The following is a 115,343-nucleotide window of genomic DNA, read 5'->3' as shown; positions in this document are numbered from 1 at the left end:
ACCCAGATACTAAAAGGCCAATGGTTTCCGATTGATTTTTAACTAAGCTTCTTGCAAGTGAGTTGGGACTGTAATTAAGTTCTTTGGCTACTTTCTTAATTTTTTTTCGGGTCTTTGCATTTACATCAGAGTACCCATTAAGCGCCCTGGAAACCGTTGTTACAGAAACTCCTGCTTGTTGTGCAATATGTTTTATGGTTGTCATTACTAATCCTCCAAAACGTTTCGGATACAACTTGGTAATTACACTACCGGAATATTCTTAATATTGCAACCCCTTACATGGAATATTTTTCGATTACTGTAAAGCGCTTGCTTTTGAGCAAACCATCATCAAGCCGCTCAATCAATCAGTTACAAATCTTCAAAAAAAATCCCTCTTCATGAAAACGAAGAGGGAGATACTCTATACTTTTTCAACTACATAAGCTTTCTTTTCTCTGAAATATTTTTCTCCATCGTCTGAAGAATGTTCAAAGAAACCTTCAAATTCGTCAGTTACTTTATATTCACGTTCCGGATCTGTAAAAAGCTGTGATTCATTGTTAGCCAGCAAGACAACATCCGTCGTGGATACGAAGCTGTCGAGCTCTTTAGCTGAATAATTTTTACCTACTTCAACGTTATTTAATCGATATTGAGACATTTTTACATCCCGCCTTTCTGCTTTTGTAGAACCCTTTCCCACAGAAAGTACAGGTAAAACTTTTAGATAGGCAGAAGCCTTTTTCGATATAAGCGGATGATAACTTCAACTAACAGCGGTGTCATTTTCTTAGGAAAATACTTTTTTTGATAATAAGTGTAATAGGCTTTCTTTAAATCAGACCAGTGCGGGCATTCTTTATCCTGATTAAAACGTACGACATCAATAACTTTTATTTTGCCTTCCTTAGTTAATATGATGTTTTTAAGGTGGATATCCGAAGGGTTTAGACCTCGTTCCTTCGCGTAATCCAGAGCGTTATCCACTTCTTTCACCATCTCAGGTGTGATAGGAACTCCTGTTACCAGGCAATCATAAATAGTGATTCCATCTAATAATTCGAGAACGAGAAAACCGTCGCCCACTTCCACTAATTCAGGAAAGTAATGATGGTTAGACAGTCTTTTGTAAATATCTCCTTCTTGAATGGCCAGATGATGATAATCAGGGTAAAATATTTTGACTGCACATGAAGGAGAGCCTTCCCATTTAAATACGGCCGCACTTCTTCCCTGGCCAATGAGCTTAAATTCATCCGGCATCTTGACGACTTCCTGCTTAACAAAAAGGACTTCTTTCACTAAATGTTGTATTGATTTAGAAATTATAGTCATCCCCTCTGCAGGCTCCCTTACTTCTTTTTTTTCATTATATCAAAATTCTGAGCCTTTAAGACGAAAAAAGAACCAACCTGTTAAGTCGGTTCCTTTTAAAGATAAGTTTAATCGTTATCGTTGTCTTTTTCAAATTCGATGACTTCACCTGTCCCGCCGTGAACTGTCACTTCATATTCAGTATTTCCGTCTTTAAACTCGATTTCAAAGTGTCCATCATCAAGTTCGACTTCTTCCAGTTCACTTTTTGCTTCCTAGCGATCAATACCGCTTCCTCACGGTCAATGGTTACATAGGAAAATGAGAATTTGATGAGAAATATAAAAAAAGGCCATCATATGATGGCCTTTTGCTTACATGTCGTGAGATGATTTTTGGTTTTGTCTGCTATGGCTGGCTGTTTTCACTTTATGAGAACCGCTTATTTTTTCACCATAGCCCTGCTGGACACTTTTTGGCAGATCCGGATGTTCCTGCTGTTTTGGTCCTAGTTTTCTTCGGGACATTGTCATTCCTCCTTCATACTTATCCTTAGAAAAAGTATGTCGTTCTATCCTTATACCTTTCATAATTCTCAGCAGGTTTCTTTCCTGCATGATCTAAGCCAATGTTCTCAGAAGCAAATACTTGGCTAAAAAATAATAAAGAGCATTTTGAGAATTTTGTATCCGTCATCTTCGTAATCGGCCTTGTCATTACTTCACTTTTTCTTCATCTTCAACGATTAGAATTTCTACCTTTTCCTAAATCCCCATTCCTTTTGTACCAGGTTTATGAATTCATATTAGCATATAAAATAAGCAAAAAGATTACTTGACAATGATAATCATTATCAATTAAAGTGTATATAACAACCCTTTAAAGAGGTGAATTAGAATGATACAGCCTTTAATTGTAACGAGAGATTTTAAACATATAACAGAAGCCGCTTATTCGCAGCTTGAGAGAACTATATCTTTTACTAAATATGAATTGGTTCACCTGGCAGGCGATCCCCATTTCATTGACCCCTTCGGATGGTACGTTCCTTTAGCAAATGACCATTGCACATTCCAGATTTCTTCTTATAAGATTGATGAATATTACGAAGCGGGTTATTTAAAGACATATGACGATTTAGTGCTTCAGAAAAATTATTTACAATACAAAATTGACCAAGCTCTTGATCACTTCTCACCTTCTCAGTTTGAGCAAGGAGTACAGAAGCTTCTCGAGGTCGATCAAATGTTAATGAAATATGAGGACATGAATAAACCCATCGCTCAATAAGAGCGGTGGGCCATTTTATTTTTAGAGAGGTTTTCCTTTTTTATTAGAAATCAATTGTCCATTTTCATCCACCGCGTCAATGGAACCGTCAATCGTTCCTTCCGTCAGCGTATCAGATACCTGTTCATGAGAAGAAGCCAGCCCTTTAGATACTTGGTCCTTTCCTTCATAATCCTCAGGTTGATACTTGCGGTCCCCTACTGATTCCTGTTTGTTTTTCTTCATAGTTATCCCTCCTTACCTTTATTATCTTTTACAGAATTTCACCGAATAAACATTTGGCCTGCTGCGAACAATACGTTCATTGGAACCTTTTTAGCAGAATATTGAATGAAGCCAGTCACCTGCCAGCATGGGTACAGTATTATTCATGAAAAAAGAAGACATTTGTATCAAAGTCATTTTAAAACTGTAGAAGGAGGTTTGATAAAATGAGTAAAAAAAGTAATGCTGATAAAAGTAAAAACCCTAAAACTGTGAACCCGCAGGGACTTTCAGAAGATGTGGCTGACCAGCAGCCCGATTCCCATCTTGAACAGCATATCAAAAAACAAAACAGAAAAAGCTGATACCTCATTTGCGGTATCAGCTTTTTTTATTGATAAATTCTTTCACAAAACACACCGGTTCTTCTTTTGAATAGGAGTTGTAAATGATTTGTGAAAGCCGGATCGGATCACCAAAGAAAAAGCGCTCATACAGTGTTTGACGTGAACCGAAAGCACTCATGCAAAGATCAGAGGCTAAACTGAAAAGCTGGACTCGCTGCTTCCCCTTGACTTCGAATCCCTGCAGGTAATGGTCCAATTTGCCGCCAATCGCAGACTGGAACTGCGCCTCCTCTGGAAGCGAGACCATCCCACTGGCCCCAAGCAGCTGAATAATCTCGGCAAACCGCGGATAAGCTTCCTGAAACATATTCACTGCAATATATAAAGGGGTTCGATCAGGAAGCATAACGCCGTATTCGTTCAGTTCCGCTTGAAATTCAGAAGCAAGAAGCAGAGCTTTGGCAGATTCTAAGCCTTTAATAATTTCGGCTACCTTGCTTTGCACGTGCTGATATTCCGATATATTGATCGTATCAACAATCATCTGGGCTATCCCGAGTATGAATTCTGTTTTTATCACCTGACGGGAAACAATTTGGTGAAGGGTTAAAGGAACAAAATTCCCTTTCAAATAAAAATCATGGGAGATTTTAATGTTGTCATAAAAGAATACCCGCTCCCATGGGACCAGCACATTGTCAAAAACGACGATGCTGTCCATTTCTTCAAACTTGGAACTCAAAGGTGAGTCAAATTCTCCCCCTTTGCCTGTAAACGATTTTCGGCAAATAAACTTAACGCCCGGCGTATCACTTGGAATCGATAAGGCAAAAGCATGGGATGAGTCCTGAATACCCGGAGCTGAAAATACTATAATTTCGTCCGTCATTCCTCCTTGTGTGGCAAGAAGCTTGGCGCCCTTAATCACGAGACCGTCATCCAGACGTTTTATAACTCGGGCATTTGTCGTATCCTCTTCCAGGCAGACAAGAGACGAGCGGTTATTCTGAGGACTGATAAACGTATGAGTAAATGACAAGTCATTTTCAACAGCATGTTTATAAAAATTAAGAAGATGATCAGGAAAACAATTTTTTTGATGATCTAAAAGGTGGACTGAGCTTACAAAGGAGGCCAGCACTGTATTCATATAATCAGGACTTCTCCCCATTAAACCAGCTGTGTGGCGGGCCCATACTTGCACCATTTTTCTTCTTTTTTCTAAATCAGCTTTTGTCTTTGGCACCATGTAGGACGTACCCATCGTAATTTTTGTGTCTTTATCCTCATGAGCCATGAGATCGGATAATTCAAGGTTATTCTGAAGGTCATATAATTCAGCCTGACTTTTAATTGCTCCTCTAAAAGCGGGATGAGTAGAGAGCGGTTCAGTAATTCTCTTCCCTGTCATCCAAACGTCAGACTTCAGCTGATCAATTCGATTTATATATTCATCACCTGTAATCATCGCTATGATGACACCTCTAATCCTATAGAAATTCTTAGCTGACTTATTTTATGAATAGGCAGATGATGTGGTGTATACAATATGAAAAAGCCCGCCAAAACGGCGGGCTGACATTTAAGATCTTACTTTTTGCGTATTGAATTGTTGGGCTTCTGTCGATTCTTTCAATGCTGTAGTCGAAGAGGTACCTCCCGAGATGGCTTGAGCCACTTCGTCGAAGTAACCCGTCCCTACCTCTCTCTGGTGGCGGGTAGCTGTATAACCATGTTTCTCACTCGAGAATTCATCCTGCTGAAGTTCTGAATAAGCTTTCATTCCTTCATCTTTGTAGCGGCGGGCAAGCTCAAACATGCCATGATTAAGAGAATGAAACCCTGCCAATGTAACGAATTGGAATTTATATCCCATTTCCGAAAGTTTTTGCTGGAACTGTGCAATCGTTTCATCATCCAGCTTGCTCTTCCAGTTAAATGATGGAGAACAATTATAAGCCATTAATTTCCCAGGAAATTGTTCATGAATCGCATCTGCAAAACGCTGGGCTTCCTCCAAATTCGGTTCAGACGTTTCACACCAGATAAGATCAGCATATGGGGCATATGCGAGTCCTCGGGCAATGGCCTGTTCAATTCCCGCTCTCGTTTTATAGAATCCTTCACTTGTTCGTTCCCCAGTAATAAATTCTTCATCTGCCGGATCAATATCACTCGTAATCAAGCTCGCTGCGTTTGCATCTGTTCTTGCAATAATAATTGTTGGAACGCCCATCGTGTCAGCTGCAAATCGCGCAGAAATTAAATGCCGTACAGCGGTTTGTGTTGGGAGAAGCACCTTGCCGCCTAAATGGCCACATTTCTTTTCTGAAGCAAGCTGGTCTTCAAAATGGACCGCAGCGGCTCCAGCTTCAATCATGGATTTCATTAGTTCAAATACATTTAACTGTCCCCCGAATCCGGCTTCTGCATCAGCTACTATAGGAGCAAACCAGTCAATCGAGTCATCTCCCTCCATATGATGGATCTGATCCGCTCGCTGTAATGCCTGATTAATCCGTTTTACAACGTGAGGTACACTATTGGCTGGATATAAGCTTTGGTCGGGATACATTTGTCCTGAAATGTTCGCATCGGCTGCAACCTGCCAGCCGCTTAGGTATATAGCTTTAAGGCCTGCTTTCACTTGCTGCATTGCCTGATTACCGGTCAGAGCTCCTAAAGCATGCACGTAATCCTCTTCATGCATAAGCTTCCACAGCTTTTCAGCTCCTCTTTCAGCTAAAGTGTACTCAATATCAAGTGAACCGCTCAGTCTGATGACTTCTTCTGCCTCGTATGGACGAGTAATTCCTTTCCACCGTTCACTGTCTTCCCAATCCTTTTTCATCTTTTCGATTCTCTCATTTCTCATTGTATTCCTCCTCAACAAATTTTAATAATGAAAGAGAAGCCCTTGCAATAGAGCTTCTCAAGCTATACAATTTCACCTTCAGGCACCCCACTGTGTTATATACTACCAAATAAAATAAACAAATGTTATATAACAGTAAATCCAAAAAAATTATTCATCTTTCTTAGCTAGACATCGATTACACTCCATCAAATAGGTGTAATTACTTCCTTCTACTTCTGTTCCACACTGCGGACAAGGAACTCCAACTGTTCTTTTCGTTTGATTATTTTTCATTACTTTCTCCTCCTTTGGTATAACAGTTATTGTTTTTGTTTATCTGTTATAAAACAGTGTACGTGGTTCTAATTGGAAATGCAACCACTAATTTTTATTTTTTCTGAAAACATATCAAAAATCACTGCCATTATGCGGTTTTCAGCGGAAAATTTTTTTCAAAAAGAACATTAATTGGAGATTTCCATAAAAAAGGGGATGCTCGATTGTAACTCATGCGGGGGCATACTTTGTAATTTCATCAATGTTCTATAACAGCGGACAAAAAGAAGCCCGCAATTAAAATGCGGACGTTTATCCAAATATATAATCAATTTCTTTAACCTCATCAGCTGACAGTTCAACTTCTAAGCATTTTAAATTATCCCTAACCTGCTCTTTGTTTTTTGCTCCAGGGATAATGGCATCTATGGAAGCCTGCTCTAAATACCAGGCGAGCACCACATGCGGGACCTGAGCTTCTTTCTTCAGGGCAATAGACTTAAGTTTGTCGACTTTTTCTAAGTTACTCCGGTAGGTTTCCCCTTGAAAAAGAGGACTCTTTGCTCGAATATCGTCAGGATCAAAAGAAGTATTTTCATCATATTTTCCAGTCAGCAAACCGGAAGCCAGCGGAAAATATGGCACAAAAGTTATATCATTTTCACTCGTATATGGCAGCAGCAACTGTTCAGCTTCTCTTTTAAATAAATTGTATTCAGACTGGATCACATCAACATATCCATCTTTATTTGCTTCCTTCAGCTGGTCTAAAGTAAAATTCGAGACACCGATCGACCGTATCTTTCCTTCATCCTTCAATTCTTTCAACGCCCCGACAGCTTCGTCTTTAGGTGTTTCTTTATCTGGAAAATGAATGTAATATAGATCAATATAATCTGTTCCCAGCCGCTGGAGGCTCTGATCTACTGACTTTCTTAAAAAATCTGGAGAATTATTGAAAACTACGTCCTGGCCTTTAAACTGATGAGCACCTTTAGTAGCAATCACTGCATCTTCTCGGCGTCCGTGCTCCCGTACCACCTGACCTGTAAGCTCCTCTGAACGCTCAGGACCGTAAATATAAGCTGTGTCCAAAAAGTTCATCCCTTGTTCAAGAGCGGTACGGACGACATCCTTTCCTGCTTCTTCATCTAGATTAGGATATATATTATGTCCTCCTACCGCGTTTGTCCCGAGACCGACAGGGTTGACTTCAATGCTTGATTTGCCTAACGTTGTTCGTTTTCTCATTGTTTCATCCCTTTCTCAAAGTAAATATAGTACTCTACCACGAATTGGTAAATTAAAACATAAAAGAATCCCTCTGCCGTTGAGGGATTCTTTTATGTTTGGATTACTCTTTTTGAAAAACTCTGGTAGGTAACCTTGAGCTAAAGAAAAGTAAAAAGTTTTGCAAGACTTCTGCGGAATAACGAATGATCAGAGACCCCGCAGCGTTGGTTTTCGCTAGGAGGCCAGCGAAAAAGCGGGAAGCCCCTTTTTCAATAAAATCAACTATAGAAATTATTGTATAACAGTGTTTTTCCATAGGGAGAGGGCATTGTTGACTTTACCATACTCGGAAGCGTGAGGTCTGTCATCTCCATCTTCATAGCCGTAGTCCACCATGCGATTACGATTTAAGCACAGTTTGGTCAGCTTATCCTGGAAGAAGTCAAACAGCTCAAACCTCTCCTGTAAATGAGGGAATTTCTCCTGATAGTTTTTAATGGACTCAGCTAAATAACGCCAAAACACATCGTCACTGAGCATTTTGCGATTGTCTAACAGACTTGCTAAATAGCGTAAATGGCAAATGAATAAGCCAGTAAAAATAAACTGGGTCAGTCCTTCAGGCGGCTCACTTCTCAACACGTTCTTAAGCTCCTGTGTTAAGCCGCTGAGTTCTTCAAATGGCTGGTCACTAATGTTTACATCATCGACGAAATCCTTCACTGCCAGTCGTTGCGGCTGATTATTTTTCAAAACAAGAATCGTGTTCTGTCCATGTGGAGAAAACACAGTGCCGTATTGATACATGAAATGTAGAAGAGGGTCCATCACAATTCCAAAGAACTTCTCCATCCATTCTTCAGTCGTTAATTCCGATTGTTCAATTAAGCTCTGGATAAACGGTTTACCTTGGTGGTCTTCGTGTAAAAGTGCAGCCAGTGTAATGGCCTGCTCTCCATCTTCAAGATACGTATAAATACTCTCACGCCAAATCGTGCCAAGCATTTCGAGATACTGATAGGGTGCGTGTTCCAATTTATCGAAGTAACGGTGAGTTACATCCATGCTGGCAATTTCTCCAGGCAGGATCACCCGGCACTGATTTTTTAAGAAATCATCGTTTTCATAAATGCCTTTAATAAATTCAGTAATCTTCGGGGCAATCAACGTTCGCTCCGATGGAAGCCCGCGGTAAACAAGCGTGTTAAGTATACTCATCGGCAGCTTAACATGATGCTTGGAAGAATCTGAACGGTTCACAAACGTACGGATGGACTGCTGCGGCAGGTACTCATCGTTTCCTGTGCCTAATGGGATGATCAGCTGCTTCGCTAAGTCTTCCGCAAACTGGGGCACAATAACATTCTTCCACTGCCATTCGTGAACAGGCATTATATAATAATTATTCGGATCTGCTCCATAGACTTCTATGGATTGATTAAATTCCTGCCTCTCATGTTCGCTCAGCTCACTTTCCACTAAATCATTAAAGGATAAGCCGTCAACTGACTGGAAACTGGCTATTTTATTGTGAACGGCTATCCATTGAAACTGAATGGTCTGCTGGCGCTCTGGTGCGTATTTTAAATAATCATCATAGCCAAACCCTATTCTTCCTTTATTGTAAGTGATCCACGGGTGGCCTGTCATATATCCTTCAAGCTCCGCGTAGTCAACATTTATCAGCTCATCGGACGTTTTCTTTTCTTTCAGTAAATGAACATCAGCCATCAGTGTATGATTAAGCTCTCTTACTAAATGACCGGCTGTTTCTGCGGACATTCCAATGAGCGGCTGAATATCCAGTAAAAATTCGATCGCACTCTCGGCCGTTCTTTTTTCTTCACCTATTGTTACTTCGATAGAATCTGCTTTGACATCATAACTGTCAAAATAGCGGGCTCTTGCCTCAAACTGATAAAGCTTGCCCTCTTTTACTTCAAGCTGATAAATACTTTCTTCGATCTTCTCAGGGTGGATCATACCCTCATACATATATTCTGAAATCATCTTAGCCAGTAATCTTTGATTGGCCAGAATCCATTGATCTTGATTTAATGTGTTTTGAAGCTCTGGTACATACAGCATAGTTTCTCTCCTTTATCCCTGCTTTTGTATTACTTTTGTTCCAAACGTCTGGAATACATGCTTGTCCTTTATCGGGAAAATCTCTCTCCCTGCCAGAGAGTTAATAATGACAGTGTTACGATAGGCTCCCAGCCCTAAGTCAGGGGCGCCCACACCATGTGTATGCATTTCTCCATTTTGAACAAAAATCCCCGCTTCTATATCGGTACTTAACTGATAGTTTGCTTCCACCTTGTATCTCCCCTGATCATCCCAGTGAATTTCACGGCTCATAGGCGAGAGGAATTCCGGGAGTGCCTGCTGATAGCCCGTACCTAGTATAACGACATCACTTTTACGGACAAACGGTTCATTCGTGACGAGCTGCCGGCCCTCTGCCTTCCACTGCCCCGCTGAATTATGCAGAGACTGAAGCTCTGACATCGCCTGCAGCTGCACATTCATATCACTTTCTCCCACAGTTCCTTCGTAAAGGTTGTCATAGATTTCCGCAATTGTTTCTGCACTTATCCCTTTATATAAAAGATCCTGCTGCTTCAACAGCTCATCCTTTTTCTCCTGTGGAAGCTGATAGAAAAAGTGAGTGTAATCCGGTGAAAAATATTCAAGCCCTAACTTTGAATACTCCATTGGAAAAAATCCTTTAGAGCGGGTATACCAATGAAGATCCGCTTCGGTTCCACGTTTTTTCAGCAGGTCAAGAAAGACTTCTGCCGAGCTTTGTCCTGAACCTACAACTGTAATCGAATCGGCGTTGTCCAGGGTTTTGTTATGATTTAAATATTCAGCAGTATGAAAAACTGTCTCTCCTAAATGCTCTCGTAAGTTATCAGGAACATAAGGCACTGAGCCAATTCCCATGACAATATTTTTGGCGAAGTAAGTCTCTTTAGAGGAGCTCACTTTAAAGAGCTCTTCTCCATTCTCGTCTTTTATCTGATCGATCGATTTTACTTCTTTACCAAAATGACAGGACCGAAGCTGCTCGGATACCCAGCGGCAATAATCGTTGTATTCTTTTCGTGAGATATGGAACTTTTCTAAGAAATAAAAATGATAGAGTCGTCCTTTTTCCTGTAAATAATTTAGAAAAGTATAGGGACTTCGGACGTCTGCTAGACTAACGAGATCGGCAAAGAACGGAACTTGCAGCGTGGTTCCTTCAATCATCATGCCAGGATGCCAATTAAATTCTTCCTGCTTTTCAAGGAAAAGACCGTCAATTTCTTCAATGCCGTCCAACATGGCGGCCAGTCCTAAGTTAAAAGGCCCTAACCCGATACCGACCACATCATAAATGGGTTTCTGAATACTCATGGGACCACCTCTCTTCGAATTTTTCCCGTGAACAGAACATAAGCTGAGCTGTTTTATCAGGGAGCTCGACTTTCTTCACGTTTTCAAACCCGCACTGTTCAAATACATGAATCATTTTTTCATTCCGATAATCAGGCTCAGAAACGATTTTCTTCGTCTGCCTGTGCTGGAATTGAAATTGAACCATAGCACGCAGCAGTGGGAGTGATAGTCCTTTACCCAAATAATCGGTATCCCCTATTAATAAATGAATACCTTGATCATTGGCTGCAGGCTCATAATAGTCTTCAATAATATCCCCTTTTACCCAGTAGGCTTCCCAGTAGCTCATAGGTGTTCCATCTATATAACCGATATATAAGCTTTGGTGATGATCGTTGACAGCATTAACCAGGTGACTTTTGAGCTGTTCTTTCGGCTTATTTAATCCCCAGAACGGAATCACATGGTCTTCGTGCATCCACTTGAAAATCAAGGGAAAGTGTTCATCCAAATTAAAAGAAACGAACGAAATATTTCTGTCGATATCCTGGTCGTATTTAGTAAATTCAGCTTTCATTTGTTACCCCTGCCTTAAGAACTAATGGATTGTCGATGTAGGTATAAACCGATTGATTGGCAAGTGAGCCCTGAAGCTCATCCATATTGTAAAAACGAGTCAGCAAATTGGCTTTGGATGCCAGGATGGATGAATTTAATAAGCTGTGAATTAAAAGGGAACTTGTATCAAACTGCTGCAATTTTTCCCGAAGTATATCCAATAATTCTTCCTCCTTAACGAGACGCTGGGTCCCAAAGCTGTTGATCAATCCAAATAAATGATTGATAAAAAAGTAATAACGCAACCGCTCTACCGCAATATCGTCCTTACAGATCGTGTCACTTTTTTCATTTAAAGATGGCAGATATCTTCGCAGTTTCTCTGCTTTTGATTCACTGAAATAGTAGCCCTGGTTATCGCGGTAATAGAATTCAGCCGGGTAGCCGCCCTCAAGTTGAATCAAGGAGTTTTGCTGATGAGCTTCAAGAGCAAGTCCGTATTTTTCATACAGCGACAGCAGCGGATCTACAGTTAAACTTACATATTTCCTAAACCAATCTTTACTTACCTGCTCCGTTGACCTTTCTTCTTCCCGGGCCAGCTTTTCGATAATGGATGCCAGTCTCGTTTTGTTTGAAATCGGCTGTTCCTGACATAAGCCGGCAATTAAAGATACGCCGTTTTCATTTTGAAAAGGGTTGGAACGCAGGACGACATCATACGCTACGGTAGGACTTGGTACGTTAAGCTTGATATAAGCTGGATCTTCAATTATTTGAAAAGCCGGATGCTGCTGTGCAACTTCATCTCCAAAGCCGGTGTTTAACAGCCGGGAGACTTCAACTCCTCGATCTAGTTCTTTCTGCAGGTTCCCTCTTAAAGAATTCGTAATCTTAATAGGTACAGAGAATTTCATCATAAAAGGAGAGTCTTCACGATAAACCGTTCTAAACGATGAAGTAGCTTTAACTTTTGAACCCTGTGGTCCCAAATAAGCTATATCCCCTGACTGGATCAATGATTGAACTTGCTCGTCCTTTAACATATCTTTTGCCTGCAGCGGGTGGACGGGCATTAGGATTTGTTCTTCATTCACTGCCTGCTCAATCAAATCGTCATCAAAGTATTCATCATCTTCTAAGATCTCTAGCACCTGATCAGACGCCTTTTCTATTGCTGCAGAATCTTGCAGTATCCACTGATTACTTACCTGGAAATAATGAAGCTGGAATTCTCCCTTTAATTCCGGAGAATAAAGTTCGTCTTCACCGCCGCTTAATCCCTGCTTACTTTTTGGTGTGGGGTGCAGCAAATGTCCAAGCAGGAGCGACTGCTCAGCTTCGATGAAAGTAAACTCATCATCGATTAACCTCGCTGCATCAAATTCTCTGCTCTCTAAATATTTCGCAATCTGCTGGCTGCTTAAAATAACGCGCAGCATCAGTTCATCTTCTGTCTCTTCTCTTCCATATTCCAGAGAAAGTTCTTTCATAATAAGGGCAACGAGCGAAATATAATCAAGCTCGATATTCTCCTCATTTTTCAATGAATAGATGGGGAACTTAAACACATGCCTTCCTGTAATCGATTGGTACTGAATTGAAGCGATGATCGTTACATGGAGGTGGGCTAACTGTATCTCAAATACCTCAGAATCATCTTCTCCCTTTTTCACTTCAAAGTTTCCTGTTTCTCTCAAATAACAATTCAAGAAGCTTTGAATCGTGGCCTTTTCCGCATATTTTTTCCCGTTCATTACTGGAAAGCCTCCCTTTCTTCCATTCTTTTATAACCAAGCTGCTGGACTTCTTTTAATACACTCTGTGTATCTTCGATAGACGTCCTAGGGTTAAGAAGTGTGAATTTTAAAAAGACATCGCTTTTGAATTTTGTTTTCGCTACAATGGCTTTTCCGCTGAAGAGTATTTCTTTCTGAATAAGCCTGTTGATTTCGTTTAATTTCTCAGGAGTTTGATCGTTACTTTCAAAACGAAACAGAACCGTGTTTAATTCAGGGTCCGGATTAGCCACTGATAAATGGTCAGTTTCCTGGATGTAATCAGCTGTCTTCTTCGCCGTAATAAATGTATGGTCTACCATTTGCTGAAGCTGAGAAAGACCGACAACTTTTAAAGTCATAAATAATTTCAATGCATCAAATCTGCGGGTAGTGGCTATCGACTTGTTAACTAAATGAGGTATGCCCTCTTCTTCATCCTCCTGGGGATTTAAATAGTCCGCATGATGATTGATATATTTAAAGCTTCGTTCATCATTTACTAAAAAAGCTCCACAGCTGATCGGCTGATAAAACAGCTTATGAAAATCAACAGTAATGGAATCGGCCATTTCCAATCCTTTTAACTTACTGGCATGCGATTCGCTTAAGATAAGAGCTCCTCCATAAGCAGCATCGGCGTGAAACCATACGTTGTAACGGCTGGCTAACGATGCTAAATCACTCAAAGGATCAATACTTCCAAAGTCCGTCGTTCCGCACGTTCCAACGATGGCAAAAGGGTGGTCGCCGTTTTCAATCAGCTGTTCGATTTTTCGCTGCGTGTCAGCGGTGGACATTCGGTGGTTCTGATCAACTGAAACAGAAACGACTGCATCTTCTCCAAGCCCTAATTGAAAGGCAGATTTCTTCACGGTAAAATGGGCTTCTTCTGAACATAGAATTTTCATTTTTCCCGCTTCAGGAGGAAGTCCGTGCTTTTTCACATTGTGATTCCATTGCTTATCGCAGTATGCGTCTCTTGCAAGCAGCAGCCCCATATAATTCGATTGAGTCCCTCCACTTGAGAAAACCCCGCTTGCCTTCTCACCTAATCCGAACTGTCCGGTTAACCATCCGATCATTTCTTCTTCGACAAAAGTTGCTGCCGTGCTTTGATCCCATGAATCCATTGACTGATTGTAAGCACTAATGATTAATTCGGCAGCTACCCCTGCTATAAGCGGCGGACAGTGCAAATGGCCCATCGATTTTTCATCTGTCACATGCAGACTGTTCTGCAAAATAGAGGGTTCTATCATTTCCAATACCTTGTCTAAAGGTTCACCTTCATTATTAAAAGTGACAGCCTCTTTTACTTCCTGCTCTACCTGCTGCGGAGACTTTCCACGATAGGGAGCGGTTTGTTCTAAACTTATATCGATTAATTGGTTTACAACTTGATGAATAGTTTCTTCGAATTCTTTTATACCTGTTGGCTGCTTATTCAAAAACAGGTGGTCAAACCTGCTTCGAACAGCTGTTTCAGGAAATTGAGTGATTTGTGCCGGCAAATGATCGCCTCCAAGTAAATGATAATTATTTTCAATTAAACCATAAACACAGCATAATTGATAATGATTATCAATGTCAATGATACTTGAGAGCCACTTATTTCTAGAATTTTGGGAATTTTAAATAAACCTTCATAAGCTAAATACACTAGAAAATTTTCATAATTATCCTTTTTTAATCACATTAAAAACAGGTACACCTTATAGGCATACCTGTTGAAGGAAGATTTAAATTACACAGTTAATTAATCATAATGCGGTGGCTTTCTTCCCATCTTTACAAGTAATCAGCCTTAATGAAAGAGAAAGGGATGATTTTGATTAAACAAATAAGGAGCAAATGAAAATCAACAAAAAGGCTGTCGAGAAATTCTCGACAGCCCTGCAAATGGTGAACCTTATTTACTGTTCAAAATCATGGTCTGTTACTGCACCTTTTGAGGCAGACGAAACGAGACGCGCATATTTAGCGAGCATTCCTGTTTTATGCTTCGGCTCAGGACGCACCCATTCCCGCTGACGCTTTTCAAATTCTTCATCAGAAATTTCGAAATTGATTTCCTGGGTGTCACTATCAATGGTAATGGTGTCTCCATCCTTTAATAGACCGATTGGACCTCCCGCCGCAGCTTCAGGCGCTATATGACCAATAACAAAGCCGTGAGACCCACCGGAAAAACGTCCATCCGTAAGAAGAGCTACTTTCCCATTAAGTCCTTTGCCGATAATCATAGCTGTAATGGACAGCATTTCCGGCATCCCCGGTCCGCCTTTTGGCCCGACATTTCGAATGACGACGACATCGCCTTCTTTAACTTTATTATTTACGATAGCCTCTGTTGTTTCCGCTTCACTATCAAACACCCGGGCAGGCCCTTCAAAGCGGCTGATTTTCTGTCCGGACATTTTAGCCACAGCCCCTTCAGGCGCTAGGTTTCCTTTTAAAAGAACTAATGGCCCGTTTGGCTTAATCGGCTGGTCAAATGGTACGATTACTTGCTGTTCTTCTTTTAATGGAGGGGCTTCTGCCAGGTTCTCAGCCAATGTTCTTCCTGTAACCGTTAAGCAGTCTCCATGCAGAAGTCCTTCTTCCAATAGTACTTTCATAACAGCAGGCACTCCTCCTGCTTCGTACAAGTCCTGCATGACATACTTACCGCTCGGTTTCATGTCTGCAATATGAGGGACATGTTGTCGGATGCGTTCAAAATCATCAATAGACAAATCCACCCCTGTTGAATGTGCGATTGCCGTCAAATGGAGGAATGCATTACTTGAACCACCGAGAGCCATAACTACTGTGATCGCATTTTCAAATGCTTCTTTCGTCATAATGTCTCTTGGGTATATGTCCTGCTCAAGCAGGTTGACGACAAGTTCTCCTGCCTGCTCGCACTCCTGTTCCTTATAATCATTGACAGCCGGAGTCGAAGAAGAACCAGGGATACTCATTCCAAGTGCTTCCACAGCGGCTGCCATTGTATTTGCCGTATACATACCGCCGCAAGCTCCCGCACCCGGGCATGCATGACATTCAACTTTATGAAGCTGCTCATCATCAATTGTTCCTTCATGATACTGCCCGACAGCTTCAAAAGAAGAGACGATGTCAATATCTTTACCGTCTAGCTTGCCTGGCTGAATCGTTCCTCCATAAACATATACAGAAGGAATATTTAACCGTCCAAGCGCCATTAAACATCCAGGGGTAGTCTTATCACAGCCGCCGATAGCTACAACTCCATCCAGACGCTCAGCGCCGGCTACTGTCTCTATCGAATCAGCAATAATCTCACGGCTCGGGAGTGAATAGTGCATTCCCTCATGGCCCATAGCGATACCGTCAGAAACTGTAATAGTGTTAAAAATCATCGGAGCGCCTCCGTTATTGGAAGCCCCTGATTTGGCCTGTTTCGCTAATTTATCGATATGTACGTTACAAGGAGTTACCTCACTCCACGTACTGGCAATTCCGATCATTGGCTTTTTAAAATCTTCATCTTTAAAACCAACGGCACGAAGCATAGACCGGTTCGGGACTCGGTTTACTCCTTCACTGATGACTTTACTTCGAATTCTTAAATCTTTTTTCTCAGACAATTCTCTCATCCCTTCCCTTTGTTCATACAATATATATAGGCATTAAAAATTAATGTACTTACAATGATGATACAGATTTACGACAAGGTTCGCAATCAATATTCAGAAAATAAGAAACTTTCTTTTAAGTAAAACGCTTACATTTTACGGATTTCTCCATAAAATAAATAAAACAGGTATGTGTTTGTTCCTAAAGGAGCAAATTACGGAAAAGACTTTGCTTTCCCAATAATTTGTTATACACTTCATTAATAATGACTATTTTAAATAGGATTGGTGTGCATGGATAAACAAATGATTTATGAGAAATTATTAGAGCTTGTGAAGAAAGAAAATGTAAAAGTAGATGAAATGCTAAAAAACCACTTATATACGAAGCTTGGCGGTAAAGCCGATTTCTTTATTACTCCCACCACTTTTGAAGAAATTCAAAACGTCGTTAAATTTTCTAACGATGAAAATATCCCTTTTACCTTATTAGGTAACGGATCGAATTTAATTATTAAAGACGGCGGTATTCGGGGAATTGTCATTAATCTAAAAGAATTAAATAACATTTCCACTGATGGAAATACCATTGTTGCCCAAAGCGGAGCGCGCATTATTGATGCTTCCCGTCATGCCTTAAAAGAGAACTTATCTGGCTTAGAGTTCGCCTGCGGTATTCCCGGCACTGTCGGAGGCGCTCTTTACATGAACGCCGGAGCTTACGGCGGGGAAATTAAAGATGTACTCGATTATGCTTTTGTGATTGATAAGGAAGGCAACTTAGTGAAGCGGCTCGCTTCGGACTTAGATCTTGATTACCGCACAAGCAATATCGATAAAAATAAAGATATTGTGATCGAAGCTACTTTCAGCCTTAAGCCCGGAAACTATGAAGATATTAAAGCTGTCATGGATGACTTAACTTACAAGCGGGAATCCAAGCAGCCGCTTGAATATCCATCTTGCGGCAGTGTTTTCAAGAGACCGCCTGGCTACTTCGCCGGAAAGCTGATCCAGGACAGCAACCTTCAAGGTACAAGTATCGGCGGCGCAGAAGTATCCAAAAAGCATGCCGGGTTTATAATTAATAAAGATAATGCCACAACGTCAGACTATATCCGCTTGATTGAACACGTTCAAAGAACAGTAAAACAAAATTTCGGGGTCGATCTTGAACGTGAAGTTCGAATTATTGGCGAAGATCCCTCATAACAAAAACAGCCCAGGCTCACACCGGGCTGTTTTTCTATATAATCCAAGTCATTTACCCTCCCCTCTTGAATTGCCCTGACATATGATAGGTAATAAACGGTAAAGGGAGGGTATATCTATGTCTGCTTATGATAATTACAGAAGGATATACGAGTTAGAGCAGGAAGTGGAAGAGTTAAAAAGACAGCTCGAAGGCAAACCGGTTTCAGGAAGAGATGAAGATGATTATTTACTCATGCTTATCCTAATGTTTATTATGTTAGACGTTGATTTTAATATAGTGACAAACCTCTTGAACAATGGCGACCTGATGACTGAGGCGATCGAAGTATTGGGATCATTAAATCTTAGAAAATGAATGAAAGAGCAGCCTCCCATGAACGGCACCTCCGAAAAATTCGGAGGGCTGTCCACAAAAAGCTGCTCTTTTATTAGTTTTAGGCTATGTTAATTTCATAAAAGAGAGCCTGCCCACTTTAGCAGGAAACCTCCCTATTATTTAAATTCTCTTGTAGCGGCTACGGCTTTTTTCCAGCCATTGTACAGTTTTTCCTGTTCGCCATCTGTCATTTGATTCGTAAAAGTCTTTTCATTATTCCATTGTTTTGCGATCTCTTCTTTATCTTTCCAGTATCCAACAGCCAAGCCTGCTAAATAGGCGGCTCCTAATGCTGTAGTTTCCTGAATAACGGGACGTTCAACAGGGACACCTAAAATATCGCTCTGGAACTGCATCAAGAAGTTGTTTTTAACAGCTCCTCCATCTACACGTAATGTTTTCAAATCAATTCCTGAATCGGCGATCATAGCATCAAGGACATCTTTGGTCTGGTAAGCCAGTGATTCCAATGTTGCGCGAATGACATGATCTTTAGACGTACCGCGAGTTAATCCGAACATCGCACCGCGGGCATCGCTGTCCCAATATGGGGTCCCAAGCCCGACAAATGCCGGTACAAGGTAGACGCCATCCGTGGACTCCACATTCAGCGCATGCTGCTCACTATCCGGTGCACTTTCAATCAGTTTTAACCCGTCACGGAGCCACTGGATCGCAGACCCCGCTACGAAGATACTTCCTTCTAAAGCATATTCTACTTTGCCGTCTACTCCCCAGGCTAGAGTTGTTAACAATCCGCGTTCAGATTTAACACCTTCATCCCCGGTATTCATCAGCATAAAGCAGCCGGTACCGTACGTATTTTTTGCCATTCCTTTTTCAAAGCAGGCCTGTCCAAATAAAGCCGCCTGCTGATCTCCCGCAATTCCCGCAATCGGAACTTCGTGTCCAAAAAAGTGATAATCGACGGTTTTGGCATAGACTTCAGAAGACTGTTTTACTTCAGGAAGCATGCTTTTTGGAACAGTCAGGATGTTTAGTAACTCATCGTCCCACTTCAGGTCATAAATATTAAACATCAAAGTACGGGAGGCGTTTGAATAGTCGGTAATATGGGTTTTTCCACCAGACAGCTTATACACCAGCCATGTATCCATTGTTCCAAATAATAGATCGCCATTCTCTGCTTTTTCACGGGCCCCTTCTACATTATCAAGAATCCATTTTACTTTCGTACCAGAGAAGTAAGGATCTAACAGCAGTCCAGTTTTCTTATTAAAGACTTCGTTATGTCCGTCTGCTCTTAACTCCTTACAAATGTCTTCAGTTTGACGGGACTGCCAGACAATTGCTTTATAAATCGGCTTACCCGTATTTTTATCCCATACGACCGTTGTTTCACGCTGATTGGTAATACCGATACCGGCAATTTGATCAGGATCAACGTCGGATTTCCTTAACACTTCTGCAATACAGGCTAAGACTGAGTTCCAAATCTCATTCGCATCATGTTCTACCCAGCCCGGCTTAGGAAAAAACTGTTCAAATTCCTTTTGCCCTGTTTCTACAATTTCTCCTGCTTCGTTAAATAGAATTGCACGTGAACTAGTTGTCCCCTGGTCTAATGATAAAATGTACTTTTCTTTCATAATTTTTCTCCTCCTATATTTAAATTAAGTTTACACAATTTTCTTCTCTACCTGATCGGCTGCGGTCTTAGCTTTCTTCAATTCTGATGCAGCGGCACCTGTTAAAATAACTGCCATAACTGCACTTAGAATCCAAAAAAGAGGGGTAAATTCTCCAACAAATACGGCACGATAGAAAACCGCCCCGTAACTTCCCCCTAGAAGCGGACCAATGATTGGGATCCATGCATATCCCCAATCAGAACCGCCTTTTCCCGGAATCGGAAGTAAAGCATGAGCGATTCGAGGACCAAAATCACGGGCAGGGTTGATCGCATACCCTGTCGCACCACCTAAAGACATACCAATCGCCACAATGAGTGCGCCTACAATTAATGGGTTAAGACCTTCAGTAAATTCATTTGCACCAATAAACAGGATCCCCATCAGTAATACGAATGTGCCAATTACTTCACTAATCAGATTAGAAAACGGGCTGCGAATGGCTGGATCGGTAGAAAATACCGCCAGTTTAGCTCCCTGATCTTTCGTCTTATTCCAGTGAGGCAGGTAGTTTAAGAATACTATAATACCACCAATAAAAGCTCCAATAATTTGAGCTGCCATATACATTGGAACCTTTGCCCATTCGAAATCACCAACCATGGCAAGTCCTAGTGTAACCGCTGGGTTAATATGAGCTCCTGTGAAATTTCCTACAGCATAAATCGCCATCGCCACAGCAAGTCCCCACCCAATCGTAATAACAATCCACCCAGAACCTTCTGCCTTTGAATCTTTTAAGACAACTCCGCCGACGACTCCGCCTCCAAAAATGATTAGAATCATTGTACCTACAAGTTCTGCAGCAAACTCTGACATTTTACTTCCTCCTTGTTATTGTGAAATAGGAACAAAAAAAGACTCACCACAAAACCCTAGTACTATGCGATTCGCCAGTACTAAAATTCGCGTGAGTCTCCAAGTCTCCGTCACTTCCTTAACTTGTTGGTATAAACTTAACCTATTTTGTAAACGCTGTCAAACAATTTCTTTTTAAATTGGTTCAACATAATGCTATATTGTGCTTCTTTAACTGCTGTACATTAGTGAAAAATTATTTCCGGAAATAATATTCTTTTTTTAGAAGAAGTTCTTGTCTGACGATAAAAGAAGAAATAACATCGTAAATTTGAAGGTGCTCTCGAAAGGGGAACAAATACAAGCGAAATCGAATTTTACTCTAGAAAGTCTCATAAACACTCTCGAACTCGTAAAAAACGAGCATCGCAGCGGCCGGTAATAAACCTAAAAAAGGCAATAAAAAAACCACCAATTATGTATTGGTGGAGACGGTGGGAGTCGAACCCACGTCCGGAGATATCGGCACTCGGGCTTCTACAAGTTTAGTTGATATATTATATTTTACTCTCTCTTCGGCCTACCAACAGGCTTCCGAGGAGCTAACCTGATTAGTCTCTTCGTCCTTCCTCAGGTGGTGGAAAAACGCGTAGCTCGCTTTTAGTTTGAGACCCTTCGATCTGGCACACGAGCGATGCCAGGAAGGATCAGCTATAGACTACTTACGCAGCTACAGCTAGGTTATCGTTAGATTCGCCAGTTATTTTAGGCAAATGACGTTGTACGAGTCGTCGCCTCGACCTGCAACCCGAGCTCGACCTATCCCCGTCGAATCCGTAACGTCCCCGTTAGGATTAAACAGAGCGTCAAGCTCCTAATCGCCACTTTCGCGACAGTAATCATTATATCACAAACGTAATAAAATTCAACCCCTAAGTTACTTGAGGCTGTCTTTGATCGCACGATCGATTTCTCGTTTGACTTGCTTTCTCTTTAAGTCTTCGCGCTTGTCGTATTTCTTCTTCCCGCGGCCCAGTCCGAGCAGAAGCTTGGCTACTCCATTTTTAATATACATTTTCAATGGAACGAGCGCATAGCCTTTTTGCTGGGTGGCTCCAATCAATTGGTTGATCTCTTTACGGTGAAGCAACAGCTTGCGGGCACGAGTTGGATCGTGGTTGTAAATGTTTCCTTGCTCGTAGTGTGAGATGTGCATGTTATGAATGAAAACTTCCCCATTGTTTATACGAGCGAAACTTTCTTTTAAGTTCACCCGGCCGGCTCGGATCGATTTAATCTCCGTACCCTGGAGAACGATCCCGGCTTCGAATGTCTCTTCAATAAAATAATCATGACCGGCTTTTTTATTTTGTGCAATTGTTTTACCTTGACCTCTGGGCATCGCATGTTCCTCCTAATTAAACTCCTTATAAATTGTATCAAAAAAGCGCCTTGTTTCCAATTTTAAAGAAACACCATAATAGACATCCGATAAAAATATATGAGAATATATTTTTACAGAATATTTTTAAAAAGGGAGATTGTGCTGATGGAGCCTCAAATGCTGCAGTCACGAAAAATGACAATAGAAGATTTACCGGCATTTCAACAGATGGATACAGGGATAGATGATGATTATGTGCTTCGCATATACGACAAGCTGATGGACTCTCCCACCCAGGAACTGTATGGTCTTTTTCAAAACCACCAGCTGCTCTCCGTAGCGGGATACAGTTTATTTGGGAAAAATCAATTCGCCATGCTTGGAAGGTTAAGAAGCGATAGAAATTATCGTTCCAAAGGTTATGCCACCCAGCTGCTTCGCCCAGTCATTAATGATCTTCGTAAGCTTCCCAAACTCAAGTGGGTGGGCGCAAATACTCACGTTCACAACTTTTCGGCCCGCCGGCTGCTTGAAAAGTCCGGGTTGAGTGACGGCCAGATCTCCTATTACTTAACGTTAACAGCTCCCGGTAAATTGTCCGGGCATACCCGGGGTGAACGATGGAAAGAAATTTACGAAACAGCCGCCAAAAGAAGTTATCTGCTGGCACTTTCTAATAACGAGCTCGGCTTGTTCCCTTATGAATGTTATTACCCGTTCCCTTTTGATTCCTCCTTTTTCACAAATCAATACTTACAGGATTCTAACCTCTATGTAAATTTAGATAGAAGCCGATTTGTACTGATTAAGAATGATCAAAAGAAATACAACTACTCCCATGTGAAATATTTCTGGAATGATCATTATACCCAGCCAGGATTTTTTGAAACCCTTCTTCACCACTGGCGGGAAAATCCTAAAAACATTGGCTGCTGGATAGACTTTTCAACAGGGGGCTATCATAATAATCCAGACCTCACTCCTTACGAGGTACAGGATCCGTGGATTCAATATGGATTGTGGATATGAAAAAAACGCGCTAAGGTAAGCGCGTTTTATTTTTTCTTCTTTTTCCCTTTTTTCGCAAAGCTTTTTACACCTTTGTTGCGGTAAAAAGGTTTGTTTCCTTTTTGCTTATTCTTTTTTTTCTTTTTACGATCTGGTGTTTTTGCATCAATTTGCTTCGGTCTTTCCGGGCGTTCTCTTTCTTTTCTAGGCTTCATGCCAACAATTTCGAAGTCAACAACTCTCTCATCCAAGTTTACATTAGAAACGCGGACAGTGATTTCATCCCCGATTCGATACATGTTTGCGGTTCTTTCCCCAATGAGAGCAAACTGCTTTTCCTGAAAATTATAGTAATCGTCGGTAAGGGTACTTACGTGTACTAACCCTTCGACGGTGTTTGGAAGTTCCACAAACAATCCGAAACTTGTGACAGAACTGATGACACCATCGTATTCTTCGCCAATCTTATCTTCCATATATTCGGCTTTTTTCAGGTCGTCCGTTTCGCGTTCCGCATCAACGGCCGCACGCTCCATTTCAGAGGAATGCTTCGCAATTTCAGGAAGCTGGTCTTTCCAATGCTTGCGCGTCTTGTAATCAATCTTCTCCAAAACTAGATACGTACGGATTAACCGGTGGACAATTAAATCCGGGTAACGGCGGATCGGTGAAGTGAAGTGTGTATAGAACTCTGTAGACAACCCAAAGTGTCCCAGGCTTTGCGGATCATATTTCGCCTGCTGCATAGACCGCAGCATCAATTTAGATATGATCATTTCCTCCTGCGTGTCTTTAACTGTCTCTAAAATCCTCTGCAGGGCTTGAGGATGGACGTTTTCCGCTGATCCTTTTACGGAATAGCCCAGATTAGCGACAAACTCGAAGAAGTTCTGCAGCTTCGATTCATCCGGATCTTCATGAATACGGTGAATAAACGGGACCTCCATCCAGTGGAAGTGTTCGGCTACCGTTTCGTTGGCTGCCAGCATAAACTCTTCAATTAACCGCTCAGCGACAGATCTTTCCCTCAGTTTTACATCGACTGCTTTTCCTTCGTCATCCACGATAACTCCTGCTTCTTTAAAGTCAAAATCGATAGCGCCGCGTGCGAAACGTTTTTTACGTAATGTAGCTGCAAGGCTCTCCATTTCTCGGAACATCGGTACGAGATCTTTATATTTTTCCGTCAGTTCAGGGTCATTGTGTTCTAAGATTGAGTTGACATCTTTATAGGTCATTCTTTCATTTGTCTTAATCACACTCTGGAAAATTTCATGATTGACGACGACACCTTTAGAGTCAATCTCCATTTCACACGATAAAGTCAGACGATCGACTTTAGGGTTTAAGGAACAAATGCCGTTTGACAGACGATGCGGAATCATTGGAATTACTCGATCCACTAAGTAAACACTTGTTGCCCTCTCACGTGCTTCTTTATCAATCGGTGAACCTTCTTCTACGTAATACGTGACATCAGCAATATGGACACCGAGCTTATAATTTCCATTGTCTAATTTCTTAACGGTAACAGCATCGTCCAAATCTTTTGCGTCTGCTCCGTCTATCGTAACGATAGTTTCGTCGCGAAGGTCACGGCGGTTTTGGATTTCCTCTTCTTGAATTTGTTCAGGTGTATTGCCGGCCTGTTCAAGCACTTCCTCAGGAAAGTCGGTTTTTATGCCATGCTTATGGATAATGGAAATGATATCAATACCCGGGTCGTTTTTATGACCAAGGATTTCTACGATCTCTCCTTCTGCACTCATTCGTGCTTCCGGAAATTTAGTAATCTCTACGATAACTTTATGTCCATCAACGGCTCCATTGGACTGCGCTTTCGGGATAAAAATATCGTGAGGAATTCGTTTGTCATCGGCTACTACAAAACCGAAGTTTCTGCTTGATTCGTACGTACCAACAACACGAGTAGTTGCGCGTTCAAGTATACGGATAACTGTTCCCTCAGGGCGCTGCCCTTCCTCATCACGCTTTTCAATACGGACAAGGACACGGTCATTATTCATCGCTGAACTTAAGTCAGAGTGGTGAAGATAGACATCATCCTTTTCTTCATCATCTGGAATGAGAAACGCAAATCCTTTCGCATGCATCTGAATTTTACCGCGAATCAAATTCATTTTCTCAGGAAGCCCAAATCGATTCTTCCTCGTGCGTACGAGTTCACCTTCATCTTCTAATGCATTCAAAGCCTTCATCAGGTCTTTAAAGTCCTGGTCCTCTTCTAATGCAATGACTTCTTCCAATTCTTGAACAGAAAGGGGTTTAGAGGCTGTTTCATTAAAGTACTGTAAAATTCGCTGTTTTAGTTCTGTATTCATTGTCTTCCTCCTTTTTTAGGACAAGACTCTCACCACTTACGACCAGTCTAATGAATTCAAAAATTTGAGAATGTCTTCATGAAGCTGTTCTTTTTCTTGATCCATAGTGATCACATGGCCAGAGTTTTTGTACCATTTAATATCTTTATGATCAGTTTCTACATTCTCATAGATGTAATTAGCACTTTCCGTATTAATCATTTCATCTTTCTCCGCCTGGACGACGAATGTAGGAGCATAAATCTGATCTACTTCCTCGTGAACGCTCGTAATGAATTGGCCAAGCTGTGTGAACATTTCTTTTGACTCATCCATTAGCTCCTTCACTTCTTGTTCAATTGTTTCTTTATCTTTTCCTTCTAATTGCTTATATTGTTGCGCTTTAAAACGAAACCCTTGAGTCAGCTGCTCTTCATTATCAAAAAACATAGGAGAACACATAGTGACGATACCCTTAATAGGCTCTGAATATGCAAGTTTCAGACCGAGAACTCCGCCTAAAGAAAGACCGGCTACGGCAATGTTTTCATACCCAATCTCTTTTAGATGATTAAGGGATGCCTGCACGTCAGCCCACCACTCCTCAGGTGTGGCATCGATTAAAGCTTCTAACTCTTTTCCATGCCCTCTATAAATAGGAGCGTGTGAAGTGTATCCATTTTTCTGAAGAAAACGTCCGAGCATTCTTACGTCAGCGGAATGGCCGGTAAAGCCGTGTAACAGAAGGACAGCACGATCTCCATCTGCTTCAAAAGTAAACGGTTCTGGTTGTTTGATTTTCATATTAAAAAACTCCTTACTTCAACTATTTCCTTATTTACTAATTTCATTCCTATTTTCAATGTTTCTATTTTATCAGAGTTTACTTTTCACTCATAAAAAACTGCATAAGAAAAACCGTGCTCGTCCAAAGCACGGTTTATATGAATGGAGTAAATTAACCTAATATATAGGTAGCCAGAAAAGCCAATACGAAGAAAAGAACACCAGTCACAATCGTAGCCTTGTGAAGGACAGCGTCAATTCCGCGTGCTTTTTGTTTTCCGAACAGCTGTTCCGCTCCTCCTGAAATGGCTCCTGATAATCCAGCACTCTTTCCTGATTGAAGTAGAACAAGAATGATAAGAACAATTGTATCAATAGCAAGCAATGTAATTGCAAGTGTTTCCATGTTGTACCAACACCTCCTAAAAACGCACAATTAACTATTCTAAATGTAGCACAATTGGCTTTGTACAGCAACAACTAGTTGGATAATATTACATGAGCGGTTTTAATTAATATTTTGATTGTTTTTGAATGAATATGATTGATTTTGGTTGATTTTTGTAAGGGCTTACCGTAAAATAGATTTAGAACTCCCGAAAAGGAGGGGGAAATGTGTTAACTGCTGAAAGACAACGGGTGATTTTAGAACTGCTTAATGAACATCAAACAGTAAAGCTAAAAGAAATCACTGACGCTACCGGTGCATCAGATTCAACGATCAGGCGCGATTTAGATTTCTTAGAACGAGCAGGAAAACTGCGCAGAATTCACGGAGGTGCTTCCTTAAGAAGGCCCGCGAGTGAAGAACCAAGCATGGTGGAAAAGAGTTCAAAGTTCTATGAAGAGAAGAAATCAATAGGACGCGCAGCTGCCGAACTCGTGCAAGACGGCGAATGTATTTATATAGATGCGGGTTCAACGACCTTTGAAATGATTCAGTACCTGGCTGATAAAAACATTACGGCCGTTACGAACGGTTTAAGTCATTTGAACGCACTGACTGAACTTCGAATTCCTACTTATATTATCGGCGGCTATATTAAAGAACGCACACGGGCCGTCATCGGGGCTATGGCCGTAGACAGTTTAAAACAATTTCGGTTTGACCAGTGTTTTATGGGAGTAAACGGAATTACAATTGAACACGGATTTACAACCCCCGATCCTGAGGAAGCGGCAGTTAAACGCACAGCCCTGTCTCTATCACTGAAAAAGTACTTTGTAACCGATGCATCTAAATTCGGTGAAGTGAGTTTTTCACAAATCGCAGAAATTGATGAAGCACACATCGTTACCAATGAAAAAGGACAGCTATTAGACCCTTATAAGAAAAAAACAAAGATAAAGGTTGTGACATCTTGATATACACTTGTACCCTCAACCCTTCCATCGATTACATTATGCACGTTGACAATTTTAAAACCGGAAGCCTTAACCGGGCTTCACAGACGATGTACTATCCTGGCGGTAAAGGAATCAACGTTTCGAGAGTGATGAAAAGACTTGGGAGCTCTACGACAGCCTTAGGCTTTGTCGGCCGGTTTACAGGCCAATTCATTAAAGACTTTCTTACAGAAGAAGAGATCAACCAGAATTTCATAGAAATCGATGACTATACGAGAATTAACGTAAAGCTAAAAACCGACCACGAAGCGGAAATTAACGGCCCTGGGCCGCAAATCAGCCATGACCAGCTGGACCAGCTTCTGCAGCAAGTCCGCTCCCTTCAAGAAGGCGATATTTTTATCCTTGCAGGAAGTGTACCTTCTTCCCTGCCTAATGATTTCTACAGCCAGATCGCAAAGATTTGTGCAGAAAATAAAGCTCTTCTCGTTGCTGATACCTCAGGTGATGCACTTAAGCAGATCACCGGCCAGCCTCTCTTTTTTATGAAGCCGAATGACCATGAACTTGGAGAGCTTTTTAATACAACTATCGAAACAAAAGAACAGGCGGCACATTATGCGCAAAAGCTGGCAGAACAAGGAGCAGAGCATGTCATTGTATCTATGGGCGGCAAAGGAGCCGTTTATGTTAATGGCGCCAATAAGCTTTTTGCAAATGTACCAAAAGGTGAAGTGAAAAATTCAGTCGGTGCAGGAGATTCCGTCGTTGCTGGGTTTATAGCAGCGATCAACCAGGGGCTTCCAAAAGAAGAAGCCTTCAGACATGGAGTTGCAGCCGGCAGTGCCACCGCATTCCAGGATGATTTGTGCAGCAAGGAAGAAGCCGATCAGTTAATAAGCCAAATTACTATCTCACCCATTAATTAAGGAGGGTTATTCATGAAGATAACAGATTTACTGACGAAGGATACGATTCTGTTAAACATGACAGCCAGTTCAAAGCCTGAAGCTATTGATGAGCTTATTGGCAAGCTTGATGAGGCCGGAAAGTTAAATGACCGTGATGGTTTTAAAGCAGCGATAGAAGCACGTGAAGACCAAAGTACTACAGGAATTGGGGAAGGTATCGCAATTCCTCACGCAAAAACCGCTTCTGTCAAAGATCCTGCGATTGCCTTCGGGCGTTCACAGGAAGGGCTTGATTACGAGTCACTCGATGGCCAGCCGACTAATTTATTCTTTATGATAGCCGCTTCAGAAGGGGCTAATCAGACTCACTTGGAAACCTTGTCCCGTTTATCTTCTTTCCTTATGGACAAAAACTTCCGCAGCAAGCTGGAAACAGCCAAAACAGAAGCAGATGTGATTGAGGCGATTAACGCAAAAGAAGCTGAAGAAGATGAGGAAGAAGTCCAGGAGAGCTCTTCTGCCGGAAAAGTTTTGGCTGTAACGGCCTGCCCTACTGGCATCGCGCATACTTACATGGCGGCAGATAAATTAAAAGAGACAGCCAAAGAATTAGGCGTAGAGATAAAAGTACAAACTAATGGATCAAGCGGTGTTAAAAACCGTTTGACAGCAGAAGATATCGAACATGCGACAGCTATCATCGTAGCTGCCGATACTAAAGTAGATATGAGTGTTTTTGATGGAAAGCATGTAATTGAGGTTCCAGTTGCCAAAGCTATTCACGAACCTGAGAACTTAATCAATAAGGCGACAAGTCAGGACGCCCCGGTTTACCGTCATGAAGGCGGCCGTTCTGATTCTGAAGGAGACGGAAACAAACGCAGTGGTATTTATAAGCACCTGATGAACGGGGTTTCCAATATGCTACCGTTTGTTGTCGGGGGCGGTATCTTAATTGCGATTTCTTTCTTCTTTGGTATTAACTCTGCTGATCCGACAAGTGAGGAATACAATCGCTTTGCTGAAATGTTAAACACGATCGGCGGAGGAAATGCCTTCTTCCTTCTTGTGCCAGTCCTTGCCGGATTCATCGCATCAAGTATCGCTGACCGTCCCGGCTTTGCTCCTGGTATGGTTGGTGGACTGATCGCTGTGACTTCTGGTGTAGAAGGAGCGAGCGGCGGTTCTGGTTTCCTTGGTGGTTTGATTGCTGGTTTTCTTGCTGGTTATTTGACACTGGGAATTAAGAAAGCTCTCGACGGACTTCCTCAAGTAATGGATGGTTTAAAAACGGTGCTCTTCTACCCTGTGTTATCGATTTTTGGAACAGGTATGATAATGCTTCTAATTAATCCGCCACTTACAAGTATATATACAGGGCTATTAAGCTGGCTCGAAGGATTAAGCGGTGCAAACATCGCTCTATTAGGAATTATTATTGGCGGCATGATGGCTATTGATATGGGCGGGCCTATTAACAAGGCCGCTTACACATTCGGTCTTGCCACATTAGACGCAGGCAACTTCTCCATCATTGCAGCGGCCATGGCAGGCGGAATGGTTCCACCGTTAGCGATGGCCTTCGCTTCAACGATCTTTAAAAATAAATTTACGCCTCAAGAACGCGAATCCGGGAAAACAGCGTATGCTTTAGGAGCTTTTTTCATTACAGAAGGAGCGATTCCATTTGCGGCAGCCGACCCTGCGCGAGTGATCCCTTCTATGGTCGTCGGATCTGCTTTAACAGGCGCTCTAACGATGCTGTTTAGTATCGGGCTTACTGCTCCTCACGGCGGTGTCATTGTCATCGGATTAGTAGAAGGAGGCATTTCCCAAGCGCTACTATACATTCTTGCTATCTTAATCGGTTCCATCGTGGCAGCAATTATGGTAGGATTCTTGAAAAAGGACCTAAGAAAAGCTTAAAATAGTATAGTTAGGGTAACATTCTACAGAGACAATTTTTGAGGAGGAATTAATATGGTAGAGAAAACATTTACGATCACGTCTTCAGACGGCGTGCACGCTCGTCCAGCAACAGTACTTGTACAAAATGCAGGAAAGTATGAGTCAGATATTAACCTTCACTATAAAGAGAAGGCTGTAAACTTAAAATCCATTATGGGGATTATGAGCCTTGGAATTCCAGCAGGTGCCGAGGTCAAAATTACAGCTGAAGGAAGCGACGAGCAAGAAGCACTTGATCACCTTGCGACTACATTGAAGAACGAAGGGTTGGGGGAGTAACTTCATGACACATCTTCAAGGGATTGCAGCTTCCAGCGGTGTGGCAATTGCTAAGGTATACCGCCTGGAGGCACCAGACCTTTCTTACAACAAGACAAAAGTAGATCAACCAGACCAAGAAGTCCAGCGTTTACATGATGCTTTGGATATTTCCAAGCAGGAACTAGAAAAAATCAAAGAACATACTAAAAAATCTTTAGGCGATGAGCATGCAGAAATCTTTTCTGCCCACTTGCTCGTTCTTAGTGATCCTGAGCTCATTAAGCCGATTGAAGATAAGATTAAGAGTGAAAATGTTAATGCCGAAGCTGCATTAGATGAAACAGCCAATATGTTTATTGATATGTTCAAGAGCATGGATAACGAATACATGCGTGAACGAGCGGCTGATATCCAGGACGTAACAAAGCGCGTAATGGCTCACCTGCTTAAGGTAACGTTCCCAGATCCTGCCCTTATTAACGAAGAAGTTGTGATCGTTGCAGACGATTTAACACCTTCTGATACAGCACAGCTGAATAAACAGTTTGTAAAAGGGTTCACAACAGATATCGGAGGACGTACTTCTCATTCCGCTATTATGGCTCGTTCCCTTGAAATTCCTGCTGTTGTAGGAACAAAAGATGTTACGAAACAAGCGGAAAAAGATGTGATGATCATCGTTGATGGAATCGATGGAGATGTAATCATCGATCCATCCTCTGAGGAAATCCAGCGTTATGAGCAGAAACAAGCAGATTTTGAAGAGAAGAAACAGGAATGGGCGAAGCTTAAAGATGAAGCTACCATTACTTCTGATGATGTACACGTGGAGCTTGCGGCTAATATCGGAACACCAGAAGACGTTGAAGGCGTCTTAAATAATGGCGGTGAAGGTGTAGGTCTTTATCGTACAGAATTCCTTTATATGGGCAAGAGCCAGCTGCCTACAGAAGAAGAACAATTTGATGCTTACTCTTCTGTCTTAAAACAAATGGAAGATAAGCCTGTGGTCGTTCGTACACTAGATATCGGCGGAGATAAAGAGCTTGATTATCTAGAACTGCCTGAGGAAATGAACCCATTCCTTGGTTTCCGTGCGATTCGCCTGTGCCTGGAGCGCGATGATATTTTCCGTGTCCAGCTAAGAGCACTATTACGTGCGAGCGTTCATGGAAACTTAAAAATCATGTTCCCTATGATTGCCACACTTGATGAATTCCGTGAGGCGAAAGCAATTTTAGATGAAGAAAAAGACAAGCTTGTTCAAGAAGGAAAAGAAGTGTCTGACTCCATCGAAGTGGGAATGATGGTCGAAATTCCTTCCACTGCTGTCATCGCCCGTCAGTTCGCCAAAGAAGTCGATTTCTTCAGTATTGGAACAAATGACTTGATTCAGTATACAATGGCTGCTGACCGTATGAACGAACGGGTTTCCTACCTATATCAGCCATACAACCCTGCGATTTTGAATTTAGTTAATAATGTTATTGAAGCAGCTCACGCAGAAGGGAAATGGGCTGGAATGTGCGGAGAAATGGCCGGCGATGAGATTGCCATCCCGATTCTCTTAGGATTAGGCTTAGATGAGTTCAGTATGAGTGCTACATCTATCCTGCCTGCCCGTACACAGCTGAAGAGCCTGTCCAAAAAAGAAATGGCTTCCTACAAAGATGAAATCCTTTCACTCGGCACAGCCGAAGAAGTGGTTGAATTCGTTAAAGAGAAAGCCAATCTTAGTTAATACAAATTGAATCACGTGGTACACTAAAGAAGGAGGGGTCCCCTCCTTCTTTTTAAAATTGTTAAGAAAGAAGTGTTATCGTGACGTTTACTATCATTATGATTTTATGTATCGCGATTGTTTTAGGTATCGCAGGAGCGTTCTGGGCTGCTATTTCTAAAGGGTACGATTATAAGCATACGATTGATCCGCATCCTGAGGATTTGGCTGAGAGCGACAATAAAAAACCTGACCGTTAATCTAACAGGTCAGGTTTTTATTCACGGCTTTTTTTATTTTAACTAATTTAAAAATTGAGAGGCCGCAGCCCTCAGGTGATAATCCTGAGAGTGAGATAAGAGCAATGGGATTTAAAAGTTTTGCCCAGTGAAACGAGCGCACTCCCATCTATTCCGTTATTTAATGGACTCACGATGTATTTTATAAGGAACAGCGGCCCGTTTTTTCGCTTTCGGAACCGAGCGGGGATATCCTATTTGCAGAACGGCCGCTATTTTATGAATATCCGGATCAAGACCAATCCCTTTAATAAACTCTTCGTCGTTAATATACGGACTTGTAGTCCACAGCATTCCTACTCCCTGATCCCAGGCAATTAATTGTACGTTCTGGATATATGCGCAGACAGCCGCGTAATCTTCCTCATACTTGTGGGCTTCCTTATCTTTCTCCATATAAATAACCGCATGGTGGGGAATGTTCACCAAAAAACTTTTAATACCTTCCATCATGCTTTTAGCCTTTTCTTCTTTATATCCATCGGCCAGCCCCAGCCGGAAATAAGATTCTATCACAAGGTCTGCATAATCTACACTTCCCTGCTCCTGAAACATCACGATAGACCACGGCTGTTTCATTCGATGGGTCGGGGCCCAGCTGGCGTTATTAAATATATTTTGTAAGACCGCAGGATCAACTACTTCCCGCTTAAAATCATGAATAGAACGTCTATTTTTAATGGCATCAATCAGTTCCAATTTCCTCCCCCTTTATTCCATGGGTATAAAAGTACGCATCGTTTCGTGTGGTTTCCCGATCCCCTCTTACTCCCTTTCACTGAGTAGAAAATAAGCAGGCTTCTAATTATGGAAGTTTAAGTTTTTCAAATATATTAGACATAGCCAAATCCCTAAATAGCCGGCTTACTTCATAGCCCATATAGTACGCCCACTCTTCAAAGAAGAAAGGAAGCTTCGTTTCTAATGATTGATAAGCTGAATATTTAGTGGATGCTCCTTCAGCTGAAATACCCAGGTTTCTCGCAATACTGACAGCTCTTTTTAAATGAAAGGAGTCGCTTACGATCAAGAGGGATTCGATATTATCAATTTTAATGAGCTCAACGGAATTCGAAATGTTTTCTTTCGTCTCAAGCGATTTATCTTCTACGATGATATCATCAGACGGAACTCCCTGCTTTATCGCAAATTGCTTACCTACTTCAGCTTCAGAAAGAGAAGATCCGTGTCCGGCTCCGCCGGTCATAATAAGGACATCGACTTGGCCGTTTTTATATAACTCAATCCCTTGTTTCAATCTACCCTCAAAGACCGGGCTGGGCGAGCCGTTCCACTGGGCTGCTCCTAACACAACAGCTGCGTCAGCTTCATCTTCCCTGCCTGACTCCCCATAAGTCCAAATCGAATATCCTGTAAAAATCGTGTAAAACAAAATAACAATTACTGCTAAGCGTATAACAAATTTCATTTCACTTCTCCTACATTCTCGTTCTCCTCTACCTATCATACAAGATAACAAGAAAAAAAGCCTCTCTCAATGCAGAGAGAGGCTTTTTTATTGGTAATTATTTGTTTAAGTTGTAGAATGCTTGTCCTGCAGCATAGGTAGCTGTTCCAAGCAGCTGGTCTTCGATGCGAAGAAGCTGATTGTATTTTGCTACGCGGTCTGTACGGGAAGGTGCACCTGTCTTGATTTGCCCAGCGTTTGTCGCTACAGCAATATCAGCGATCGTTGCATCTTCAGTTTCACCGGAACGGTGGGAAATAACCGCTGTATAACCTGCTCTTTTCGCCATTTCGATAGCTTCGAAAGTTTCTGTAAGTGTACCGATTTGGTTAACTTTAATAAGAATGGAGTTACCCACACCTTCTTTGATCGCACGGCTGAGTTTCTTCGTGTTTGTAACAAACAGGTCGTCACCAACCAGCTGTACACGGTCACCGATACGATCTGTCAGAAGCTTCGTACCTTCCCAATCGTTCTCATCTAATCCGTCTTCAATAGAAACGATTGGATACTTGTTAATCAGCTCTTCATACCAGTCTACCATTTCTTCAGAAGTACGGACGACGCCTTCACCTTTCAGGTTATATTTACCATCTTCGTAAATTTCAGAAGATGCAACGTCCATAGCAAGCTTAACTTCCTCTTCCGGCTTGTAGCCTGCTGCCTCAATGGCTTCGATAATTGTAGAAAGAGCTTCTTCGTTAGAGCCAAGGTTCGGTGCAAATCCACCTTCGTCACCTACACCTGTGTTATAGCCTTTAGACTTAAGAACTTTTTTCAGGGAGTGGAAAATTTCCGCACCCATGCGAACAGCCTCTTTAAATGTTGGAGCGCCAACTGGCATGATCATAAATTCTTGAATGTCAACGTTGTTGTCTGCGTGCTCTCCACCATTAAGGATGTTCATCATTGGTGTAGGAAGTGTAGCTGCTGTGAAGCCTCCAAGATATTTGTAAAGCGGAAGACCTACAACGTCAGCCGCTGCGTGTGCTACGGCCATGGATACACCTAGAATGGCGTTAGCTCCCAGTTCACCTTTGTTCTCTGTACCGTCAAGCTCAATCATCGCCTGATCGATAAGAACTTGCTGAGTAACATCCATGCCTAGAAGGTTTGGAGCAATTTTTTCATTTACGTTATCTACAGCTTTTTCAACGCCTTTTCCAAGGTAACGGTCTTTATCTCCATCACGAAGTTCAACAGCTTCGTATTCCCCTGTAGAAGCTCCACTTGGAACAAGCGCGCTTCCGAAAGCTCCAGATTCTGTATAAACTTCAACTTCAACTGTTGGATTACCGCGAGAATCTAATACTTCGCGTGCGTATACGTCAGTAATATATGGCATTAATAATCTCTCCTCTTTTATTTAATTAATGATTTTCCTGTCATTTCTTCAGGCTGGTCAACGCCGAGCAGCTGAAGAAGGGTTGGTGATAAGTCACCGAGAACTCCGCCGTCTCTTAACTCAATACCTTCCTTCGTAACGATAACAGGAACTGGATTTGTTGTATGTGCAGTCATTGGGTTGCCTTCAGATGTCGTCACTTCATCAGAGTTCCCATGATCTGCTGTGATTATGGCTTGTCCGCCTTTTTCATGGATCTTGTCGACTACTTTACCAAGACATTCATCCACGGCTTCAATCGCCTTAATCGTTGGCTCCAGCATACCAGAGTGGCCAACCATATCAGGGTTAGCAAAGTTTAAGATAATCGCATTGTGCTTCTCTGCATCAAGCTCATCTAACAGTGCATCTGTCACTTCATATGCGCTCATTTCAGGCTTAAGATCATAAGTGGCTACTTTAGGAGAATCAATTAAGACTCTTTCTTCACCGTCGAATTTCTCTTCGCGGCCGCCGCTCATGAAGAATGTGACGTGAGGATACTTTTCAGTTTCAGCGATACGAAGCTGTTTAAGCCCGTTATCCGCTAACACTTCCCCGACTGTATTTTTCAAATCGTTCGGTGGAAACGCTACTTTACTGTCTACAGCATCACTGTATTGTGTCATACCTACGAAGTAAAGGTTCTTAGGCGCCTCTTTTCCACGATCAAAATCGTTGAATTCATTATTAGCAAACGATCTTGAAAGCTGGATGGCACGATCAGGACGGAAGTTATAGAAAACTACTGTATCTTCGTCTTCCATTTTTCCTACCGGTTCCCCATTTTCTTTCGTTACAACAAAAGGTACGACGAATTCATCATAAATACCCTGCTCATAGGAATCACGAACAGCTTCCAGCGGATCACTGTAGGCAGGCCCTTTACCATAGGCGATCGCATCATAAGACTTTTGAACACGGTCCCAGCGGTTATCGCGGTCCATAGCATAATAACGTCCTGCTATAGAAGCAAACTCTCCGATACCAAGCTCGTCCATTTTCGACTGAGCTTCTGTGATATATTTCTCAGCAGATTTCTGATCCACATCGCGTCCATCAAGAAAACCGTGCACATACACTTTCTCAATTCCATATTCTTTGGCCAGCTCAAGCAGGGCATACATATGATTAATATGGCTGTGAATGCCGCCGTCAGAAAGCAGTCCGAAAATATGGAAAGCTTTATTATGATCGCTTGCGTGCTTAATCGCATTTACGAGTTCTTGATTTTTCAAAAATTCTTTCTCTCGAATAGATAGGTTAATTCGAGTTAAACTCTGATAGACAACACGGCCGGCACCAATGTTTAAGTGGCCAACCTCGGAATTACCCATTTGTCCTTCAGGCAGCCCTACAGCTTCGCCACAGGCTGTCAGCTGACTGTGAGGGTACTTGTTCCAGTATCTATCAAAGTTTGGTGTGTTCGCTTGCTTAACAGCATTCCCCATCTCTTCTTCACGGCAGGCAAAGCCGTCAAGAATAATAAGAGCTGCTAAATTGTCTTTACTCATGCTTACCTGCCTCCACGAGTTTTAAGAATGAATCAGCTTCTAAGCTGGCTCCTCCTACTAAAGCACCATCAATATCAGACTGTGATAATAGTTCGTCAGCGTTTGCCGGCTTAACACTTCCGCCGTATTGAATACGTACAGCTTCTGCTACGTCAGAGCCATAGAAGTCAATGATGACGCGGCGTATGTGAGTACATACTTCATTCGCCTGTTCAGAAGTAGCCGTACGGCCTGTACCAATCGCCCAGATCGGCTCATAAGCAATGATGACTTTAGAAGCCTGCTCATCATTTAATCCTTCCAGCGCTTTTTTAACTTGAGATTCTACGTGATCCATTGTCTGATCAGCTTCACGCTGCTCCAGGGATTCCCCTACACAGACGATTGGAGTTAATCCATGCTTGAATGCCGCGTGGACTTTTTTGTTAACATCTTCATCTGTTTCTTTGAAAATCTCACGACGTTCAGAGTGGCCAAGCACCACATAAGTTACACCAAGCTCTTTAAGCATGACAGGACTCACTTCACCAGTAAATGCTCCGCTTTCTTCAAAGTACATATTCTGTGCGCCGATTTCGATGGAAGTTCCTTTTGTCGCTTCTACGAGCTTTTGAAGAAAAGGAAAAGGTGCACATACTACGGATTCTACCTGCTCAGAAGAAGGTACTTCGTTCTTTACAGTTTGAATAAAATCCTCAGCCTCAGTGTGGGTTTTGTTCATTTTCCAGTTACCTGCAATTACTTGTTTACGCATCGTATCCTCACCTTCCCTATTTTTATTTGTCATTCAATAATGCTACGCCTGGAAGCTCTTTACCTTCCATGAATTCCAAGGAAGCTCCGCCGCCAGTTGATACGTGATCCATAGCATCAGCATAGCCGAACTTCTCCACAGCGGCAGCAGAGTCGCCTCCGCCGATGACGCTATAACCATTCGTTTCAGAAAGGGCATTTGCGACCTCTTTTGTACCATTAGCAAACGTTTCTAGTTCGAAAACTCCCATTGGTCCATTCCAGATGATAAGCTTAGACTCTTTGATAATATTTGCATATTTCTTACGAGTTTTCGGCCCGATATCCAGGGCTTCCCAATCTGCAGGGATGCTGTCGATAGCCACTTCTTTTGTATTAGCAGAGTCAGAGAAATCATCAGCGACAATTACGTCTTCAGGCATAACGAAGTCTACACCTTTGTCTTCTGCTTTTTTCATATATTCTTTTGCAAGATCAATTTTATCTTCTTCCAGTAGAGACTTTCCGATTTCATGGCCTTGTGCTTTTACAAACGTGTACGCTAAGCCTCCGCCAATAATCAGATGGTCGACTTTATCGATTAAGTTATCAATAACACCGATTTTGTCTTTGACTTTCGCGCCGCCAATAATGGCAGTGAAAGGACGTTCCGGATTAGAAAGAGCTTTGCTCAGCACATTGATCTCTTTCTCCATTAGGAAGCCTGCTACGGCTGGAATGTGCTCGGCAACTCCTGCAGTAGATGCATGAGCTCTGTGAGCAGCACCGAAAGCATCGTTTACATACAGGTCAGCCATATCAGCAAATGCTTTAGCTAACTCTGCATCATTCTTTTCTTCTCCCGGGTGGAAGCGGACATTTTCGATAAGCAGGATATCTCCATCTTCAAGTTCAGAAATGGCTTTTGTCACTTCATCACCGCAGACTTCATCCGTTTTTGTAACCGTTTGGCCAAGAAGGTTGCTCAAACGCTCAGCTACAGGATCTAAACGAAGTTCTTCTACCACTTCGCCTTTTGGACGGCCAAGGTGGCTGGATAGGATAACTTTTGCTCCATTTCCTGTTAAATGCTTAATCGTTGGCAATGCGGCCTTTATTCTTGTGTCATCTGTTACTTTTCCATCGCTCATTGGCACGTTAAAATCAACACGACAGAAAACAGTTTTTCCACTTACTTCAACATCACGAATTGTTTTTTTATTCATGAAAGACCTACCTCCTTTAATGTAGTCGACTTTAAAATGTCCCTGCCTTATGTACATTTCCACAATCTGCGCTTATAGAAACGCTTAAAGAACAAGGATAATTCCCCAAGACATGGGTAAAGGAGGAGGACATGAGACCCCCTCCTTTTCCTATTGCCTTGTATTCTATTATAACCGATTGGTTAAATCGTATTATAGGCCTTGCTTTTTAAGGAATGCTGCAAGGTCTACACAACGGTTAGAGTATCCGAACTCGTTGTCATACCAGGAAACAACTTTAACCATGTTGTCTTCTAGAGTAATTGTAGATAGACCGTCGATTACAGAAGAGTAAGTGCTTCCGTTGTAATCAGATGATACTAGAGGCTCATCGCTGTAACCAAGGATTCCTTTAAGTTCACCTTCAGCTTCAGCTTTAAGAGCTTCGTTTACTTCTTCAGCTGTTACATTTTTATCTAGTTCAGCTACTAAATCAACGATAGATACGTTCTTAGTTGGTACACGCATAGCCATACCGTTAAGTTTTCCTTCAAGCTCAGGAAGTACTTTTGCAACGGCTTGTGCAGCACCTGTAGTAGTAGGGATAATGTTTTCAGCAGCTGCACGCGCACGGCGGTAATCTTTGTGTGGAAGATCAAGGATCTGCTGATCGTTAGTGTAGGAGTGAACTGTTGTCATCATACCGCGCTTAAGACCGAATTTGTCGTTAAGAACTTTCGCGTATGGTGCCAGGCAGTTTGTAGTACAAGATGCGTTAGAAATAACATCATGCTCATCTTTGTTGTAGTCTTTTTCGTTAACACCCATAACTACTGTAAAGTCTTCTCCTTTAGCTGGAGCAGAGATAACAACTTTCTTAGCTCCTGCTTCAAGGTGTTTTCTAGCATCTTCGCCTTGAGTGAAGCGGCCAGTAGATTCGATAACTACTTCTACTCCAAGGTCTCCCCATCCAAGTTGAGCTGGATCTTTTTCAGAGATAACTTTGATCTCTTTTCCGCCTACTACAAGGTTGTCACCATTTACAGTAACTTCATCTTCAAGAGTACCATGTACTGTGTCGTATTGCAGTAAGTGAGCAAGCATGTTAGCGTCAGTTAAATCGTTAACTGCTACTACTTCTACATCATCGTTTTTTAGTGAAGCGCGAAATACGTTACGCCCAATACGTCCAAAACCGTTAATTCCTACTTTTACAGTCATTCAAAATTCCTCCTTAAATTGTATAAACAAATTTATTTAAAGGGAAGTATCCCTTAAAAGCTCCTGTGCTGCTCCTTCGTCGGTGATCAAAACATTGCTTTGACCGGGTTGAAAATAGGAAGCAATAGCTTTCGCCTTCGAGCGTCCACCTGCAACGGCGATAACATGTTCTGCAAACTTTAAATCTTCCAGCTGGAGACCTACTGTCCGGACTTTATGAACAACTTCTCCTTTACGGTTAAAGTAATAACCAAAGGCTTCTCCAACTGCTTGGCTTTCCTTAATTATCTCCATCTGCTGAGGTGACGTCTTACGCCTCTCTGCCATCGTAATCGCATCTCCTACACCATGCACAACGATTGAAGCATTTCGGATCATATGCAAAATTTCTTTTATAGAAGGTTCTTCTATAATGGTTTGATAAGAGCCTTCGCTTAGCGGATCCGGCACGTAGAGGAGTCGATAATCCCCTCTTGCTTTCTTCGCCATCTCGGCGCAGATAGTGTTAGCCTGATTCTCCACCCGCTCGCCTAAACCACCGCGAGCCGGCACGAACATGCAATGATCTGCATTTTCAAGCGGGGTCATCATTTCAGCGACAGCTGCCATGGTTGTCCCGCCAGTTATAGCAATTGTATCTCTTGGATTCAGGGTACTTCGCATGTAATCCACACAAGCCCGTCCCATCTCATGCTTAACCCAGTCGAGCTCATCGCTGTCACCAGGCACCACCACTACATAGTCTAACTTTAATGTATCCTTTAATTGTTTTTCTAAAACCTTTATCCCCGTAACGTCCTTGATGAAATCAGCTAATTGCTCCAATATATTCTGTCCTTCATAAGTCAGGTGCATGCCTCTTGAAGTAATCGCAACAGCTCCGATTTTGTTAAGAAACTCTACCTCACTTCGGACCGTCCGCTCTGCAAGCTCGACATTGTCAGACAGCGTCCGCCTGCCAACCGGCTGCATAAGGTGAATGTAATGGAGCAGCTGGTAGCGTCGCTGCATAATTTCAAGTACGTCTGGGAACAATCTCTTTTGCAGGTCAATTAAAGCTCTCATGGACAAGCTCCTTTTTTCATAAGAAATACGATTCTGGGTTGAAATTGTCCCAGGTCGTCATATTCTGTCCCACCAGGAGCAAAAAAATATTCTTTTCACCTTACATATTAACAGTGAGTCATAAGGTGCGCAAGCTATAAAATTAAGTCCCGCTAATGTAAACGCTCTCTTAGTGTGAAAAGATCGATTGATCGATAATCCATTTCTTCTCCGTTCAAGTCAAGGACAGGTATTTCAAGTAAGTATTTCTCTTCTAATAGTTTATTACCCTCAATATCCACTTCTGTAACATGAATCTCGAATTCTTCTTGTAAAATTTCCAAAAGGCCTTTTACTTCGTTACAAAGTCCGCAGCCTTGTTTAAGATAAAGCACAGCCTCGTTCATTTCATGTCCACCTTTATCGTGTCATCACTATGTATTATAACTCACTTTGCACCCACTTAAAATGATATATTAAAAACACAATAAGGACACGTTTATGAAACGTGCCCCCTTTGATCGTAATACCCGTAATCTATTTTATTTTTTTTCGTGTTCAAGAACTGTGATAACTCTTCTTCGCCAGTAAGTCTTTCCGGTGAACGCTTCATAGACTCCATGTTAAAAGACAGCGTTCTCTGGTGAAGCATGTCAAATACATGTATCCTGCGGTCATCTGGAATCTGTTCAGTTGAGATGATTTTAAATCGAAGAATGTTTGTCATAAAAACTCCTTTTCTGGTATAAGCGAGCAGCAGTTTCTACAACTTATATAATCTACTATAACACAAAAGCTTTCGATTTAAAACTACATAAATATAATGTTATCACCATTTACGGCCAATACAGAGAGTGTATTACTTTTGTATAACGTTTGTATAAATGAACTAATATTATATAAATATAGTAATTAATAGGTAAAAAAAGAAGCTCCAGATGTTTCTGAAACTTCCTGAAACAGCGCGCCCGAGAGGATTCGAACCCCCGACTGACGTAGAACCGGAATCTACCGCTCTATCCAACTGAGCTACGGGCGCATATCAAAGCGCAGAATCTATTATATCTATTTGTATAAAGAAAAGCAAGGCTTTATAAAAATCTTCAACATTATATTTGTACGTTTATTCACCCATATTTAGGGAAAGATGGTAGAAGGAAATAGTCGAACGTTTTTGTTTGACCTTTTCTGACCATAATTGTATGATAAAAATACATTCCAACATAAAGGCAATGAAAAAAGGAGGAATCACTAATGAACTTAGTGCCAACAGTTATTGAACAAACGAACAGAGGAGAGCGGGCTTACGATATTTACTCCCGCCTGTTAAAAGACCGTATCATTATGTTAGGCAGCCCGATTGACGATAACATTTCAAACTCCGTCGTAGCTCAGCTTTTATTCCTTGCAGCAGACGATCCGGATAAGGATATCTCCCTATACATCAACTCTCCAGGTGGATCCATCACAGCTGGAATGGCTATTTATGATACTATGCAGTTTATTAAACCAGATGTTTCTACAATTTGTACTGGTATGGCCGCTTCTATGGGTGCTTTCCTATTAAACGCGGGTACAAAGGGAAAACGTTATGCTCTCCCTAACAGTGAAGTCATGATTCACCAGCCGCTGGGCGGCACTCAGGGACAGGCAGCGGATATCGAAATCCACGCCCGCCGCATTATTAAAATGCGCGAGAAGCTGAACCAGATCCTATCTGAAAGAACAGGACAGCCAATTGAAGTAATCGAGCGCGATACCGACCGTGATAACTTCATGTCAGCTCATGAGGCAGTGGAATACGGTTTAATCGACAAAGTAATGGAAAAAACAAACGAATAATAAACAATAACCCGCTGGAGATTCCAGCGGGTTTTTCATTGGCTAACCGTTCTCATATGTACCGTATGAGAACGTTCCCTTATTGTTTCTGCTCATAGATTCACATAAACCTCTATGGCTTCTTGACAAATTTAGTTAACTCATCAATCGCTGTCTGTTCATCATTACCATCAGCGATTAAGGTAACTTCTTCGCCGTGTCCAATTGCTAAGCTCATTAAGCCCATAATGCTCTTGGCATTGATTCTCTTGTTGTCTTTTTCGATAAAGACATCTGCATTAAACCGATTGGCAAGCTGGACGAATTGAGCTGCCGGCCTGGCTTGCAGCCCGGTGTTTAAGTCAATCGTCAGTAATTGTTCTTTCATCTATTCTACTCCTTTCATTACGGTTCCACAATATTAAAGTAAGCGCATTCATAGCCTTTAAATAAAGAACGCCTCTCTAAATGAGAGCGTTCTTTATAAGAATCATTATAGCACGAATCTCAGCTTGTGGCATTATTTTTGACTACTTTCTTCAATTTCTCCCCGCCGGACTTTATCCGCAAATTCATCGATTTTTCTTAATCTGTGGTTAATGCCGGATTTGCTAATCGGTGCTCCCGTTACGAGCTCTCCTAGTTCTTTTAAAGAAACTTCCTGATTTTCATAGCGCAGCATAGCAATCTCGCGAAGTTTTTCAGGAAGTGCATCTAATCCAACCGTTTTCTTAATAAACTTAATGTTCTCTACCTGACGAAAAGCAGCACCGATCGTTTTATTAAGGTTTGCTGTCTCACAATTAACCAGACGGTTTACGGAGTTTCTCATATCCCGTACTATCCGCACATCTTCGAATTTAAACAGTGCCTGGTGAGCTCCGATATTACTAATCAGCTCTGTTATCTTATCGGCTTCTTTTAAATAGGTAATGTAGCCTTTTTTACGATCGAGCGTACGCGCATGCAGACCAAAGCTGTTCATCAGTTTACAAAGTGCTTCATTATGCTCTTGGTCCGATGAGTAGATCTCCAAGTGATAGGAGGACGTTTCCGGGTTATTAACAGAACCTCCTGCTAAAAAAGCTCCACGCAGATATGCGCGTTTACAGCAGGTCGTTTTCAAATATTTTTCTGGAATGTTGGGGTTAATTGACAATGGCCCCTTTAGTATTTCTAAGTCTTCCAGCACTTTCTTAGCGTTATCCTTCATTCGAACGATATATACATTATTTTTCTTAAGACGCATCTTTTTTCGAACAAGAAGTTCTACCGGATATGGATATAGTCTCTTCATAAGCGTATAGATTCTTCTTGCGATAGCTGCATTCTCTGTCTGAACATCTAATAAATATGATTGATTAGACAAAGAGAACGTTCCATTCATTCGAACTAGTGCTGCGAGTTCAGATTCTTTACAGCAATCTTCTGCGTCAACGTTCGTCAGTTCTTTTTTTATTTCTGAAGCAAATGACATCACCGTCCACCCCCTTAACTAAAGCATTGAGTATAGTAAATGAGCCAGCTTGTTCGTATCGTGTCTAATCGTTGACTTTCTGTTATCCAATATATCTTCTTCTACTATCTCAAGTCCCATTTTCTTAATACGGTCGATATCATAAACAACAGGCTCTGCATTTTCTTCTGCATAGATCTTCTTAACTTGTGGTGCTATTGGTTTATTATGCACAATTATCGAATGAATACTTCCCTTACCGACGTGGTCATGAAGCGCCTGAACATGATCGGCTGCTGTATAGCCTGAAGTCTCCCCATATTGAGTCATCACATTACAGACATATGTTACTTTAGCCTTCGTCTGCTGAAGGGCTTCACGAATTTCGGGAACGATGATGTTCGGCATAATACTGGTATATAAGCTTCCTGGTGCAATGACGATCAAATCAGCTTCTTTAATAGCATTCATGGCTTCCGGCAATGGCTGTACAGGCGTAGGACTGACAAATACTCGTTTGATCCTTTTGTTTTGCTTAGGAATATTAGATTCACCAGAAACTATCGACCCATCTTCCATTTCTGCATGGAGATTCATGGAATGATTGGCCGTTGGATAGATATTTCCTCGGACATTCAGCACCCTGGAAATTTCTTTGATTCCTCTGTAAAAGTCGCCTGTCATTGAGGTCATAGCCGCCAGCAGGAGATTTCCCATCGAATGTCCGGAAAGGCCATTCCCGTTTGTGAAGCGGTGCTGGAATAAATCGAGCAGCATTGGTTCTGCATCTGAAAGCGCGGCTAACACATTTCGAATATCACCGGGTGCCGGAATTTCAAGCTCAGTACGAAGTCTTCCTGAGCTCCCTCCATCGTCGGCTACTGTAACGATAGCCGACAGCTCGATAGGAAAATATTTTAAACCTCTTAACAAAACAGGCATACCTGTTCCTCCGCCGATAACGACCACACGAGGTTTTGTCGAACGATTCATGAATTACAGTCCCTTTCTTTTGTCAATGTCTCGGTGAGTTACATGGGTAGTAAAATCCGTAGAGAAATAGCCGGCAAGATGTTCAGCTATTGCTACTGATCTATGCTGTCCTCCTGTACACCCGATAGCTACGACGAGCTGACTTTTTCCTTCTCTTCGATATTGAGGAAGGATAAACTGCAGCAGGTCTTTCAGCTTTTCTAAAAACTTCTGCGTATCGGACCATTTAAACACGTACGAAGCTACTTCTGCATTCAAACCGGTTAAAGGCCGCATTTGTTCTACATAATGAGGGTTTGGCAGAAAACGTACATCAAACACTAAATCAGCATCTATTGGAACTCCGTACTTAAAGCCAAACGATACCATCTGCACGGAAAAAACGTGCTGTTCTTTCTCTTTGAACTGACCGATGATACGGTCTCTAAGCTCGCGGGGCTTAAGTGTCGTTGTATGGATAATTGTCTGGGCACGACCTCTTAATTCATCCAGCAGTTTGCGTTCCTGGCGAATTCCTTCCAAAGGAAGCCCCTCTTGCGCAAGAGGGTGGGATCTTCTCGTTTCTTTATATCTTGATACTAGTGACTGATCCTCCGCATCTAGGAAGAGAATATGAGCCTGAAGCCAATCTTCTTTCCCCACTTGATCAAGCGCTTCAAATAAAGCATCAAAAAATTCGCGGCCCCGTAAATCCATTACGAGCGCGACATTAGAAATATTGTTTGCCGAATCCTTCATTAGCTCTAAAAACTTCGGCAGTAAAGCCGGCGGTAAATTATCTACACAAAAATACCCAAGGTCTTCAAAACTTTGTATCGCTACTGTTTTTCCTGCACCAGACATTCCAGTTATGATTACTAGTTGTGTTTGTTGATCTTTTTCTGCCATTTGCCTATTCGCTCCCTCATTTACTTCGGTCGAGATGGATCCATATCTTGATCAATCAGCCTGAAATCTGTGGTATATACAAAAGTTCCGTATAACTGATCTTCACTATTAAGGATATGCTTAAATATGTGACGGTCGCCCTCAGCCATCGGCTTCTCCAGAACCTTATCTACATCCACCCATTCAAGTTCACCCTCTTCACTAAATTCAAGCAATTCCCCTTCATACTTAGTGGCCTGGAAGGTAAACATCATCCATTCCTGAGCGGTCTTCTGGTTTTCTTCTTCTTTCATAATAAAAGTAAAAGAACCTTTAAGTTCAGGTTCCTGAATGTGCAAGCCCGTTTCTTCGCGGAATTCACGAATGACCGAATCTTTAATATTCTCTCCCGCTTCCATCTTTCCGCCTGGCACTACATACCATCCTCTTCTGGGCTTTTTCAGCATTAAAATCTGATTGTTAACTCTTAATATACAATTTGCTACACGCTGCATCTTTTCTCACCTCATTTGTCTATCCCGAGGACATCTTTGTCTATTATACAATGAATACGTAAATGGCTACAATGTTATGACCAATATAATTTATGCACAAAAAAAGTGCACAGGTGAAGTCCACCTGTGCCGAATTAGAGATCTATCTATTAAAAGGGGGTCAATTAATCATAATAAGTGTAACCCAAAAATGTGTCGTACGTGTTACAAAAGAGTTAAGATGGGGTTACTTTTTTAGTTGGCTCTGTTGAAAGTTAATATTCATGGAAAAAGGGGAACCTGCTCACTTTCCGCGGTCGAACGGTCAAGTCTCCTCTCTCATGGCCTCTCTGCGGGGTCGCATACCGCCCTTTTTTAAGCAGGAGTCTCGCAGAACCCCTTACTTTTTCTAGATTATTAACAAGCTGTTCAACAGGCCTTTTAATTAATTACCTTTAACTCTTCCAACAGGTTCTCAATATAATGCTGTGAAGACTGAGCGGCGATGCTTCCGTCCCCAGTTGCCGTTACGATTTGACGAAGTTCCTTTTCACGAATATCTCCGGCCGCGAAGATGCCAGGTACTTTCGTCTCCATACGTTCATCTGTTTCAATATAACCTTGGTCATTTGTAATACCAAGAGTTTTAAACGGTCCGCTGAGAGGATTCATTCCAATATAAATAAACGTCCCGTCTGTTTTAAATTCGTATTCTTCACCTGATTTATTGTTGTGAAGAGTTACACTTCCTACTTTTCCGTTCTCCTCGTTAATGGACTTTACTTCTGTGTTCCAGATAAAGTCAATCTTTTTATTATCGAAGGCACGGTCCTGAAGGATCTTCTGGGCACGCAGCTCATCCCGGCGGTGAACGATGGTCACCTTGCTGGCGAAGCGTGTTAGATACACTCCTTCTTCTACGGCAGAGTCGCCGCCTCCCACAACTACGAGCTCTTTATCGCGGAAGAATGCTCCATCACATACGGCACAATATGAAACTCCGCGTCCGCCAAGTTCCTTCTCGCCGGGTACTCCCAATTCTTTATATTGGGCACCAGTTGTGATGATCACACTTCTTGCCTTGTATTCTTTTGTACCGGCAATTACCGTTTTATATTCTTTACCATCTTTAATTTCTTTAATGTCTCCATACGCATATTCGGCACCGAATTTCTTTGCGTGTTCGAACATTTTATTTGAAAGGTCAGGCCCCAGAATACTTTCAAAGCCTGGATAGTTTTCTACGTCCTCTGTATTCGCCATCTGCCCTCCTGGAATCCCCCGTTCAATCATAAGAGTATCCAGGTTTGCGCGGGACGTATACACGGCAGCTGTCATACCAGCTGGACCTGCACCTGCAATAATGACATCATAAATACGATCCTCTGTCATTTGGTCATCACTCCTTATTTCCTCTTGCTGTTACCTGTAATTATCATAATAAATCGTTGAAAAGACGTCCATCAATGTGCTTATTGATAATTCCACGGTCCGCCTTCTTTGCTGAGGCGGGGGAATCTTTTACAGCCTTTTTCCCAAAGCTTAAGGGCACGGGACGGCTTTCCTGTCTGGTACGAAGCAATGCTGTACCACTTATAATAACCACGTCTTCCTACTACTAATTTATTCTTTAACCGGCGAAAACGATCAACCGCTTCATGATAATATCCACCTCTTGCAAGAATTACAGCGATGGCAAGCTTCTGCTGCTCATGGATCGGGTAGATATTACGAAGCAGCTCGATATGATTCTCAGCCTGCTCCTTATCTCCCTGCAGCATAAAGAAGGTGGCTAAATTTACGTGGCTTTGAATATTTTCCGGGTCTTTTTTCAGCCACTGTTTTTCCATCTGAATCGCTTCTTCTTCTTCACCAATCTTAAACAGAGCATGAGCGTATTTATGCTTTGCAAGCGTATAATCCGGGAACAGCTGCATCATTTCATGTAAAACCGGCAGGGCTTCTTCCCATTCTTCATTCTCTAAATGGTAAAAGGCCGTCTCCTGATAGATGATCAATTCATCTTCATCGTCCAATGTAAAATCATCATCTAATTCATCTTCTTCTAAAGAGTTCAGCATTTGAAGAAGCTGGGCAGCAGCCTCTTCAAAATCACCTTCCGACGGTTTATTCATATATTTTTCCGCATACTTTTTGGCATCATTTAATAAGCCAAGATGTGCATAATTATTGGCCATTAAATAATAGGCATCGACATAGTCGTCACCATATTTCTTCACCACTTCCGTCAGCACCTGGTTGGCTGCATGATAAGAGCCAACTTCCGTATAAACAACAGAAAGCTGGCAAGGATAAAGTGGTTCATCTGGAGATAATTCTATGGCTTTTTTCAGCCATTTCTCTGCCGCATCAAAGCGTCTTTTCTTAAACGCCTGGATTCCATAAGAGAAGTAAAAATTCCCTGTCGGTAAGAAAGGAATTATATTGGACGGCTTATTATGGATGGTTGGTTTCAGTGATGTCGTCATGACTGTCCCCCTACTTCGTGTCCGTACTCACTAATTATGCAGTATAACATAGAATAGCGTTTTGAAATAGGAGATTTTACTAATTCACCTGTAAATCTATTGATGGCGATCTTCCAATACAGATAGGACGTCGTCTAAACTTACACCGCGATCAGTTAATAACAGTAGTAAGTGGAACAGCAAGTCGGCAGACTCCATGGCTAATTCTTCTTTATCATCATTTTTGGCTGCTATGATTACTTCTCCTGCTTCTTCCCCGATCTTCTTAGCAATGCGGTCAACACCCTCCTGAAAAAGCTGGGAAGTGTACGAACCCTCCGGAAGCGTAGATTTACGTTCAGCGAGCACCTGTTTCAACTGATCTAAAATAGCATATGGCGCTTCTTTTTGATTCGTACCTTCGAGCAGTGATTCACTAAAGCAGCTGTAATCTCCTTTATGACACGCAGGCCCTGATGGCACTGCCTGGATGAGCAGGGCATCCTGGTCACAGTCATAGGAAATACTTTCTACTTTCTGCGTGTTGCCTGAAGTTTCTCCTTTATGCCAAAGCTCCTGGCGGGAGCGGCTGTAAAAAACCGTTTCTTTTTTCTCAAGTGTCATCTTTAATGATTCTTTATTCATATAAGCAAGAGTTAATACTGATTTAGAGCGCGCATCCTGTACGATTGCCGGCACTAACCCTTTTTCATCAAACTTAATTTCTTCGATGTTCATCGTACAACGACTCCTTTTTTCTCTAAATAATTTTTGACGCTTTGGATAGATGTTTCTTTATAGTGAAAGATTGAAGCCGCAAGCGCAGCATCAGCATTTACCTGTTCAAACACTTCGTAAAAGTGTTCCGCAGAACCAGCGCCTCCTGAGGCAATTACAGGAACAGTGACGACATCCTGCACAGCCTGAAGCAGAGGAAGATCAAAACCGGTCTTTTCACCATCCTGGTTCATCGACGTTAATAAAATCTCACCGGCACCAAGGCGGACCGCTTCCTGTGCCCAGTCTGTTACCAGCCATTCTGTTGGTGTGCGTCCTCCGTGAGTATACACTCTCCAAGTTCCGGCTTCTTCATCATACCTTGCATCAATCGCTACCACGATACATTGGGCTCCGAAGTAATCGGCCCCTTCCCTAATTAACTCTGGGCGTTTGACGGCCGCTGAATTCAGCGAAACTTTATCGGCACCGTTTCTTAATGTTTCCTTCATATCTTCAAGTGTACGGATGCCGCCCCCGACCGTAAATGGGATCGCCAGTTCAGAAGCGACCGCGCGAACGACCTCAATCATCGTTTTCTTTCCTTCATGGGTCGCTGAAATATCAAGAAAGACGAGTTCATCTGCTCCCTGCTCGTCATAAACTTTCGCCAGCTCAACCGGATCGCCGGCATCACGGATATCTACAAACTGAATGCCCTTTACTACTCGTCCTTCCTTCACATCAAGACAGGGAATTATTCGTTTAGAAAGCATTTAGCGAACCTCCTCTTTCAGTGCTTCAGAAAGAGAGAACTTGTTGGTGTATAAAGCTTTTCCAACAATTGAGCCGATCACAGACTGTTCCTGGTATTTCTTTAATTCCTGCAGGTCTTCCAAGCCTTTGATCCCTCCTGAGGCGATGACATCTACTCCGGTTTGTTCTCCCAGGCGCACGATTTCTTTCGTGTTCGGGCCTTGGAGCATCCCGTCTTTAGCAATGTCAGTATAAACAAACGTCTGCGCACCAGCTTCAGCCAGCTCTTTTCCAAGATCAACCGCCTGGACTTCTGATTTCTCAAGCCATCCTTCCGTAGCTACATAACCGTCGCGGGCATCAAGTCCAATGACGATCTGCCCGCCGTATTTTTCCAACAAAAGTTTGGTAAGAGGAAGGTCCCTGACAGCAAGCGATCCGATAATCACCCGGTCCACTCCCCGGCTTAAGTAATATTCAACATCGACTTCAGAGCGGAGACCGCCGCCAATTTGTACTTTCACATCTAATTCACGGGCAACTTTTACTACGTGTTCCGCGTTTTGCTTCGAGCCTTCTTTTGCTCCATCTAAATCAACCATATGAATCCAGGAAGCCCCGGCTTCTGCAAACCCTTTAGCTACTTCAAAAGGATTGTCCCCATACACGGTTTGCTTATTAAAATCTCCCTGTTCCAATCGTACACACTGTCCATTACGCATATCTATTGCAGGAAAAATCGTAAAAGTCATTTACAAGCTCCTCACTGTTTGACCATTCGTTTACAAAAATTCTCTAATAATTGAACGCCAGCCCGCCCGCTTTTTTCCGGGTGAAACTGACTGGCTACCAAGTTATCTCTGCCTACGATCGCAGGCACTTTTCCATGATAGTCGGCGCTCGCATATAAAATGTCCTCATCTTCAGTTGAAACGACATAAGAGTGGACAAAGTAGACATACTCTTCTCCTACATTCTCAAGAAGTGACTGATCCGGCTGATGAAGCTGCAGTTTGTTCCATCCCATGTGGGGAACTTTATAGCTTTCTTCCGCTTCATCTTTTCCAGGAAATCGGACGATACGCCCTGGAAATAAACCAAGTCCTTTCGTCAGACCGCCTTCTTCACTTTCTTCAAAGAGAAGCTGCATTCCTAAACAGATGCCATATAAAGGGACACCCTGATCTACTTTTTCTTTTATAAAATCTATAAATCCATGTTCTTTAAGAGCTTTCATCGCGTCTGGAAAAGCTCCGACACCCGGCAGGATATAGCCTTCGCAATCCTGCAGCTGATCCGGTCGTTCGCCAATCACATAGGGAATATCCATTCTTTCCAAAGCTTTGGATACGCTAAAAAGATTTCCCATTCCATAATCTATAATTCCAATCATTATAAGCTTCCTTTCGTGCTTGGTACCCCTTTAATTCTCGGATCTACCATTGTTGCTTCATCCAGGGCGCGCGCTAATGCTTTAAACATCGCTTCAATAATGTGGTGGGTGTTGTGGCCGTGGTGAAGCACGATATGTAAATTCATCCGTGCCTCCGCTGCCAGCTTCCAAAAAAATTCATGCACATTTTCCGTATCAAAGGTTCCTACACGGTCTTTTGGCAAATCGGCATGCCATTCAAGGTGCGGACGATCACTTAAATCCACAGCTACCGTCACGAGGGTCTCATCCATGGGAAGCGTCATCGAACCGTATCTTTTAATGCCGTATTTATCACCAAGAGCTTCGCGTAAAGCCTGTCCTAAAACAATTCCTAAGTCTTCTGTTAAGTGGTGATCATCGACTTCTACATCCCCGCGGCCAACGACTTTCAAATTGAACAGACCGTGCTTAGTGAAAAGCTCCAGCATATGGGACATGAAAGGAACTTGTACTTCAAGCTCTGACTTTCCTTCTCCATCTATAGTAAATTCAAGGTTGATATCTGTTTCTCTTGTTTTACGGCTCACGGCCGCGTGACGGTCACTCATTTCCAGCGCTCCTTCCGTGATTCTACAGCTCTTGCATGCCCTTCTAATCCTTCTAATCGGGCGAATTGGGCAATTTTATCAACGTTCTCGTTTAAGGCCTGACGGCTATAAGAAATGATGCTCGATTTTTTAAGGAAATCATCAACACTAAGCGGGCTTGAGAACCTTGCTGTTCCGCTCGTTGGCAGCACGTGGTTTGGACCGGCAAAGTAATCGCCTACCGGCTCACTGCTGTAAGGACCGAGAAAAATCGCTCCCGCATGCTTAATTTTTGCCATATCCTCAAACGGTTCTTCTGTCATAATTTCTAAGTGCTCAGCAGCTATTTCATTAACAGCTGCAATTGCTTCTTCCTTGGAATTACAAAGGATAATCGCTCCATAATCCTTAATACTTGCTGAAGCAATTTCTGTCCTCGGAAGGGTTTCAAGCTGCTTCAGAACTTCCTCTGACACTCCTTGAGCCAGCTGCTCGCTTGTTGTCACCAACACACTTGATGAACGGGCATCATGCTCAGCTTGTGATAAAAGGTCTGCAGCTATTTCGTTCGCTTTTGCAGACTCGTCAGCTAAAACCGCAATCTCACTCGGTCCTGCGATCATATCAATATCGACATCCCCGAATACTTCCCGTTTTGCCAAAGCAACAAATACATTGCCCGGTCCGGTAATTTTATCAACAGGAGAAAGGGTCTCTGTACCATAAGCTAAAGCTGCAATCGCCTGCGCTCCACCGACTTTATAGATTTCTTCTACACCAAGAATTTTTGCAGCGGCGAGTGTCCCATTAGAAATTTTTCCGTCCTCTCCGGGCGGTGTTACAACGACGATCCTTTGAACACCGGCTACCTGAGCAGGAATAACGTTCATAAATAAGGAAGAAGGATAAGCCGCTGTTCCTCCCGGCACGTATACACCGGCGGCATCAATAGGTGTAATTCGCTGCCCAAGGATCGTTCCGTTCGCAGCCGTATCAAACCAGGAGCTGGTCTGCTGCTTCTCATGAAAAGACCGAATGTTAGCGGCTGCCTCCTCCATGGTTTTCACATATTCCTTGTCAATGGAATTATAAGCTTCTTCTATTTCTTTTGAGCCGACCCGCCAATCGTCTACTAAAACTCCATCAAATTGCTCAGTGAATGAGCGGACCGCCTGATCGCCCGCTTCTTTTACCTGACGAATAATTTGAATGACCGAGTTTCTCTGTTCCGCGGTTCCCTGATCCACACTTCTTTTTAAAGAGGTCAGGTCGTTCTTCTGGATGATTTTCAAGTCGCTTCCACCTCCACCACTTCACTTAATTTCTGAACCATTTCATCAATTTCACGGCTTTTCAATCTGTAGCTGACAGGGTTTACGATCAGCCTTGAAGTGATATCGGCGATCTTTTCATATTCAACCAGTCCGTTTTCTTTGAGCGTTCTCCCTGTCGATACAATATCGACAATCCGGTCTGTTAACCCAATAATCGGCGCCAGCTCAATCGATCCATTCAATGGAATAATTTCGATCTGTTCTCCCTGCTCCCTAAAATAATCAGAAGCAATCTTTGGATATTTCGTCGCGATTTTAGGAGCTATTTTGCTAAGCGGCTGCTCCGGCAGACCGGCCACAGCTACGTAGCAGGGGCTGATTTTCAAATCCAGAACTTCGTAAACATCACGATCCTGTTCTAACAGAACGTCTTTACCTGCAATGCCGATATCGGCTGTTCCGTATTCCACGTATGTCACTACATCCATCGGCTTTGCCATCATGATCTGGATGTTCTGTTCTGGAAATTCAAGGATGAGCTTTCTTGAATCTTCATCATTTGGCGTCAGGTGGTAGCCCGCCTGCTTCATTAATGCAGCGGCTTCTTTATAAATCCTGCCTTTAGGCATCGCGATCGTTAAAGGTTTATTCATTCGCTTCTCCCCCTTTGCCGGTTAAATCGATACACTCGCGCAGCTGGCTGCTGAACTGTTTGTAATCCGGGATCTGATCAATATGCTGAAGGAGCACCTGATAGCCCTTCTGACGCAGATCAGCCGCTTTTTGCACACCTTGCCCATGACTGTCGTGATCTACAATCACTCCAATTCTTTCGTCATTATCTCTCCGTCCATTTAAAGCCTCAATAAACCGTTCTAAATGGATGGCAAACCCAGTGGCTGAAGCGTTTAGCTGAAAGGATGGCAGCAGTTTGTCATAGCGTCCTCCATTACAGAGCAATGAGCCTAAGTGAGGGGCATAGCCTTCAAACAAGATACCGGTATAGTAATTCATGTGGCTGATCAGATTTAAATCAAAGCTTACATATTTTTCGACTCCGTAATTTTTCAGTAAAGCGTACAGCTGTTTCAACTCATTGACAGCCTGCATGCATACCTGATTTCTAGCCAGCGACTTACTTGAGGCGAAGACTTCTTCTCCTCCTCTGAGGTCAAGCAGTGAAAGTAAAGCCTGCTTCTTCTCTCCCGCAAGTATAGCCGCTTTTACAGATTCCCGATACCCTACGTAATTTTTTCTATATAAATGTTCTAACAGAACGTCTTTCGTCTCTTCGTCATGTCCTAAAACATCATTGAAGAAGGCTTTAACGTAACCGATGTGGCCGATCGTTATAACAAAATCGTCCAATCCAGCCTGTCTTAAGGACTCGACTAATAAAGCAATAACTTCCGCATCTCCATAGGAAGAATGATCGCCAATTAATTCCGTTCCTACCTGTTCAAATTGAGCCGGCTTCCCGCCTTCGGTCTGCTGCGCCCGAAATACTGGTCCATCATAAGCCAGTCGAAGCGGAAGCTCCGTATCCTTCAGCTGCGAAGCAGCCACCCTGGCAATCGGTGCTGTCATATCAGGACGCAGTACGAGTGTATGCCCCTGCTGATCGAGCAATTTAAATAAACGCTGCTCTTTAGTCGCACTGACCTTCCCAATCGTTTCATGATACTCAAGAAATGGTGTATCCATAAAAGAATATCCATAAGAGAGAATCGCTGATTTCAAACGCTCCCGCGCTTTTGCTTTCTGATTATAAAAAAAAGGAAGTGTGTCGCGCATTCCAAGTGGTTTTTCAAACATTAGCCGCTTCGCCATTTAAGCATCCGTCCTTTCCGTACATCGAAATCCTTTAGTCTGCTAATATGCTAACACGATGAAGAATAAGCGTCAACGTTACAGTTTTCTTTTACTTCTTTTTACTATCATAACAAAATCCTGCCCATACCAAACGTTTAACGCGTTCCCTCCCCAATAAAAAAAGCCAGGGAGATTTTTTGTCTCCTCAGCTTTTTCCCTTAACCTTTAAAGATACTTGTAAAACTTCTTCTGCATATTGAAGAGTTAAAGGTTTCTCGAGTTCTTCCTCAGATTCTAAATACTGAAAAATAAAAACTTCGGCAGTTTTTTGCTTCCTTGTATTTTCATAAGCCCGTGTCAACGCGTATACACCTTCATATAGGTCACAAAGCATCTTGGCCATCGTCTTACAATGGAAAGTCTGCAGATCATAAGGAAGCTTGAGAACATGTCCTATCCATTTTTTAACGTTTCTTATGTTTTCCCTGACTGTATGAGTTAACCCCAGCATCCCTTCCACTTTTTCAATCCGTGCTTCTATATTTTTAAAGAACAGCTGATGCGCCTCATACTTTTGGAATAAGCGGAGTACTTCAAGCCCCAATATGTTGCTTGTTCCTTCCCAAACAGTAAGCACCTGTGCATCCCTTAGGAGTCTTGGGGTAACAAAATCTTCTATATACCCGTTGCCGCCATGCATTTCAATCGCATCACGCGCAAAAAGAATTGACTGCTCGGCTGTTTCTTTTTTCAACAAGGCGATCAGAAGCCGGCACAATATCTTTTCATCATGAGATGCTTTATCCGCTGCCACTTTGTCGTAAAGCTTAGCCATTTCAAAGACAGCACCCGTCTCGACTTCCTGCTTTACCCTCATTTTTACAAGTGTATCCTGAACCATTGGAAAATCAATCAGCCGCTGGCCAAATGGGTTTCTTTACAGTGCATACTCCTTGGCTTCAGTATAAGCTCTTCTCATGATACCTCTGAAGCAGCTGCATTGCAGATTCGCGAAAGGTTCAAGGCTTCGATCATATAGTAAAATCCGCGGGAAGCGTCTCCTATTAAATAGGCGTCGGCTCCTTTAACTTCCACTTCTGCTGAAGGAACGGCTCTTACTCCGAGTTTATCCTTTAACCGTCGGATGGATACTCCATTAAGGCTGCCATCATTTTTTCTCCAGGGCACAAGAAATAAACTTAACCCTTTGGTTCCCGGGGGCGAGCCTTCGATCCTAGCTAATACCATAGCCACTCCGCACATCCCTGCATTACTGGCAAAATATTTTTCTCCGTAAATACGAAAACGATCATCTTCTTGAACAGCTTTTACTTCGTTCGCCCCTACATTCGAGCCTGCCTGCCGTTCCGTTAAAAAGGTAGCCCCTTCATAAAGTTCGACATCTCCGGTAGCAAGCACATGAGGAAGGTATTGCTCTTTTAACTCCTCACTCGCATAGTGATTGATTAAATAATAATGTAACCGGGCAGTAAAACCCGGGTTCTGCCTGTGACAATAAGTACCCCTGGGCAAAGGAGTAGACATAATTCCCTTTTCTGCCCAGCTCAGGGATGGGTTTATGTACATAGCCGACAATCCCCTTCTCATAGGTTTCTTTCACTGTCTGACGATATCCCTCGTTGACCCATACCTCCGAAATTTCCTCGCCCATTTTATTATATTTTATGAGTTTCGGACGGCCTTCACGGTCCGTATGACCTGCCCGCCGGTCGATATCTCCTGCACACAGCTGACCAAAAGCATCCAGCTGCTCATCCGCCCAGTTAAAAAAGGTCCTTTCAAAGTGCTGACGCAGGATCTGCTACAGATCTTCATCTTCCCTGTAAAAGTTCACAGACCTCTCTCCTTTGCTTTTGTTGGCTAAAGGCTAAACATTAGTGTTTGTCTGCATTAAGAACAAGAAAGCAAGCAGCGAATAAGGAATATCTTTGCGAATCTTCCAATCAACTAAGTAGCCTGGCATTTTAGAAAAGCGGTCTGCTGCTTCTTTTGGAATCGCATCACGTTTTACAACTGCCCACACTTTGCCTTGATAATCTTTCACTTCAAAGTGGCCGATGTAAGCATCGCCTTCAGCTTGAAAGCGGCATTGTTCTCCTTCAATATAGCGGAAAATACTCTTTCCTGATATTCGCTCTTGAGAGGTATATGCTACCACGCCACGGTCCAGCTGATGAACATACCCGCGCCATTTAAAGCCGCCTTTTTTATCAATTGTATAGACATGAGCATCGCCTATAAACATGTTATAAGCCGCAGGCATCAGAGAGCCTCCCGAAAAGAAAGCAACAAAAGCTCGAAATACTTTTATGTCAAGAACCGTATGCTGCTTAATTTCACTGTAACTCTTTCCATCCATATCGTAAAAATTCGCGTGGAAAATTGAGGCAGGCCGGTGCCCAATATACATCCTCTGCGGAAAGACGGAAATCTTCTCATATGTAGTATCCGCTTTAAAATCTTCATAGTTCATAGCCGACATATAATCTTCCCAGCCACTTTTAAATATTGCGAGGCCCGCAAGACCAAAAGCGAGACTGTAAACAGCGCTGATCCATAACCCTGCCTGTCCTGTAAAAAACAGGCTGATAATAAAAAACGCCATGATCAGAATAAGTATGCTGCCTGTGATGATCTGCCTAATGCCGTCCTGCCGAATGAACTGCTGTACTGTAGTCATTTAATCCCCCCTTACTTCAAAATTATACTTTTATTTTTCAGATTATTAAAGGTTGATGTGGTTTGCGGGCAAATTCCCTAACATAAAAAAGACCCCTTCAAAATTGAAGGAGTCCTTTTCTAGTTATCCAGCTTTTACAGGGTTGACCGCTTCATCCAGTAAAAGATCTAGTTCGTCTGTATACTGCTGCTTTTGTTTGTCTGTCCATTTTAGTTCTTTCGCCATATATTCAATAACCGGTTCTTTGTGCTCGTGCACCCAGTGAATGTTAAAGAAAAGGGCTGAGGTGCGGCGAACAAAGAAGTCTACAGGTTTAAAGATCATTTCAAAATCGAGAGCCAGTCGCAGCTGCGCGAAAACGAGTGGATCAATATCGGCAGCGGCAACATCTTCTTTATGATCTTTATACAGCTGATAGAGCGTATCGACATTAGCACCATAAAGATCAACAAGAGCACCAGCTTTTTCAACAGTTAAACCTAAGGATTCACCAATTTTAACGCGCTCTTCTTTAAATACCTTGAATCCTTTCGATCCATTCACCTCACCGCCTGAGATCGGCATCCGTTTCGTTTCAGAATCAGAGTAACGGATGCCGTATTCTTCTGCAATCTGATCTCTCACAAGGTTGATGGCTGTTTCGGCCATTTTACGGTATCCGGTCAGCTTTCCTCCAGCCATTGAAATTAAACCGGAATCAGAAACAAAGATTTCATCTTTTCGTGAAATCTCTGAAGGGTCTTTTCCATCCTCATGAATGAGAGGACGTACGCCGGCCCAGCTTGACTCAATATCTTGCGGCCCAACCTTTACAGCAGGGAACATCATATGAATTGCATCTAAAATATAGTCGCGGTCCGTAGTCGTTACTTTTGGAAAAGCAATCTCCTCATCATAAGGCGTGTCCGTTGTCCCTACATACGTTTTTCCATCACGCGGAATGGCAAAAATCATTCGGCCATCTGGTGTATCGAAGTAGATCGCCTGCTGCAGCGGGAAATCAGACTGATCAAATACGAGGTGTACCCCTTTCGTCAGGTGAAGAGATTTTCCTTTTTTTGAACCATCGATTTCACGAAGCTCGTCGACCCACGGTCCTCCTGCATTAATGATTCGTTTTGCCTTCACCTGATAGGTTTCTCCACTGATTGTGTCTTCTACGATGGCTCCTTCAACCTTGCCGCGCATATCATAAATAAAGTCAACGACCTTCGCGTAGTTTACAGACTCAGCACCATACTCGACGGCTTTCTTCATCACTTCAAGAGTCAGTCTCGCGTCATCGGTTTTATATTCAACATAATAACCGGCACCTTTAAGCCCATCTTTCTTAACTAACGGCTCACGTTCTGTCGTTTCATCTGGTTTAAGCATAACGCGGCGCTCTGCCTTCTTAACACCCGCTAAATAGTCATAAACGCGCAGGCCGAGGCTGGTAGAATAGGGACCAAAATTACCGCCTTCATGGAAAGGAAGCATCATCCATTCAGGGGTCGTTACGTGCGGGCCGTTTTCATAAACAATTTCGCGTTCTTTCCCAACTTCTGCTACCATTTTTATTTCAAACTGTTTTAAATATCGAAGTCCGCCGTGTACAAGCTTCGTGGAGCGGCTTGACGTACCTGCTGCATAGTCCTGCATTTCAACTACGGCCGTTTTCATTCCTCGGCTGGCCGCATCCAGAGCGATTCCTGCTCCAGTGATTCCTCCTCCAACGACCAGTACATCCCATTCGACCTGATACAGTTCTTTAAATTTTTCCTGACGATCATAGTTAGAAAAAGTCTTCATGTAAATCTCTCCTTTTGTATATCTCTCGGTTTCATTAGGTCGTCTGTTAACCTTTATTCCCTAAACCGGGGAGGAATATGTGTATGATTGAGCACTCTTCTTTTAAACCTAAAAAAAGAGACCACGAAAGCACCTACAGCATTTACTGTAGAGCCTCGTGGTCTCTCCGCATCTCCGACCTAATTACTATTAACTTGATTATATTCTATCAAACCTTCGTTAAAAAGTCTACTCTAAGGCTCTAGATTTTGCCCATAACTATCACTTGCTTTCTATGAGCCTATGCTTTAAAAACTCTAGTGGCCTCAACAGCTTTCTGCCATCCTTTGTATAGCTCATTAATTTTCTCTTCGTCCATTTGAGGATCGAACTGCTTCTCCATTTTCCACTGTTTCGCAATCTCTGTACAATCGTTCCAATACCCAACAGCTAAGCCCGCAAGATAGGCGGCACCAAGAGCTGTCGTTTCATTAACTTTTGGACGTTCTACTGAGGATTGAAGAAGGTCGCTTTGGAACTGCATGAGCAGGTCATTTTTAACAGCCCCGCCGTCAACGCGTAATTTCTTTAGTTCGATGCCCGAATCCTGAACCATCGTATCGACTACATCTTTCGTCTGATAGGCTAACGATTCAAGGGTAGCTCTCACAAAATGAGATTTTTTCGTTCCACGAGTCAGTCCGAAAACGGCACCTCGGGCTTCGCTGTCCCAATAAGGAGTTCCTAATCCGACAAAAGCAGGAACTACATACACTCCCTCTGTCGTGTCTACTTCTCCTGCAATACTTTCGCTTTGGGAGGAATCCTCCATCATTTTCAATCCGTCCCTAAGCCATTGAATCGCTGAGCCGGAAACGAAAATACTTCCTTCAAGCGCGTATTCTACTTTTCCATTGACGCCCCATGCTAAAGTCGTAAGCAGGCCATTATCGGATTTCACAGCCTCATCTCCTGTATTCATCAGCATAAAACCGCCTGTGCCGTAAGTGTTTTTACCCATTCCTTTTTCAAAGCACGCCTGGCCGAACAGAGCGGCCTGCTGGTCGCCAGCGATTCCAGCGATAGGCACTTCGCTGCCGAAGAAATGGTAATCAACGGTATGACCATAGACTTCAGAAGATGGTTTGACTTCTGGCAGCATACTCTTTGGAACACCAAGAATATCCAATAACTCGTCATCCCATTTTAAATCATGAATATTGTACATTAATGTGCGGGAAGCATTCGAATAGTCTGTCACATGTTCATTCTTTCCCGACATTTTATAAACAAGCCAAGTATCGATCGTACCAAACATAAGGTCGCCGTTCTCCGCTTTTTCACGGGCTCCTTCAACATTATCAAGGATCCATTTCACTTTTGTTCCGGAGAAATAAGGATCGAGCAGCAGTCCTGTTTTCTCACGGAAGGTATCGTTAAACCCCTGGGCCCGTAATTCGTCACAAATGCCTTGAGTCTGTCTGGACTGCCAGACGACAGCTTTATGAATCGGCTTTCCCGTATTTCGGTCCCAGACTACAGTGGTCTCCCGCTGGTTCGTAATTCCTATACCGGCAATTTGTTCTGCTTCTACATCAGCCCGGATTAAAACATTTGAAATACAGCTAAGTACAGATGTCCAAATTTCATTAGGATCATGTTCTACCCAGCCTGGTTTAGGAAAATATTGTTCAAATTCTTTTTGAGCAGTTTCAACGATCGCTCCGTTATGATCAAATAAAATAGCCCGGGAACTTGTTGTTCCCTGGTCAATTGATAAAATGTAAGTTTCCATGATTTCTCCTCCTTTTAAGTATGGGCTTGCTGCTTTTTATTAAGTTCGATTTTCATGGACGAAAATAATATAGCAATAATAACGGCTGAAAGCAGCCAGAACCATATATTGGGCGAACCTTCAAAGACAGTTTCGAAAAATAATCCGCCATAAATACCTCCAATTACAGGCCCCGCTACAGGAATCCAGGCGTATCTCCAATTGGACCCGCCTTTGCCGGGAATCGGCAGAATCGCATGAGCAATCCGCGGCCCAAGATCCCTGGCCGGATTAATCGCGTACCCAGTAGTGGCTCCAAGAGACATACCAATAGCTACAATAAGAAGCCCTACAATAAGCGGGTTAAGACCTTCGGTAAATTCATTAGCTCCAATAAATAATATTCCCATCACGAGAACAAAAGTCCCGATAATCTCACTGACTAAATTGGAAACCGGGCTGTAGATTGCCGGGTCAGTTGAAAATATCGACAGCTTAGCCATCGGATCATCTGTTCTTTCCCAGTGCGGCAGGTAATGAAAGAATACAATAACAGCTCCTATAAAGGCTCCTATCATTTGAGCGAGAATGTAGGAAGGAACTTTAGCCCAGGCAAAGTCACCAACGGCAGCTAAACCAAGAGTTACCGCTGGGTTTATATGCGCTCCGGTGACATTTCCAACCGCATACACGCCCATGGCGACAGCAAGACCCCAGGCAACGGTAATTAAAACCCAATTTCCTTCCGCTTTTGTACCTTTAAGGTTTGCACCCGCAATTACACCGCCTCCTAATATAATGAGAATCATTGTCCCAATGAGCTCTCCCATGAATTCTGTCATAAGCACCTTCCCTTTCCGATTAGGAAAATGAGCAATAAAAAAAGCACAGGCAAAGCAGCTGTACAAAAAGCTGCCTTCATTGTGCGGGATCTTGTGAACGATCACGATCAAATTATGTAGATTTCGTTTCGCTTAAAACCTCCAAAGTTCTGCACGTGAAGTAGAGATTGCTGAAGCTCCCGATTTAATGGCTTCGGCCGCTTCTTCCTCAGTTCGAATCAATCCCCCTGCAATGACCGGCACTCCTAATCGATCTTTCATCTCTTTTATCATTCCCGGAATAATGCCCGGTAAAACTTCTACAAAATCCGGCTTAACTTTTTCGATAATCCTTGCGTTATGTTCGACGGCCTGGCTGTCAATTAGAAACAGCCGCTGAACAGAGATCAGCTTATATTTCTTCGCAAGCTGAATGACATGGGAACGGGTAGTAATGACACCATCCGGCTTAATCACTCTTCCTAAAAACTCCATCCCGTAGTCATCAGCTTTTAGTCCCTGGATTAAATCGACGTGTACCCAGATTTTTTTTCCGGCTTTCTGTGCTGCTTTTACGACTTTTGGCAGCATGCCCAGCCTGCTTTCTAAAATGATAATGTATTCCGTATTCATTTCCAAGAGCATTTCGAAGTCTTTCATATTTTTCACTGCTGGTAAAACTGTCTGCTTAAACTCCATCTTTCTTCTCCTTTTCGCTGCTCATTCGTTGTTCCATTTGTTCTTTTGTATAAATAAGCTGCATGGGATTCCCACCAACAAATGATCCGGCAGGCACATCTTTATGTACTAAGGTTCCGGCGGATACGACAGCTCTACTGCCAATTTTAACTCCTGGAAGTATGGTAGTATTTGCTCCTATCAACACTTCATCACCGATTTCCACATCTCCCAGCCGATACTCGTTAATCAAATACTCATGAGCTAAAATCGTCGTATTATAGCCAACCACAGAATTACGGCCTACTGAGATTTTTTCAGGAAACATAATATCGACCATGACCATAAGAGCAAAAGACGTTTCTTCTCCTACCTTCATTTTTAAAAAACGACGGTACAGCCCATTTTTCACATTTAAAAATGGAGTGTACCTCGCCGTTTGAATCACGATAAAATTCTTCATCACTTTAAGAAAAGGGACGGTTTTGTAGATATGCCAGAGGGAGTTGGCTCCTTTAACCGGATAGCGTTGTGTACGGCGCATTTTTTTACCCTCCTGTGATTTCAAGTAGCTCTCTCATATTCGTCAGCATGTAATCAGGACGCAGTTCATCCAAAACTTCCCGCCCTTTTACTGTCCATGCGACTCCCGCTGTTTTTGTACCTGCATTTTTTCCAGCTTCAATATCGTGCGTGTTATCGCCTACCATAATCGTTTGGGCGGCTGAGGCATCTAAAGTGTTTAACGCCTTCATGACAGGTTCAGGATGAGGTTTGGCATGAACGACATCATCAAGAGTGACGACAGTATCAAACAAGCTGTCAAGTTCTGTCATATTTAGTCCTATCTCTACAGTCTGTCGCATTTTTGTTGTGACTATACCAAGCTGATAGTTTTGTCTCTTTAACGTGCGAATCGATTCCAGCACACCGTCATAAGCCTTTACGTATTGATCGTGATGAGCAATGTTGTGTTCCCGGTAAGTTGCAATCATTTCCTCCACGCTTTCCTCATTGACAGAAGCAAGGCTGTCTCTTAAAGGTTCACCAATAAACTGAATAATCTCTTCCCTCGAATAAGGGCGGTCAGCATGTGTTTGCAAAGTATGGGTAAAAGAAGCGATAATCAGCTCATTCGTATCGATTAACGTTCCGTCCAGATCAAATAAAATTGTATTAATACTCATGGCTTAAATCTCTCCTTCTCTCTCTTTCAAGCTTATTCCACACATACCCTACGGCAGCTGTAAGGACAATAGCCGTTATCAGCCGAATGATTAACAGCGGCCACACAGGTATGCCTAATGGAATGAAGATTAACGTATCTTCCACCACGGCGTGACAGGAGACGAGAAAAATCATAGCTAGAAACATATCTTTCTTAGAGACCCCGTCTTCTTCGACAGCCTGAATCATAAGCCCCGCTCCATAAGCAAGGCCGATCGTCAGTCCGGCCGCCAGCGTCATCGACGTATTGCGTTCCATTCCTAGAAATTTAGCAGCTGGTGCGAGCCAGTCGGACAGTCTGTCTAGCCAGCCTCTCTCCCGCAAATACTGCATGACGATCATAAGCGGAATGACGATGAGTGCAAGCTGGATGATCCCCATAACAGCCGTCTGCAGCCCTTGGAGAATGATCTCCATCCAACCATCAGGCACAGCCTGACGTTCGGGAGCAAGGCCATACTTTGCCTGCTCTTGTCCGCCATCCCAGGTTAAGTTAATCAGTATAGCCGAACCAATAGCTAATGCTAAACGGATGCTGATCACAAACGACCAGCTGATTCCAACCTTTTTAGCTACAGCCGATTCAATAATCAAGTTATGGGAAAACGACAGCATAACGGCAAGAATAAACACTTCTTTTACCGAAAACTCAAACGATATAATCGCTGCAATGCCCGCGTATAAGTTAAGAAAGTTCCCGATCACGAGTGGGACAGCAGCATCCCCGGACAGCCCCAGTACACTCATCACAGGTGTCAGCTGCTTAATGATCCAAGGTAAAACAGGGGTGAATTGAAGGATCGTAACGATAAGTGTGACCGGGAATATGACCTTACCTAATGTCCACGTCAGCTGAAGACCTTTTTTACATCCTTCTCTTAAAATTGATTTCATCTTTAGTCTCTCCCTATTTTGCTTTCTTGCCGTTATAGTGTTTGTCAGCAAGTCCTGCTTTTCGGCGATAGATCATGACAATAATCGCTCCAACTATCAACAGGATGGAAATAAACTGGGCCGTTCTAATTTCACCAAACAGGTAAAGGCTGTCGGTACGAAGTCCTTCTACAAAGAACCTTCCCGCCGAATACCAAATCAAGTAGCTTAGGAAAATCTCACCGCGGCGCGGATTTACTTTATAACGCAGCACTAACAATAAGATAAACCCGAGGATGTTCCAAAGAGATTCATATAAAAAAGTCGGATGATAGAGTGTTCCATCAATACACATCTGCTGATTAATGAAGTTAGGCAGATACTGCATATAGTTATTGTAAAAAGATTCAGAGACAGGTCCGCCATGGGCCTCCTGATTCATGAAGTTTCCCCAGCGGCCAATGGCCTGGCCTAAGATAATACTCGGTGCCCCAATATCTGCAATCATCCAGAAGGACAACCCTTTTACCTTTGTATAAATAAAAGCTGTTAAAAATGAACCTATTAATGCCCCGTGAATGGCTATTCCGCCTTCCCATACGGCAAACACTTTCCACCATGGTTCACCCACGTAACGATCCCATTCAAAAATAACGTAATAGATACGTGCGCTTAAAATGGCAATCGGAATCGCATAAACTACGATATCAACAAAATAATCCTTTTTTAAACCGAGGCGTTCCGTCTCCCTTGTCGCAATCAAAAGTCCTAAGAAGGCACCTGTTGCGATAATGACCCCATACCAGTAAATCGATAAAGGACCAAGATGGACCAGCACCCGGTCAAGTTCTTCTGGTGTACAAGACAAAGCCTTTCTCTCCCTTACTCTTCGCTATGGTCTTCATCAATTACTTTAGTTAAACGCTCAGAGAACTCTTCTGCTGCGTTTACTCCCATACGTTTTAAGCGGAAATTCATCGCCGCTACTTCGATTATGACAGCCAAGTTACGGCCTGGACGTACAGGAATCGTTGCTTTTGGAATTTCAGCATCCATTATTTTCATCGTTTCTTCTTCTAAGCCAAGACGGTCATACTGCTTGGTTTTATCCCAGATTTCGAGATTAATTACAAGCGTAATTCGTTTATAGCTTCGGACCGCTCCTGCTCCAAACAAGGTCATAACGTTAATAATCCCCAGACCGCGGATTTCTAAAAGGTGCTCAATCAGTGGCGGACTGTTTCCAATCAATGTATCGTAATCTTCCTGGCGTATTTCCACACTGTCATCAGCCACTAAACGATGCCCGCGTTTGACCAGCTCAAGTGCAGTTTCACTTTTACCTACTCCACTTTGTCCGGTAATTAAAACACCGATGCCGTAAATATCAACAAGTACACCGTGAATTGCAGTAAACGGTGCGAACTTAGATTCTAAATAATTCGTCAGCCGGCTGATTACACGCGTCGTTTTATACGGTGATCTCATAAGCGGAACGGCTGCTTCACGCGCTGCTACTGCAAGCTCCTCAGGAATATCCATTCCCCGCGTGATGACTATACCCGGGGTAATATCTGTACAAAGCTGCTCAGCGCGGTGCTTTCTTTGTTCATGGGTCAGTTCATTAAAGTACGAAAGCTCCGTTTTCCCTAACAGCTGCAGCCTGTCTTTTGGATAAAACTTAAAATACCCGGTCATCTCGACTCCTGGCCGGGAAATATCACTCATATGTATTTCACGGTGGATGCCGTCTTTACCAGCTACCAGTTCAAGCTCAAAGCGTTCCAGCAAATCTTCTGTACGAACTTTACTCATAGATGTGCCTCCTTATAATCGTCACTCACTGTCCCTTATTGTAGCACATTTTTTATCATCGCTTGGGCAAAAAAATCCTGCCGGCTTACAAGCCGGCAGGACTGCCTCTCACCTTATTATTCTTTGATCAGACGATTTAATACGAGATTAATCAGCGAAATGACGAGAGCGGCTAAGATCGTCATGCCAAAACCGTCGATTTCAAACAGGCTTCCTAACAGCCCGTCAGTAATCGCTAATGTTACAGCGTTCACTACCAATAAGAATAACCCAAGTGTTACTATCGTTATCGGCAGCGTTAATAAAACCAAAATCGGCCTTACGATCGCATTTAAGATTGATAGGATAAAGGCCGCCAAGATCGCAGCCAGGAATCCATCGATTTCAACCGTTTTAAAAGCAAACCCGACGATAAATATTGCTATCGCATTTACCAAAATGTGCAATAACCAGTTTTTCAAAACCAATCCCCCGCTTTATAAGACAGCGTCTTTGATCGTTACAGATCCTGTCTTCGTTTCTGCTTCTAAATGATAGACATCCGCTAATTCTTCGCGTGCCTCAAAAACGAACTCTTTGTTCATAATTTCTTTCTTGTTCTTTAAAATCTTATAATTATCAAGGCTGCAGTTTAAACTGCCAACGCTCGATTTTAACGTACCGTCAATCCGCTTATTCTCTGGAAGCAATACCGTAATTTGACCGGTAGTCGTTTTAAAGAAGCCCGTATGTGCACGTTCTCCATAGTTGTAGACCGTAATGCCTCCTGCAACTGCAGAGACATCAGTCTTGCCAAATTGCCCATCGAGCTTAACAGAGCCATTAATTGTATCAGCCTGGCAAGTATCAAACTCACTTTCAGAGACGGTAATGGATCCGTTCCCTGTTTCCAGCTTGCACGTCTCTCCCTGAGAATCTTTTATGCGCAGAGACCCATTGGACGTTTTTAATTGGAAATGGGCCGCTTTTACATGGTTAGAAGTAATCGCTCCATTGGAAAGCTTCAGTTTAATAAATTCATAACGCTTCTTAGGAAGGTAGAGCTTAACGAACGTTTTAATTTTTTTCGAAGGATTTGCCAAACGAAGAATTCCCTCTGTTATTTCGAACTCCCCATCGGCTAAAAACTGCTCTTTTGCCTCCTGCTCGTCAGCCGCTTGATAGACCTTCACACGGCACTCAGCTTTCGCGTAGTCCTCAATCCATGGTTCCAAATGGAGGGAACCATTAGCAATCGATACATCCATGTCATGAAATGGTACGGGGTCTGATTTTAAATCATATTGAAATTCCACAGATTCTCCAAAAGACAAATCAAAATCTGCATTTTTAATTTTTTCTACAGCTTCTTCTACAAAATCTCTAAAACCGTACTTTTTCTCTGATGATTTTGTATCGTAATCTTGAGTTTCAATCGCTTTTAACAGCTGGGCTCCTTCTTCAGCAGTAATCGTTCCCTGCTCAATCATTTTAAGTATTTTCATTCTTTCTTCAGTCATCACGCATCTCTCCTTCACCTTATCTTTTTCCCTTTTAACACTCTAAACAAACTAGAAAAAAGACACCTTGAAGAAGCGGATTTCTGCAAGGTGTCTTTGAATCATGTTGTAGAGAATGTCCATCGATAAAATTTTTCCTGTTTTAACTTTTGAAGCTGTTCATTTCGCTGATCGTGATTTTCAATCAGCTGCATCATCCCGTCAGCTTGGGACAGGTGGGCGCGGATCGCAGCTTCCTTCCGGTCCCAGTAAGGTGCAATATCAAAGACGAGATCAGGTTCTCCAAGTTTTTCTTCATGGTCATTACTGATCGCGTGCATCCATACTTCCGGACGCTCGCCCGGTTTCATTTTTTCTACAGCTTTGACGACGGCAGCTGCCAGGGCATCATGATCCGGGTGGACAGCGAAACCTGGGTAATGTGTGATGACGACAGCCGCTTTGTGAGCTTGAATTCTTTCCTTCAAGTCTTCCGCCAGTTCATCAACAGGTTCAAATTCGAGCGTTTTGTCCCTATAGCCGAGCAGCTCAACATCAATATCGAGCTGACGAGCCGCTTCAGCAAGCTCTTTTTTGCGAAATGTGGATAGTGTTTCTCTATTGGCAAACACGGGGTTACCCATATTGCGTCCCATTTCACCCAGTGTTCCGCATAAGTAAGTAACCGGAACGCCTTCAGCTCTGAATTTGCTGATGACCCCTGAAGCCCCAAAGGATTCATCATCTGGATGCGGAAAAATAACAAGAACGTGCTTATTACTCATCAGCTTCCGCCTCATGAGTGAATGGATTCTCACTAATCTCAAGAGCTACCATTAAGCGTCCTTCCCGGTCATGACCCGCCATCAACAGTCGCCCCTGCTCATCAATTTCATAATCGCTGACCCCTTCAGCGTACACCCAGCCAAGGTCAAGCTTGAGCCCGACTCGATAAGAACCGCCGGTACTTACCAGCTTTCCATGTTGATAGTTTACGCGTGCATTTCGGATAAAAGCACCTACATTATAGGCACTCTCATCAAAATGACTGGCGTAGGCTCCATTCGTTGTTTCTAAATGAATATATACATCTTTATCGGCAAACTGATCGATTGCAGCCTGCACTTTATATTGTTCGATTGGTTTCATTTCCTGCATTCCTCCCGTTAAACAACTCTAGTTTAACGATACTCAATTCTCCCGAAGGCGTCAAAGCATCTACTTGCTCGATACTTTTTCTTTCGAGCGCAGACGTTCTTCCATACGCTTTTTATCTCTTTCTAGTATCGGCTTCAAGTATTTCCCTGTATAGGATTTACTGTCTTTGGCTACTTTTTCCGGCGTCCCTGTAGCAATAATCTGGCCGCCTTTTTCTCCGCCTTCTGGTCCAAGGTCAATAATATGATCGGCTTCTTTAATAACATCAAGGCTGTGTTCAATAATGAGTACCGTATCCCCATTGTCAACGAGACGCTGCAGAACCGTTAATAACCTCGAAATATCATCTACGTGCAGCCCTGTCGTCGGCTCATCAAGAATATAAAAGGACTTTCCTGTGGAACGGCGGTGGAGCTCACTTGCTAATTTCACACGTTGTGCTTCCCCGCCAGACAGTGTTGTCGCAGGCTGGCCAAGTTTTACATAGCCTAATCCAACATCAGCTACTGTTTGAATTTTACGCTTAATCTTCGGAATATTCGAGAAAAACTCTAACGCTTCTTCAATCGTCATACCAAGTACGTCAGAAATATTTTTTCCTTTATATTTCACTTCGAGCGTTTCCCTATTGTATCTTTTTCCATTACAGACTTCACAAGGCACATAAACGTCCGGCAGGAAGTGCATTTCAATCTTAATAATCCCGTCTCCGCGGCAGGCTTCACACCGTCCGCCTTTCACGTTAAAGCTGAAACGGCCTTTTTTATAGCCGCGTATTTTTGCCTCACTCGTCTGGGCGAAAACATCACGGATGTCATCAAAGACCCCGGTGTAAGTGGCCGGGTTGGATCGTGGCGTCCGTCCAATTGGAGACTGGTCGATGTCTATTACTTTTTCAAGCTGATCAATGCCGTCGATTTCTTTATGCTTGCCAGGTTTTTGTTTTCCATTATGCAGACGCATCGACAGCGTCTTATATAAAATATCGTTAATTAAAGTACTTTTCCCAGATCCGGAAACTCCTGTAACGGCTGTAAGAACACCAAGCGGGATCTTCGCATTGACTTTCTTCAAGTTATTCTCTTCAGCTTGTTTAATAGTAATATACCTGCCATCCGCTTTTCTGCGCTCTGCTGGAAGCGGAATGAATTTCTTACCGGACAAGTACTGCCCTGTCAAAGACTTGCTGCTTCTCATCACCTGCTTAGGTGTTCCTTGGGTGACGATCTCACCGCCGTGAGCGCCCGCTCCCGGTCCGATATCAATTAAATAATCCGCAGCCAGCATCGTATCTTCATCATGTTCGACTACGATTAGTGTATTATCCAAGTCTCTCATCCGTTTAAGAGTATTAATTAAACGGTCATTGTCTCTCTGGTGAAGACCGATCGATGGCTCATCGAGTACATACAGCACTCCTGTTAAGGCAGAGCCGATCTGGGTCGCCAGGCGGATCCGCTGAGCTTCGCCGCCGGAGAGTGTACCCGCTGAACGCGATAAAGTCAGATAATCCAGTCCGACGTTGGCCAGGAAGCTGAGCCGCTCGCAGATTTCCTTTAAAATCATGCGGGCAATGGTCTCTTCTTTTTCAGTCAGTTCAAGACCTTCGAAAAAGTTTTTAGCTTCGACAACAGAATACTCGGTCGTCTCCCCGATATGTTTACCTCCGATAAGAACAGCGAGCGCTTCTTCATTCAGACGGTTTCCTTTACACTTTGGACAAGGTTTTTGTGCCATATATTTTTCCATCTGTTCTCTAATATAATCAGAGCTCGTCTCCCGGTAACGCCTTGAAATATTAGGGATGACCCCTTCGTAGTAAATCTCGCTCTCACGGACTTTTCCAAAATCGTTTTCATAACGGAAATGGATTTTTTCATTGCCGCTTCCATAGAGAATTTTGTCCATTTTATCCTTCGGCAGTTTTTTAACAGGCTTTCTCAAATCAATCTTATAATGTTTGGCGACGCTTTGAAGCAGCTGCGGATAGTATTGGGAGCTGGTAGGTTCCCAAGCAGCAATCGCATGGTCGTTTAACGACTTATTCCAATCAGGAATGACAAGGTCTAAATCAACTTCAAGCTGTGTCCCAAGGCCATCACAGCGGCTGCATGCGCCGTATGGACTGTTAAAAGAAAACATGCGTGGTTCAAGCTCACTTACAGAAAAACCACAGATAGGGCAGGCGTGATGTTCACTGAATACGAGCTCTTCTCCATCGATAACATCGACGGTAAGGTGCCCGCCACCTAAGCTTAAAGCGGTCTCAATCGAATCTGACAGACGACCTTCTACTCCATCTTTTATAACAATACGGTCGACGACCACTTCAATTGAGTGCTTCTTATTCTTTTCTAATTTTATTTCCTCGGAAATTTCACGCATTTCACCATCAACTCTGAGGCGTATATAACCTTCTTTCTGGAGCTGTTCAAATACCTTTACATGCTCTCCTTTTCTTCCGGAGACAACAGGAGCAAGAATTTGCATTTTGGTACGCTCAGTGTGTTCCATTAGCTGATCCACCATTTGCTGCACAGTCTGAGAAGAAATTTCAATGCCGTGATTTGGACATGTTGGACGTCCAACCCGGGCATACAAGAGACGAAGATAATCGTAGATCTCCGTTACCGTACCTACCGTAGACCGAGGGTTTTTACTTGTCGTCTTCTGATCAATGGAAATGGCCGGTGACAAGCCTTCAATGGAATCAACATCCGGCTTATCCATCTGCCCGAGAAATTGTCTCGCGTAGGCACTGAGTGATTCTACATACCTCCTCTGACCTTCCGCATAGATCGTATCGAAGGCTAAAGAGGATTTCCCCGATCCGGAAAGCCCTGTCATTACTACGAGTTTATTTTTAGGGATATCGATATTTATATTTTTAAGATTGTGAGCCCTAGCACCTCTTATGCTGATATTCTTACTGACCATAAGCTCCTCATCCTTCCGCTTTTAGTTCCAAAATAACATCGCGCAGTTCAGCCGCTTTTTCAAAGTCCAGATCTTTGGCCGCCTGCTTCATTTCAGTTTCTAAATTGTCCACTAATTCCAAACGTTCTTTCTTCGTCATCTTAGACGGCTTCTTATCTGCTAAGTAGCCTTCTTCATCTTCAGCAACACTTGATACTGAAATCAGGTCACGAATTTCTTTCTTAATCGTCTTCGGTGTAATGCCGTGTTTTTCGTTATACGCAATTTGTTTTTCACGGCGGCGGTAAGTTTCGTCGATCGCGTACTGCATTGATTTCGTAATTTTATCTGCATACATTATGACACGTCCGTTCTCGTTACGTGCCGCCCGTCCAATCGTTTGAATCAAGGATCGGTCTGAACGTAAAAAGCCTTCTTTATCTGCATCTAAGATCGTTACGAGCGAAACTTCAGGAATATCGAGCCCTTCCCTTAAGAGGTTAATTCCTACGAGGACATCATATTTTCCTAAACGTAAATCTCTGATAATCTCGATCCTCTCAAACGTGTCGATTTCCGAGTGAAGATAAGCGACTTTCAAACCAATTTCTTTTAAATAGTCGGTTAAGTCCTCGGACATTTTCTTCGTTAAAGTCGTTACGAGTACCCTCTCGTTTCGATCTTTCCTAATATTTATTTCTCCGATCAAGTCGTCAATCTGTCCATGTATTGGACGAATTTCTATTTCAGGATCAAGCAGCCCTGTCGGACGGATAATCTGCTCTGTCATCTTCGGCGTATGCTCGAGTTCATATGGCCCAGGAGTTGCAGTAACATACGTAATAAAGTCGATATGTTTTTCAAACTCTTCAAATCGTAACGGACGGTTATCAAGAGCTGACGGCAGACGGAATCCATGGTCGACAAGCACTTGTTTCCTCGCCTGGTCTCCGTTGTACATTCCACGAATCTGCGGAAGTGTAACGTGTGATTCATCAACCATTATTAATGAATCTTCGGGGAAGAAATCGAGCAGTGTATATGGAGTGGCTCCTCTTTCACGGAAGGTGAGGTGTCTGGAATAATTCTCAATGCCTGAACAGAAGCCCATCTCTTCCATCATTTCAAGATCATATCGTGTACGTTGTTCTAACCGCTGTGCTTCCAGAAGTTTATTTTGATCTTTTAATTCTTTAACTCGCTCATGCATTTCTGCTTCAATATTTTTAATCGCTTTTTTCAGCTTGTTCTCCCGCGTTACGAAGTGGGAAGCGGGAAATATCGCTACGTGTTCACGTTCACCTACGACTTCTCCTGTTAAAACATCCACTTCACGGATACGGTCGATTTCATCACCAAAAAACTCAACCCGAATCGCATGTTCTTCCTTGGAAGCAGGAATAATTTCAACAGAATCTCCGCGCACGCGGAACGTACCGCGCTGGAAATCAATATCGTTTCGGGCATACTGAATATCCACTAATGAACGCAGCAATTCATCACGATCTTTCTCCATTCCCGGCCGGATAGAAACCACCTGACTTCTGTATTCTTCCGGAGAACCTAAGCCGTATATACAAGAAACACTGGCTACAATAATGACATCATTTCTCTCAAATAACGAGGTTGTCGCCGAGTGCCGCAGTTTATCTATTTCATCATTTATATTCGAATCTTTTTCAATGAAGGTATCGGTTTGGGGTACGTACGCTTCCGGCTGATAATAATCATAGAAGCTTACAAAATATTCCACAGCATTATTTGGGAAAAATTCCTTGAATTCACTATATAGCTGTCCCGCTAATGTTTTGTTATGGGCAATGATCAGTGTCGGCTTATTCACCTGCTGAATCACATTAGACATCGTAAACGTCTTACCCGTCCCTGTTGCTCCGAGCAGCGTCTGATGTTTCCTGCCATTATTTATGCCTTCAACCAGCTCCTTAATTGCCTGGGGCTGGTCACCTTGAGGGGAATATTCTGAAACTAGTTCAAATTGATTGTTCATGACACAATCCTCCGATCCTGACTCATTCAAAGATAGTTTACCACATAAGTTTACCATTCTAACCTCTAACGAACAAACATTCGCTCTTTTGTTTTTGCTTTGTTAAATAGTTGTAGAAGAAGTCCTTTGCTTAAAATGGACAAAGAGGCGGGAAAAGCGAACGATCTCCATGCCCCCTTACGCTGAGAGAGGTACGCTCAACTTTTTATGATTATTTTCCTTGTATTAAAAACTAAAAGCCTAAGGGATCCTTAGGCTTTTCTAAATCTTTATTCAAATGACTGGTCATACTGGTTTACTTCAAAAAGATCAATTAACTCTATATCTTCATGTTTATCCTTAAACCAGCGAAGTGAGAAATCGTTCTTAAATAGAACAACAGGGTTTTCTTCACGGTCAAGAACAAGCATATTACGTTCATCAAACATGGACTCATCCACCTGATCGGCAGGGATCCAGCGTGGAATCCGCTCACCCATTGGTACGAGCTCTACTTCTACATTATATTCGTTTTTCATACGATACTCAAAGACTTCATACTGAAGCTCGCCGACCGCACCAATGATATAATCCTCGAAGTGATAATGCTTAAATAGCTGAATGGCACCTTCCTGGACAAGCTGTTCAAGTCCTTTTTTAAACTGTTTCGCTTTCATTACGTTTTTCGCCGTAACTTTTTTGAAAAGCTCTGGAGGGAACTGCGGCAGCTCATCATATTCATATTTCTGCTTGCCTGTCAGGATCGTATCTCCAATTCGGTAAACATTCGGATCATAAATCCCGATAATATCTCCCGCATATCCTTCTTCTACGGTACCTCTTGAGGAAGCAACAAACTGCTGTGACTGGGAAAGCTTAAATGTCTTACCTGTACGAGACAGCGTGACGTTCATGCCGCGTTCAAATTTTCCTGAACAAATCCGCACAAAGGCGATTCGGTCACGGTGCTGTGGATTCATATTGGCTTGAATTTTGAAAATAAAGCCTGAGAATTCCTCATCTTCCGGTGAGACAATTCCTTCTGTAGAACGCCTGGGTGCTGGCTGAGGCGCATATTTTATAAACGTATTGAAAAAGGTCTCTACACCAAAAGGAGCCAAGGCGCTTCCGAAAAATACAGGAGTTTGATCGCCTTTCATCACTTTGTCGAGGTCAAAGCCGTCTCCTGCTTCATCGACTAGTTCCATTTCATCTTTAGCTTCCTGATACGTTGCATTTTTTATAAGCTCAGGGTGCTGGTCCAGTTCTTCATAAGGAATATAATTCTCTCTTTCATTTCCTGTAAACTGAACGAACTGATCATTGTGACGGTCGAAGACACCAAGGAAGCGTTTCCCCATGCCAGCAGGCCACGTCATCGGATATGTTTCGATGTCGAGTGTCGACTCGATTTCTTCAAGCAGGTCCAGCGGCTCACGGCCTTCACGGTCCATTTTATTTATAAAAGTAAATATCGGAATTCCGCGCATTTTACATACTTTAAACAGTTTCAGCGTCTGGGCTTCGATCCCTTTCGTCCCATCAATAATCATGACCACACTATCTACAGCTGTTAATGTCCGGTACGTATCTTCACTAAAATCTTCGTGCCCCGGTGTATCCAAAATATTTACCTGATAGCCTTCATAAGCGAAATTCATTACACTCGACGTAACGGAAATTCCACGCTGTTTCTCGATTTCCATCCAGTCTGATGTAGCAAATTTTCCTGATTTCTTCCCTTTTACCGTTCCGGCCGATCGTATTAAATTACCAAACAACAGCATTTTTTCTGTCATTGTCGTTTTACCCGCATCGGGGTGGGAAATAATAGCAAACGTCCGCCGTTTTTTCATTTCATCTTTTATCGTCATCGTCATATCCTCCACTTTTTAATTTAAATCGGCTGCTTATTCGGCAGGATATACGTTTTACATCGGCCTCTTCACTCCATAACAAAAGCCGCTCACTTAAAAAGCGGCTTCAAAAAATTTGTAAATCTCTATCTTGAAAGTTAGCATACCCGTTAGCTAAAATCAATAAGGGGTGGATATCTCCTAAAGGCAATTCGCCTGTAAAAATGCGGCTTCAGCAAGTATAATTGAAAACTCGCCAGTATTTCCTGATTTGCGCCCTTATATCCGAAAGCTGACAGTATTTAATTTGACGGTTTGCCCAAGGCGATATTTTACCTTTTAACCTGTTATACTTATAGAAAATAATCTAGTTAGGATGCAAGCTATGCAGTCATACCTATTACAACCTAAAGATATTATCAAAATCACCGGATCTGCTTTTTATAAACGAGGCGAGCAGTACTTTAGACAAGGCAAAGTTTACGGACTTACGCATAATAGTGCAATTCGTTCATGGCGCGCTGTCGTAACAGGTACTCATGATTATGAAGTACGTGTTTTCTTTTTTGAAGATGAAGATTTAGAAGCCCGCTGCGAGTGCCCTGCTTATGAAACCTACTATAAGTGTAAGCATATTGCGGCCGTTCTTTGCGCGATCCGCGAGCAGGCAATCGTGGAAGCAGCTCCGCAGCTCACTTCAAAAACAGAGCCGTCTGTAGAGCCGAATAATCATCAAGTAGACCGCGTGTTTGCTACAAGGTTATTCGAAACTTTTCGCGACCGACAGGAAAGCAGGTACAGCGAGAGTCAGAAAAAACCTCTCGCCATTCAATATTATCTGCACGTGCAAAATATATTAGGAAGCAAAAGTTTAAGTGTTGAGTTAAAGCTTGGAGAAGATTATCCATATGTCATTAAAGACATCCGTGAGCTGTTAACTCATATCCATCAGCATAAGCCTTATCGGATATCAAAAAAATTCACGTTTGACCCAGCTGATCACCTGCTGGACGCTCGTGATGCGGCGATTATCCAGAAACTATATAAAAGCTATGAACAGGAGCTGTTTTACGACCGCCACTGGAATACGGGGGAGCAGCGTCAGCTGACGATCTCTCCTTCCATGGCTCCTGAGCTTTTACGAGAATTATCCCAGCAGTTTTGTGAGGTTTATGAACGAGGAGAGCCTGTGGGCCAGCTTCAGTTAATCGAAGAAATGCCGAAGTTTGATTTCTATATTTCTGAAGAAAGAGGCATGTACCACCTGCGCCTGAACCAGTTGAAGGAACTTGAATATATGAAAGAATACCACTTCCTATATAAAAGAGGCATTTTCTATACACTGGACCCGGAAAAAGAAGAGGTAATCCGCTCCCTTCATGTGCTGCTCCCTTATAACTCCAATGGAAATCACACAGTAGGTCACACGGATATGGAAGGAATCGTTTCCTATGTTCTTCCTGAGCTCGAATCTATTGCCGATGTACAGCTGGATGAAAAAGCAAGGGAAAAGATTGTCCAGGAAGAATTAAAAACGAAAATCTATTTGGACTTTAATCATTGGACTCTAACGGTAGATGTTCAGTTCCATTACGGAGACCATGTGATCAGACCTTTTCATTACCCACCCGGTCAATCGCAAATCATTCAGCGGGATCGGCAGACTGAACAATCGATAATTCATATCATTGAACTAGCCGAATTCAAATTTGACGGAGAGACAGTTTATATCGAAGATGATGAAGCGCTAGATGAGTTTTTAACGAAGTATCTTCCCCTGTTAAATGAGCTGGCCCATGTGTACACATCTTCTTCTGTACGCTCTTTAATTGAAGATCAGACTCATGAGCTGATCCCTTCGGTGAATATTGAATCAGAAGGCAGCTGGCTTGATATCCGATTTGAAATTGAAGGAATTTCAGACGATGACATAACGAACGCTTTAAGAGCCGCTATCGAGAAGAAACGTTACTATCGTTTATCAAATGGATCTTTGCTTTCCCTGACGTCAGAATCATTCAGACGCTTTCGCTCACTGGCCGATGAGCTCGAATTATCTTCAAGTGATATTAAAGACTCTGAGCTTCAAGTGGCTAAAGTAAGAAGTCTGCAGGTGAACGATACTCTCGACTTAAAAGACACTGAGCGAAACGAGCGTTTTACTCAGCTTGTTGAAAGACTGAAATCCCCGGAAACATTTAACATTCATCCGCCGGATAACTTACAAGCTGAACTCCGGTCCTATCAGCTGACAGGCTTCCGCTGGTTAAAAACACTGGCAACTTACGGGCTTGGTGGTGTTCTCGCGGATGATATGGGACTTGGAAAGACACTGCAGAGCATTGCTTTTATTCTTTATGAAAAGGAAGCACAACGGCTGAAGCAGCCCGTACTGATTGTGACGCCTGCTTCGCTCGTTTACAACTGGAAAAAGGAGATTGAAAAATTCGCTCCTTCACTAACTGTCCAGGTGATTACTGGCGACCCAGCCGCCCGCAGTGAACTGATTGAGTTGAGTGATGTAGATATCTTAATTACATCCTATCCTCTTCTTCGCCAGGATGCCGAATTCTATTCAGGACGGGTGTTTCATGCGATGATTTTAGACGAAGCCCAGGCAATTAAAAATGAATCTACAAAAACATCGCAGGCTGTACGCGGAATAAAAGCGTCCCATCGCTTTGCATTAAGCGGGACTCCTATTGAAAATTCACTGCAGGAGTTATGGTCGCTGTTCCGGACAATCATGCCCGGCTTTTATACGAGCAAGAAAAAGTTCCTGCAAATGAAGCCAGAAAAAATCGCCCGCATGACACGTCCGTTTATTTTAAGAAGAATGAAGACAGAAGTGTTAGAAGAATTGCCGGATAAGATAGAAACCGTCCAATACTCAGAATTGTCGCGCCAGCAGAAAGAAGTTTATTTAGGCTACCTGGAAAAAATTCAGTCAGATGTGCAGGAGACGATTGCAGCGAAAGGGCTGCAGCGGGGCAAACTCGAGATATTAGCGGGACTGACCCGTCTACGTCAAATCTGCTGCCACCCTGGCCTCTTCCTTGAAAACTACGAAGGAACATCAGGGAAGCTTGAGCAGTTGAAAGAGCTGACGAGTGAATTGAAAGAAGGAGGTCACCGTGTTCTCATCTTCTCCCAATTCGCCAGTATGCTTCGCATTCTTCAGCAGGAACTGACAAACGAAGGGCTGGACCTCTTTTATTTAGACGGCAGTACGAAGAGTGACCGCCGTCTTGAGATGGTGGAACGATTTAATGAAGGAGAAAAAGATGCCTTCCTTATTTCGCTAAAAGCTGGAGGGACAGGGCTTAACTTAACAGGTGCTGACACTGTCATTCTATATGATTTATGGTGGAACCCGGCGATTGAGGAACAAGCAGCAGGACGCGCTCACCGGATCGGTCAGGAAAAGGTTGTTCAAGTGATTCGAATGATCTCTGAAGGAACGATTGAAGAACGGATCTTCCAGCTCCAGCAGAGAAAACGGGATTTAGTAGACCAGATTATCCAGCCAGGAGAATCAATGCTTACATCCCTAAGCGAACAGGAAATCCGAGAACTATTTCAATAGAAAAGGCTCATGATTTTTATTTCTTGGACCGAATACCACTCGCTTTTTCGCAGACGAACGCCCGAGCCTCCTCGCGAAATCCACTCTGCGAGGTCTCGGGTCGCTCGTTTTTTAAGCAGGAGTCTCGCGATATTAACGCCATACCACATATAAGCGAAATATTAACAATTGTTTTTCTGACACAATTCCTTACTCATAATCCGCCCCCCTGTTAGGAATCAAAAACAAAAAAAGAGGATGTCGAGTTATTCGCGACATCCTCCTTTTTTATGCAATTGATTTTTTTTGCAGTTTAAACCAGTAACCTCCAAGAATCATTCCGCCTATGACCATCGTAATCGTAGAAATGATCATATGAATGGAAGACGCTAGAACGACGTTTCCTGTAATTACGATCACAAAGCCAACCGCTGCATTTAACAGGATGGTCACTAAATAAGCCCATGCTAAAGAGCGGTGGTATTGAAACCTTGTCGCGTAAATTACATACCAGAGAGCAGCCACAAAAATAACCACAGTAGCTACCCAGTGAAGAGAGTAAACAACATTGGCAAGTGATTCACTGCGAATCAAGTATTCCGCTGCAGGAATTTCAAGCAGTACGTTGCTTGCCCGGCTATGCTTAAAGAATGCTCCAAGGATGACCTGGGCCACATATACGGCAAACCCGAGGACGAATGCCCTGTAGCTCATACTTACGGTCGACCAGCTAACTTGGTCCAGTTCTTTTTTCTTTTCGTGAAGGCTGTAGCTGAGCAGCACGAGAATCAGCAGCAGTACCTGGCTAAATGTAACATCTAATGTTGTAAATCCAGGCGGGGTACCAAGTAGTACATTCAGGCCGCCAATGGCAGACTGAAAAATAAGCATCCCAAGGCTTGCGATTGCTAAAATCAACACGGGCCGGCTTCTACGATGCTTTCTTATCGCTCCCACCGCATTAATAAATGTAAGGATTGCAAGTAACGGCACCATCAGCCGATGCGAATATTCTATGATGACGTGATAGTTTGTGATGTCAGGTATGATTTGACCATTACAAACCGGCCACGTTGTTCCGCAGGCATCACCTGAATTAGTAGCAACTACTAAGTTTCCAAGAATGAGTGCGATAAACGTGACGACCGTTGTTAGGATTGAGAATTTCTTCATCGTCTTACCCTTTCTATATATAGAACTCATTAGATAAATTGGTCTTACTATCAAATCATATCACGAAATTCTTGTTTCATAAGCTAAAAAACACGCGAACGGTGGTGAATTTTTTGTGAACTCCCCATTGGAAGCGCTTAGCTCTATAGTGCTGTTTATAAACAGCTCAACAAGGGTACCACCACTTTCAAAAGGAGGTTTTCCTTAATGAAGTATAAAGCTTATCTTTTTGATGCCTATGGGACGCTGTTTGATGTCCATTCCGTCAAAGAACGGCTGGAAGATCATTATCCTGATAAAGCCGGTCAAATCAGCCAGGACTGGCGCCAGAAACAAGTGCATTACTTTATGATTCGCCAGTTGGTGGATGATTATGTCCCTTTTGACCAAATCACCCTTTGGTCCCTGCAGGATGCTTTAGCCGAAAATGAGGTGAGTGCTTCTTCTTCTGTTATAGAAGAACTAATGGAGCAGTATAAAAAGTTAACACCTTATGAAGAAGTTTTAAAAATGAAAGCAGTGAATGAAGACAAAGAATTAATGATCTTCTCCAATGGCACCCTTTCTATGCTGGAGCCTCTGCTTGAAAATAATTATCTAACGTCCAGCTTTTCTATTATGAGTGCTGATGAGCCGAAAGTCTATAAGCCTCAGGCAGAAGCTTATGAATATGCGAAAAAGCAGGTAAACGCAGATAAGGAAGAGATTCTTTTCTTTTCCAGCAATCCATGGGATATTGCCGGAGCTGCAAGCTATGGGTTCCATACAGCATGGGTGAACCGCTCGAAAACAGAGTGGCCGCGAATCGGAATTGCACCTTCCTATATAATAGAAAATTTAACTAAGCTGCCCCAATAAAAAAACAGCAGAGAAGTCTCTGCTGTTTTTATCATTTAGCTGACTGTCTGACTTTTCACCTGGGCTTCTGCCTGCGCCTGCTTAATCAAACAGCGGCCTTTACCGTGCGGGATACACATCGGTGTACCAAAAAGAGGATCCTTGCGAACGTCACAAGTCATTTCAAAAACGTGCTGCATTAAATCACAAGTGATCACTTCTTCCGGCTTCCCTTGGGCAAACACCTTTTTATCCTTGACAGCGATAAGGTGATCGGCATATCGACAGGCGAGGTTGATATCATGTAAGACCATAACCACCGTCCGGCCATTATCCTGATTTAAGTCAAAAAGTAAGTCCAGAATTTCAATTTGGTGAGTCATATCTAAGTATGTTGTCGGTTCGTCTAACAGGAGGAGATCAGTGTCCTGCGCCAATGTCATTGCGATCCATGCACGCTGACGCTGTCCCCCGGACAAAGAGTCAACTGAACGATCTTTAAGTTCGGTCAGATTGGTATCTTCCAAGGCTCGGTTCACTGCTTCCTCATCTTCTTTCGACCAGCGCTTTGCCCAACTCTGATAGGGATAGCGTCCCTGCTTAACCAGTTGAAAGACAGTTAGTCCTTCCGGTGTCGTCGGGCTCTGTGGCAAGATCGCCATCTTTTTAGCTACATCTTTCGTGCGCATCTTGGAAATATCTGCACTATCCAACACTACTTCTCCATCTTTAGGTTTAAGAAGACGGGCTAACGAACGTAAAAGTGTCGATTTCCCGCAGCCATTCCCGCCAATGAGGACAGTTACTTCTCCTTTTGGAATTTTTATGTCCAGTGAGTCGATAATTACTGTATCTCCATAGCCTAGTGTCAGATTATTCGCCAGCAGTGACTCCATCTCTCATTCTCTCCTTTGTACAACGATCCCGGTCATCTATTCAAAAAGTACAGTATTATTTTTATTAATATATAGAGATCGAACTTAATATTCTCTTTTCAGTTTAGAATGTAACAAACTCCTTGTCAATGAATTTGAGAATCATTTTCATTCAGTCTTTAGATTTTTCACAAAAATTTTACAAAAGAAAAAAGCAGGAATCCTCCAATAGGATATCTGCTTTTAAGCTTTTAGAAAAACTCGGATCGTCCGTTTTTTAAGCCGAAGTCTCACGGTATTCTCTTCCCTCTGATCAGTATGTCGGGAGGATTATTCACGAGAGTTTTCTTTTTCTAACTCTTCCCCAAAAGGAGTACTTTTTTATTGGGCTAAAGAATCGTAACGAACTTCCTGTACAAAAATAACTCCAAGTTCGTGATGCTCTCCTTCGTAAGCGGCTCGCTGAAGGAAACGGTTTTCCCCCCGGAAGTCTCTCACTTCCATTTTAGTCAGTGCACGATTTCGCTGCAGAGCTTCATAGAATTCCCGTACGGTGGATACAGAAGCACCATTCACCTGGACAATCAGCTCTCCAGGCAATAGGTTCATTTCATCAGCGGGACTGTTTGGAATCGTACCAAGCACTCTAAGTCCGCGATGATCTTCTGTGAAGTAAGCCTTCTCCTCGTCTCTGCTCCTCTGCATCATGTAAATAACAAAACGCCCGATAATACTGATGCCGACAGCAGCCAAAGAAAGAACCGGCAGGAAGAAGCCGCTTGTTGCTACTAATAGACTAATAACAGCTAATAGGATGGTCTGCCTCCCAATATTAATAGAAGCAAGCTTTGGCGACTGCCCTTTTACCACAAATTCATATCCTAATAGAAACGGAAATCCGATAAGGCCAAAGCTGCTGCCTGCCACATCAAAGACTGGCCACCATTGGGCAAAAGGCTCGATCATCCCTGATGGAAAAAGTGTGACCACAGGAATAACAGCCATCTTCTTCACGCGGTGCTGGCCCACAGTCATTCCCCGCTTTCCTAACGTCCTCTCAGGAAAGGTTCTTCGAGAAGATGTCTGCACTAATAAAATGCCTTCAATGACTAGCATCAGGCTTAGCAAGATGGCAAGACTGGCCGATGAAAGACCAGTTAATGGAGACAATTCAACTCCGCCTAAGCTAGATTGAGGCAGAAACGTCAATAGCGATACTAACAAAATGCTGATACCGACCGTATAGGCAGGTGATAGTCCTTTTAAATTAAACGGCAGGCTCAGCAGAATAGTTATAGCTGCTAACAGCCACAGGAACTCTTGTGTTAAAACCATTCCACTTACTACGAACAGCAAGGAGAGCAACACTCCTCCTAAGATAGAAATCTTCCACGTACTTCGCCCTTCTGTAAAAATATCGTAAACTCTCGTACCAAAACTGCGGCGTTCCTGCTTCATGCGTCGGATAGATACAATAAATAAAAGCAGAATCGCCCAATATAACAGGGGCGATGTAAAAAATCTCAGAACCGCAGCCCCTTCTTCACTCAGCCAAATGTCCATTACTCCGACCTCCTTCCTCGAAAAAATCCGCAGTCCAGGACTACGGATATTATTCGAGAATGCAATCAAATTTTCCTGCTTATTTAAATAATACTTCTAACGCTTCGTCCAGCTGACGGTCATTTTCCTCATCGCGTACTTCGCTGACGATCAGCTCCTGAATTTTTCCGGCCGTCTCTCCCGTTACTTGTCCGGTCGCTTCCAGGTTCTCGTCCTGCTGGAACTCTTTCACAGCTTGTTCTGTTTCTTTACTAAAGTAACCATCTGTCCGGCCAGGATCATAGCCTAGTCCTTTCAGCATTTCCTGAATGCTTTTCACTTGGTCACTATTATCGTCATACTTTAAGGTTTCTTCCACTTCAACAGGGTTACTATAGAAATAATCAGGCTGCTTCACCTCTACCGTCGGTTCTACTCCTTTTTCATGAATCCAGTTGCCATCAGGAGTCAGCCATTTAAACAAGGTAAGCTTAATCGTACTTCCATCTCCCATTGGAACAGTTTGCTGTACTGTTCCTTTACCGAAGCTTTGAGTACCTACAATGTCATAACTGCCTGCCTCCTTCATGGCAGCTGCAAGGATTTCTGAAGCGGAAGCACTTCCTTCGTCCTGAAGAACCGTAATCGGGTAATCTTTAAGTTCTTTAATATCAGAGAAATAACGGGAAGTTTCTCCGTTACGATCCTCTACTTGAACATATGGTTTGTCTTCAGGGATGAACAGCTTTAAGATGTCCTGAACGTCTGTAAATAAGCCGCCCGGGTTACCTCGCACATCGATAATCAGCCCCTCAATACCTTCGCCTTCCAGCTTCTTAAGGGCTTGCTCAAATTCTTTAGAGGTTTCTTCAGAAAATGAAGTGATTTCTATGACGCCTGCTTTCTTGCCATTTACTTGTTTAATATCTTCATAAACCGTTTCTAACGGAATTTCATCACGGACCATTTTAACTTGAAGGGGGTCGCTTGCGCCAGGACGTTCAACCGTCAGGGTCACCTCTGTGCCTTTTTCGCCGCGTATTTTCAAGACCGCCTCATAGAGATCCAGTCCTTCTACACTTTCGCCATCCACTTCGAGAATCTGATCGTTCGGCTTTAATCCGGCTTCCTCTGCCGGCGAGCCTTTAATTGGAGCAACAACGGTTACCTTTTCATTCACCATGCTGACTTCAGCCCCGATCCCCTGGAAAGAAGATTCAATCGACTGATCAAATTGCTCCATTGTTTCTTTATCCATATAAACACTATAAGGATCTTCTAATGTATCTAGCATCCCCTTAATCGCCCCTTCGACCAGCTGGTTCTTGTCAGCTTCAATTAAGGAGTTTTCCTGGATAATGCCGAACGCTTGCTTCACTTTTTCTATGTCTGTCTCGGATCCACCCGAAAGTCCTTCAATAAATTTTTTTTGTTCTGCCTGAGAAAGACTCCCAAAATTCTCTGCGCTTTCTGCAGCTGAATTGGAACCCTGGCCTGATGCTCCAAAATACTGCATACCTATGTACGATCCAGCAGCCCCTAGAAGTAAAGAGAGTACTACTATGATCGCGACGTGACGCGGCTTAACATTCATCGCATTCACCCTTCTGTTAAAATTTTCTTTGGATGATTCTATACTAGCAAAAAAGACACCACACCGTAAATGTGCGATGTCTTATTTATCAAATTATGCGACAAATTTGTGAAGCATGTCCAATATAAAGGTTTATCGATCATTTTCCCGTTTCAAGAATCGTCCGTGGTCAGGGACGGCGGCTTGTTCAAAGTTTTCAACCAGGGCCCTTAATCCCAGCTCCAGCTCTTGGCCAGTCATCGGTGTTCCATGACCGGTTACAGCCACTTCAGGATTTAATCCTTGAAGCTTTTTCACAGATGCAAAAGCTTGATCCCAATTGGTTGTATAATATCTTGGCGGGCCATGAACTTCCTGCTTTTGAACCAATACCTTATATAAAGCGTCCTGTCTCACGGTAACAAAAGCATCACCCACAATCAGTGAGCGGTCTTTTCTTCTGAAAAGAGAGACATGTCCCGGGCTGTGACCTGGTGTGTGCAGCCATTTCCACTCAGGCATAAACGGGATCGATCCATCTGCCGGCAAGGCAAGTACATGATTCCCAAGATCGACAGGCTCGTTAGGAAAGAAACGGGACATCTTAGCAACTAATCCTCCTTCAACAGAAGAATCAGGTTCTGGGTAGGCTAATTTCCCTGTTAAATAAGGCAGTTCAGCTTCATGGGCATAGACAGGCACGTCCCATTTTTCAACTAGGTCCACCACTGCGCCTACATGGTCAAAGTGGCCGTGAGTTAAAATAATTGCCTTCGGCTTACTGCCTTTGCCGAATCGCTCCTCCACCTCTTTTAATATCGTGTCTGCGGAGCCGGGCATCCCTGTATCAACAAGGACCCAATCATCTGAATGATTCCCGACTAAGCAAAGGTTAACAATCTGATTCGTAAAGCTGTACAGGTCAGGAAGCAGCTCTTCTCCTTTCCCGCTTCTTAGAGAGGTCATCGGCACATGCCTGCCGTCCATTGTATCTTTCATTCCATGATAGTTATTCGTCATAACGATATCACCTCCATAAAAATAAATCTCTACTGTTTATTTCCTTTCAGTTCCTCATATTGAACATTTTCAAACAAACTCGCTTGCCCGGCCCTAAAGGACTTGAGGTCGTTCGATGTTGGCACACGACGTTCCGAACTTAATCGAGCTTCCTCTCTAGTAAAGCCTCGTCCCTCGTGGTGTCTCGCAAATTCCCTTCCTTTCTACCGTTTCTCAACGCCCTGTATAAAAAGGAGAGGTTATCAGCAAATTAACCGTATAGAAGGGAGCTTATAAAATGGACCAAATAAAAGATGTAAAAGACCAGCTGTTTCGCGCGAAAGAATCAGTTGAAAAAATGCAGGAAGGCAATACCGGCTTTGCTGAAGCTCAGCAGCATGTCAAGATGGCAGAAGAAGCCCTTAACCAGCTGAAAGAGAACTCTGAAATCAATACCGAAGCCAACACCCAGGAAATCCAAAAGGCAGAAGATCTGCTTCGCTTAATTGAAGAAACTTACCAGGCTTCCAACCAATAAAGACACATTCTTTAAGGATGTGTCTTTTTCTTTCCTCCTCATAGACCTCTATCTTTCTGAATAGGATAGGACAAGTTATTAAAATGCAGAGGAGCGAAACTCGTGGGCGTATTTTTAAGCTACATATTGTTAGGTTTATCATTAGCCGCTCCCATTGGTCCAATCAATGCGGCACAAATTGATCAGGGGATCCGCAATGGATTTCTTCACTCATGGATTATTGGGCTGGGTTCCATTATTGGAGAATGCTTATTAATTTCAGGAGTATTTTTTGGAGTCGTTCACTTTTTAGAAATTCCATTGATGAAAACTTTCCTTTGGCTGTTTGGTTCCTTTGTGCTTTTTTATACAGCCATCGAAAGCATGGTCAGCTCTCAGGAAATCACGGCCTCCCAGCACAGAGAAAAAGACTCTTTAAGGAAAACGTTTAGAAGCGGCTTTCTTTTAACGATAACCAATCCCTTATCGATCTTATTCTGGCTGGGAATATACGGCTCTGTACTTGCAAACACGATGAATAAGTATGACTACTCCCATGTCGTCCTGTATGGAGCGGCTATATTAACCGGCCTAATGATCTGGGATGTCACTATGGCACTCGTTTCGAGTGGTTTTCGAAGAATTCTCACCCCAACACTTCTAAAAGGAATCTCCATTTCATCAGGAGTATGTTTATTAGGGTTCGCTCTCTATTTCGGCTATCAGGCAGCGAAGCTATTGTTCCACTTGTGAACTCCACCTTTTTCTCATTAAAAGGGTGACAGCACCAATGACCAGTACAAAGCCGAGGCTGATGAAGAAACCAATTCGGCTGGAGGCGTGAAAAAAGGTACCACTAATACCAAGTACAATCAATATTGCACCTGCCCAGCGCTTTATTTCACTAAACATCGAGAGATCCACAATTTTATGGTACGTAAATAAAATGAACACCCAAATATAGAGAAGCATTAATCCTGCCGCTGTTGTAAAATACTCATATATTTTTCCAGGCAGCAAAAGGGCTGCGATGATCGATGCGATCAACCCACCAACTGTCAGCAGAAGAGAAAAGTAAGGCACGTCCCGTGGTCCTTTCTTCGAAAAGAACTTCGGGGCATCCCCATCCTCTGACAGGGAGGTCAGGATAGTCGTAATTCCATAAAGCGATGCCACCATTGTGGAAAATCCTCCAATGATAAGAGCACCATTAAACACATGTGGGACAAACGATAAATCAAAGGCTTTAAGTGCCGATAAAAACGGACTCTCATCGTCACTGAACTTGTCGGAAGGAAGCAGCCAGACGGCCAGTCCTATAGATATTACATAAATCGTTGTCAGCAGGAGGAGCATGACCTTCCCTGCTTTTGGAGCTTCTTTCGGCTCTTTTAATTCATTCGCCATGATCCCCATAACTTCAATTCCGCCAAACGCATAAAAAACGTAAATAAATGCAGTCCATAGCCCGACAAACCCTGTTGGCAGCAGACCTTCGTTTGAAAAAGCAAAGGCCTGATCAGGCTGGCCTCCTTTAAGAAAACCACCGACCGCAAGTATTCCAATAACGATAAACATTAAGATAGCCGCGATTTTCATAACCCCAAAGATATTTTCCATTTTTTCAAATCCGCTTACACCTGTTACGATGACTCCGATGCCAAGCACCCCAAAAATACTCGACAGCACCCAGATTGGAATACTCGGAAACCAAAATTGCGCAAATATCGCTAATGCTGTTAACTGGCTGCCCATTATAAGCAATTCAGATGACCAGTAAACCCAGCCGTTGCTAAAACCTGCCCACCGGCCGAAAGCATTTTTAGCATAGGTGCGAAATGAACCTTTTTGCGGGTCGTCTGCTGTCATCCTGGATAGTGCGTCAAACACGATATAGGTTCCTAAAGCAGCTAAAACAAATAAGATAAGGACACTGGGTCCTCCCCTGTTAATTGCTAAGGAGGAACCTAAAAAGAAGCCCGTTCCGATTGTACAGCCGACTCCAATGAGCGAGAGCTGCCACCAGGCAATTTTTTTATCATTAGGCTTACATTTTGTTTTCACGGGCATCCTTCCCCCTTAACGTTCCTTTTCTTTCTATAAAGGCATCTGTTTACAGGTCTCCTTAAGATTCAACCTGCACCAATATTCACATATTTTGTGGCAGACCTTAGTATATCCCATTGAAAGTGAAATACCCTCTTCTAAAAGGACAAAAAATACCCTCCTAAAAAGCAGGAGGGTGTGGGACTGCCCTACTATTCTTCTTCATCTTCGGGGTACGGAGTTAATTCCTCGGAAGCTTCCGTTCTTAATTCCATATTGGCAGCTCGATCTTGTCGTTTAGTCCTGTCATATCTAAGAGTGTTACTTACATTTTTATGGAAGAAATACTCAAAGATAGCGATCGCAACCGAAGACAACAGAGCTGCGGTAAATAAGTCGCCTCCTGCAGTTAACGCATCCGTCATGAAATAGATGACAAAATAAGCAAGAACAAAATCGGCCAGAGTAGCAATCGTATTACTCGTTCGCGGCAAGATTATTAAATCTCCCAGAACATATGATAATACCCCTAAAACAAGAGAGATTAAGAACACATTTCCAAAAGATACATCGTATCCTGCTCCGAGAATAAGTGTTAGAGCAATCAAAGTCACAATAAACTTAACGGCCAGTAATTTAACATGTCTCATTCATAAGCACCTCCTTTCTTCATTAGCTTCTGTAAAAGTGAACGTGCTATTCACATAATTACTCTTAACCCATAAAAGATCATTTTCTTTGTATGAGAAAAAATTTTTGAAGCACACTACGTATTGATTCAAAATTTCAAGGAGGTTCTTTTCATGCCACAACAACAAGTTCAACAAACTCTTCAGCAAATCGTACAAATTGCTCAGCAATTAGAACAGCAGGAAAGACAAAATGCACAGCAAATGCAGCAAGCTCAACAGCAGCCAGGTGCGAACATGAACGCTCAGCAGCCAATGGCTCAGCGCGAACAGAATGCAGCTCAACAGCTTCAGCAAATTCAACAGCTGGCACAACAATGTCAGCAGCAAATGGGCCAATAATATATGAAAAGGACTCAGCTTGTTATGCTGAGTCCTTTTTTCTTGAAATGTGCGGGAATTAGCCTGTGCCCGTTTTTTAGCTAGCCAGGAGTCTCGCAGAACATCTTCCTTTTATTGTGAAGTATCTAAAAAAACAGCTGGTCATTTATGACCAGCTGTTTTTAATATTGGCTCTGTTAACTTGATGAATAGAGAGAAAGCCACTCCCTTTCCCTTCAGCCTCATTCTTCAAGCCTTGTTATTAAAAGTTAATGTAATTTCTAGGGTTTACTGCATTACTCTTTGAAGCGTTCCACGCCCCTTCATGCAGTTCAAAGTGAAGGTGCGGCCCGGTTGACTGTCCCGTGTTCCCCATTAGACCAAGCTGCTGGCCTTGAGAAACTGTATCTCCAGAGCTGACTTGACGGTTTTGCATGTGGGCATATACGGTTGTATAAACTTTTCCATCGATATAGTGTGTCAAATACACAACATTACCATAGGAAGAAGAATAATACGAACGCAGAACTTCACCGGAAGCCGCTGCTTTAATTGGGGTCCCGTTGCCTCCAATATCCATCCCCGCATGATTACTTCCCCAGCGCGCTCCCATTTCAGAAGTTATAGGACCGGCTGCCGGGCGGATAAACTTGTCGCCGGAGCTTAATGCTGCCGGTTTAGGTGCCGGGGCAGGTGATGCACTGGAAGAACTGCTAGAACTTGAGCTCTTAGCTGCTTCTTGCTTCTTACGCTCTGCTTCTCTTTGTCGTTCCAGCTCTGCCTGCCGTTCTATTTCAGCCTGAATTTCTGATTCTTCATTTTCAGCATTTTTCATGGCGGATTGAATAGCTGCTTCCTGGCTTTTAAGCAGGGACTCTTCTTCTTCTAAATCCATCTTATGATCATGAAGCTCTTTCTCCTGAACTTCAAGCTCTTCCATTAATTTTTCTTTTTCTGCCATTTGCTTATCTAAATCGGCCTTAATTTCTTCAAGATCAGCTTTTTGACTGACTAGATCCTCTTTCTTCTGCTTTACTTCTATTTGTTTCTCTTCAAGAAGCTGTTTTTCTTTCATATGCGTGTCCATAATGTTTTTATCTTGATCCATGATTGTCGTTACAGCCGAAGCGCGGTCGAGGAAGTCTCCAAAGCTCTGTGCTCCCATAAGAACTTCTAGATACTGAACGTCCCCGCCGCTCTTTTGCAGGGCACGCAGGCGTTCAGTCAGGAGCTCTTCACGCTCTTTAATTCTTTTTTGTAATTCTTCAATTTCCTTTTTCAACTGAGTGATTTGTTCTTCAGTTTCTTTAATTTCCGTTTCTTTTTGACGAAGCTTTTCCTGAGTTTCACTTAGCTGCTTATCGATCTTCTCCATCTGCTTCTCAGTTTTTTCCTGCTCTGCTTCGTTTTGAGCTATCTCTTCTTCGGTTTTACTTTTATCTTCAGAGATCTTACTTTTTTTATCTCCGACATTTCCTTTTTCTTCTTCTAATTCACGTAACTCTTTTCTTACCTCATCAAGATCACCGTTTGCTTCCACTTGAAAAGGTGTAAGAAGCGAACCGGCTACTAATAATGTAGTAAGTGATACAGTGTAAAACTTCCTCATCTGGTTTTCTTCCTCCCCTGTTTCCTCTCTTAAACTTTCAAGAACTTACGTACACTCATGACGCTTCCCCAAACGCCGATGAACGCCCCGATAACTAAGACAATGCCTGCCAGCTGGAAGGCAAATGGATTGAATGGAAGCAATTGAATAAAGTTAAAGCTGATGCGGTCCTGCAGGTTATAATACAAGTAGTAATAACCGCCTATAATTGCCGTTATAGGGATAAGCGCTCCTAGAACTCCCAAAATCATTCCTTCAATAAAGAACGGCCAGCGTATAAAGGAATTGGTTGCTCCTACCAGCTTCATAATTTCAATCTCTTTTCTCCGGGCAATAATTGTAATCTTGATAGTGTTAGAGATTAAAAAGATAGCTGTAAAGACTAGTCCTACTATAAGAGCCAGTCCAATGTACCTTGCGTATTCGTTAAATTGGAATAAGCGCTGAACAATTTCTTCACCATAATCCACTTCATCCACGTGTTCCATGGATTGAGCTTTATCTGCAATCTCAATAGCATCTACAGGTTCTTCAGGTTTAATAACGAAAGCGTCGTTAAGCGGATTGCTCTGCTCAAACAATTCAAAAGCTTTCCCCTGGTCCCCGAGGCTTTCTACAAGCTGATCCAGCTCTTCCTCTTTGGATGAATAATTTAATTCATTTACTTGAGGAATATCGCTTAATTCATTTTCAAGGTTATTGATTTGTTCCTCATTAGCTGTAACATCTACAAGCACTTTTACCTCTACGTCTTGTTCAACGTTGCTTGCAAATTCATTTAAATTGAGCATGACGGCCAGAAAAACTCCGACCAGTAACAGAGTAGTCGTAACAGCACCAATGGCGGATATCGTCATCCAACCGTTTCGCCAAACACTTTTTGCACCTTCACGCGTATGTCTGCCAAGGGTTCTAAATTTCATAGCCATATTCCCCCCGTGCTTCATCACGCACGATCTGTCCATCTTCGATCGCAATAACGCGTCTTCTGATCGTGTTTACTATCTCCTGGCTGTGGGTAGCCATAAGTACTGTAGTACCTTTTGAATTAATTTCTTCCAAGATGTGCATAATTTCCCACGACGTATCCGGATCCAAGTTACCTGTTGGCTCATCAGCGATTAACAGCTTTGGCCGATTGGCAATCGCCCTGGCAATTGATACTCTCTGCTGTTCTCCTCCCGACAGCTCATCGGGAATAAAGCGCGCCTTATTTTTTAAACGCACCTGATCTAGTACATCCATAACTCGACGTCGAATTTGGTTAGGAGATTCTTCGATAACCTCTAAAGCAAATGCGACGTTTTCATAAACTGTTAATCTTGGAAGTAAACGAAAGTCCTGATAGACTACTCCAATGTCACGACGGAATTTTGGAACCTTGCGTTCTTTTATTGTTGATAGATTATAATCATTTATCTTTACTGTACCCTTTGAAGGTCTTTCTTCCCTGAACATCAGTCTCGTAAAAGTTGACTTACCGGCCCCACTAGGTCCAACTACATATACAAACTCGCCTTTCGCTATATGTACATCGATCCCGTTTAACGCAGTGACACCATTAGGGTAAGTCTTGTACACACCCTTCATCTCAATCATATAGTAATCACCCATACTCCTTTGCTGTTTATCATCTATGTTGTAAAAACTTTACTTTAGTTATTGACTTTCTCGTCACTCAAGTCCTCGTACATTATAACATTGGATTTCGAGTTTTTAAGACAAAAATATATTACATTTTTGTTTCAAACTTTTCAATATTTACATAACATTCGACAAATATCGATATATTCCTTCCTGGTAATTTCACATTCAAAACTCTTGAAATGGCATAATTAACAGGGTGAAACACTCATTTTTACTGATAGAAAAACTGAAGATTTTCTATTAATGGCTTGTAAAAATTAAAGAATAGAGTATACAACTTCCCCCAAAAAATAGTTAAAAAGTCCTCAGCAAACAAAAAACCCGGTGAAATTCACCGGATTTTTTAAGTATAAATTGTTATTCCATGGAAGTCAGCCATTTTGCTACATTGTCAGCTTCTTCCGGCTGAACATTTTGAGCAGGCATGGAACCTTTCCCTTCCTGAATAATTTGAGAAATTTCTTCAGGAGAATAGTTAGAACCTACGTCTGTAAGAGCCGGGCCTACATTACCTTCCATGTCACCGCCGTGACAGCTCGCACAGTTCTGCTCATATACCTGCTCTGCAGCTGCTACATCTACTTCTTCACTTGTCGTTTCTTCTCCGCCGGTATCACCGCCGCCATCAGATTCTTCGGCACCTTCATCACCGCCGCCTCCACAAGCGCTGAGGACAAGTGTGCCTCCAAATAGGAGAGTCAATAGCCACTTTTTCATTTCAGTTGCACCTCACTATACCATCATTTTTAAAAATTGGATGTAATTAGTATAACCTAATTACGGCATTTTAAAACCCTCGCCGAGTACCTCTGTCGCGTTCATAGCGACTACAAAAGCACCCGGGTCAATCCTTTTAACAGTTTGTGTCAATTTGATGAATTCATTCTGCTGTACCACACACATAATCACTTTTCGCTGCTCATCGGTATACCCGCCGGAACCTTGAAGTACAGTAACTCCCCGGTCTATTTCATTTAAAATTTTAAGGCGTGTCTCTTCCAAGTTTTCCGTAATAATCATTACGTTTTTCGATGTATTTAATCCGACTTGAACAAAATCAATGGTTCGGCTTGTAGCAAATAAACCAATTAACGCGTAAAGGCCTTCTTCAAGCGAAAAGACAAGGGCTGACGTTAAAACAATCAATCCATCAAAGAGAGCAACACTGACTCCAAGCGGTAAATGAGTAAACTTATGTAAAACCTGTGCCGCTAAGTCAATTCCACCTGTAGATGCCCGGCCTCTAAACACGATTCCAAGACCAAGACCTACCCCCATTCCTCCAAAAATAGCTCCAAGCAAAGGATCAGGCGTTGCTGGCGCAAGATTGCTCGTTAGTAATACAAAAAGAGGCAGCACCATCGTCCCGACAAATGATTTCACTCCGAAATTTTTTCCTAATATAATGACTCCTGTTATAAAAAGAGGTACATTAAGCACCCACTGGACGATCCCTGGCTCCCAGTCGAAGATACCTTTCGTAATAGTACTGATCCCAGCTACGCCGCCGGACGCAATATTATTGGGCAATAAGAAAACATTAAAAGCCAGCGCAACAAAGAATGAACCTAAAATAACAAGTCCATATTCAATAGCATGCCGCACTAGCAGAGGCATTGGTTCCCTCCTATATTTTTTGGTCATCATCATACGAGTGACTCCTCTCATCCGTTAAAACTACCGCTAGGAGTATACCACTCGGGGTTAGACATGTAAACGAGAGCATGATAACGCATTACTCCATTAAAGGATGGTTGTTATTTTGGTGTAGTATTTCCGGAAGCAAGCTTTTGTATAAGCTTCTGAACGTCATCTTTTAGATCATCCCGTTTTAAAGACATAGATAAAGTCGTTTCAATGAAACCTAGCTGATCGCCAACATCATAACGGTCACCTTCAAACTCATATCCATAGACTGGCTTCGTCTTATTCAATCGTTCAATAGCGTCAGTAAGCTGAATTTCATTCCCCGCACCGGCCTTCTGATTATCAAGCAAATCCATAATTTCAGGTGTCAGAACGTAACGGCCGATGATCGCTAAATTAGAAGGAGCTTCGCCCTGCTTTGGTTTTTCCACAAAATATTCCACTTGATAGCGCCGGTCCTCTTGATTGGACGGTGCAATAATTCCATAGCGAGACGTATCTTCTTCAGGTACTTGTTTAATCCCTATAATAGATGACCCTGTTTCTTCATACTGCTCGATCAGCTGTTTTAAACAAGGTTTGTCTGCCTCCACAATGTCATCTCCGAGTAAAACGGCAAAAGGTTCATCCCCAATAAACTTTCTTGCACACCAGACCGCATGCCCCAGCCCCTTTGGTTCCTTCTGGCGGATGTAGTGAATATCTACAGCACCTGGCTGCTTTACCTTTTCCAATAAATCAAACTTTTCTTTTTTGTATAAGTTATCTTCAAGTTCAAAGGAATGGTCAAAATGATCTTCAATGGCCCGTTTCCCTTTACCGGTCACAATGATAATATCTTCAATTCCAGAAGCTATAGCTTCCTCAACAATATATTGAATGGTCGGCTTATCAACGATTGGAAGCATTTCTTTAGGCATTGCTTTGGTGGCTGGAAGAAAACGAGTGCCCAGTCCAGCTGCGGGAATAATTGCTTTTTTTACTGTCATCTTTGCAAACCTGCCTTTCTTACTCTACTTTATATTTAGAATAGCAAAAAAGATAAAGAATAAACAGAAATCACTTCCTTCCATAGAAAAGTGGCAGTGATTTAAGTTTTTCTTTTTATTCAAAAGAAAAAAATCCCTCAGAGATTTCTCTAAGGGATTTCTAGTTTTTTAAGGGGTTTGGTTTATCATTTGAAGCCTAGTCCATCTGTGAGCGCAGATAAGCGTTAATGAATTTCTCAAGTTCACCGTCCATGACGGCTTGGGTATTACCGTTTTCCACATTGGTGCGGTGATCTTTCACCATGGAATAAGGGTGGAAAACATAAGAGCGGATTTGGCTTCCCCAGCCAATCTCCTTCTGTTCGCCGCGGATATCATCAAGTTCCGCCTGCTGGCGTTCGATCTCCAGCTGATAAAGCTTAGATTTTAACATCTTCATTGCCTGCTCACGGTTCTTAATTTGAGAACGCTCAGACTGACAGGTAACGATCGTATTCGTCGGGACGTGAGTAATCCGCACGGCGGAATCTGTCGTGTTGACGTGCTGACCTCCGGCACCGCTTGATCGATACGTATCGATCTTCAAATCTTCTGTGCGAACATCTATTTCAACTTCGTCATTAAATTCCGGCATTACTTCACAAGACACAAAAGAAGTGTGGCGGCGCCCCGAAGAATCAAACGGAGAAATCCTAACGAGACGGTGAACTCCTTTTTCAGCCTTAAGATAGCCGTAGGCATTATGCCCTTTGATCAAAAGGGTTACACTTTTAACGCCGGCTTCTTCACCAGGGAGATAATCGAGCGTTTCAACAGAAAATCCACGTTTCTCTGCCCAGCGCGTATACATACGAAGAAGCATGCTCGCCCAGTCTTGTGATTCTGTTCCACCTGCCCCTGGGTGCAGTTCAAGAATCGCATTGTTTTTATCGTATGGCTCACTTAGTAACAGGGATAATTCAAACTCACCGAGTTTCTCAACAAGCTGATGGATTTCTTCTACAAGCTCCGCAAGAAGATCTTCGTCATCCTCTTCCTTAACGAGTTCATAAGAAACTTCGAGGTTTTCGTGATTTTCTTCATGCCCTTCAAGAGTATTGACAAGATACTTAAGGCCATTGAGTTCATTGATGACCTTTTGTGCTGTCTCCTGCTTATCCCAGAATCCGGGCTCAGTCATTTCCTCTTCTAACTCGGCAATTCGGGTTTTCTTTTGTTCGACGTCAAAGAGACCCCCTGAAGTCCGCTAATTGTTTAGCTGTATTATCTAATTCGTGGCGAATTTCTGCCATATCCATTATCCACTCACTCCTATTATTCTTCTAAAAACATAAGGGAAGACACTCTATTTGAGAGTGCCTCTTCCCTTTCTTAACCATGACAATTTTTATATTTTTTCCCGCTTCCGCAAGGGCACGGATCGTTGCGGCCGACTGTATCTTTTTTCACGTAAGGTGACTTTTTCTTTGGCTGCTTGCTTTCCTGGCTTCCAGAAACTGCGGTTGCCCCTTTGGCTACTTCCTGACGCTGCAGGTTGTTGCGGATTTGGGCCTTCATCACATATTTAGCAACTTCCTCATCAATAGAACCTACCATTTTCTCAAACATATTAAAGCCTTCAAAATTATACTCACGTAATGGATCGTTCTGGCCATAAGCACGCAGATGGATACCCTGTCGCAACTGATCCATTTGGTCAATATGGTCCATCCATTTCTGGTCAACGGTTCGAAGCAGAATAACTTTTTCAAACTCACGCATTTGCTCTTCTGAAAGCTCCGCTTCTTTTTCATCATAGCGCTCTTTGATCTTCTGTAAGATCAGTTCTTCCATTTCTTCTGGATCTTTTCCTTTAAGATCCTCAACGGATACATCGCCTTCTTCTAGCAAGTTGGCTTTAACATAATCCACAATGGCTTCTAAGTTCCAATCCTCATCCAGTTCTTCAGTTGTGTGAGCTTGAACCGTCTGGCTTACCGTGCGTTCAATCATCTGTTCAACGATTTCGCGCAGGTTATCAGAATCCAGCACTTCATAACGCTGCTTGTAAATGACTTCACGCTGCTGACGTAAGACATCATCATAAGACAGTACCGTCTTACGAGCATCAAAGTTATTACCTTCTACCCGTTTTTGAGCAGACTCTACCGCACGAGAGATCATTTTACTTTCGATCGGCTGAGAGTCATCCATGCCTAAACGTTCCATCATATTGCGCATATTATCTGAAGCAAAGCGGCGCATAAGTTCATCATCTGTCGCCAGGTAGAATTGGGACATTCCCGGGTCACCCTGACGTCCTGAACGCCCGCGGAGCTGATTATCAATACGACGGGATTCGTGACGCTCTGTACCGATAACCGCCAAGCCGCCAAGTTCTCTTACGCCTTCGCCAAGCTTGATATCCGTACCACGCCCGGCCATGTTTGTAGCGATTGTAACCGCACCTTTTTGACCTGCTTTTTCAATAATTTCCGCTTCGCGGAAGTGGTTTTTCGCGTTTAGTACGTTATGCGGCACTTTGGCTTTCGTTAAATAACGGGAGATAATCTCCGAAGTCTCAACGGCTACGGTACCGACAAGGACCGGCTGTCCATTTTCGTATCGTTCTTTAATATCTTCCACTACCGCTCGAAACTTCCCATCCATTGTTTTATACACAAGGTCCGGTTTATCATCGCGAATAACATCTTTATTCGTAGGAATGGAAATAACGCGCATGTTGTAAATATTTAAGAATTCTTCTTCCTCCGTTTTAGCTGTACCCGTCATACCTGACAGCTTTTCATACATACGGAAGAGGTTCTGGAACGTAATGGAAGCAAGCGTCATGCTTTCATTTTGAATCGGCAATCCTTCTTTTGCTTCAATTGCCTGGTGAAGGCCGTCGCTGTACCGGCGTCCTTTCATGAGACGTCCAGTGAACTGGTCAACGATAACGACTTCTCCTTCTTCCACTACATAATCCGTATCACGCTGCATGGTTGTATGGGCCTTTAAGGCCTGATTGATGTGGTGAATCAGCGTTACATTTGAAAGATCAAACAGGTTCTCAATTTTAAAGAACTTCTCTGCCTTGTTGATCCCTTCTTCTGTAAGTTGAACGTTTTTCGTTTTTTCATCATAGGTGTATTCATCGTCACGCTCCAGCAGACGGACAAAAGAATTCGCTGCTTGATATAAGTCTGCTGATTTAGAAGCTGATCCGGAAATGATCAGTGGAGTACGTGCTTCATCAATTAAAATGGAGTCTACTTCATCAATGATGGCATAATGAAGTGGACGTTGTACCATCTGTTCTTTATACAACACCATATTATCTCTTAAATAGTCGAAACCAAACTCATTGTTAGTACCATAGGTGATATCGGCCTTATAAGCCTCACGCTTTTCATCCTTCGACATACCATTTAAGTTCAGTCCAACAGTCAGTCCTAGGAACTCGAATAATTTGCCCATTTCCGTAGCATCACGGCTGGCAAGATAATCGTTCACAGTAATAATATGAACGCCTTTACCAGTGAGCGCATTTAAATAAGCCGGCATAGTAGAGGCTAATGTTTTACCTTCACCTGTTTTCATCTCGGCGATGTTACCTTCGTGAAGCGCGATTGCTCCAAGTATCTGCACTTTAAAAGGACGCATGTTTAACACGCGCTTAGAAGCTTCCCTTACTACGGCGTAAGCTTCTGCGAGGAGATCATCCAGTGATTCTCCCTTTTCATAACGTGATTTAAATTCTTCCGTTTTTTGGCGAAGCCCGTCATCTGGGAGCTTCTCTATATCAGGTTCTAGTTCTTCTACTTTTTCTGCTAACTTCTCTAAACTTTTAAGCTGGCGATTCTCTCCACCAAAAATTTTCTTTAAGGTTCCAAGCATTGCAACCGCTCCTCTTCAAATTCCAAAACTTCGGTTGAATAGTATAATCCAATCCTAATAATAACATTAAGAGAAGCATACTGACAACAAAACAGGAATGCAGGATCAGGACTTTGCTAATAAAAAAGGGCAAGTAATTTGGGGGTAACTACTTGCCCAGATGGAGGCGATTTAGGAGAAGGTTGAAGTGGCCGTACGAGGTAACTGTTCAGGAACAAGGACTCGCTCCAATTTCATTTGGCGTTGATTAACATCAGTAATTCTTCCGTTAAGGGCACCGATGATTTCAACAAGCTGGGCAATTGTTTTTTCCTGCTGCTTCACTCGCTCAAAAACTTGCTGGCAATCTTTGCAAGAATAAGTATTAGACATTCATATCGCCTCCTTGGTAGGGATCTTACATTTTATTTATACACTTTTTATGGATATATGAAAAAGAAGCAAAGCGAGACAGTTATAGTGCCGATTTTCTCAAAAATTAAATTTCCGCATAGGTAAACATAAAAAATTATATAAATAGGAAGTCAAAAAATAGAAGTATAGCTTTTGAGACCTTTTTCTTGTGAGTTTCGAGCTTTAAAGGAAAGGATAGGCCACAAATAAAAAAACAGCCCCGCACTTAAAGCGGAGCTGTTTTTTGAGATAAGTATTATCAAGTTTCAATTAACCCGTAACGTCCATCCCGGCGTTTATATACAATATTTGTTTCATCGGTGTTCGCATTTGTAAAAACATAAAATGCATGTCCCAGCATTTCCATCTGAAGGGCAGCTTCTTCACTGTCCATTGGTTTTAGGTCAAAGCGTTTTGTTCTTACAATTTCGATATCAGAATCATTTTCTTCCTGCTCTAATCTTTGTTCTTGAGCTTCTCTTTCAAGTTCTGCAAATACGTATTTCGGAGCGCCTTCCTGGCGGGATCTCCGATTTACTTTCGTTTTGTGCTTGCGAATTTGTCTTTCCAATTTATCTACCACAAGGTCGATGGCAGCGTATAAGTCTGTATTGTGCTCCTCAGCACGAAGAAGTAAATTCTTCATAGGAATGGTCACTTCAATCGTCTGCTCATCATTATAGACACTTAAATTAACGTGTACTTCAGATGACGGTGGAGTTTCAAAGTAGCGTTCTAATTTGCCCACCTTTTTTTCCACATAGTCCTTAATTGGATCTGTCACCTCTAAGTTTTCACCACGAATGTTGTAATTTAACATTTAGAAGTGTCCTCCTTTCATCCTTATGTAGTTTATATTCTACCATACCCCTGGCCATTCCTGCATAAACTTTCGGAATTTTTTGAACAAAATGTGTCGGAAATTGTTGGGATTCACTATTTCTTGTTAAATTATCCTATTGAAAATTATCCCTTTCCCCCTGATAATGTTACATTGAATTGAATTTTAAGAGATAAGGCAAGGTATAATTTAGTGGGAATGGAAGTGAAAGAAATTGGAGAGAAGATATTTTTATGAAATCAATTTCGTGAGGGCGGTCGCCTGTTTATTAGTTGTCATGGTTCACGTCGGTGCCCGTTTTTATCATTCAACGGATGGGTATACCACTTTTACCAATTTCTTAAACCAGATATCCAGGATAGGAACTCCCCTTTTTGCCGTAATGAGCGGGTTTCTTTTGTACAATCAAATGATCAGGAAAAACTTTACTCTAAAACGATTTATCAAAAGCAGAATGGTTAAAATCATTTCACCATTTATCGTATGGAGTTTCATATATCTAACCTATAAATATTTAATAGGCAGCTACAGCTTACCTGATTGGTCAAATCCGGAGCAATTAAAGGATTTCTTTTATATGTTTGTCGCTGGAAAATCTCACTATCATTTATATTTTATTAGTTTAGTTATTCAATTTTATGTATTCTTTATATTAATAAAAAATTGGTTGAACTTTAAATCAATATTATTCATGACAATAGCCGCGATCTTTATTAATTATGTATTTATCACAAACCATTTTGAAGCAGGCGGCTCTTATTTTGAGAATTTCATTAATGGAAGAGGTTTCTTACTTCAGTGGATCTATTATTTTATGCTTGGTCCTTTGTTAGTTCACTTATGGCCTTATATACATGAATATTTAGCCGCGAAAAGTAATCGTGTATATGTTCAGCTAATTGGCTTAGCTGTTATTGCATTAACTGTGTTTGATTACCACACCACCCAAAAAGTGTTGAATTCCAACGAAAATGTGCTCAACATGTTTACAATACCTATTGCTTTTATTGTCCTTATAAGTATCTATTATTCTCTTTTATTATTTAGTGAGAAAATTATAAAAGGCTTTATCAATCTAGGAAACATGTCGATGGGTATATTCCTGCTCCACCCATTAGTTATATATTTATATCAAGACTATGCCCCTTATGATGTGTTTGCCTATCCGATACTAATCATCCCCTACCATATTATGGTTATAGCAATTTGTATGGTTACTTTAAAAGTGCTATCGTACCTTCCATTTAATGAATATATAGTGACACTGGTACAATCCAACAATCACAATATACGCTTTAATATAGATGAAACTAAAGAAAAGCTAAATAAAGCAAGCTGAAAATGGAATCTATTATGATTCCATTTTTTTATCCATAGGCTTACATTAATTGGTTAATATTGATTTTCATAAAAAAGCATAAGCCTCCTTCTTTTGGCCACTCTAAGGGTCGCAGGCGGCCCAATTTTATACAGGAGTCTGGCAGAACCTCTTGTTTTCATGGATGATATTAACATTTTTTATGTTTAAAAGCGGCAATTCATTAAATAATTTAAAGAATTGTTTAAAAATTATTGCACGCTATACGCTTGCCCTGTATAATCATAAACTATATAATTAAAACCGACTATGTAGATAGGAATTATCATATTACTGGGAGGAAGCACATGTTCTTACGAATTAATGACGTCGGTAAGACCTTTCATGATAAAGAAAAGGGGGATTTCGACGTATTCTCAAACATCGATCTAGATATTAACCAGAAAGAGTTCGTTTCCCTGCTGGGTCCTTCTGGCTGCGGAAAATCAACACTTCTTTCCTTAATCGCCGGCCTTGAAAAGACAACTTCTGGCGAGATTACATTAGAAGGAAAAGAAATTAAGCAGGCCGGGCCCGACCGTGGCATGGTGTTTCAGCAGCCTTCCTTATTTCCTTGGCTTGATGTTAAGGAAAACGTGATTTTTCCACTTAAATCCACTGTAAGCAAAAAGGAAGCCGAAGAACGAGCAGATCACTTTTTAAAAATGGTTCACTTAAGCCGATTCAAAGACCGTTATACGTATGAATTATCCGGCGGTATGCAGCAGCGTGTTGCAATTGCCCGTGCCCTTGCCATGGATCCAAAAGTTTTGCTGATGGATGAACCATTTGGTGCGTTGGATGAACAAACCCGCCATATCCTGCATGATGAACTTATAAAAGTTTGGCAGGAAACACAAAAGACAATCGTTTTTGTAACCCACAGTATTCAAGAAGCGATTAAGCTGTCTGACCGGGTGGTCGTTATGGGGACGCGTCCTGGCCGGATTATCGCAGACTTTGAAGTGGATATCCCGCGTCCAAGAAAACGAGATGACGCGAGAGTAATTGAACTTGAGAACAAAGTAATGGACCTTCTAAAAGATGAAATCAATAAAGTTTTAAAGGAAGAGCTTAGTCATGACATTGAATATTCTAGTTAAACGCATCGTATTTCTGGCCGTGGTTATTGGCATATGGCAGCTGATTTTCTCAGCCGGGATTTTAGAAGAAATCGTCTTCCCTTCCCCTACGAGTGTTTGGGAGGCTCTCGTATACGGTTTTACGGAAGGAGACTTTGTTGCTGCATTAGGAGCCAGCTTTAAGCACTTATTTATTGGATTATTCTTAGCGATCCTTATCGGAACAGCCGTTGGAATCATTTTAGGGAAATCCAGGCAGGCTGACGAAACAGCCGGAATGTATTTAATTGCATTACAAAGTATTCCTAGTATTGTCTGGGTGCCGTTAGCCATTATGTTATTTGGATTCTCCGAGTTTGCTGTTATTTTCGTCGTCGTATTCGGCGGCACCTTCGTTATGGCGCTCAACGTACGAACAGCAATCCGCAGTGTACCTCCCCAGTTTATCCGTGCCGCTCGCACGATGGGTACTAAAGGCATTCCATTATTTTTCCGTATCGAGGTACCAGCGAGTATTCCTTACTTTATGACAGGGTTACGTCTCGCATGGGCTTTCAGTTGGAGAGCATTGATGGCCGGTGAATTATTGAGTAACGGGCCGGGACTTGGATATTCCTTAGCCTACGCACAGGATTACGCTCGAATGGATCAAGTTGTGGCCATTATTATTATCATTGGAGTAATCGGAGCGATTGCCGATCAGTTAATCTTTTCTAAATTAGAGAAAAATGTAATGAAACGATGGGGCTTAGCTTAAATGAAGAAAGGGAGAGGTATAGTGAAGAAAATATTAACTGCACTCATATTATTGTGTTTAACAGGGGTGTTAGCCGCTTGTGGGAGCGGGGGCACTGCATCGAAAAGTGGAGATTCAGAGAACGAGGTAACCATTGGATACTTTCCTAATGTCGACCATGCAGCAGGGATGGTCGCTGAAGAAAAAGGATTTTATGAAGATACACTTCCTGATGGTACAAAAGTAAATTATCAGTATTTCCCGGATGGGTCAGCTTTTATGACAGCGATTGAAACAGGAGAAATTGAAGGCGGAATTGTTGGGCCGGGACCTGCAATGAATCACTTTACAAGCGGCGCTAAAATTAACATTGTAGCAGCCGGTGCAACAGGCGGTACTGTAATCATGGCGAGAAATGGAGCAGGTATTGAATCTGCCGAAGACATTAAAGGAAAAACATTTATTTCCCCTCGTGTTGGTTGTACTCACGATGTTCAATTTGAAGCGATGATGATGAAAGAGTTCGGTATTACGTCTGACCGCTTAGATGGAGAAATGAAGCACGTAACAGGTAAACCTGCCACTTACAGCAGCATGTTTGAATCTGGAAAAGTAGATGTAGCGGCAGTTCCGGAACCATGGGCAGCCTACATTGAAGCACAAGGAACAGGAAAAGTACTGTTTGAGAATGAAGAAGTTGCTCATAATGCCGACATGCCAGCTTCCGTATTTGTAACTTCTGAAAGACTTAAAGAAAAAGATCCTGGGTTAATTCAAAACCTAGTCGATGCTCACATAAAAGCAACAGACTTTGTAAACGAAAACCCAGAAGAATCTAAACAAATCGCGATTGATAAAATTAAAGAAATCACAGACCAAGAACTATCTAAAGAAGTGGTTGACAGATCTTGGGAGCGTATGACGTTTACTTATGACGTAGATCCTAAAGAAGTTCAAATGTTTGCTGATTCTTCTTATGAACTGCAGTTCTTAGAAGAGAAACCGAACTTAAATGGTTTAGTGGATACTTCTTTTATTGAAGAATAATAATTAAAAGCCTTCCTGTAAATGGAAGGCTCTTTTTTGTCTTCCTCAGAGAAATCGCTCGCTTTTAAGCGGTACCACACGTTGCGGGGTGTTGAATCGTCCGTTTTTTCCGCATGAGTCTCACCATTTCACTTTGGGAGTCCACAATACTCATTTTTTTAATCTAAAAACATTCCATCAAAGTTTGCGACGCTTTTGTAAGGGTTGGAATATTTCTTTTGACTGGCCGCTGCTTTCGAACATCGCGGATTTCATTTTTCAACTGCGCCATTAAAGAAGCAAGCTGCTTATTTATAACTTCATCCAATTCCTTTACCTTTAAAGTTGCTGACTGATCTGTCTCACTGACTGGCTCATTGAGTTCTGATAACATGAGACCCCGCTGGCTGGTTAGCTGCTGGACACTTTCAATTACATTCCTCCAATTTTTCAATTGCCGCTACGTGCTTTCGCTCCTGAACCAAACACTCCAGCAGCCTTTCGATCTGATTCTCTTTAAGTGCCTCGGTCTTTTTCTTAGAAACTGTAAGCAGACTTTCATGAAGCTGTTTCGAGTGATCTAATGACTCAAAAATAACTTTTACCATCACTTACGACTCTCCCTTAAAAAATTTTGCAAGGCGCTGAGCCGCTGTCAGATGATCTACTTTGTAATTGCCACTGTCGACTTTTTCTTTAATTTCCTTGCCAGTCTGCCTTACGATATCCAACACAGTATTAGCTCCCCCATAATCCTCTTTATATATTATATCGGCACCCTTAGGCAAAACCAAAGCCACCCTAACGAAAAAGTGTCAGAGAACTCACCGATGGACAGCCCGCTTCCCTAAGCAGCCGTGCCAAATGTCTCACCGTTGTTCCCGTCGTATAAATATCATCCACCAGCACCACAGGCCGATCCACAGACCTTTTTAAAATGAATGGATTCTCAGCTTCGATTCTTTCCGCCCGTCCCCTCTTCGACTGCTTCTCATTTCCCTTTCTCTTAAAAAAATCGTTAGCCTGCACACCGAGCAGAGAAATAATCGCTTTCGACTGGTTAAACCCCCGCTCCGACAGCCGCTCTTTACTTAATGGAATTGCTACATAGTCTGCTTCCATGCCGTGAAACTGCTCTTGATGCTTCGTCTGTAGAGTTTCAGCAAAAACCTCAATGAGCGTAAAGTCCCCCCGGTACTTCCAGCGGACGACAAGCTCTTTTGCAAAATCATTGTATTTAAATACAGCGACATTCCTCTCTAATACGCCGGAAAATTCCGAGAATTTCTCCCAGCGTTCACAGTCAAAACATACTTTATCAGTATCTATCCGTCCGCATTTCAGACAGCCCGGCTTCTTGATGATTTCAAGTTTATCAAGGCAGCTTAGGCAGACCTTTTCTTCTTTAGGCAGGGTTAGAAAATTCGCCCACGTGACCTGGGGCATAATGTCAGTAAAGCATATGACACACCGGCTCATCGCTTTGCCCTCTTATTCATTTGAATGATGGCCTCGCGTGCGTCGATCATCGCATTCGCTTTTCCAATGTGATAAAAGATGACTTCTCCTGTTGGATCATCAGGACTTCTTCCAGCCCGTCCGGCAATTTGCACTAAAGCTGCTTCATCAAATACTTCATGCCCGGCGTCGATCACATATACGTCAACCGCCGGAAAAGTAACTCCCCTTTCTAAGATCGTTGTTGTAATAAGGATAGAAAGTTTCTTATCCCGAAAATCCTGGACTTTCTGTGCACGCTCAGGATCTTCCGCATGAACAGAAGTCAGAGTAAATTTTCCTGCTAATAGTTCTTCTAATTGAAGAGCTTGAGAAACCGTCGAAGTAAACAGCAGAAGCTGACGGTTTCCTTTCTGCTGCTGACGGATTTTCTGCAGAAGACTTTCAGGCAGCCCTCCTTTATCGAGTTTCTTTCGAAGCATAGGGGTTAATTGAAAGACAGGTACAGGAAGAGGGTATCCATGAAAGCGGGAAGGAATAAATACGGCTTTAAGCTTTTTACGACGGACGAGGATTTTTTCTTTTTTTCTAGGAGTAGCAGTTAAGTAGATACGCGCACCACCCGGCTTAGATGCCCGCTTAGCAGCATATTTGAGGGTGTCATTCTTATGGTAGGGAAAGGCATCAATTTCATCAATGACCATCACATCAAAAGCGGAAGCATACCGATACAGCTGGTGTGTTGTTGTAATGATCAGCTGCGCATCGCCGTGCTTTTCTTCACTGTCGCCGTATAAGCCTTGAATCGTCACTAGAGGAAAAGCATTTTTCAATCGCGGCAGCAGCTCCCTGACAACATCAGTTCTTGGTGTGGCGATACATATCCTTAATCCGAGTTCGAGGGCTCTCGTAAGTCCGGGAAAGAGCATTTCTGTTTTTCCTGCTCCACATACCGCCCATACCAAAAGCTCGGACTTAGTTTCAATCGTCTCTCTGATTTCTTCGGCGGCTTTTTTCTGGGCCAACATTAACTCGCCATCCCATTTACATGGACCATCGTGCTTCGTCCATTCCACTAAGGAACTGCCTGCATATAAACACTCACACTCGATAATTCGCCCCATTTGAATACAATTGCGGCAGTAGGTGCATTCCTTTTTACACGCTGCATGCAGAAAGATGCCAAATAAATAGGGTTTATCGGCTCCGCATCGGTAACAAAATTTCTGGACAGAGTTTTTATAAATAGAAGGAGTTATCTGAAGGATTGACTGGTTGAGCAAACCATTCAGTTCTTCAGACGAACAGGAGAGTTCGTCTCTTGTCAGTAGTTTTCCAGAAAGCCGCAGATAGGGGGAATCGGGAGGAATAGGAGAAAACGAAGAATAAACGGGTGTAGGGATAGAGGTTTTTTTCAATAAATGAAGCATGGCATCAATCACCTTCCTAAAGAAATTAAGCCTGCCTGAGTCTCACAAGCAGGCTTGCTTCCTTTAAGAATGTCTATACCAGCCAAGGCCCATCGCCCCTTCGCCTAAATGGGTGCCAATTACCGGACCAAAATAGCTTACAGTTACTTCAACGTTTGAAAATTCGGATTCAATTTCACGCTTAATTTGTTCGGCTTCTTCCTGACGATTCGCGTGTATAACACTCGCCTTATAGCAGGCGTCACTTTCAATTGATTCTTCAAACAGTGTTAAAATTCTCTTTAATGCTTTCTTACGGGTTCTGATTTTTTCAAATGGAACTATTTTCGTATCGACAAAGTGAAGGACAGGTTTGACCTGCAGCAGACTCCCGACAAAAGCTTGAGCCCCATTCAAACGGCCGCCTCTTTGTAAATGAGACAAATCGTCCGCCATAAAGTAGGCACGCATAGAAAATTTCATTTCTTCAAGTCTGCTCAAAATCTGATCAGGCAGGGCACCGTTATCGGCAAGCTCGGCTGCTTCTAATGCATAATAACCTTGCATGAGACAACTGATCTCAGAATCAAAAACGTAGACTTCAATGTCATCCACCATACCTCTTGCTGTGACCATTCCTTGATACGTCCCGCTGATCCCGCTCGATAAGTGAATCGCAATTACCGCATCGTAATCTTTCGCGAGTTCCTCAAGCTTCTCGGTCATTAGCCCTATTGATGGCTGAGATGTTTTCGGGAGCTTCTCGCTTTCTTTTACCATATCGTAGAAGTCATCAACGGTAATATCTTTTTCTTCCTGATAGGATTCTTCACCGAACACGACATTAAGTGGCACCATATGTATATTATTCGACTGACGAATTTTCTTTGGAAGGTATGCTGTACTGTCCGTAAGTACCGCTGTTTTCATAAGGTCATTCTCCTCGTCGTTTGTTTCCTATAGCTTAAATAAAAGCCATGCTTACGGTCTATTTTACAACATGCCTTGATACTTTGCACTTGTGTATAGACGTTTTTCCAATAAAAAAGTTCCAGAGCCTTATGACTCTGGAACTCTATGAAACTATTAAATTACTTCAACCCAGCCGTTTTTAATAGCGGTAACAACAGCTTGTGTACGGTCGTTTACGTTCATCTTTTGAAGGATATTACTTACGTGGTTTTTCACTGTTTTTTCACTGATAAACAAAGCTTCGGCTACTCCCCGGTTGCTTTGTCCGTCCGCTAATAGCTGCAGAACTTCACATTCGCGGCGTGTCAACAGGTGAAGAGGCTTGCGGTATTCAATCGTACGGAAGGCTTCATTGGATGCAGTGTCAGATAAACGGCGATACTCGGCTACCAAATTATGAGTAACCTTCGGATGAAGGTATGAGCCGCCATTGCTTACAACTTTAATGGCTTCGATTAAAGCATCAGAATCCATTTCTTTTAACAGGTACCCTTGAGCACCGGTTTTTAACGCATGGGTTACATAATTCTCATCATCGTGAATCGAGAGAATGATGACTTTTAGATTAGGATAACGTTTTGTAAGTTCAGCTGTCGCTTCTACGCCATTCATGCTTGGCATATTAATGTCCATTAAAACGATATCCGGATTATTTTTTTCTATTAAATCTAAGGCTTGGGAACCGTCGTCTCCTTCAGCAACAACTTCAAAGCTTGCTTCAAAATCAAGGATGCGTTTCACGCCTTCACGAAATAGTTTATGATCATCAATTAGTACGATTCTGGTCATTTTTGAGTCTACCTCCTAAATTTTGACCACTCGAATGTTTCTATGTTTTGTATCCGAATGGGTCTTTTCTCTTTTTGTCTCTTTGTTTTTTAGTCGATCGACCCTAATCCTAATTCCTATTATAAACGATACATGCCTTTTTACATAGTTTTTCGTAAAATTATTGATTTAATGGTAAATGTATCGTGACTATGGTCCCCTCGCCCGGCTTGGAATTGATATGTAATTCTCCACCTACCATATCAACGCGTTCCCGCATTCCCAAAAGCCCAAAGGATTTCTCTTTCTTTTTCGAAGGGTCAAAGCCTTTCCCGTCGTCTTTTATTACGATAGCTGCCATATGTGATTTAAGCTCAATTTTTACATCAATTCCCCCGGCATCAGCATGTTTTACAGCATTTTGCACTGCTTCCTGTATAAGGCGAAAAATAGCGACTTCGTACTTACTGTCTAACCTTTTCTCACTTCCTAAGGAGAGGAAGCGAATATTCACCTTACTATATTCTTCGACAGTGGCTAAATATTTTTTAAGGGTAGGAACAAGTCCGAGGTCGTCTAATGCCATAGGCCGCAGGTCATAAATAATTCGTCGAACGTCATAAAGCGCAGCGCGTACAAGCTTTCGTACATTACGCATTTCAGCCAGGGCTTCTTCGATCCCCCGCTCGTTAAACGTTCGTTCGACTAAATCCGACCTGAGCATTACATTGGCCAGAGCCTGAGCGGGTCCATCATGGATTTCCCTCGATAGGCGTCTTCGCTCCTCTTCCTGGGCTTCAATGATCTGCAAACCGAATTCCTGTTTTTCTTTTGCTGATTCCAAAGTTTCTGTAACTTTCTTAAAGTCTTCCGTCAAATAGTTTAGAACTACGGAAATTTTACCAGCCAGGGCTTCTGCACGCCCTACCGTCTCATCAATATTTCTAAGACGAAGTTCAATTTCGTCTCTTCGCTCGCGGAGCTGCTTTTCTTTCTCTCTTTTCATGTATAAATCCATTTGCAGTCCATGAGTTTGTTCATATACTTTTCTAATTTCTCCTTCAGAATACTTCTGGAATTGCTTGCTTACTTCAGATAAGCGCGTTCTCGATAAACGCACTTTCTTCTCTAGTTCATCGCCTTCTTCAATTAAAGTGGTGACTTGCTTTTTAATAAGCTGCAGCTCATTACTCAATTCCTCAAATTCTTTGCGGGAATCCTCACCAATCTGGAAGATTTCATCTTTACTGTTTGACACAGTAGAGACCATATCTTTAATAATGTAGTCAAGTGCTTTATCCCCAGATTTCAAATCTTTCATCGCAAGTCTCCTCCATCAATATTCACGATACTCATTCGTAATACCTAAGCCCATTTGTGGGGGTTTTTGTCGTGATAGAATATATTTAAACAATATTCAACATATTATTGTCTCTCATCTCAAAATCATTATATAATAAAATATTAGGAGGTTACATTCGTGCTAGAAAGTTATAAAACCGTTCAATTAGAAGGATCACATGAAATCAATATACAAAAATCCCGATTTATTGGGTATATTAAACGATGTGAAACAGAACAAGAAGCTCAAGACTTTATTCGGTCAATAAAGAAAAAGCACCGTGATGCGAACCATAACTGCTCGGCGTATATGATCGGCGAACATGATTTAATTCAAAAGGCCAATGACGACGGAGAACCAAGCGGTACAGCTGGTGTTCCTATGCTCGAAGTCCTTAAAAAAATGGAGCTCAAAGACACAGCTGTAGTAGTTACCCGATATTTTGGCGGTGTTAAGCTAGGCGCCGGCGGATTAATCAGGGCCTATTCCAAATCAGCATCAGAAGCCATCCAGGCAACTGGTGTAGTTCAGCGTGAATTAATGCGCACGGTGAAAGTAACGGCGGATTATACGCTGCTTGGAAAACTGGAAAATGAAATTAGGAACTCGATTTACCCGATTAAAATGATTCATTACTTAGATAACGTGGAAATAGAAGTATATGTCAAGAAAGATAATCAGGAAGAATTTGAACAGTGGATAACAGATCTCGCCCATGGACAAGTAAGCTTCGAACCAGGGGAATACAGCTACCATGAACATTCCATTGAATTATAAAGAGAGAAGAGAACACGGTTAACCAACTAAAAAAGGGAGAGCACTTGGATGAAAAGGAAAAAAGTTAAAATTTTTTTATGGAGTATCTTGTTTCTTGTCTTAATGACAATAGGAGCAACTGCAGGTTATGCTGCTTTTTTGACTGACAAAGCAAGAGATACAGCCAATAGTTCGCACGAATCTTTGGAACGGGGAGGAAAGTCAGATAAGAGAGACCAGGCCGTGACTCCGATTTCTAACTCTACTTCCGTTTTATTTATTGGAGTAGATGACAGCGATAAAAGAAGTACCACTTATTCAGCTACTCGTTCGGATGCCCTCGTTTTAGCTACTTTTAACAATGATAATAAATCAGTCAAGCTAGTAAGCATTCCCCGGGATTCGTACACCTACATTCCAGAAGTCGGATACAATGATAAAATTACTCATGCTCACGCCTTTGGAGGAACTGATGCCACGATCGAAACGGTTGAAAATCTTTTAGATGTCCCCGTGGATTATTATGTTCGATTAAATTTCAACTCATTCATTGATGTAATTGACTCTTTAAACGGTGTACAGTTTGATGTTCCTTTTGACTTATCTGAACAAAACAGTGAGGATAAAGCCGGTGCGATCGTGCTGGAGGAAGGATACCAGACAGTATCTGGAGAAGAAGCTCTTGCTCTTGTAAGGTCCCGTCAATATGACAGCGACTTAGCGCGCGGCGAGCGCCAAATGGAAATGATTGAAGCCATCGTCAATAAGGCGGCAAGTGTGGGATCGATCAAGAATTACGGAAATGTAATCGAATCGATCGGTGACAATATGAAAACAAACCTTAGCTTTAATGAAATGACAGCTTATAAAGATTATGTGTTATCGGAAAATGGATTGAACTTTGAGGAAATGCAGCTTGAAGGTGAAGGCGGATATATTGATGGAATCTGGTACTATCAGATTAATGAGACAAGCCTAATGAATATTCAAGATTCTCTGCAGTCTCATCTGGATATTCAAGATTCTTCTTCCAATAACTCGTTTGCAGGACAAGACAGCATCGAGGAAACGAACCAGTATACGGAAGAATATCAGTACTAAGCTTTATTCCCCGGGAAATAAGGCTGTAGATGTCGAAAAAACCGCTCCTAATACAGAGGCCACTGAAAAACTGAAGATCTGTGAAAGATAGAATTTTTAAAAGCGTCTGTGTGGAATTTACATTCCACACAGACGCTTTTCTTCTAATTTTAAGAGATTTGTGCCCTCTATTCCTTCATAAGTTTAACGATTCGTTTCACATTAGCTGTGAAAATCGCCATCGCACCTTGAATGCCCATGCCTTCGAGACCCGAAGATGAGGCCACCTCATATCCGTGTCTATGCTTCAGTTCGTTATTCTTCGCTTCAATCTTATATCGTTCTTTAGCCTTTTGCTTGAAGTTCTCACTGTTTTGAAAGGCGAGTTGATTCATATGTTCTTCTGATTTAAGGCTGACCGAATAACTCTTGGTTTTGGCCCCAGGTTTATAACATATTGAGACAGGCGTAAATCAGTCGAAGTCTCTCATCCTTGATGCGACACACACCAGCGCTCGATACAATCAAACATCTCCTCAAGAAGTATTGCGTACCCATTTTATCGTACTGACTTAAATTCACGGTCTAACATCGAATCTCAATTTTTATGTATTACTTTCATTGTACAAGAAAAAAAAGTGACTTTCTTTTATAAATCATAGAAACTCACTCTTTTTAGATTGGCCTCTGTTGATTCCACGATGAGCGTTCGGTGGTGACGCCTGCGGGAACAGCGCGAGCCGAAGATCCACTTGGTCAAGTGATCTTCTTGACCAAGTTAGCTGAGGCCGTGCCCGCGGCAAGCACCCACCGACAAGCGATTCGTGAGAATCAAAAACAAACTTTAACAGCTCCTTTAGATTAGAAAGGACTTTTTCAGTGGCCTCCTAATACAGGAGCGGTTTTTTAGAATTCTCGTATATCCAATTCATCTGTCGTATAACCCGATAACGGAGTTCCACCGGTAATAAACCAATTCTGTTCTGCTTCATCATATGTGAATTCATAATTCCAATAATATGTATTTTCCGTTCGCAAGGAGTTTTCCAGCCCATCTCCATCTAGATAATAACCAGAGTCAAACGTGAAAGAAACG

Annotated in this window: 112 protein-coding genes, 1 tRNA gene, 1 other RNA gene and 2 pseudogenes (2 of these 116 cut by a window edge); 23 read left to right on the top strand and 93 right to left on the bottom strand. The window is 42.5% G+C overall.

The window, feature by feature from the left end; all coding sequences use genetic code 11:
* From HUS26_RS02760 to HUS26_RS02745, 4 genes are all read right to left on the bottom strand, one after another.
* Positions 1-205, bottom strand: the 5' end (the start) of a protein-coding gene (locus tag HUS26_RS02760) for a LacI family DNA-binding transcriptional regulator (RefSeq protein ID WP_173915707.1). It extends 800 nt beyond the left edge of the window; only the first 205 of its 1,005 coding nucleotides appear in the window; it begins with the start codon at positions 203-205; its stop codon lies off the left edge, out of view.
* A 201-nt stretch (positions 206-406) separates the two neighbouring features.
* A complete protein-coding gene (locus HUS26_RS02755; protein WP_173915706.1) occupies positions 407-646 on the bottom strand; it encodes a hypothetical protein in 240 nt (79 codons plus the stop codon).
* Positions 647-708: 62 nt separating this feature from the next.
* Positions 709-1,320, bottom strand: coding sequence for a serine/threonine protein kinase (locus HUS26_RS02750; RefSeq protein ID WP_173915705.1), 612 nt, complete (start codon positions 1,318-1,320; stop codon positions 709-711).
* A 353-nt stretch (positions 1,321-1,673) separates the two neighbouring features.
* Positions 1,674-1,826, bottom strand: a complete 153-nt coding sequence (locus tag HUS26_RS02745) for a small acid-soluble spore protein P (RefSeq protein ID WP_173915704.1) — start codon at positions 1,824-1,826, stop codon at positions 1,674-1,676.
* A 370-nt stretch (positions 1,827-2,196) separates the two neighbouring features.
* Here HUS26_RS02745 and HUS26_RS02740 point away from each other — a divergent pair, with 370 nt between their 5' ends.
* Positions 2,197-2,589: a hypothetical protein gene (locus HUS26_RS02740; RefSeq protein ID WP_173915703.1), complete on the top strand. Its 393-nt coding sequence runs from the start codon at positions 2,197-2,199 to the stop codon at positions 2,587-2,589.
* Between the two features lie 21 nt (positions 2,590-2,610).
* Here the strand turns inward: HUS26_RS02740 and HUS26_RS02735 are convergent, their stop codons facing one another.
* Complete coding sequence (locus HUS26_RS02735; protein WP_173915702.1) at positions 2,611-2,814, bottom strand: YozQ family protein; 204 nt, start codon at positions 2,812-2,814, stop codon at positions 2,611-2,613.
* A 206-nt stretch (positions 2,815-3,020) separates the two neighbouring features.
* Here HUS26_RS02735 and HUS26_RS02730 point away from each other — a divergent pair, with 206 nt between their 5' ends.
* Positions 3,021-3,158 carry a hypothetical protein gene (locus HUS26_RS02730; RefSeq protein ID WP_173915701.1) on the top strand — a complete coding sequence of 46 codons (138 nt, stop codon included), beginning with the start codon at positions 3,021-3,023 and terminating at the stop codon, positions 3,156-3,158.
* Between the two features lie 16 nt (positions 3,159-3,174).
* Here the strand turns inward: HUS26_RS02730 and hpaB are convergent, their stop codons facing one another.
* From hpaB to ilvD, 10 genes are all read right to left on the bottom strand, one after another.
* Positions 3,175-4,614 carry a 4-hydroxyphenylacetate 3-monooxygenase, oxygenase component gene (gene hpaB / locus HUS26_RS02725; RefSeq protein WP_173918719.1) on the bottom strand — a complete coding sequence of 480 codons (1,440 nt, stop codon included), beginning with the start codon at positions 4,612-4,614 and terminating at the stop codon, positions 3,175-3,177.
* A gap of 108 nt (positions 4,615-4,722) precedes the next feature.
* Positions 4,723-6,015 carry an isocitrate lyase gene (aceA, locus tag HUS26_RS02720; RefSeq protein WP_173915700.1) on the bottom strand — a complete coding sequence of 431 codons (1,293 nt, stop codon included), beginning with the start codon at positions 6,013-6,015 and terminating at the stop codon, positions 4,723-4,725.
* Between the two features lie 150 nt (positions 6,016-6,165).
* Positions 6,166-6,291, bottom strand: a complete 126-nt coding sequence (locus HUS26_RS20125) for a hypothetical protein (protein WP_256371053.1) — start codon at positions 6,289-6,291, stop codon at positions 6,166-6,168.
* A gap of 294 nt (positions 6,292-6,585) precedes the next feature.
* Positions 6,586-7,524 (bottom strand): aldo/keto reductase, encoded by a 939-nt coding sequence (locus HUS26_RS02715; protein WP_173915699.1) that lies wholly within the window; start codon positions 7,522-7,524, stop codon positions 6,586-6,588.
* Between the two features lie 273 nt (positions 7,525-7,797).
* The gene (locus tag HUS26_RS02710; RefSeq protein ID WP_173915698.1) at positions 7,798-9,594 is read right to left on the bottom strand and encodes an IucA/IucC family siderophore biosynthesis protein; all 1,797 of its coding nucleotides are present in this window, start codon (positions 9,592-9,594) and stop codon (positions 7,798-7,800) included.
* 12 nt (positions 9,595-9,606) lie between these two features.
* Entirely contained in the window at positions 9,607-10,911 is a 1,305-nt protein-coding gene (locus HUS26_RS02705; RefSeq protein ID WP_173915697.1) for a lysine N(6)-hydroxylase/L-ornithine N(5)-oxygenase family protein, read from the bottom strand.
* The gene (locus HUS26_RS02700) at positions 10,886-11,470 is read right to left on the bottom strand and encodes a GNAT family N-acetyltransferase (RefSeq protein WP_173915696.1); all 585 of its coding nucleotides are present in this window, start codon (positions 11,468-11,470) and stop codon (positions 10,886-10,888) included. Before HUS26_RS02700 ends, HUS26_RS02705 begins: the two co-directional genes overlap by 26 nt.
* Positions 11,460-13,208: an IucA/IucC family siderophore biosynthesis protein gene (locus HUS26_RS02695; protein WP_173915695.1), complete on the bottom strand. Its 1,749-nt coding sequence runs from the start codon at positions 13,206-13,208 to the stop codon at positions 11,460-11,462. The genes HUS26_RS02700 and HUS26_RS02695 overlap by 11 nt, the downstream gene beginning before the upstream one ends.
* Positions 13,208-14,743 (bottom strand): aspartate aminotransferase family protein, encoded by a 1,536-nt coding sequence (locus tag HUS26_RS02690; protein WP_173915694.1) that lies wholly within the window; start codon positions 14,741-14,743, stop codon positions 13,208-13,210. Before HUS26_RS02690 ends, HUS26_RS02695 begins: the two co-directional genes overlap by 1 nt.
* 402 nt (positions 14,744-15,145) lie before the next feature.
* Entirely contained in the window at positions 15,146-16,843 is a 1,698-nt protein-coding gene (ilvD, locus tag HUS26_RS02685; protein WP_173915693.1) for a dihydroxy-acid dehydratase, read from the bottom strand.
* Between the two features lie 282 nt (positions 16,844-17,125).
* Here ilvD and murB point away from each other — a divergent pair, with 282 nt between their 5' ends.
* On the top strand, positions 17,126-18,043 hold the full coding sequence (gene murB, locus HUS26_RS02680) for a UDP-N-acetylmuramate dehydrogenase (RefSeq protein ID WP_173915692.1): 918 nt from the start codon (positions 17,126-17,128) through the stop codon (positions 18,041-18,043).
* 118 nt (positions 18,044-18,161) lie between these two features.
* Positions 18,162-18,401 carry a hypothetical protein gene (locus HUS26_RS02675; protein ID WP_173915691.1) on the top strand — a complete coding sequence of 80 codons (240 nt, stop codon included), beginning with the start codon at positions 18,162-18,164 and terminating at the stop codon, positions 18,399-18,401.
* 137 nt (positions 18,402-18,538) lie between these two features.
* Here HUS26_RS02675 and glpK (HUS26_RS02670) read toward each other — a convergent pair whose 3' ends face one another.
* The 4 genes from glpK (HUS26_RS02670) to smpB all read right to left on the bottom strand — a co-directional run bounded on the left by glpK (HUS26_RS02670) (position 18,539) and on the right by smpB (position 22,274).
* On the bottom strand, positions 18,539-20,032 hold the full coding sequence (glpK, locus tag HUS26_RS02670) for a glycerol kinase GlpK (RefSeq protein ID WP_173915690.1): 1,494 nt from the start codon (positions 20,030-20,032) through the stop codon (positions 18,539-18,541).
* Between the two features lie 30 nt (positions 20,033-20,062).
* Entirely contained in the window at positions 20,063-20,893 is an 831-nt protein-coding gene (locus HUS26_RS02665; RefSeq protein WP_173915689.1) for an MIP/aquaporin family protein, read from the bottom strand.
* Between the two features lie 462 nt (positions 20,894-21,355).
* Positions 21,356-21,719, bottom strand: a transfer-messenger RNA (tmRNA) gene (gene ssrA, locus HUS26_RS02660).
* A 90-nt stretch (positions 21,720-21,809) separates the two neighbouring features.
* Positions 21,810-22,274, bottom strand: coding sequence for an SsrA-binding protein SmpB (gene smpB / locus HUS26_RS02655; protein ID WP_173915688.1), 465 nt, complete (start codon positions 22,272-22,274; stop codon positions 21,810-21,812).
* 147 nt (positions 22,275-22,421) lie between these two features.
* Between smpB and HUS26_RS02650 the strand changes: the two genes are divergently transcribed.
* Entirely contained in the window at positions 22,422-23,285 is an 864-nt protein-coding gene (locus HUS26_RS02650) for a GNAT family N-acetyltransferase (RefSeq protein ID WP_173915687.1), read from the top strand.
* Positions 23,286-23,311: 26 nt separating this feature from the next.
* Here HUS26_RS02650 and rnr read toward each other — a convergent pair whose 3' ends face one another.
* The 3 genes from rnr to secG form a co-directional block, all read right to left on the bottom strand.
* Entirely contained in the window at positions 23,312-25,606 is a 2,295-nt protein-coding gene (rnr, locus tag HUS26_RS02645) for a ribonuclease R (protein ID WP_173915686.1), read from the bottom strand.
* A 36-nt stretch (positions 25,607-25,642) separates the two neighbouring features.
* On the bottom strand, positions 25,643-26,389 hold the full coding sequence (locus HUS26_RS02640; protein WP_173915685.1) for a carboxylesterase: 747 nt from the start codon (positions 26,387-26,389) through the stop codon (positions 25,643-25,645).
* A gap of 154 nt (positions 26,390-26,543) precedes the next feature.
* Positions 26,544-26,777, bottom strand: a complete 234-nt coding sequence (gene secG, locus HUS26_RS02635) for a preprotein translocase subunit SecG (protein ID WP_173915684.1) — start codon at positions 26,775-26,777, stop codon at positions 26,544-26,546.
* A 209-nt stretch (positions 26,778-26,986) separates the two neighbouring features.
* On the opposite strand from secG, the gene HUS26_RS02630 reads away from it, so the two are divergent.
* From HUS26_RS02630 to ytzI, 6 genes are all read left to right on the top strand, one after another.
* Positions 26,987-27,736, top strand: a complete 750-nt coding sequence (locus HUS26_RS02630; RefSeq protein WP_173915683.1) for a DeoR/GlpR family DNA-binding transcription regulator — start codon at positions 26,987-26,989, stop codon at positions 27,734-27,736.
* Positions 27,733-28,647, top strand: a complete 915-nt coding sequence (gene pfkB, locus HUS26_RS02625; RefSeq protein WP_173915682.1) for a 1-phosphofructokinase — start codon at positions 27,733-27,735, stop codon at positions 28,645-28,647. Before HUS26_RS02630 ends, pfkB begins: the two co-directional genes overlap by 4 nt.
* A 12-nt stretch (positions 28,648-28,659) precedes the next feature.
* Positions 28,660-30,555, top strand: coding sequence for a PTS fructose transporter subunit IIABC (locus tag HUS26_RS02620; RefSeq protein WP_173915681.1), 1,896 nt, complete (start codon positions 28,660-28,662; stop codon positions 30,553-30,555).
* 54 nt (positions 30,556-30,609) lie between these two features.
* The gene (locus tag HUS26_RS02615; protein ID WP_173915680.1) at positions 30,610-30,876 is read left to right on the top strand and encodes a phosphocarrier protein HPr; all 267 of its coding nucleotides are present in this window, start codon (positions 30,610-30,612) and stop codon (positions 30,874-30,876) included.
* A 4-nt stretch (positions 30,877-30,880) separates the two neighbouring features.
* A complete protein-coding gene (ptsP, locus tag HUS26_RS02610; RefSeq protein WP_173915679.1) occupies positions 30,881-32,599 on the top strand; it encodes a phosphoenolpyruvate--protein phosphotransferase in 1,719 nt (572 codons plus the stop codon).
* A gap of 80 nt (positions 32,600-32,679) precedes the next feature.
* Entirely contained in the window at positions 32,680-32,838 is a 159-nt protein-coding gene (gene ytzI, locus HUS26_RS02605) for a YtzI protein (protein WP_254434124.1), read from the top strand.
* Between the two features lie 156 nt (positions 32,839-32,994).
* On the opposite strand, the gene HUS26_RS02600 is transcribed toward ytzI, so the two are convergent.
* The 11 genes from HUS26_RS02600 to HUS26_RS02550 all read right to left on the bottom strand — a co-directional run bounded on the left by HUS26_RS02600 (position 32,995) and on the right by HUS26_RS02550 (position 42,484).
* Positions 32,995-33,576, bottom strand: a complete 582-nt coding sequence (locus HUS26_RS02600; protein WP_173915678.1) for a nitroreductase — start codon at positions 33,574-33,576, stop codon at positions 32,995-32,997.
* A 106-nt stretch (positions 33,577-33,682) separates the two neighbouring features.
* Positions 33,683-34,306, bottom strand: coding sequence for a YdcF family protein (locus HUS26_RS02595; protein WP_173915677.1), 624 nt, complete (start codon positions 34,304-34,306; stop codon positions 33,683-33,685).
* Between the two features lie 97 nt (positions 34,307-34,403).
* Positions 34,404-35,690 carry a phosphopyruvate hydratase gene (gene eno / locus HUS26_RS02590; RefSeq protein WP_173915676.1) on the bottom strand — a complete coding sequence of 429 codons (1,287 nt, stop codon included), beginning with the start codon at positions 35,688-35,690 and terminating at the stop codon, positions 34,404-34,406.
* A gap of 17 nt (positions 35,691-35,707) precedes the next feature.
* Entirely contained in the window at positions 35,708-37,243 is a 1,536-nt protein-coding gene (gpmI, locus tag HUS26_RS02585) for a 2,3-bisphosphoglycerate-independent phosphoglycerate mutase (RefSeq protein ID WP_173915675.1), read from the bottom strand.
* Positions 37,236-37,997, bottom strand: coding sequence for a triose-phosphate isomerase (gene tpiA / locus HUS26_RS02580; protein WP_173915674.1), 762 nt, complete (start codon positions 37,995-37,997; stop codon positions 37,236-37,238). The genes gpmI and tpiA overlap by 8 nt, the downstream gene beginning before the upstream one ends.
* A gap of 22 nt (positions 37,998-38,019) precedes the next feature.
* Complete coding sequence (gene pgk / locus HUS26_RS02575) at positions 38,020-39,201, bottom strand: phosphoglycerate kinase (protein ID WP_173915673.1); 1,182 nt, start codon at positions 39,199-39,201, stop codon at positions 38,020-38,022.
* A 192-nt stretch (positions 39,202-39,393) separates the two neighbouring features.
* Positions 39,394-40,401: a type I glyceraldehyde-3-phosphate dehydrogenase gene (gene gap, locus HUS26_RS02570; protein WP_173915672.1), complete on the bottom strand. Its 1,008-nt coding sequence runs from the start codon at positions 40,399-40,401 to the stop codon at positions 39,394-39,396.
* Between the two features lie 36 nt (positions 40,402-40,437).
* Positions 40,438-41,466, bottom strand: coding sequence for a sugar-binding transcriptional regulator (locus HUS26_RS02565; protein WP_173915671.1), 1,029 nt, complete (start codon positions 41,464-41,466; stop codon positions 40,438-40,440).
* A 152-nt stretch (positions 41,467-41,618) separates the two neighbouring features.
* Positions 41,619-41,852: a glutaredoxin family protein gene (locus HUS26_RS02560; protein ID WP_173915670.1), complete on the bottom strand. Its 234-nt coding sequence runs from the start codon at positions 41,850-41,852 to the stop codon at positions 41,619-41,621.
* A 92-nt stretch (positions 41,853-41,944) separates the two neighbouring features.
* Positions 41,945-42,172, bottom strand: coding sequence for a hypothetical protein (locus HUS26_RS02555; protein ID WP_173915669.1), 228 nt, complete (start codon positions 42,170-42,172; stop codon positions 41,945-41,947).
* A 236-nt stretch (positions 42,173-42,408) separates the two neighbouring features.
* Positions 42,409-42,484, bottom strand: a tRNA-Arg gene (locus HUS26_RS02550).
* Between the two features lie 215 nt (positions 42,485-42,699).
* Here HUS26_RS02550 and clpP point away from each other — a divergent pair.
* Complete coding sequence (clpP, locus tag HUS26_RS02545) at positions 42,700-43,287, top strand: ATP-dependent Clp endopeptidase proteolytic subunit ClpP (RefSeq protein ID WP_173915668.1); 588 nt, start codon at positions 42,700-42,702, stop codon at positions 43,285-43,287.
* A gap of 112 nt (positions 43,288-43,399) precedes the next feature.
* Here the strand turns inward: clpP and HUS26_RS02540 are convergent, their stop codons facing one another.
* From HUS26_RS02540 to HUS26_RS02380, 33 genes and pseudogenes are all read right to left on the bottom strand, one after another.
* The gene (locus HUS26_RS02540) at positions 43,400-43,654 is read right to left on the bottom strand and encodes an HPr family phosphocarrier protein (RefSeq protein WP_173915667.1); all 255 of its coding nucleotides are present in this window, start codon (positions 43,652-43,654) and stop codon (positions 43,400-43,402) included.
* A gap of 132 nt (positions 43,655-43,786) precedes the next feature.
* Positions 43,787-44,743, bottom strand: a complete 957-nt coding sequence (gene whiA, locus HUS26_RS02535) for a DNA-binding protein WhiA (protein WP_173918717.1) — start codon at positions 44,741-44,743, stop codon at positions 43,787-43,789.
* 18 nt (positions 44,744-44,761) lie between these two features.
* On the bottom strand, positions 44,762-45,715 hold the full coding sequence (yvcK, locus tag HUS26_RS02530) for a YvcK family protein (protein WP_173915666.1): 954 nt from the start codon (positions 45,713-45,715) through the stop codon (positions 44,762-44,764).
* A 3-nt stretch (positions 45,716-45,718) separates the two neighbouring features.
* The gene (gene rapZ / locus HUS26_RS02525; RefSeq protein WP_173915665.1) at positions 45,719-46,603 is read right to left on the bottom strand and encodes an RNase adapter RapZ; all 885 of its coding nucleotides are present in this window, start codon (positions 46,601-46,603) and stop codon (positions 45,719-45,721) included.
* A gap of 20 nt (positions 46,604-46,623) precedes the next feature.
* Positions 46,624-47,097, bottom strand: a complete 474-nt coding sequence (locus HUS26_RS02520; RefSeq protein ID WP_173915664.1) for an 8-oxo-dGTP diphosphatase — start codon at positions 47,095-47,097, stop codon at positions 46,624-46,626.
* Positions 47,098-47,517: 420 nt separating this feature from the next.
* Positions 47,518-48,468 (bottom strand): thioredoxin-disulfide reductase, encoded by a 951-nt coding sequence (gene trxB, locus HUS26_RS02515; protein ID WP_173915663.1) that lies wholly within the window; start codon positions 48,466-48,468, stop codon positions 47,518-47,520.
* An 80-nt stretch (positions 48,469-48,548) separates the two neighbouring features.
* Positions 48,549-49,565: a lipopolysaccharide assembly protein LapB gene (locus HUS26_RS02510; protein ID WP_173915662.1), complete on the bottom strand. Its 1,017-nt coding sequence runs from the start codon at positions 49,563-49,565 to the stop codon at positions 48,549-48,551.
* Between the two features lie 96 nt (positions 49,566-49,661).
* Positions 49,662-50,282, bottom strand: coding sequence for a bifunctional phosphoribosyl-AMP cyclohydrolase/phosphoribosyl-ATP diphosphatase HisIE (gene hisIE, locus HUS26_RS02505; protein ID WP_173915661.1), 621 nt, complete (start codon positions 50,280-50,282; stop codon positions 49,662-49,664).
* Complete coding sequence (gene hisF / locus HUS26_RS02500) at positions 50,279-51,037, bottom strand: imidazole glycerol phosphate synthase subunit HisF (protein ID WP_173915660.1); 759 nt, start codon at positions 51,035-51,037, stop codon at positions 50,279-50,281. Before hisF ends, hisIE begins: the two co-directional genes overlap by 4 nt.
* Positions 51,038-51,769, bottom strand: a complete 732-nt coding sequence (gene hisA / locus HUS26_RS02495; RefSeq protein WP_173915659.1) for a 1-(5-phosphoribosyl)-5-[(5-phosphoribosylamino)methylideneamino]imidazole-4-carboxamide isomerase — start codon at positions 51,767-51,769, stop codon at positions 51,038-51,040.
* 11 nt (positions 51,770-51,780) lie between these two features.
* Entirely contained in the window at positions 51,781-52,410 is a 630-nt protein-coding gene (hisH, locus tag HUS26_RS02490; protein WP_173915658.1) for an imidazole glycerol phosphate synthase subunit HisH, read from the bottom strand.
* Positions 52,410-53,000, bottom strand: a complete 591-nt coding sequence (gene hisB, locus HUS26_RS02485) for an imidazoleglycerol-phosphate dehydratase HisB (RefSeq protein ID WP_173915657.1) — start codon at positions 52,998-53,000, stop codon at positions 52,410-52,412. Before hisB ends, hisH begins: the two co-directional genes overlap by 1 nt.
* Positions 52,997-54,271 (bottom strand): histidinol dehydrogenase, encoded by a 1,275-nt coding sequence (gene hisD / locus HUS26_RS02480; RefSeq protein ID WP_173915656.1) that lies wholly within the window; start codon positions 54,269-54,271, stop codon positions 52,997-52,999. Before hisD ends, hisB begins: the two co-directional genes overlap by 4 nt.
* Positions 54,268-54,906, bottom strand: a complete 639-nt coding sequence (gene hisG, locus HUS26_RS02475; protein WP_173915655.1) for an ATP phosphoribosyltransferase — start codon at positions 54,904-54,906, stop codon at positions 54,268-54,270. Before hisG ends, hisD begins: the two co-directional genes overlap by 4 nt.
* Positions 54,899-56,083 (bottom strand): ATP phosphoribosyltransferase regulatory subunit, encoded by a 1,185-nt coding sequence (locus HUS26_RS02470; protein WP_173915654.1) that lies wholly within the window; start codon positions 56,081-56,083, stop codon positions 54,899-54,901. The genes hisG and HUS26_RS02470 overlap by 8 nt, the downstream gene beginning before the upstream one ends.
* A 187-nt stretch (positions 56,084-56,270) precedes the next feature.
* Positions 56,271-57,884: pseudogene (locus HUS26_RS02465) on the bottom strand (acyl-CoA dehydrogenase family protein).
* A gap of 69 nt (positions 57,885-57,953) precedes the next feature.
* Complete coding sequence (locus HUS26_RS02460; RefSeq protein ID WP_173915653.1) at positions 57,954-58,766, bottom strand: hypothetical protein; 813 nt, start codon at positions 58,764-58,766, stop codon at positions 57,954-57,956.
* Between the two features lie 123 nt (positions 58,767-58,889).
* Entirely contained in the window at positions 58,890-60,557 is a 1,668-nt protein-coding gene (locus HUS26_RS02455) for a glycerol-3-phosphate dehydrogenase/oxidase (protein ID WP_173915652.1), read from the bottom strand.
* Positions 60,558-60,837: 280 nt separating this feature from the next.
* Positions 60,838-62,331: a glycerol kinase GlpK gene (gene glpK, locus HUS26_RS02450; RefSeq protein ID WP_173915651.1), complete on the bottom strand. Its 1,494-nt coding sequence runs from the start codon at positions 62,329-62,331 to the stop codon at positions 60,838-60,840.
* Positions 62,332-62,345: 14 nt separating this feature from the next.
* Positions 62,346-63,152: an MIP/aquaporin family protein gene (locus HUS26_RS02445; protein WP_173915650.1), complete on the bottom strand. Its 807-nt coding sequence runs from the start codon at positions 63,150-63,152 to the stop codon at positions 62,346-62,348.
* A gap of 132 nt (positions 63,153-63,284) precedes the next feature.
* Positions 63,285-63,830: a glycerol-3-phosphate responsive antiterminator gene (locus tag HUS26_RS02440; protein WP_173915649.1), complete on the bottom strand. Its 546-nt coding sequence runs from the start codon at positions 63,828-63,830 to the stop codon at positions 63,285-63,287.
* Entirely contained in the window at positions 63,820-64,353 is a 534-nt protein-coding gene (locus HUS26_RS02435; protein ID WP_173915648.1) for a DapH/DapD/GlmU-related protein, read from the bottom strand. The genes HUS26_RS02440 and HUS26_RS02435 overlap by 11 nt, the downstream gene beginning before the upstream one ends.
* A gap of 4 nt (positions 64,354-64,357) precedes the next feature.
* Entirely contained in the window at positions 64,358-64,996 is a 639-nt protein-coding gene (gene ppaX / locus HUS26_RS02430) for a pyrophosphatase PpaX (protein ID WP_173915647.1), read from the bottom strand.
* On the bottom strand, positions 64,986-65,930 hold the full coding sequence (locus HUS26_RS02425; RefSeq protein ID WP_173915646.1) for a nucleoside recognition domain-containing protein: 945 nt from the start codon (positions 65,928-65,930) through the stop codon (positions 64,986-64,988). Before HUS26_RS02425 ends, ppaX begins: the two co-directional genes overlap by 11 nt.
* 13 nt (positions 65,931-65,943) lie before the next feature.
* On the bottom strand, positions 65,944-66,777 hold the full coding sequence (lgt, locus tag HUS26_RS02420) for a prolipoprotein diacylglyceryl transferase (RefSeq protein ID WP_173915645.1): 834 nt from the start codon (positions 66,775-66,777) through the stop codon (positions 65,944-65,946).
* A 14-nt stretch (positions 66,778-66,791) separates the two neighbouring features.
* Positions 66,792-67,724 (bottom strand): HPr(Ser) kinase/phosphatase, encoded by a 933-nt coding sequence (hprK, locus tag HUS26_RS02415; protein ID WP_173915644.1) that lies wholly within the window; start codon positions 67,722-67,724, stop codon positions 66,792-66,794.
* A 116-nt stretch (positions 67,725-67,840) separates the two neighbouring features.
* A complete protein-coding gene (locus tag HUS26_RS02410; protein ID WP_173915643.1) occupies positions 67,841-68,185 on the bottom strand; it encodes a phage holin family protein in 345 nt (114 codons plus the stop codon).
* A gap of 15 nt (positions 68,186-68,200) precedes the next feature.
* On the bottom strand, positions 68,201-69,223 hold the full coding sequence (locus HUS26_RS02405; protein WP_173915642.1) for a DUF4097 family beta strand repeat-containing protein: 1,023 nt from the start codon (positions 69,221-69,223) through the stop codon (positions 68,201-68,203).
* 101 nt (positions 69,224-69,324) lie between these two features.
* Positions 69,325-69,987: a bacillithiol biosynthesis deacetylase BshB2 gene (bshB2, locus tag HUS26_RS02400; protein WP_173915641.1), complete on the bottom strand. Its 663-nt coding sequence runs from the start codon at positions 69,985-69,987 to the stop codon at positions 69,325-69,327.
* Positions 69,980-70,351, bottom strand: a complete 372-nt coding sequence (locus HUS26_RS02395) for a YojF family protein (RefSeq protein WP_173915640.1) — start codon at positions 70,349-70,351, stop codon at positions 69,980-69,982. Before HUS26_RS02395 ends, bshB2 begins: the two co-directional genes overlap by 8 nt.
* 69 nt (positions 70,352-70,420) lie before the next feature.
* A complete protein-coding gene (uvrA, locus tag HUS26_RS02390; RefSeq protein WP_173915639.1) occupies positions 70,421-73,297 on the bottom strand; it encodes an excinuclease ABC subunit UvrA in 2,877 nt (958 codons plus the stop codon).
* Positions 73,298-73,304: 7 nt separating this feature from the next.
* The gene (gene uvrB / locus HUS26_RS02385) at positions 73,305-75,284 is read right to left on the bottom strand and encodes an excinuclease ABC subunit UvrB (RefSeq protein ID WP_173915638.1); all 1,980 of its coding nucleotides are present in this window, start codon (positions 75,282-75,284) and stop codon (positions 73,305-73,307) included.
* Positions 75,285-75,553: 269 nt separating this feature from the next.
* The gene (locus HUS26_RS02380; RefSeq protein WP_173915637.1) at positions 75,554-77,137 is read right to left on the bottom strand and encodes a peptide chain release factor 3; all 1,584 of its coding nucleotides are present in this window, start codon (positions 77,135-77,137) and stop codon (positions 75,554-75,556) included.
* 367 nt (positions 77,138-77,504) lie between these two features.
* On the opposite strand from HUS26_RS02380, the gene HUS26_RS02375 reads away from it, so the two are divergent.
* Positions 77,505-80,705 (top strand): DEAD/DEAH box helicase, encoded by a 3,201-nt coding sequence (locus tag HUS26_RS02375; RefSeq protein WP_173915636.1) that lies wholly within the window; start codon positions 77,505-77,507, stop codon positions 80,703-80,705.
* A gap of 267 nt (positions 80,706-80,972) precedes the next feature.
* Here HUS26_RS02375 and HUS26_RS02370 read toward each other — a convergent pair whose 3' ends face one another.
* A complete protein-coding gene (locus tag HUS26_RS02370) occupies positions 80,973-81,857 on the bottom strand; it encodes a heme A synthase (RefSeq protein ID WP_173915635.1) in 885 nt (294 codons plus the stop codon).
* Between the two features lie 207 nt (positions 81,858-82,064).
* Here HUS26_RS02370 and HUS26_RS02365 point away from each other — a divergent pair, with 207 nt between their 5' ends.
* Positions 82,065-82,715 (top strand): haloacid dehalogenase type II, encoded by a 651-nt coding sequence (locus tag HUS26_RS02365; protein ID WP_173915634.1) that lies wholly within the window; start codon positions 82,065-82,067, stop codon positions 82,713-82,715.
* Positions 82,716-82,750: 35 nt separating this feature from the next.
* On the opposite strand, the gene HUS26_RS02360 is transcribed toward HUS26_RS02365, so the two are convergent.
* The 4 genes from HUS26_RS02360 to HUS26_RS02345 form a co-directional block, all read right to left on the bottom strand.
* Positions 82,751-83,590, bottom strand: coding sequence for an ABC transporter ATP-binding protein (locus HUS26_RS02360; RefSeq protein WP_173915633.1), 840 nt, complete (start codon positions 83,588-83,590; stop codon positions 82,751-82,753).
* A 360-nt stretch (positions 83,591-83,950) separates the two neighbouring features.
* Positions 83,951-85,132 (bottom strand): S1C family serine protease, encoded by a 1,182-nt coding sequence (locus tag HUS26_RS02355; RefSeq protein WP_173915632.1) that lies wholly within the window; start codon positions 85,130-85,132, stop codon positions 83,951-83,953.
* Between the two features lie 79 nt (positions 85,133-85,211).
* On the bottom strand, positions 85,212-86,705 hold the full coding sequence (locus tag HUS26_RS02350; RefSeq protein WP_173915631.1) for a S41 family peptidase: 1,494 nt from the start codon (positions 86,703-86,705) through the stop codon (positions 85,212-85,214).
* A gap of 132 nt (positions 86,706-86,837) precedes the next feature.
* A complete protein-coding gene (locus HUS26_RS02345) occupies positions 86,838-87,704 on the bottom strand; it encodes an MBL fold metallo-hydrolase (RefSeq protein ID WP_254434123.1) in 867 nt (288 codons plus the stop codon).
* A 277-nt stretch (positions 87,705-87,981) separates the two neighbouring features.
* Here HUS26_RS02345 and HUS26_RS02340 point away from each other — a divergent pair, with 277 nt between their 5' ends.
* Both HUS26_RS02340 and HUS26_RS02335 read left to right on the top strand, forming a co-directional pair.
* Positions 87,982-88,221, top strand: coding sequence for a hypothetical protein (locus HUS26_RS02340; protein ID WP_173915630.1), 240 nt, complete (start codon positions 87,982-87,984; stop codon positions 88,219-88,221).
* Positions 88,222-88,323: 102 nt separating this feature from the next.
* On the top strand, positions 88,324-88,953 hold the full coding sequence (locus HUS26_RS02335) for a LysE family transporter (protein ID WP_173915629.1): 630 nt from the start codon (positions 88,324-88,326) through the stop codon (positions 88,951-88,953).
* Here HUS26_RS02335 and HUS26_RS02330 read toward each other — a convergent pair.
* Together HUS26_RS02330 and HUS26_RS02325 are read right to left on the bottom strand one after the other, a co-directional pair.
* A complete protein-coding gene (locus tag HUS26_RS02330) occupies positions 88,936-90,264 on the bottom strand; it encodes an amino acid permease (RefSeq protein ID WP_254434122.1) in 1,329 nt (442 codons plus the stop codon). The genes HUS26_RS02335 and HUS26_RS02330 overlap by 18 nt on opposite strands.
* 194 nt (positions 90,265-90,458) lie before the next feature.
* Positions 90,459-90,896 (bottom strand): YndM family protein, encoded by a 438-nt coding sequence (locus HUS26_RS02325; protein WP_173915627.1) that lies wholly within the window; start codon positions 90,894-90,896, stop codon positions 90,459-90,461.
* A 153-nt stretch (positions 90,897-91,049) separates the two neighbouring features.
* Here HUS26_RS02325 and HUS26_RS02320 point away from each other — a divergent pair, with 153 nt between their 5' ends.
* Positions 91,050-91,277 (top strand): hypothetical protein, encoded by a 228-nt coding sequence (locus HUS26_RS02320; RefSeq protein WP_173915626.1) that lies wholly within the window; start codon positions 91,050-91,052, stop codon positions 91,275-91,277.
* A 241-nt stretch (positions 91,278-91,518) separates the two neighbouring features.
* On the opposite strand, the gene HUS26_RS02315 is transcribed toward HUS26_RS02320, so the two are convergent.
* The 10 genes from HUS26_RS02315 to hpf form a co-directional block, all read right to left on the bottom strand.
* Positions 91,519-92,865, bottom strand: a complete 1,347-nt coding sequence (locus HUS26_RS02315) for a murein hydrolase activator EnvC (RefSeq protein ID WP_173915625.1) — start codon at positions 92,863-92,865, stop codon at positions 91,519-91,521.
* A 29-nt stretch (positions 92,866-92,894) separates the two neighbouring features.
* Positions 92,895-93,788, bottom strand: a complete 894-nt coding sequence (ftsX, locus tag HUS26_RS02310; RefSeq protein WP_173915624.1) for a permease-like cell division protein FtsX — start codon at positions 93,786-93,788, stop codon at positions 92,895-92,897.
* A complete protein-coding gene (gene ftsE / locus HUS26_RS02305) occupies positions 93,778-94,464 on the bottom strand; it encodes a cell division ATP-binding protein FtsE (protein WP_173918715.1) in 687 nt (228 codons plus the stop codon). The genes ftsX and ftsE overlap by 11 nt, the downstream gene beginning before the upstream one ends.
* 405 nt (positions 94,465-94,869) lie before the next feature.
* Positions 94,870-95,229, bottom strand: a complete 360-nt coding sequence (gene cccB, locus HUS26_RS02300) for a cytochrome c551 (RefSeq protein WP_173915623.1) — start codon at positions 95,227-95,229, stop codon at positions 94,870-94,872.
* Positions 95,230-95,289: 60 nt separating this feature from the next.
* Positions 95,290-96,129: a YitT family protein gene (locus HUS26_RS02295; protein ID WP_254434121.1), complete on the bottom strand. Its 840-nt coding sequence runs from the start codon at positions 96,127-96,129 to the stop codon at positions 95,290-95,292.
* Between the two features lie 140 nt (positions 96,130-96,269).
* Positions 96,270-97,148 carry a UTP--glucose-1-phosphate uridylyltransferase GalU gene (galU, locus tag HUS26_RS02290; RefSeq protein WP_173915622.1) on the bottom strand — a complete coding sequence of 293 codons (879 nt, stop codon included), beginning with the start codon at positions 97,146-97,148 and terminating at the stop codon, positions 96,270-96,272.
* A gap of 196 nt (positions 97,149-97,344) precedes the next feature.
* Positions 97,345-98,446, bottom strand: a protein-coding gene (prfB, locus tag HUS26_RS02285) for a peptide chain release factor 2 (protein ID WP_173915621.1) whose coding sequence is annotated in 2 segments (ribosomal slippage) — positions 97,345-98,373 and positions 98,375-98,446 — 1,101 coding nt in all. Because the reading frame shifts where the segments join, the coding sequence is not laid out codon by codon here.
* 73 nt (positions 98,447-98,519) lie between these two features.
* Entirely contained in the window at positions 98,520-101,027 is a 2,508-nt protein-coding gene (secA, locus tag HUS26_RS02280) for a preprotein translocase subunit SecA (RefSeq protein ID WP_173915620.1), read from the bottom strand.
* Between the two features lie 171 nt (positions 101,028-101,198).
* Complete coding sequence (locus HUS26_RS02275) at positions 101,199-101,399, bottom strand: hypothetical protein (protein ID WP_173915619.1); 201 nt, start codon at positions 101,397-101,399, stop codon at positions 101,199-101,201.
* A gap of 280 nt (positions 101,400-101,679) precedes the next feature.
* Positions 101,680-102,240 (bottom strand): ribosome hibernation-promoting factor, HPF/YfiA family, encoded by a 561-nt coding sequence (gene hpf, locus HUS26_RS02270; protein WP_173915618.1) that lies wholly within the window; start codon positions 102,238-102,240, stop codon positions 101,680-101,682.
* Between the two features lie 235 nt (positions 102,241-102,475).
* Between hpf and HUS26_RS02265 the strand changes: the two genes are divergently transcribed.
* The 4 genes from HUS26_RS02265 (at position 102,476) to HUS26_RS02250 (ending at position 106,483) form a co-directional block, all read left to right on the top strand.
* Positions 102,476-103,600, top strand: coding sequence for an acyltransferase (locus HUS26_RS02265; protein ID WP_173915617.1), 1,125 nt, complete (start codon positions 102,476-102,478; stop codon positions 103,598-103,600).
* A 326-nt stretch (positions 103,601-103,926) separates the two neighbouring features.
* On the top strand, positions 103,927-104,721 hold the full coding sequence (locus tag HUS26_RS02260) for an ABC transporter ATP-binding protein (protein WP_173915616.1): 795 nt from the start codon (positions 103,927-103,929) through the stop codon (positions 104,719-104,721).
* On the top strand, positions 104,699-105,457 hold the full coding sequence (locus tag HUS26_RS02255; protein WP_173915615.1) for an ABC transporter permease: 759 nt from the start codon (positions 104,699-104,701) through the stop codon (positions 105,455-105,457). Before HUS26_RS02260 ends, HUS26_RS02255 begins: the two co-directional genes overlap by 23 nt.
* A gap of 21 nt (positions 105,458-105,478) precedes the next feature.
* Positions 105,479-106,483: an aliphatic sulfonate ABC transporter substrate-binding protein gene (locus HUS26_RS02250; protein ID WP_254434120.1), complete on the top strand. Its 1,005-nt coding sequence runs from the start codon at positions 105,479-105,481 to the stop codon at positions 106,481-106,483.
* Positions 106,484-106,646: 163 nt separating this feature from the next.
* Here the strand turns inward: HUS26_RS02250 and HUS26_RS02245 are convergent, their stop codons facing one another.
* From HUS26_RS02245 to HUS26_RS02210, 8 genes are all read right to left on the bottom strand, one after another.
* Positions 106,647-106,856: a hypothetical protein gene (locus tag HUS26_RS02245; protein ID WP_173915613.1), complete on the bottom strand. Its 210-nt coding sequence runs from the start codon at positions 106,854-106,856 to the stop codon at positions 106,647-106,649.
* 34 nt (positions 106,857-106,890) lie between these two features.
* Positions 106,891-107,070 (bottom strand): flagellar export chaperone FlgN, encoded by a 180-nt coding sequence (flgN, locus tag HUS26_RS02240; RefSeq protein ID WP_371809613.1) that lies wholly within the window; start codon positions 107,068-107,070, stop codon positions 106,891-106,893.
* A gap of 3 nt (positions 107,071-107,073) precedes the next feature.
* Positions 107,074-107,250, bottom strand: coding sequence for a hypothetical protein (locus tag HUS26_RS02235; RefSeq protein WP_173915611.1), 177 nt, complete (start codon positions 107,248-107,250; stop codon positions 107,074-107,076).
* Positions 107,251-107,263: 13 nt separating this feature from the next.
* The gene (locus HUS26_RS02230) at positions 107,264-107,941 is read right to left on the bottom strand and encodes a ComF family protein (RefSeq protein WP_173915610.1); all 678 of its coding nucleotides are present in this window, start codon (positions 107,939-107,941) and stop codon (positions 107,264-107,266) included.
* Complete coding sequence (locus HUS26_RS02225; protein WP_173915609.1) at positions 107,938-109,350, bottom strand: DEAD/DEAH box helicase; 1,413 nt, start codon at positions 109,348-109,350, stop codon at positions 107,938-107,940. The genes HUS26_RS02230 and HUS26_RS02225 overlap by 4 nt, the downstream gene beginning before the upstream one ends.
* Before the next feature lie 63 nt (positions 109,351-109,413).
* Entirely contained in the window at positions 109,414-110,259 is an 846-nt protein-coding gene (locus HUS26_RS02220; protein WP_173915608.1) for a DegV family protein, read from the bottom strand.
* A 156-nt stretch (positions 110,260-110,415) separates the two neighbouring features.
* Complete coding sequence (locus tag HUS26_RS02215; protein ID WP_173915607.1) at positions 110,416-111,090, bottom strand: response regulator transcription factor; 675 nt, start codon at positions 111,088-111,090, stop codon at positions 110,416-110,418.
* 160 nt (positions 111,091-111,250) lie between these two features.
* Positions 111,251-112,390 carry a sensor histidine kinase gene (locus tag HUS26_RS02210; protein ID WP_173915606.1) on the bottom strand — a complete coding sequence of 380 codons (1,140 nt, stop codon included), beginning with the start codon at positions 112,388-112,390 and terminating at the stop codon, positions 111,251-111,253.
* Positions 112,391-112,549: 159 nt separating this feature from the next.
* Between HUS26_RS02210 and HUS26_RS02205 the strand changes: the two genes are divergently transcribed.
* Together HUS26_RS02205 and HUS26_RS02200 are read left to right on the top strand one after the other, a co-directional pair.
* The gene (locus HUS26_RS02205; RefSeq protein WP_173915605.1) at positions 112,550-113,188 is read left to right on the top strand and encodes a YigZ family protein; all 639 of its coding nucleotides are present in this window, start codon (positions 112,550-112,552) and stop codon (positions 113,186-113,188) included.
* Between the two features lie 48 nt (positions 113,189-113,236).
* Positions 113,237-114,268: an LCP family protein gene (locus HUS26_RS02200; RefSeq protein WP_173915604.1), complete on the top strand. Its 1,032-nt coding sequence runs from the start codon at positions 113,237-113,239 to the stop codon at positions 114,266-114,268.
* Between the two features lie 167 nt (positions 114,269-114,435).
* Here the strand turns inward: HUS26_RS02200 and HUS26_RS02195 are convergent.
* Positions 114,436-114,702 (bottom strand): annotated as a pseudogene (locus HUS26_RS02195) (IS5/IS1182 family transposase); the annotation flags it as partial.
* 451 nt (positions 114,703-115,153) lie between these two features.
* Positions 115,154-115,343, bottom strand: partial view of a hypothetical protein gene (locus HUS26_RS02190; RefSeq protein WP_173915603.1) — the end only. The gene runs 992 nt beyond the window's last position; the window shows 190 of its 1,182 coding nt (coding positions 993-1,182); its start codon lies off the right edge, out of view; its stop codon occupies positions 115,154-115,156.

The sequence above is a fragment of the Halobacillus sp. Marseille-Q1614 genome, assembly GCF_902809865.1.
GTDB lineage: Bacteria > Bacillota > Bacilli > Bacillales > Halobacillaceae > Halobacillus_A.
This window is presented reverse-complemented; position numbering and strand designations above follow the sequence as displayed.

Coding starts and splice junctions, on each gene's coding strand:
- HUS26_RS02700 (WP_173915696.1), bottom strand. CDS start 11,470: ATGAAAGCTGAATTTACTAAATACGACCAGGATATCGACAGAAATATT.
- HUS26_RS02375 (WP_173915636.1), top strand. CDS start 77,505: ATGCAGTCATACCTATTACAACCTAAAGATATTATCAAAATCACCGGA.
- HUS26_RS02615 (WP_173915680.1), top strand. CDS start 30,610: ATGGTAGAGAAAACATTTACGATCACGTCTTCAGACGGCGTGCACGCT.
- HUS26_RS02460 (WP_173915653.1), bottom strand. CDS start 58,766: ATGACTACAGTACAGCAGTTCATTCGGCAGGACGGCATTAGGCAGATC.
- HUS26_RS02320 (WP_173915626.1), top strand. CDS start 91,050: ATGCCACAACAACAAGTTCAACAAACTCTTCAGCAAATCGTACAAATT.
- eno (WP_173915676.1), bottom strand. CDS start 35,690: ATGCCATATATTACTGACGTATACGCACGCGAAGTATTAGATTCTCGC.
- HUS26_RS02435 (WP_173915648.1), bottom strand. CDS start 64,353: ATGCGCCGTACACAACGCTATCCGGTTAAAGGAGCCAACTCCCTCTGG.
- ppaX (WP_173915647.1), bottom strand. CDS start 64,996: ATGAGTATTAATACAATTTTATTTGATCTGGACGGAACGTTAATCGAT.
- ptsP (WP_173915679.1), top strand. CDS start 30,881: ATGACACATCTTCAAGGGATTGCAGCTTCCAGCGGTGTGGCAATTGCT.
- cccB (WP_173915623.1), bottom strand. CDS start 95,229: ATGAAAAAGTGGCTATTGACTCTCCTATTTGGAGGCACACTTGTCCTC.
- HUS26_RS02295 (WP_254434121.1), bottom strand. CDS start 96,129: ATGCCTCTGCTAGTGCGGCATGCTATTGAATATGGACTTGTTATTTTA.
- HUS26_RS02520 (WP_173915664.1), bottom strand. CDS start 47,097: ATGCAGCGTGTAGCAAATTGTATATTAAGAGTTAACAATCAGATTTTA.
- HUS26_RS02565 (WP_173915671.1), bottom strand. CDS start 41,466: ATGAGAGCTTTAATTGACCTGCAAAAGAGATTGTTCCCAGACGTACTT.
- HUS26_RS02245 (WP_173915613.1), bottom strand. CDS start 106,856: ATGTTATCAGAACTCAATGAGCCAGTCAGTGAGACAGATCAGTCAGCA.
- bshB2 (WP_173915641.1), bottom strand. CDS start 69,987: ATGAGTAATAAGCACGTTCTTGTTATTTTTCCGCATCCAGATGATGAA.
- HUS26_RS02555 (WP_173915669.1), bottom strand. CDS start 42,172: ATGACAAACATTCTTCGATTTAAAATCATCTCAACTGAACAGATTCCA.
- HUS26_RS02735 (WP_173915702.1), bottom strand. CDS start 2,814: ATGAAGAAAAACAAACAGGAATCAGTAGGGGACCGCAAGTATCAACCT.
- HUS26_RS02705 (WP_173915697.1), bottom strand. CDS start 10,911: ATGAGTATTCAGAAACCCATTTATGATGTGGTCGGTATCGGGTTAGGG.
- HUS26_RS02380 (WP_173915637.1), bottom strand. CDS start 77,137: ATGACGATAAAAGATGAAATGAAAAAACGGCGGACGTTTGCTATTATT.
- HUS26_RS02215 (WP_173915607.1), bottom strand. CDS start 111,090: ATGACCAGAATCGTACTAATTGATGATCATAAACTATTTCGTGAAGGC.
- tpiA (WP_173915674.1), bottom strand. CDS start 37,997: ATGCGTAAACAAGTAATTGCAGGTAACTGGAAAATGAACAAAACCCAC.
- pgk (WP_173915673.1), bottom strand. CDS start 39,201: ATGAATAAAAAAACAATTCGTGATGTTGAAGTAAGTGGAAAAACTGTT.
- HUS26_RS02350 (WP_173915631.1), bottom strand. CDS start 86,705: ATGAATGTTAAGCCGCGTCACGTCGCGATCATAGTAGTACTCTCTTTA.
- HUS26_RS02260 (WP_173915616.1), top strand. CDS start 103,927: ATGTTCTTACGAATTAATGACGTCGGTAAGACCTTTCATGATAAAGAA.
- HUS26_RS02640 (WP_173915685.1), bottom strand. CDS start 26,389: ATGAAAATCAAACAACCAGAACCGTTTACTTTTGAAGCAGATGGAGAT.
- HUS26_RS02395 (WP_173915640.1), bottom strand. CDS start 70,351: ATGAAACCAATCGAACAATATAAAGTGCAGGCTGCAATCGATCAGTTT.
- HUS26_RS02345 (WP_254434123.1), bottom strand. CDS start 87,704: ATGACGAATAACTATCATGGAATGAAAGATACAATGGACGGCAGGCAT.
- ftsE (WP_173918715.1), bottom strand. CDS start 94,464: ATGATTGAGATGAAGGGTGTGTACAAGACTTACCCTAATGGTGTCACT.
- gpmI (WP_173915675.1), bottom strand. CDS start 37,243: ATGAGTAAAGACAATTTAGCAGCTCTTATTATTCTTGACGGCTTTGCC.
- gap (WP_173915672.1), bottom strand. CDS start 40,401: ATGACTGTAAAAGTAGGAATTAACGGTTTTGGACGTATTGGGCGTAAC.
- secG (WP_173915684.1), bottom strand. CDS start 26,777: ATGGAAACACTTGCAATTACATTGCTTGCTATTGATACAATTGTTCTT.
- HUS26_RS02445 (WP_173915650.1), bottom strand. CDS start 63,152: ATGACAGAATTCATGGGAGAGCTCATTGGGACAATGATTCTCATTATA.
- hprK (WP_173915644.1), bottom strand. CDS start 67,724: ATGAGTAAAGTTCGTACAGAAGATTTGCTGGAACGCTTTGAGCTTGAA.
- uvrA (WP_173915639.1), bottom strand. CDS start 73,297: ATGGTCAGTAAGAATATCAGCATAAGAGGTGCTAGGGCTCACAATCTT.
- HUS26_RS02620 (WP_173915681.1), top strand. CDS start 28,660: ATGAAGATAACAGATTTACTGACGAAGGATACGATTCTGTTAAACATG.
- ftsX (WP_173915624.1), bottom strand. CDS start 93,788: ATGAAATTTAGAACCCTTGGCAGACATACGCGTGAAGGTGCAAAAAGT.
- smpB (WP_173915688.1), bottom strand. CDS start 22,274: ATGCCCAGAGGTCAAGGTAAAACAATTGCACAAAATAAAAAAGCCGGT.
- HUS26_RS02355 (WP_173915632.1), bottom strand. CDS start 85,132: ATGGACATTTGGCTGAGTGAAGAAGGGGCTGCGGTTCTGAGATTTTTT.
- HUS26_RS02455 (WP_173915652.1), bottom strand. CDS start 60,557: ATGAAGACTTTTTCTAACTATGATCGTCAGGAAAAATTTAAAGAACTG.
- whiA (WP_173918717.1), bottom strand. CDS start 44,743: ATGTCATTTGCTTCAGAAATAAAAAAAGAACTGACGAACGTTGACGCA.
- hisIE (WP_173915661.1), bottom strand. CDS start 50,282: ATGAACATCGAAGAAATTAAGTTTGATGAAAAAGGGTTAGTGCCGGCA.
- HUS26_RS02675 (WP_173915691.1), top strand. CDS start 18,162: ATGTCTGCTTATGATAATTACAGAAGGATATACGAGTTAGAGCAGGAA.
- HUS26_RS02200 (WP_173915604.1), top strand. CDS start 113,237: ATGAAAAGGAAAAAAGTTAAAATTTTTTTATGGAGTATCTTGTTTCTT.
- hisH (WP_173915658.1), bottom strand. CDS start 52,410: ATGATTGGAATTATAGATTATGGAATGGGAAATCTTTTTAGCGTATCC.
- HUS26_RS02745 (WP_173915704.1), bottom strand. CDS start 1,826: ATGTCCCGAAGAAAACTAGGACCAAAACAGCAGGAACATCCGGATCTG.
- HUS26_RS02730 (WP_173915701.1), top strand. CDS start 3,021: ATGAGTAAAAAAAGTAATGCTGATAAAAGTAAAAACCCTAAAACTGTG.
- HUS26_RS02230 (WP_173915610.1), bottom strand. CDS start 107,941: ATGAGCCGGTGTGTCATATGCTTTACTGACATTATGCCCCAGGTCACG.
- HUS26_RS02510 (WP_173915662.1), bottom strand. CDS start 49,565: ATGACGACATCACTGAAACCAACCATCCATAATAAGCCGTCCAATATA.
- HUS26_RS02220 (WP_173915608.1), bottom strand. CDS start 110,259: ATGAAAACAGCGGTACTTACGGACAGTACAGCATACCTTCCAAAGAAA.
- HUS26_RS02750 (WP_173915705.1), bottom strand. CDS start 1,320: ATGACTATAATTTCTAAATCAATACAACATTTAGTGAAAGAAGTCCTT.
- HUS26_RS02360 (WP_173915633.1), bottom strand. CDS start 83,590: ATGGAGTCACTGCTGGCGAATAATCTGACACTAGGCTATGGAGATACA.
- HUS26_RS02210 (WP_173915606.1), bottom strand. CDS start 112,390: ATGAAAGATTTGAAATCTGGGGATAAAGCACTTGACTACATTATTAAA.
- HUS26_RS02425 (WP_173915646.1), bottom strand. CDS start 65,930: ATGAAATCAATTTTAAGAGAAGGATGTAAAAAAGGTCTTCAGCTGACG.
- HUS26_RS02275 (WP_173915619.1), bottom strand. CDS start 101,399: ATGTCTAATACTTATTCTTGCAAAGATTGCCAGCAAGTTTTTGAGCGA.
- hisB (WP_173915657.1), bottom strand. CDS start 53,000: ATGAGTGACCGTCACGCGGCCGTGAGCCGTAAAACAAGAGAAACAGAT.
- HUS26_RS02225 (WP_173915609.1), bottom strand. CDS start 109,350: ATGCTTCATTTATTGAAAAAAACCTCTATCCCTACACCCGTTTATTCT.
- HUS26_RS02650 (WP_173915687.1), top strand. CDS start 22,422: ATGGAGCCTCAAATGCTGCAGTCACGAAAAATGACAATAGAAGATTTA.
- hisF (WP_173915660.1), bottom strand. CDS start 51,037: ATGCTTTCTAAACGAATAATTCCCTGTCTTGATGTGAAGGAAGGACGA.
- HUS26_RS02470 (WP_173915654.1), bottom strand. CDS start 56,083: ATGGCGAAGCGGCTAATGTTTGAAAAACCACTTGGAATGCGCGACACA.
- HUS26_RS02710 (WP_173915698.1), bottom strand. CDS start 9,594: ATGCTGTATGTACCAGAGCTTCAAAACACATTAAATCAAGATCAATGG.
- yvcK (WP_173915666.1), bottom strand. CDS start 45,715: ATGAATCGTTCGACAAAACCTCGTGTGGTCGTTATCGGCGGAGGAACA.
- HUS26_RS02540 (WP_173915667.1), bottom strand. CDS start 43,654: ATGAAAGAACAATTACTGACGATTGACTTAAACACCGGGCTGCAAGCC.
- HUS26_RS02325 (WP_173915627.1), bottom strand. CDS start 90,896: ATGAGACATGTTAAATTACTGGCCGTTAAGTTTATTGTGACTTTGATT.
- uvrB (WP_173915638.1), bottom strand. CDS start 75,284: ATGAACAATCAATTTGAACTAGTTTCAGAATATTCCCCTCAAGGTGAC.
- HUS26_RS02595 (WP_173915677.1), bottom strand. CDS start 34,306: ATGAAATTTGTTATACGCTTAGCAGTAATTGTTATTTTGTTTTACACG.
- HUS26_RS20125 (WP_256371053.1), bottom strand. CDS start 6,291: ATGAAAAATAATCAAACGAAAAGAACAGTTGGAGTTCCTTGTCCGCAG.
- murB (WP_173915692.1), top strand. CDS start 17,126: ATGGATAAACAAATGATTTATGAGAAATTATTAGAGCTTGTGAAGAAA.
- galU (WP_173915622.1), bottom strand. CDS start 97,148: ATGACAGTAAAAAAAGCAATTATTCCCGCAGCTGGACTGGGCACTCGT.
- HUS26_RS02315 (WP_173915625.1), bottom strand. CDS start 92,865: ATGAGGAAGTTTTACACTGTATCACTTACTACATTATTAGTAGCCGGT.
- HUS26_RS02440 (WP_173915649.1), bottom strand. CDS start 63,830: ATGGAGTTTAAGCAGACAGTTTTACCAGCAGTGAAAAATATGAAAGAC.
- flgN (WP_371809613.1), bottom strand. CDS start 107,070: ATGGTAAAAGTTATTTTTGAGTCATTAGATCACTCGAAACAGCTTCAT.
- trxB (WP_173915663.1), bottom strand. CDS start 48,468: ATGACAGAGGATCGTATTTATGATGTCATTATTGCAGGTGCAGGTCCA.
- HUS26_RS02665 (WP_173915689.1), bottom strand. CDS start 20,893: ATGTCAGAGTTTGCTGCAGAACTTGTAGGTACAATGATTCTAATCATT.
- secA (WP_173915620.1), bottom strand. CDS start 101,027: ATGCTTGGAACCTTAAAGAAAATTTTTGGTGGAGAGAATCGCCAGCTT.
- HUS26_RS02340 (WP_173915630.1), top strand. CDS start 87,982: ATGGACCAAATAAAAGATGTAAAAGACCAGCTGTTTCGCGCGAAAGAA.
- hpf (WP_173915618.1), bottom strand. CDS start 102,240: ATGTTAAATTACAACATTCGTGGTGAAAACTTAGAGGTGACAGATCCA.
- HUS26_RS02695 (WP_173915695.1), bottom strand. CDS start 13,208: ATGAACGGGAAAAAATATGCGGAAAAGGCCACGATTCAAAGCTTCTTG.
- aceA (WP_173915700.1), bottom strand. CDS start 6,015: ATGAGAAATGAGAGAATCGAAAAGATGAAAAAGGATTGGGAAGACAGT.
- HUS26_RS02370 (WP_173915635.1), bottom strand. CDS start 81,857: ATGAAGAAATTCTCAATCCTAACAACGGTCGTCACGTTTATCGCACTC.
- hisA (WP_173915659.1), bottom strand. CDS start 51,769: ATGACTTTTACGATTTTTCCTGCAATAGATATGCGTAATGGACAGTGT.
- hisG (WP_173915655.1), bottom strand. CDS start 54,906: ATGAATAAACCTTTAACGATCGCGATGCCTAAAGGCAGGATTTATAAA.
- glpK (WP_173915690.1), bottom strand. CDS start 20,032: ATGAAAGAAAAGTACATTTTATCATTAGACCAGGGGACAACTAGTTCA.
- HUS26_RS02560 (WP_173915670.1), bottom strand. CDS start 41,852: ATGAACGAGGCTGTGCTTTATCTTAAACAAGGCTGCGGACTTTGTAAC.
- glpK (WP_173915651.1), bottom strand. CDS start 62,331: ATGGAAACTTACATTTTATCAATTGACCAGGGAACAACAAGTTCCCGG.
- rnr (WP_173915686.1), bottom strand. CDS start 25,606: ATGAATACAGAACTAAAACAGCGAATTTTACAGTACTTTAATGAAACA.
- HUS26_RS02405 (WP_173915642.1), bottom strand. CDS start 69,223: ATGACTGAAGAAAGAATGAAAATACTTAAAATGATTGAGCAGGGAACG.
- HUS26_RS02365 (WP_173915634.1), top strand. CDS start 82,065: ATGAAGTATAAAGCTTATCTTTTTGATGCCTATGGGACGCTGTTTGAT.
- HUS26_RS02715 (WP_173915699.1), bottom strand. CDS start 7,524: ATGAGAAAACGAACAACGTTAGGCAAATCAAGCATTGAAGTCAACCCT.
- clpP (WP_173915668.1), top strand. CDS start 42,700: ATGAACTTAGTGCCAACAGTTATTGAACAAACGAACAGAGGAGAGCGG.
- rapZ (WP_173915665.1), bottom strand. CDS start 46,603: ATGGCAGAAAAAGATCAACAAACACAACTAGTAATCATAACTGGAATG.
- HUS26_RS02255 (WP_173915615.1), top strand. CDS start 104,699: ATGACATTGAATATTCTAGTTAAACGCATCGTATTTCTGGCCGTGGTT.
- HUS26_RS02740 (WP_173915703.1), top strand. CDS start 2,197: ATGATACAGCCTTTAATTGTAACGAGAGATTTTAAACATATAACAGAA.
- HUS26_RS02755 (WP_173915706.1), bottom strand. CDS start 646: ATGTCTCAATATCGATTAAATAACGTTGAAGTAGGTAAAAATTATTCA.